Consider the following 112348-nt stretch of genomic DNA (forward strand, 5'->3'; position numbering starts at 1 on the left):
TCCCCCTGAGGCTACGGCCGGGGGACGCAGTTCCTTGCCAGCCAGCGGCAGGAGCAGCCGGGCAACGGAGCGCCCATCCCCAGAGGAATAGAAGGAGAGCTGCCCTCCCATCCGCTGCAGTAGCCGTTGGCACAGGCCAAGTTCCAGGCCGGGGCTCGCCGAGAGCGGCGATTGGAAGAGGGGATCGGCGTAGATGACCTGTTGCGGATCCCATTGCAAGGCCGTCAGCAGGTGGGGATCGAAGCTGCCCTGATCCACCACCAGCAGCTCTGCATAGCCCTCTGTGGCTTGGCTCCACAGATCCAGCCGCCCCCCCTCCGGGCTGCGCAAGGCAGCGGCCAGCAGCACTTCCCAGAGGATCATCTCCAATCGCCCGACATCGCCCTGGACGACGAGGCTGAGGTCGCCGTGGGCGCGCGGCCACAGCTTGCGTTTTTGGGTCAGGCCCTCCACTCGGCGCAGGCTTTTGCGCACCAAGGTTGCTAGGGGCACCGACAGCAACTGCGGCTGCACCTGCCACGTTTCCGTCTGCAACAGCGGCTCGGCGAAGACGGCCAGATCCCGCAGCTCCCTGCCGATTTCCACCACCTTTTGCCAGCGGGTGGCCTCATCTCCCCGGATGCCCGGCACTTGGCCAAGGCGGCGCAGGCCGTCCAGCAGGGCATTTTGCAGATCCAGCAGGCGGCGGTGCTTGTACCAATTCAACTCGCTGAGCACCTCCTGCCGCTCCTGCAAAGTTTGCACCCAAAGCAAGCGCCGCAGCGTCCAGCCACAGGTTTGGGCCATCAACGTCACAGCCGCCTGCTCCTCTGCCTCCCAGACTCTGTCCGCCTCTGCTCCCAGGATCAAAACCCCCAGGGGCTCCGGCAGCGAGGGATCCGTCTCCCCCAAGGGCACCAGCAGCCAGGATCCCAGGCCCACCGAGTTTAACCAGGCGCGGCTGGCAGCCGGGATCTGGTCTTGGGCAAGCAGGAGGGGACCCCTCGCCTGCAGCGCAGCGGCCAGCAAGGGATCCTGCCGATTGATCTCAGTGGGGCCGCTGGGGCAGAACTCGGGGGCAGCGGCAAAGGGCGGCTGCAAGCAGGCCCGGCTCTCCCCCGGCTGCCAACTGACCACCAGCGCCAAAGGGATCTGGAGGAGTTGGGCCGCCTGTTGGGCGATGGTGGCGTAGAGAGCCTCAGGGGTGGCCAGGTTTTGCAAAGTCAGACAAGTGGCGATCAGGCCGCTGAGCAAGTGCTCTTGCCGTTCCTGCCGTTGCTGAGACCGAAGTTGCCGCAGGAGCAATCCCACTTGTTGGGCAGTCCCGCGCAGCAGTTGCCGTTCTTCTCGGCTCCAAGCCCTTGGCCGCGGGTGGAGCACTAGGATCAGCCCTTCGGGGGTGGCAGTGCCGCTGGCGCCGGTATGAGTCAGCATGAGGGAGCGCACCCCCAAAGGGGCCAGTTCTTGCCGCCAGGAGAGCAGGCGCAGATCCTGGTTGTAGTTTTCCGCCGCCACCACCTCGCTGCGCAGCAGATCCTGCCAGTCTTGCTCGCTTAAGGAGCTGAACTGCGGCGGCAGAGCCTGCTTGCCCTCGCTGCGGTACTCGGAGAAGAGGCGGGGGTTCGGCCTATCGGGATCCACTGTCAGGACGGCCACCGCACTGGCTTGCAGACGCTGGCCCAGGCCGACGACGGCTTGCTGGAGAGCCTGCGGCAGCTCCGCCGGGTTGTAAAGCGAACGGCCCACCTGCTGCACAAACTCTTGCTCGTCGGCCAACTGGCGGATGCGGCGATCCAGATTTTCCAGGGGGGCGGCTAAGGCCAGCCCATTGGCGGCGGCGGCCACCAACTGGCGCTCCACAGCTTGCCAGGTGCGGGGCACATCCGATTGCACCCAAATGAACCCCAGCAGATCTTTCTCCAGCAAGATGGGGGCGGCCAAGGCCGCCTGGGCCCGCAACTGCTGCATCAGCTTGAGGGGGATCTCGGAGCGGGTCGTCCCTGTGCCGCCTACCACCACCTGGCCATCGGCGAGGGTGTAGTACATATCTCCCAACTCCCGCAGCGAAAGGCCGCCATCTCCTGGCGACGCTGCTCCTGCTTTGGCCTCTTTGGACATGGGGGCAGGAGTAGGTGGCTGGCTGGGTCTAGAGGCGCTTCCATGGGGAACAAACCGCCCCCGGCTGCGCTCGTGCCAGTACACCTGGATATGGACGGCGCCCAGGCAAGTCTGCAGCTCCTGCCTCACCAGGCTGACCCGTTCCTGCAGGGATCCCGCCTGGCATATCGCCGTTCCCAGCCTCAGGAGCGAATCCTCAAGGCGTTTTTCGCTCTGCTGCCTCCAGGCATTTTCCAGCTCCTGCAAAGAGGCGGCCAACTGGCCCAGCAAAATCCCCAGGAGCGCTTTCTCTTCCTCGCGGGTGGTAACCCCCCACATCTGGGATCCCAGCATCAGGATCCCCAGGCAGCGCCGCCGCCCTGCTGCTGAAAAGGGGTAGATGAAGCAGCCTTGGATCCCGCCCAGGCGCCTGGCTTCCCGCTGCCAAAGGCCCATGCGCGGCTCCTGGGAAAGATCGGGCACGCTGATGGGCCGCTGCTCGATCACCACCTGCTCCAAGATCTCCCCCGGCTGCAGGGGATGCACCCCTCGCAAGAGAGTTGGCTCCTCCACAAGGCTAAACCCTCCCTGACCCAGCAACTGGTGATTTTGATAGTCATAAAAGGCCAGCCAGATCAGCGGCGCCCCAAACACCGCCTTGACATACTCCAGCGTGAGCTGAATGAGGGCATTGGCATCGCTCTGCTCCCGCATCTGTTGCAAGGTTGCCTGTAGGGCAACTAGGGGAGAGATGGCCCCAGCTCCACTGGAAGAATAGGGGGAAGGAGGTTGAACCATGGCCCGACGTGGGTTATGCAGGTTTCTGCAGAGGGAAAGCGGCCGCAGCTTTCTCTTGGCCCACCTTAGCCATGCCGTTACTTGGGCGTCAGCCCCTCTCCCAGGAAAGGGGAAGCCCCTCTTGAAAATGGGGCTGCTGGGGAACCTAGGCCCTTTTCAAGGAGCTGGGAGCCGGGACCCGCGCAGTTTGGAGGTGTTGGTGACCAAGCTCTGCACAAAGCGTTGCAAGCGCTGGCGTAGGTTTTCGTCCTTGAGGTTGCCCTGCTCATCGAAGGCGCTCCAAGCCCGACCAATGGCAATCTGCTCCGGGATCGCCCAGCCATGCACCCACCGCACAATTAAACGCATCTGGTTGAGGGTATTGCTGTTGCTCTCACCGCCCAAAACGCTGATCAGCCCGAAGACCTTGCCCTCTAAGTGTTCAAAGCTCAAGAGATCGAGAGCATTCTTCAGGCTGCCGCTGATGCCGCCGTGGTACTCAGGGCTAGCCAGGATGATCCCATCGGCCCGCTTCATTGTTGCCCGCAAAACCTCCACGTCGGGATAGTCCGGGTAGGATTCCGAACCATCGGCAAAGGGCAACTTCATTTGCCGCAGGTCGAGGATGTGCAAGAGAAGCCTCAACCTCTCAAACTCGCGCCGCACCACCTCTAGCGCCTGATAAGTCAAAGAATTGGGCCGCAAGCTGCCGCCGATGGCCACGAAACAAGCTCCAGAGGCTTCAGCCATGACGGCTTGCCAATCGACAGTAGGGGCTTGCAGGGTTGAAGGAGACATAAGCCAGGCTCCTGAGCAGACATTAGTTATGCTTCAAACAATCATAACTCATACTAAATCTGCATTGTAAAGATTTCTTTAGCCGTCTTGCTGAATAAGGCTGACGCATTGCCGAAGCGTCGCGCAGCGATAACAGCCGGATTCTGCTTCGGAGCTGGGATCTGGATATCTCCCAGCAGGGGAAGCTGGGGCCAGCGGATTACATGTAGCAGGTTGGAAAAATCATCTCGCCAGAGGGGATCCCCAGCTTGGGGCAAAAGGGGCTGCCAGGGATCCCAGTCTTGCCGGCCACCAGGGCTTTTGGCCATCAGCACCCAGTGGGAAGGGGCTAGCCCTGCCCGGCGCTGGGCGGCGGTGAGCTCTTCATGGGCTTGCTGCCAGGCGGGAAGCCGCAATGCTCTTGCCAAGGCGGCCAGCACTGGCGCCAAGTCCAGGTGGCGGTTGGTGATGTTAAAGAGCAGCCAGCCCTGGGGCTTGAGCTTGCGGAGGTAGAGGGTCAGGGCCTCCTGGGTAAGCAGATGCACCGGCACGGCGTCGGAGCTGAAGGCATCTATCACCATCAGGTCGTAGCTGCCATCGGGGATCCCTTGCAGGCGGAGGCGGGCATCGCCCAGGATTACCCGCACCTGCGCCCGCCGGCTGGCCCAATCGAGATAGGGGAAGTAGCGGCCCGCCCAGTCGGCCACGGTGGGATCCAACTCGAAAAACGTCCACTCATCCCCTGGCTCGGCGTAGGCGGCCAAGGTGCCGATCCCCAGCCCCAGCACCGCCACCTGGGCCGGAGAAGAGGGCGGCTGCGCCCGCCACCGCTGGAACACCTGACCCACCGGCCCCTCGCGGGAAAAATAGGTGAGCGGCTCCAGGGCCTTTTGGGGATCCAGGTTTTGGCTGCCGTGCAGGGTGGTGCCGTGGAGCAGGCTGCGGAAGGATCCGTCCTCAGCGTGGTATTCCACAATCCGGTGGAGGCCAAAGGCGCTGCGCTCCTCGGCCACCACCTGGAGCCCCGGCGGCAGCCAGGTTTGTCCTAGCAGCAACACTAGACCCATCCCTGTTCCCACCCAGCGCCTTCTGCTGCCTTCTCCTACAGACCCCAGAAGGGCCATCCCCAGAGCCAAGCCCCCAGCGGCTCCAAGGCGAAAGAGCGCCTGAGGACGAAAGCCCAACAGCAACAAAGGCAAGAGCAACCCCAGCCCTAGCGACAGGCCCAGCCGCCCTCCCCGTGCCGCTAAGGCCGCCAGCGACACCCCCAAGAGCAGGGGGTACTCCAGTAAGGTCTCAAACATCTGCGGCGCCAGCAAAGCGGAGAACAGCCCTCCCAAGCTGCCTCCCACAGCCAGCCACAGGTAAAACTGCGTCAACTGCTGGGCGGGTGGACGGGATCTGGCCAACTGACTGTGACAGGCCCAGCTCACCAGGCCAAAAGCCCCCAGATGTAGCGGCAACACCCAAAACCAAGGTCTCGCCCAGCCCAGAACCTGGGCCCCTAGCGCTCCACAGGCCAGCAGAGCCGTTGTCCCTAAAGCCAAGTCATTGGGGTAGAGGCCGCCGAAGGCCAGTATGAAGGTCATGAGGTAAAGGCTCAGGGGAACGGCCCACAGCAGGGGCACCGCCGCCACGTCGGTGGTCAAGAGGGTGGTGGCCGCCACCAACAGGCCCGCCGGCAAAAAGGCCCAGCCGGCCCAGCGCCAACGCTCCCGCCAGGAGACGGGGGGGATCTCCTCCACGGGATCTCCCCTCGGGAAAGTCACCTCCCGCCCGTTCAGCATGAGCCCCACCCCACCCAGCAGCACCAGCGCTGCGACCAGAGCGTAGGATCCCGTCCACAGGTGGGTTTGCCCCGACAGAGACAACCGCGGCTCCAAGAGCAGCGGATAGCCCAGCAGCCCCGCTAGGCTGCCGGCATTGCTGGCCACGTAGAGCCCGTAGGGATCCCTTTTCGCCTCTCCCAGCGCCCGCTGCAGCAACGGCGTCGTCCCCGACAGGAGAAGCAAGGGTACTCCCGCCCTTGCTGTCAAGTCAGCCAACAGAGCTAGGGAAGGGAAGACCCCTTCCAGTTGGCCAGGGATCCCAAACTGAAAGGGCAAAAACTTCAGCCCCGCCAGCAGGAGGATCCCGTGCAGCAGCACGCCCCAGCCGGGAGCGAGCCCTCGCCCCAGCCGGTCTGCCCACAGGTAGCCCAGCAGCAAAGCGAGCTGGAAAAAGACCAGGCAGGTATTCCAAACCAGGGGGGATCCCCCCCAGAGCGGCAGCAGCAATTTGCCCACCAACAACTGCCCCCAAAAAAGGCAAAAGGCGCTGCCGAACAACGTGAGGCCAACCAGCAAAACCACAGCCGTGCCCCCAACCCCTGGCTGTCAGTTCTAAGAAGCTTGGATGCCGGTGCTGGATTCAGGGGCGGATCCCAGCAGCCGCGAACCTCCGCCCGCCCAAGGGAAGTTGCAAACCCAGCTCAGCGGCTCATCACCTGTAGGGGAAAGCGTTCGGCCAACTCCCCTTCCACCTTGGGTAGCCATTCTTCTTGGAACACCCACACCTGGCCCTGCTGCACGCGGCCATCCGGGTTTTGTGTTAGCTCCAGCCAATAGACAAACTGATCCCCCCGCAGCACCACGCCTTGGGTGGCCAGGGCAAGACTGTAGCCGGGATTGTTGGCCAAGGCTTCAGGGGCCGGGTAGCGGATCACCTCCACCGCCCGATCCAAATCGGCGGCGATCTCCGGCCCGTAGATCTCGCGAATGGCTTGGAAAAGATCCTCTGCCGTCAGCCCTTGCGGGCGAAAGAAGGTCATGCGCTCCGAGCGAATCGTCTCCCGATCCAGCGGGTTGATGATCCGGCCCGGCGGGGCCACCGAGGCCAAAAAGGTAAATCGGGATCCATCCGGCTCCACGCGGTGAATGTTCAAGGTTTCGCCCGGGCGGGGCCGCAGCACAGGATTATTTCTCACCCAGGCCGCCGCTTGATCCGGCGATTGCCCAGGGATCCCCCATGCCGCCGATGGAAGGCCCACCACTGCCCAGCAGGCTATGGCCAAACCGATTGCGTCAGCGGGACGGAGTCCTTTCGCGTCGTCGGGACGCAGTCTTCTACCCCGGCCCGACAAAGTCCTTCCCCAGCTCGCGCCCAGGATTGGCCACGGATTACAATGCACCTTCTCAATCCTCCGGACAAACAAGACAAAATGCAAAACGAAAGGCGAAAATAATGTCCACAAAAAGCTAGAAGTTAACAGGCGGGCGTAGACAAGGCGACGTTTACCTCGGAGCGCACCCCGCTCTACCCATGTCTAGTGTATCTGGAGAGCGCAGCGGGATCGTTGCGCCTCAGCGCGAGCATTGCGGCCAATAGTGGCAAGGAGGCTTTGGCGAAATCCCCAAATCTCCGGGGTCACATCCCGCAAAACGTAAAAGATACCTTAAGATTAACGGTAAGCAAATCTCACACGCATCAGGTCAGCACCTCAGGAGGTAACCGATGGCTCTCGTTCCCATGCGGATCCTGCTGGATCATGCCGCCGAACATGACTACGGCATTCCGGCTTTCAACGTTAACAACATGGAGCAGATTCAAGCAATCATGCAAGCTGCCCATGAAACCAACAGTCCAGTCATCCTGCAAGCCTCTCGAGGGGCGCGCAAGTATGCGGGCGAGCACTTTTTGCGCCACCTGATCCTGGCGGCAGTGGAAACCTATCCCCACATTCCCGTCGCCATGCACCAAGACCACGGCAACAGCCCCGCCACCTGCTACTCCGCCATCCGCAACGGCTTCACCAGCGTCATGATGGATGGCTCCCTCAAAGAAGACGCCAAAACGCCGGCCAGCTATGAGTACAACGTGGCCGTTACTGCCGAGGTGGTGAAGGTGGCCCACGCTGTCGGCGTGAGCGTGGAAGGAGAACTGGGCTGCCTGGGATCCCTGGAGACAGGCCGCGGGGAAGCAGAAGATGGCCACGGCGCTGAAGGGGCCCTCAGCCACGACCAACTGCTCACCGATCCGGATCAAGCCGTGGACTTTGTGGAGCAAACCCAAGTGGATGCGCTGGCTGTGGCCATCGGCACCAGCCACGGCGCCTACAAGTTCTCCCGCAAGCCCACGGGCGACATTCTCGACATGGAGCGCATCGCCGAGATCCACCGCCGCCTGCCCAACACCCACCTGGTGATGCACGGTTCCTCGTCGGTGCCCAAGGAGCTCATCGACATCATCAACCAGTACGGCGGCTCCATTCCCGAAACCTACGGTGTGCCGCTGGAAGAAATTCAGCGGGGCATCAAAAACGGAGTGCGCAAAGTTAACATCGACACCGACAACCGTCTGGCCATCACGGCTGCGGTGCGCCGCGCCCTGGCCGAGAATCCGAAGGACTTTGATCCCCGCTCTTTCCTCAAGCCTTCTATCAAGGAAATGCAAAAAGTGTGCGCCGAGCGCTACATCGCCTTCGGCTGTGCCGGCCACGGCACCAAAGTCCCGGTGGTTACCCTGGACGAGATGGCGGCCAAGTATGCTTCTGGCGCTTTGGCGGCTCAGGTGAAGAAGACGGTTGCGGTCTAGCCCTCACACCCAGCCGCTGCAGCCCAAAGGTTCTAACTCAATATCGACAGGTGAGGGGATCCTTTGTGGATCCCCTTTTGCTTTGGAGGAACTTGATGCGTTTTGCCGGTCAGGCAGCTTTTGCTACAGAAGGTTTGTCCGCTTCGACTTGCTGGTTCAGCAACGCCAAAGTCAGGCGATCCAGCATTTCCAAGTCGGCCTCAGAGTAGCGCCGCTGAAAGAGCAGCTCGTTGATGAGGTTTTCTTGCTGCAAACTGAGAAAGCCGCTGCGGAAAACTTGCTCCACGATTGCTTCGATACTAAGGGCCGGAGCAACAGGGAGAGAATTCAAAGAGGCATTCATGGTCGTTTCCGTTTGAGAGGGTTCGTTCGAGAGTTCCCGATTACTTGTGCCGAGGAACGAGATAGCGCTGCTCGATCTGCTCCCTCCAGGAACGGGCGACCTCAGTCTGCAGCTTGTCTACAGCAGAAGCATCGTCCTGCCACTTGAGGGAAACCCCCAGTAGCTCCCCCATGGGAAAGTGCTCGCTCAGCAACGCCGCCAAGCGGTAAGTACGGTAATCTAGCGTTAGATCTACACCAGCTTGCATCTGTATTTCCTCCGCATTTCCAACGTTTACGTCCCCATCATAGCCCAAATATCCGTAAAAAAACGGAAAACACCGAGAATCCACGTACGCGATTTCTAGGATTTTTCTACGCCATTTGGCGGATAGCGGCGGGGATCCCACGGAGCTGTGGGGTGAGTTCAGGGATCCCAGCTCAGCAGAGCCGCGGTTGCGGCGGCCAGGGTGGCGGCGTTGAAGGGCTTGCTGGTGAGGTCATTGGCTCCCAGCCGAGCAAAGAGGCAGCCCGGGCATCCCTGATCCCAGGAGTTCTCTGGATTACAGGGATCCCCTCCATTGCCGCCCGGAGGTCGGAACCTAGTCGGCGTCTTCGTTGCTCACAAAACCTGGGTTGTCCGGGGATCCACTGGGTGCGGGCGATTCCAGGGCGTGTTTGAGGGCATGCCAGGCCAGGTTGGCGCACTTGATGCGTACCGGGAACTGGGCAACTCCCTTCATGGCATTGAGGGAGCGGTACTCCCGCGGAAACTCTTCGCCGCCGCGCATCATGGCCTGGAAGCGCTCGACCAACTGCAGCGCTTCGGGGATGGTGCGCCCGCGCACGGCATCGGCCATAAGATCGGCAGAAGCCAGGGCAATGGCGCAGCCCTCTCCCTCAAATTTGATATCGGCAATCCGCTCCTGGCCGGGATCCAATTGCAAGGTGAGGTCGATGGTGTCGCCACAGGAGGGGTTATGGCCGCGTTGGCGACGATGAACCGGATCGACCCTGCCGAAGTTGCGGGGCTTTCTGTAGCGTTCCAGGATGACTTGCTGATAAAGTCCGCGCAGGTTGTCGAGAGGCATTGTCGTTCCCGCTTGGTCGCTGCTTGGGCCAGAGCCCTATCCCCACCCTCCAGGGGCTACGGCTCCTTCCGGCCAATCTGGCTAGGCCCAAGCTAACTAACTTAATCTTAACCCTGTTCTCTGGGCTGCAACGGCGGGGCAAGGCAGGGCCTCCTCATCTCCCAGATCAAGCGGGTGGATTTCGACGGCTGCCCCGCCCAGTTCTGCCGGAACCTGCTCCCTCCACCGGCAGCAGGGTAGGTCTTGGGCGGGGGCTGGCGGCCTTTTTCGCTGACCAGCAGGGCAACACGCCCAGGTGCCCAAAGTAGCTGCGACAGGCCGGGGGCCTCCAAGGCAAGTCCTAAAAAAGCCAGTTGCAGTAGAGTCTAACGGTGCCGTTTGGGACGGAAGAGGTGGGCGTGGTCAGGGCTGTAGAGCCGCGAGCGGGCCGAGCCGGCTCCTGCCAAGCCCCGTAGGGCGGGACTGATGAGGTAGAGCACGGTGCGCTCTAGGCCGGCTTGCCGGGTGAGGGCCGCCATCTCCGCCAGGGATCCCAGCCAGATCCGCTCGTCCGGCCAGCCCAGACGGTAGCAGATGGCCACAGGGGTATCGGCGGGATAGTGGGTCATTAGATCCGCCTGGGCCTGTTCCACATGGCGGGCGCTCAGATACAGACACAAAGAGGCGCGGCAGGCCGCTAGGCTGGCCAGGGCTTCTGCTTCCGGCACGCGCGTCCGACCGCTGGCGCGGGTGAGGATGACCGTCTGCACCAGCTCCGGCACCGTTAGCTCCACCTGCAAACGGGCGGCTGCCAGTTGAAAGGCGCTCACCCCCGGCACGATCTCAAAGGGGATCCCGGCCTCCGCCAGCCGAATCAGCAACTCGTGCAGAGCGCCGTAAAGAGACGGATCCCCATCCTGCAGCCGCACCACCCGCCGCCCCGCCTTAACCCGCTCCACCATCTGGGGCAGCAGCGTTTCCAAGGTGAGGGAGCGCGTGTCGATGGCCTCCACGTCGGGGCGACAATGGGCCAGCAGCCCCTCCGGCACCAAAGAGCCGGTATAGAATACTACATCTGCTTCTGAGAGTACTCTCTGGCCGCGCAGGGTAATCAGCTCGGGATCCCCAGGGCCGGCGCCGACAATGTGCACCGGCCAGTAGGACGAAGTCGGTTGGCTCATCGGGTTTCTTCCCATCCTAGCAGCAGAGGGCTACCCCCGAGGATGGGATCCCCTGCAGGCTCTGTCCCTTGACCTGGCCTGTATTATGTGTAGTACAATAGAATACAGGCTGCCTGGGCAGAGGGTTGCGCGCTTTTGCGTGCCACGGGCGAGCAGGGAGGACATGGGAGTTGTAGCGCAGCGGCTGGATGCCCGCGGGATCCCAGGGGTGGATCATGGGGTTGTGCTGAGGTTGGCGATGCCCTTGGCGCTCAGCGCTGGCATTCAGGCGCTGATGGGCATAACCGACACCTGGTTTATCGGCCAGATCTCCAGCCAAGCCTTGGCCGGGATGAACGCCGCTTGGTTGCCCACCCAAGTGGCCTTGACCCCTTTCATGAGTCTGGGGCGAGCAGTGCAAACCTTGGTGGCGCAAACCTACGCCGGCGGAGATCCGAAGGGGGCCTCTCGCTATGCCTGGTCGGGAGTTGAGCTGGGGTTGGGCCTATTGCCCCTTTGTGGCCTCTTGTCGCTGTTGGGGAGCTTGCTGTATTCAGGGCTGCCCCTGCCGGCGGGGGTGGCGGAGCAAGCGGCAGATTATTGGCAAGTTCGCGTTTGGGGGGGATCCGCTCTCTTGGGCAGCTTTGCCTTGGCGGGTTTTTTTAACGGCATTGGTTGCACCTGGATCACCCTGTGAGTGGCTGGAGCGTGCTGTTCAACGGCATCCTCAATGCCCTGTTCATTTTCGGCCTGGGCTGGGGGATTGCCGGAGCCGCCTGGGGCACGATCCTGTCGGAATACGGGGAGCTGGCCCTTTACCTGCTGCTGTTTCTCTCGGCCTGGATCCAGCGCGACTACGCTACGCGGCAAACCTGGCTTTTGGCTCACAAGTCCCTGCGGCCCTTGCTGCGGCTGGGCCTGCCGATGGGGATCTACGCTTTGGCGGACATGAGCTCTTTCACGGTGTTTCAGTTGCTGCTGGGCCAGTTGGGGGCTGTGGAGGGGGCAACGGCCCACCTGTGTCTGATGTTGTCTCGCTTTGCCTATTTGCCGGCCCTCGGCTTGGAACAGGCGGCAACCGTCCTGGTGGGCCAGGCCGTTGGCGCCGGGCAGCCGGCTTGGGCGATGCGCTTGGGGAATGCGGTGATAGCCTGGACGGTCGGCTACATGGCCGTGATCGGCGGCGGGCTGGCGCTTTTTAGAGAAGCCTTGCTCGGCCTGTTCGTGGCCGGGACAGATGCCAACGCCGCGGCGATTGTGGAGTTGGGGGGGAGGCTTTTGCAGATCATCGCGGTTTCGTTTCTCTTCGATGGCATCAACTTCTCTGCCGCGGGATCCCTGCGCGGCGCGGGAGACGTGCGGGCCCCCATGGCGATCATGCTCGGGATGAGCTGGCTCTTTTTCTTGCCTTTGGCGCAGATGCTGATCTTTTCCCACAGTTGGATCCCCTTCCTGCCGGGGTTGGGATGGGGGGCTGTGGGGGGCTGGTTGGCCATGCTGATCTATGTCGCCGGCTTGGCCGGCCTGTTGCTCAGCCGCTGGCGCAGTCGGGTGTGGCAAAAGGCGGCTCTGCGTCAGGGCCATCGCCATAGTGAGTTGAGCTAGCGCGCCAGCTCAAGGCGCTGCTGGAGAATTTGCTCGGCCAGCACCAGATCCCAGGGGGTGGTTAACTTCAGGTTAGACTCCTCCCCTTCCACGATGTAAACCGGCCAACCCAGCTTCTCGAATAGGGCTGCGTCATCGGTTACCTGCCACCCCTGGGCCAGCGCCTCCCGATGGGCTTGCCACAACAGCGACAGGCGAAACCCCTGCGGCGTTTGGGCTGCCCACAGCCGGCTGCGCTCCGGTGTCGATTGGATTTGGATCCCCTTGGGGCCGGTCTCGGTGACCTTGATCGTGTCCTTGACAGGGATCCCCGCGATGAGACCATCCACCTGCTGCAAAGCAGCACTACAGCGATCGAATAACTTAGGGGTAGCCAGGCAGCGGGCCCCATCGTGGATCAACACCCGCTCTACTGTTCCCAGGTTATAGAGATACTCAACCCCCCTGTAAACCGACTCCTGCCGCGTCGCCCCCCCTTGTAAAAGCTGCACCGGCGTGGACAGATCCATTGCCGCCAGGATCTGCTCGATGGCCGGCCAATCGCCGGGTTGGGAGAGAATGCCGATCCACTCGATGGAGCTGGCTCGATCCGCAGCCTGCAACGTCCAAGCCAAAATTGGCTGACCCAAGAGCGGCAGCAACAGCTTATTGACCGCAGCTCCCATTCGCTTGCCGCTGCCAGCCGCCGGGATCAGAAGGTGCATGGGATCCAAAAGCGCATTCAACCGGATCCCAGTGTACTGCTTGAGGTCAACAAGCCACAAAAGAGAGGGCCAGACCTGACCCCCTCTCTTGATTTTCAGTCCTGTGTCGCTCAGATCCGACAGCCTCCCGTCGAACCGAGCGCAACAGCTCAAGCTCCCTCCACCTCGGTGGCAGCAGTAACGAAGTCAGGGTAGGCTATGTTGCCGTGCTCGCCCACATCCAAACCGGCAATCTCTTCCTCGGCGCTGACGCGCAAGCCAACAGTTACCTTGAGGATTAAAAACAGGATTAGACAGGTGAAGAAGGGCCAGAAGAAGAGAACGAGAGCGCCTACCACCTGCACGCCGAACTGTGCCCAGGTAACCTCTGAATTGGCGTGGGCAAACCAAGGGATCCCTGCTGCCAACACCCCCCAGATACCACAGGTGCCATGCACGGAAACCGCGCCCACTGGGTCATCAATTTTCAGCGTCGTATCCAAAATCACCGCGGAGAGCACCACGAGGATTCCGGCCACCGAGCCAATGATCAAGGCCCCCAGCGGATGAACTGTATTGCAAGGGGCAGTGATGCCCACCAAGCCCGCCAGCACCCCGTTGGCGCCAAAGGTCATGTCTGGCTTGCCAAAATGCACCCAGCAGGTGATTGTCGCCCCAATGGCCCCCGCTGACGCGGCTAGCAACGTATTCATGGCAACCCAGCCAATGTCTGCATTCGCAGCAGTGGTCGAGCCAGCGTTGAACCCAATCCAGCCCAAGGCGAGGATAAACACCCCCAACATCCCCAGCGGCAGGTTGTGGCCAGGGATCGCCCGCGGTTCTCCATTAGGGCCGTACTTGCCAATGCGAGGGCCGAGCACAATGGCGCCTGCCAAGGCCGCAGCGCCGCCTACCAAATGCACCACCCCCGATCCAGCGAAATCAATGTAGCCCAGATTTTCCAGCCAGCCAACTGTGCCGCCGTTGTAGTCCCCAAACAGGCCGTTCCAAGCCCACCCCCCGGATATGGGGTAGATGATGGCGGAGATAAAGAGCGAGTAGATCAAGTAGGCCAAGAACTTGGTGCGCTCTGCCATCGCTCCGGAAACAATGGTGGCGGCGGTAGCGGCAAACACCATCTGGAAGACAAAGAAAGTAAAGGGCCAGCCATCTGCCTCGTAAGCCTGCTGCCAGCCAAAAGCAAACCAGTCAGTGCCGAAGAAGCCAGTACTTTTGCCGAACATGAGGCCAAACCCGATGAACCAGAAGGCGCAACAGCCCATGCAGAAGTCCATCAAGTTCTTCATCATGATGTTGGCGGCGTTCTTGGCGCGGGTAAAGCCCGTCTCCACCATGGCGAACCCCGCCTGCATGAAGAACACCAAGGCTGCTGCCACGATCGTCCAAACAATGTCAGCGTGTTTCTGAACTGCCTCGGCCTCTTGAGCAAAGGCAGTTCCCTGGCCGAATAGAAAGACCAGCGCAGCCATTAGAGCAGCAGTCAGACTCCACCTGGCCGGTCGCCAGAGCCACTGGGGCACCTGGCTCTTGAGCTTTTGGATCATTGTTGTACTCATGCTTTTGGACTCACCTAAAGGGACAGTACTTCTCAAAAGACGTTACCCGGAAAGTGGGGCAAGAACACCTCATCAGAGATACAGCAAAAGAGACATGCAGCAAACCCCCACAAGGCTCAGGACGGGTAGCCCAAACCCCAAAGATCCCTCCTTACAGGGCATCTTGGTTGAGTTCGCCAGTGCGGATGCGGATGGTTTTTTCGACGGGGCTGATGAAAATCTTGCCGTCCCCAATTTCGCCGGTGCGAGCCGCTGCAATCAGCTTCTCCACCACCGTATCCACCAGGTCATCTTCGACCACGATCTCCACTTTCAGCTTTTGTAGGAACTCTACCGTGTACTCGGATCCCCGGTAACGCTCGGTTTGTCCCTTTTGCCGGCCAAAACCCCGTACTTCACTTACGGTCATGCCGACAATCCCGGCATTGACCAAAGCAATTTTGACCTCATCCAACTTAAATGGCCGGATCACGGCCTCGATTTTTTTCATGTGCCTCCTGCACCCTGAACAGTTCCGCTAATTTCTAACACTACCAACACCTGTGAATTGTAAAAACGGATACATTTTTTATCTCCTACTGAAGATGCTTACCACTCTGGGTTGGCTCCCGTCAAGACTGGAAGGTCAAGCTTAAGCTACCCTAACGGGAGGAAGCCTCCGATGGGGGCTCACCAACATCCACGGGCGGCTGAGGGCTAAGAGAGGCCAAGCTGGCTGTAATGAGCGCTACCGCAAGCCACCACAGCATTTGTACCTGTGGACGATACCAGATGGTATCCACCAAGCCGTGGACCATCATGCCGGTGCAAGCGGCCAAGCCCGCTGCCACCCACAGACCCTGGGGATCCCGCAAGTTGAGCAAAGTTTTCCAGCATCTCCAGCCGTGATCCCAGAGCACCAAGAGGAACCAGGCGAAAGTTAAGGAGCCGATGAAGCCAGTCTCCACGGTGAGCTGCAGAGGCACCGAATAGGCTCCGAGGGCGCTGAAGTTGCCTCGTTGGTAAAGGGGGTAGACGCGGTTAAAGGCGACATTACCGGGGCCGATCCCCAAGATGGGAAAGTCGCGGATCATGTCCAAGACCGCCGCCCAGACGTTGATCCGAAAGTTGTTGCTGGTGTCTAGCCGCCCCCAAAAAAGGCTCTGCACCCGCAGCCGCAGGGAGCGTACCGTCAGGATCCCGAGCAACAGAGCAGCCCCCCCTCCGCCCAACAGGGCCGGCAAGGCCCAACGCCGCCAGCGGGCTGGCAAATCGACAGAATGCCACTGTGCCAACAGCACGGCCATCAGGGTGAGCGTGGCCAGCCCCCCAATCCAGGCGCCACGACTGTAGGTGAGCAACAGGCAAATCAGGTTCACCGCCGTCGTAAACCCGGCCAGGAGTTTCGCCCCCCAACTGGGCCAAATCCAAGTGGCGGCCAGCCCCAGAGGAATGACCGGGATCAAGTAGCCCCCATACAGATTTGGATTGCGCAGATAGCTGTACACCCGCGTCAGACCCGCCAAACCCGACTCCGGATCCACCCAGGTGGCCAGCTCGGCAGCCCCGTAAAAGTATTGCCGCAGGCCATAGACCCCCATCGCCAAGCTGACCAAAAGCAGGGATCCGACGATCCAATCCCGAAACTGCAGTTGGCGAAGCAGACGCTGCAGCAGCAGATAGCCGGCCAGGTAGAGCGTCAACTTCAGCCAGCCCTCCCGCGCTGCATAGGGAACCGGCGAAAGGATCGTGGCCAGGGTGGCAATTCCCCAAAACAGGCCTAGGGGCAGATGGACGGGCAGCCAAGTTGGGGTTTCCACCAGCCAGCCCAAGACCACAAGCGCCGCCATGGCCAGCAAAATCAGACCTAGGATGCCGGTGGAGCTTTGCGCCGAAAAGACCCAATACAGCAGCACCAGGCCCAAACCGATCCAGTCAGAGGTTTGCACCAGTAGGCTGCTTTTGCCCCAACTCCGCAGGGATCCCGACACTCGGCTTAAAAGGCTGCCCTGCCACCAGGACTCGATAGGAAAATCCCGCAGCAGCAGGCCGCGCCACAGTCGCGTTGCTCGTTCCATGGCTCCTTCCAGCGCCCTGGGCACTTGTGCTTCAGGCCTATCTTCCGAGTTTATCTCCCCAGCGAACAGGGGCAAGGGCGGGAAGGCAAGCGGGATCCCCCTTCTAGAACTCGCAGACTCATTGCTAGAGTTAGCTGCCTCGCCGACCTCGAAGCGCCCTTTAGGCAAACGAGGCTAGCGGGTGGGGCTGGGATTTCCCAACCTCTTCAGAGTTGAAAGGGGAAACCCCTGCTCCCAACTGGCCTGCATTGAAGACTTGGGGATTACAATAATGAATTTGCACACGAATAGGCCGGCCTAAACCCAGAGCAGATCCCAGGCAGCGGGCTAAAACCTGCACCTTGAACTCCAGTTCGCCAATGGTGTCCATACGCTTGCAGCCCTCCCTCCAACCCCGTCTCTAAGCCCAGCTTAGGAGAAGATTGATGATAGTTCTTCAGTGGGAATACAGAATTTGCCAAGCTAGATCATGTAAAGCTGGCGTTTTTTTAGAGAGAAAAGAAGCTGAAACTTGGCCAGGCTTTCTCCGGAAGATCCCGGATAAAGACCCGGAACCTGCCGCTGATTAACGTAAGCAAAATAACGCCTAGAGAAACTACGGAAAAAAGCTGGAGACCAAGCTGAGGGGACTTGGGGGAGTATGCCTGTCTACCTTTACTGGGGAGATGACACCTATCGGCTGATGCAGGCGGTGCACCAGTTGCGGGAGCAAGTGCTGGATCCCGACTGGGCCGCTTTTAACTACGATCGCCTGCCGCCGGAGTCCACACTGGCCGGACTTAACCTGGCCATGACCCCGCCCCTGGGATCCAACGCTCGCCTGGTTTGGCTGGAAGAGACGACGCTCACCCAGGATTGTCCGGAAGAGTGGGTAAGGGAACTGGAGCGGACGTTAGCCTCTTTACCCCCCACCACCCATTTGTTGTTGACCACCCGCAACAAGCCCGATGGACGGCTCAAATCCACCAAGCTCCTCAAGCAAGTGGCCCTTGCCCGCGAGTTTCCCCAACTGGCCCCCTGGGATGAAGAGGGTATCCTGAGGCAGGTATACAGCGAGGCCCGGCAGCGGGATCTCAAGCTCAGCCCAGAGGCAGCCCAGAAGTTGGCGGAAGCCGTGGGCAACGACTCCCGCCGCTTGGCGATGGAACTGGAAAAGCTGGCTTTGTTTACGGTCAACCAACGGGATCCCATCTCCCCTGAGCAAATCGAGGCTTTGGTGCCCGCCAGCGCCTACAACAGCTTTCAACTGGCCGCCTCCCTGCGCCAGGGCAACTTGGATCAGGCCCTGCGCATCCTGGCCCATCTTTTGGATCACAACGAGCCGGCCCTGAAGATCCTGGCGGTGTTGGTGGGGCAATTTCGCACCTGGCTGTGGGTAAAGCTATTGCTGGAGGAGGGAGAACGGGATCCCAAAGTCATCGCCCAAAAAGCAGAGATTGCCAATCCCAACCGGGTTTATTTTCTCCAAAAAGAGGTGGGATCCCTAAAAAGCTCGGCGCTGCTGCAGGTGATGCAGCAACTTTTACAACTGGAGTATCAGCTCAAGCAAGGTCAACCGGAGCGAGAAGTGTTTCAAGAGGCTCTGATCCAGATTGTGGCCATTCTCCAGAAATCCTGAGCCTTTTCGTTCAGGGACAGTTCTAGCAACGGGCAGCCTACCCACCGGGATCAGATCCTTCACCAGGGAGGATCCCTCTTCGGAACTCAGAGTAGGTAGAGCAGGATAAACAGCACAATCCAAACCCCATCCACAAAGTGCCAGTAGATCTCAGCAGCCTCGACGCCAAAGTAGTGTTGGGCGCTGTAGTGACCCGGCTTCAGGGATCGCCAAAGCACCGCCAAAATAAACAGCAGCCCCGCCGCCACATGTAGCCCGTGAAACCCGGTCAAGACATAGAAGGTGCTGGCAAACAAGTTGGTGGTAAGGCCAAACTCCAGGTGGCTGTACTCGTAGAGCTGCCCGGCCAAGAAAATCGCACCCATCAGGGCAGTGAGGGCAAACCACAGCCGTAGCCCCTTGACGTTATTGGCCTGGATGGCGGGCTTGGCCTGGTGGATAACCAAGCTGCTGGCGAGCAAAATCGCCGTGTTGATCCCAGGCAAGAGCAATTCCCGCTCCGGCGTCCCTTCCGGCGGCCAGACGGGGGCCGTGAGGCTGTAAGCCAAGTAGGCCATGAACAGGCCCAAGAATAAGCAGCCTTCCGCCACCAAGAACATCAGCAGACCAAAAATGCGATGATCTGGGTGCTCAGCGTGAGCGGTGTGGGCCTGAGTGTGGCCCGCTATCAAGGCATCAGCAGCAAGGGATCCTTGCATATTCTTCTCCACTCAAAAAATAAACCAATCGAACCTTAGAATTCCTGAGACGGTGTGGCCAGCCCAGCCGGGATCAAGACTGGAATGCCCGGTGAGTAGAAGATGGAGACCCCCTGCTAAGAAGAAGTCGTAGGCTCTGCTTCCGCCAACGCCAGCTCCCGCAAGCTCTGCAACTGGGCGGCAAAGTAATCCAAAGTCTCCTTGCTGTGCAGGCCGTAGTCGTAGGGGCCGGTCAGCAGAATGGGATCCCCGTAGAAGTTGTGGGCAGGCGGCGGGGAAGAAGTCGCCCACTCCAGGGTTAGAGCCTGCCAGGGGTTGTCGCCGGCCTTGGGCCCGGCCACCCAGGAGTAGATGGCGTTCACCAAGAAGGGCAGCGTGGAAATGGCTAGAACAAAAGCCCCCACGGAGCTAATCCAGTTGAGGTCGGCAAATTGCGGGTCGTACTGGGCCACGCGGCGGGGCATGCCCATCAGGCCCAGCTTGTGCATCGGCAAAAAGCACATGTTGAAGCCGACAAAGGTCAACACAAAATGCACCCGCCCCCAGAACTCGTTCAGCAGCCGCCCGGTCATCTTGGGGAACCAGTGGTAGAGGCCGGCATAGATGCCAAAGACGCTGCCGCCAAACAACACGTAGTGTAGGTGGGCCACCACAAAGTAGGTGTCGTGGACGTGGATATCCAACGGCACCGAAGCAAGGATGATCCCGCTCAAGCCGCCGATGACGAACATGGAGATAAAGCCCATGCCAAACAACATGGCCGAGCGGAAGTGGATCTTGCCGCCCCAGAGAGTCGCCAGCCAGCTAAACACCTTGATCCCGGTGGGAACGGCAATGGCCATGGTGGCGATCATGAAAAACACCCGCATCCAGTCGGGAGTGCCGCTGGTAAACATGTGGTGAACCCAGACAATCAAGCCCAAAAAACAGATGGCCAAGCTGGAGTAGGCAATGGCTTTGTAGGCAAAGATGGGCTTGCGGGCGTGCACCGGCAAGATCTCCGAGATCATGCCGAACACCGGCAAAACCATGATGTACACCGCCGGGTGGGAGTAAAACCAGAACATGTGCTGGTACACCACCGGATCCCCGCCGCCGCTGGGGTTGAAGAAAGCCGTGCCCGCCAACAGGTCAAAGCTGAGCAGGATCAGCGCCCCCGCCAGAACCGGCGTTGCAATGAGCGTGATGATGGAAGCGGCCAGCATCGCCCAGCAGAACAAGGGCATACCCTCCATCTTCATGCCGGGCAGGCGCATCTTGAGGATGGTGGTGATGAAGTTCACGGCCCCCAGGATCGAAGAGGTTCCGGCCAGCAAAATGCTCAAGATCCAGAGCTCTTCTCCCACCTTGCCACTGATGAGGCTCAGCGGCGGATACGAGGTCCAGCCAGCTGAGGGGGCCTCGATAAACAAGCTGGCCAGCAGCAAAAGGCCACTGGGTGGAACCAGCCAAAAGGCGACGGCGTTCAGCTTGGGAAAGGCCATGTCCCGCGCCCCGATCATCAGCGGCACCAGGTAGTTGCCAAAGCCCCCCATCAAAGCCGGCACGATCCACAAAAAGATCATGATCGTGGCGTGCAGGGTAAAGGCCCCGTTGTAGCGCTCAAAGCCGAGAAAGTCCGCCTCTGGGGTAGCCAGCTCCGCCCGTACCGCTGTGGCCAGCGCTCCCCCCACCAAGTAGAAGAAAAAGGTGGTCACCAAATACTGGATCCCAATGACCTTGTGATCGGTGGAGAAGGTAAAAAAGCGCCACCAAGGCTCGGCGGGAGGATCCAGGCTGGCTTTGGGGGCAGCGGCAAGGGTGGGATTGTCCTGTAGCTGGGTCATGGCAAGAAGCTCCTACTGGCGTCACCAGAATGTGCGTCAAGGGGGAGTTGGAGAGAGGCCAGCTCAGCCGGCGAGAGGCCCAAACGTTGCCGGTGAACTTGGACAAAGGCAGACTCCGACGGAGAAAATTCCAGACGATGCCCGTGCTGGAGAGGCAGTGACGGCGAGTCCGCCGCCAGGGCAAGGGCGCCACCCTCTCCACCGGCGGCCAAAACTTGCTCCTGCTGCCAGCGCTCGAACTCTTCCGGCGTCTCCACAATTAGTTGCCCGGCCATCACCCCATGGTAAGGGCCACACAACTCGGCGCAGACGATGGGGTAAGTTCCCAACTGCGTGGGCACAAACTCCAAGTGGGTTTCTCGGCCCGGAATGAGATCTTGCTTGAGGCGAAATTGCGGCACCCAGAAGGCGTGGTTGACATCCAGAGCCGTCATATTAAGGCGCACCCGCTTGTTAAGAGGAAGGTGCAGCTCGCCAGCCACCAAACCCGACTCCGGATAAGTGAATACCCAAGCATATTGCATGCCCTGAACTTGGACAACCAGCTCCGGCTGGCCCATCTCCTTTCCGGGCAGCAGCGCGGGAGTGTAGGCATAGTCCGGATCCCCTGCTGCTGAGTCTTGGGAGGGCTCCATCGCCATGGCCGTGTGGATGTGACCGCCCACATCGGCGCCCCCATACACCGCCTGATAGACATCGAGGCTGGCCAGGCCCAGCCAGAGGATGATCACTGCTGGCACCGCTGTCCAGACGATCTCCAGCAGCACGTTGCCGTGGTTGGGATCCCCATCCCCACGGTCGCCCCGCCGCTTGCGGTAACGGATGGCACAGTAGAGAAGCACCCCCTCCACCACCAAAAAGATCCCCGTGGCGATGGTGATCGTGCTGTTGAAGAGGCTATCGAACAGAGGAGCCGAGTTGGCCGCTGCTTCGGGAAGCAGATGGTGATTCTGGCCATACCAGAGGCTGGCCAGGGTCAGCAGAACCCCAATACCCACCAAAATGATGTTACTGAGCGCACTCACGACTGCTCTTCCCCACTGCAAATGCAAGGCACGCCCGCCCTAGACAAAATCTGTTCTGCGAACAGAGCCGAAGCGGGCCACACCCATCCTTCATATCCATTTAGGTCACGGGAGCTGGAGAGGATTGCCCAGGCTTAGGGATCTCTTCAGAATCTTCATCGCTGGGAATTGGTAGAGGGGAGCGGCTTGATTGGCAGGATCGACAGAGCTTCTGGAAGATGAACGATGCATGCAGAGGAGGCGTGGCTCAGCACAAAGAAATTCTTAAAAAGCCTTCGCCAGCCGCAAGTCTGCATTTAGGATCCGTTACAGGGGAGTCAGTCTCCTTGTCTGCCTATAGCTAGATGCTGAGCCAGTTAGACCTCAAAGACCTATTGAATTAAGTTCGCTAACTGAAATGGATAGCTTAAGTATCGATCTCGATTATTTTTTATGCAGATTATTCCGAGCTTGGATTGACTTGCAATAACTTTTTCAACGGCGATGGACTCTTCGATTTCCCAATCTCACGCTCATCCCTTGCCGTCTAGGGAGCTTTCCCTGCGCATGGGGCAAGCCTTGCTGGGTTTAGCAGCGGCCACTTGGCTGTTGATGGGACTGGGCAGTGCCACTCGAGTCATGAATGCTGGCTTATCCTGTCCAGATTGGCCCCTCTGCTATGGAGAGCTTGTCCCCACTGAGCAGATGAACCTGCAGGTGTTTCTGGAGTGGTTTCACCGCCTGGTGGCTGCTGGGGTGGGCTTGGCCACCCTGCTGCTAACGGGGTTTGCCTGGCTGAAGCGCAAGGCCTTGCCCGCTTGGCTGCCCTGGGGCCTGAGCTGGGCTTTTGTCTTGGTCGTGGCCCAAGGGATCCTGGGCGGGCTGACGGTAACGGAGCTGTTGCGCTTTGACATTGTGACGGCTCACCTGGGCACGGGCCTGCTGTTTTTTGCCACGCTGCTCACCTTGGGATTGCTGGCCCTGCCAAGCGTCGCTCCTTCGGAGGAGGGGAGAGCTTCTGTTGGCTACTTGCCCTGGCTCGGCTTGGGGGCAGTGCTGCTGGTGTACGTCCAGAGCCTTCTCGGAGCTTTGGTGGCTTCCCAATGGGCGTTGCACCAGTGCTTAGCTGCTGGCGAGCTGTGCGGGGTGATGAACGGTCACTTGCTGGGGGTGGCTCCGGCCACACTGGCGGTGTTGGTGGTGGCGGTGGCCACAAGTTGGCGACGCCGGCAGCTCCCGCGGATTCTCAAGCTGCTGGGCCATGGTTCGGTGGGCCTTTTGCTGGCGCAAGTAGGGGTTGGCGTTCTTACCTATCGCTACCGGCTGCAGGTGGAGCCCTTGACGGTAGCCCACCAGATGATTGGGGCAGCTTTGCTGGGGTGCTTGCTGGGCTTTACGGTGCTGGCCTGGCGTACGAGCAACAGCCTTGAAAGCCAGGAGGAAGGAAGCTCTCCCCGGAGCCCTCGGAGGGTAGCCGCGGCCGCAGAAATCAACGGCAAGTAGTTCCATGGCAGATATCCTTCAAACCTACCGTCCAGATCCTTGTCAGAACACGGTGACAGGGATCCCTTTTGGCCATCACCAAAGTCTTGCGCAGGTTTTGCGCAGCTATAGCCAGTTGGTGAAGCCGAAGATCATCGCCCTCTTGCTGATGACCACGGCTGGAGCCATGTGGATGGCGGGCAATACGGATCCTTTCAAGTTTGGCGTCACCCTCTTGGGGGGGGGGATGGCGGCGGCAGCAGCCAATGTCATCAACATGGTGTACGACGCCGATATTGATCGGATGATGGAGCGAACCCGCCATCGTCCTTTGCCTTCTGGCCGCATTCGGGCACGGCATGCCCTGAGGTTTGCCGGGATCCTGGCTGTGATGTCCTTTGGCTTGCTGGCCTGTTTTACCAATTTGCTGGCTGCCAGCTTGGCCATGGCGGGGATCCTGGTGTATGTAGGGGTCTATACCCACTGGCTGAAGCGTTCCAGCCCCCAGAACATCGTCATCGGCGGAGCAGCGGGGGCGATCCCCCCTTTAGTGGGCTGGGCAGCGGCTACGGGTGAGCTGAGCTGGGCTGCTTGGGTGATGTTTGCCCTCATCTTTTTGTGGACCCCGCCCCACTTCTGGGCCCTAGCGATTTTAAAGCGAGAAGACTATGCCCGCGCCGGGGTGCCGATGCTGCCGGTGGTGGCCGGAGAAAGGCCGACTGCCGCCCAGATTCTTCTCTACGCCCTGTTGCTGGTGCCGGTCAGTCTACTGCTGGTTTACCCTTTGCACGTGCTGGGATCCTTTTACTTGAGCGCGGCGACCCTGCTGGGATCCCTTCTAATTTGGAAGGCGGTGCAGTTGCTCCAGGAGCCGCACAGCCGGGAGCGGGCAACCTCCCTCTTCACCTTTGCCAACCTCTACTTGCTGCTGTTGTGCGGTGCCATGGGGTTGGACAGGTGGTCGCTGACCCACACCCTTTGGGATCAAGCCCTTGCCTCTCTCCAGGGTGTCTATGCCAGCCTGGGGGCGCTGGCCAACCACCTTGGGGCAATGGGATCCCTGGGTTGACGACTTAACCAATTGACATCCTCCCCGGCCTGAAGGCGGGGGATTCTTACACGGTCGTCGCAAAGGCGTTGTCAAAGCGCCTCTAGACAGTTCCTGAAGGCAAAGCCCCAAGGTTCTGCTGACTTTCTTAAGCAGGTTGGCGGCAGCATTCGCCTCAGCGTTGACCAACCACCCCTTTGCCGTTTGGTACAGGCCCCGCTTGACACGCTTTCCAGAGGGTCTCCACCCGTCGGGTTTTTCACCATAATTAGGTAGCTCATCTCCATCTAGGAAGCTTGCCTGCGAGCTGTACGCTTCCTCTACCTCAATAAACTCCATGCCATAATGCCGACATAATTGCGCAATACGCTCCTTGAACCGACCTGTTGGGACGAAAACAAAGTTTTGGTTATTGACCTTCCCTAAACCGCATTCTTTGTTCCAACCAAAGACTATTCTCCCAATTGAGTGGTGCAAACAGAAGTCAATGACCTTGCCCGCAGCTTTGTAGATTGCATTCTCCGGTTTCCGTAATTCGACGAAGCTTTTGCAACCAAAACCCCCGCAGCTTGTGAGTCTTGAGCCTAGCCAGCTCCTTGTTGTACCCCTGGTTAAAGGACTTGACTTTGCGGCCACCAATGATGAAGCTATGTCCTAAGTTGCTAACGCACGTAAGCCAGTTGTTGACTCCGTGGTCAATTGCTAGAGCTTTTCTCGGATCCAGCGATTGGGGCTGGGCAGGCTTGGCATAGACCCACTCCAGCTACAGACTTACAGGTCTGTTGTACGGCGGAAACATACATCGCGATGAAGTGCGGGTTCTCGCCATCTCAGCGCAAAGCTCACCATAGCTTGCCCATCGCTTCGTTTTGAAATAGACTTGTCTCGCATAGTACAAAGCACAGTTGTACACCTTATTAGACTGTTGACACAAGTACTCTGATAGGGGGACTAGCTTCCTGTTCCTGACTCGAACCTGCTGACAGCCGTACTCCATCATTGTTGGCAAGCGGCATGACAACCGCAGTCTGACATGGGCAAGCGATAATGCGAGAGGAAAGTCAACGGTACAATCACTACAACCATGGTGTGGGGCTAGCGGTTGTTTATCTCATTTTTTGGCCAAAGAGAAGGAAAAAGGTCTTGGTAGGAGAAGTCAGGAAGAGGTTGTTTGAGCTATGAAACTATATCAACGACCCCCATCATGGGTAAGCGACCAAAGTCGCTAGCGGGCTTTTCCGGCGCGCACTCAAGTGCGGGGCTACCAAGCTATCCTTTTGTGTCTCGAGACCTGTTGGGGCTGGTAAAGAGGGGCCCTGATGGCGCAGAAGATTTTCCTGCGGGCTGTCTGAAGGTTCGGCTTCCTGCCACCGGCCCAAACAGAGCGGCAATCAAGCCTGTGGAAAACCGTCTTATCTTCGTCCCTTCCTTTGCGATACTGCTAGAGGTGATGTTGAGAGTGATAACGCGATGGCGATGCAGCATCTAGCCAGGGGCCAGCTTCGACGTCCTCAACGACAGCCAAGCTCGGCGGGATCCCGGTCGTCCCTTAGCCGGTTTGCCCCCTGCGGCCTCCTGTTCAGCCTGCTCTGGGCTGTGCCTGCCTTTGCCCAAGAAACGAAAGCGCCTGATCCTGCCGCCTTAGTTCTCCCAGATAGCCGAGCCATCCGCACCCCCAACCTGCCTCCCACCCTGTCGATCCCGCCCGAGGCCCGCCCTGCCACTCCTGCCCCGGTCTCGCAGGGGGCTGCTAGGGCCGAAGAACTGGTGGTGCCTCAATCCCCTTTGGAGGTGCGCATCGAGCGGACGGAGGGCTTGTCCTTACAAGAAGCCCTGGAGATTGCTGTTGCCCAAAACCCAGCGGTGCAGCAGGCAAGGCTGGCTGTAGAACGGGCTGAGGCTGGGGTTGCCCTGGCGCAGGCAGCTTTTGCCCCCACCCTCTCCACTCGAGCCAGTTACCAATACAGCGAACCTCCCTCGCCTGGTGGCAGGCCAAGCCGCGAAGTTCACACTCTCTCAGCTAGCGTGGTGCGGGTGGACTACACCGCTTTCGACAACGGGATCAGAGAACAAAACCTAAGACTGGCCCAAGAAGCTCTGCGCGTCGCCCAACTGCAACTGGAGCAAACCCTGCAGACAGTGAAACAAGCTGTGGCCAACGCCTACTACGATCTGCAGAGCGCCGATGCCCGAGTGGCCATCAGCCAGGCTGCCGTTGCAAGTTCTGAAGCCACCCTGCGGGATGCCCAAGCCCGAGAGCGGGCTGGGGTGGGTACCCGCTTCGAGATTCTCCAGGCGGAGACCGAATTGGCCAACAATCGACAAACCCTACTGGTGGCCCAAAACACCCAACAACTGAGCCGCCGCCGCCTGGCCGAGCTGCTGAACTTTCCCAGTCCCACTGATGTGCTGGCCAGGGATCCCATCGAGCCTGTGGGAGAGTGGGACCTGAGCCTAGAAGAGACTATTGTTGCCGCTTTTGCCCAAAGGCAAGAGCTGGAGCGCCAACGCCGAGAGTTGGAACAAGCCCAAGCTCGTGTGCGCCTGGCGCAAGCCAGCAACGGTCCCCAGATTGGTTTGTTCGCCACCCTCGATGCGGTTAACGATTTCAAGGCCAGCCGCGACAGCTTCGATATCGGCTACTCGGTCGGCGCCAATTTCAGTTTGACTTGGCTGGACGGGGGTAAGGCGGCCGCCCAGGCTCGCCAAGCCGAGATCGACGGGCAGGTGGCCGTAAACAATTTCATCGGCAGCCGTAACGAAATCCGGCGCAGTGTGGAAGAGGCTTTCCTCACGCTCAGCTCCAGCCGCGAACAGATCGACTCAGCCAAGGTAGCGATTGCCTCGGCAGAGGAGAGCCTGCGCCTGGCGCGGCTGCGCCTTCAGGCCGGGGTGGGCACGCAAACAGAGGTGATCAACGCCGAAACTGCCCTCACCACCGTCCGTGGCAACCTCTCCAATGCTGTAATCGCCTACAACCGCGCCCTGGTACAACTGCAGCGGGCCGTCGGCAGGCTTTGATCTCTGCTCGGTTCTTTCTCCCTCACCCCCAACCCCTCTCCCTCTGGGAGAGGGGAGCTAGGGCAGCTCGTTCGCGACAGCGTTGCGTAGTAATAAGGATGTGGAGAAACGTTTCGAAATAGCCATGGTGCCAAGTACCGCTGGCGCCAGCAGAAGAAACGCGACGAACTGAGAAAAATCGCCCCCTCTGGGCTTAGCCCCTGAGGTTTCCTCACGATCCGCAATGACGGCAAAAGAGAGGCCTAGAGTTTACGGGAATAGAACTCGACAACCAGCAGCTCGTTCACTGGTGCGCAGATCTGCTCTCGGGGAGGCAGTTCTTTGATACGCCCGCGCAGCTTCTCTTTGTCAAATTCCAGGTAATCGGGCAGGAACAGCCCCGGATACTCAGCGTAGGCGGCCACCAATTTGCGAGAAGACTCCTTGTTCCTTACCGTGATCACATCCCCAACTTTGCAGCCATAGCTGGGGATGGTGACTTTGCGGCCGTTGACTTCGATGTGGCCGTGGCTTACCAACTGCCGAGCCGCCGGAATGGTTGGAGCCATGCCGAGGCGAAAGACGATGCAATCCAGCCGCATCTCCAGCATCTGCAGCAAGGCTAGCCCGGTGGATCCCTTGGAGCGCCGCGCCTTGCGCATGTAGCGGAGCATCTGGCGCTCGCTCACCCCGTAGTTGAGGCGCACCTTCTGCTTCTCTTCTAGGCGGATGGCATACTCGGATTTTTTCTTGCGCTCGGCCCCGTGCATACCAGGTGGATTGGTATTTTTGGGGCGCTTGCGCGTCAAACCGGGCAGATCAAGTCCCCCGAAGCGACGAATGATCTTGAGGCGGGGACCTGTGTAGCGGGACATGCGGGCGTTTCTCCGAAATCGGCAAAGATACTCAGCAGAAGAGCACAGGCGAAAACATTGGCCGTGCGCCAAAAGAATTGGCGATCTCCTATATTAAGGTCTTAGCCCGGCCTTTAAGCAAGGGGTGAGAGCCGTTTTTTAGCTGACTTTGGGGAGCGGTGCCATTAGTCGTAGCGAACCCCCAGTTGGGTGCGGATGAAGGCGCGATCCTCGCTCAGCAGGCCGTTGAGGGTGCGCCGCTCCCCCAGGATGGGATCCGGGTCCAAGCCGATGGCCTCCAGATCCGCCAGCACCATCAGCTCCACCAGTTGGGCAAAGGTCACCTTGGGCTGCCACCCCAGTACCCGCTTGGCCTTGGAGGCGTCCCCCAAGAGCAGATCCACCTCCGTGGGGCGGTAGTAGCGGGGATCGATCTCGATCAGCACGCGATCTTTGTAGAGTCCCTGTTCTTCCAGTCCGGATCCCCGCCAGGTAATGGGCATGCCCACCAAAGCAAAAGCGCGTTCGGCAAACTCCCGCACGCTGTGGGTTTCGCCAGTAGCCAGCACGTAGTCGTCCGGCTGGGGTTGTTGCAGCATCATCCACATCCCCTCGACGTAGTCCTTGGCGTAGCCCCAGTCCCGCTTGGCATCCAGGTTGCCCAGGTAGAGCTTGTCCTGCTTGCCGGCCACGATGCGGCTGACGGCGCGGGTGATCTTGCGGGTAACAAAGGTTTCTCCTCGCCGTGGGCTCTCGTGGTTGAACAAAATGCCGTTGCAGGCAAAGAGGTTGTAGGCTTCGCGGTAGTTGACTGTTTGCCAGTAGGCGTACACCTTGGCGCAGGCGTAGGGGCTGCGGGGGTAGAAGGGGGTGGTCTCCTTTTGCGGGATCTCCTGCACCAGGCCGAACATCTCCGAGGATCCCGCCTGGTAAAACTTCACCCGGATCCCCGTGCGCTGCTGGTAGTCGCGGATGGCCTCCAGGAGGCGTAGGGTGCCCATAGCCACCGCATCGACGGTGTATTCTGGCGCCTCAAAGCTGACCCGCACGTGGGATTGGGCCCCCAGGTTATACACCTCCGTCGGCTGCACCTGTTCCAGGATCTTGCGCAGGGTGGTGCCATCGGTGAGATCCCCATAGTGGAGAAACAGCCGGGCGTTGGGATCGTGGGCATCCACATAGATGTGGTCGATGCGGTCGGTATTGAAGGTGCTGGCGCGGCGGACAATGCCGTGGACTTCATAGTTTTTTTGCAACAGCAGCTCGGCCAGGTAAGAGCCATCCTGGCCGGTGATGCCGGTAATTAAGGCACGTTGGGTCATAGAGCTGGAGGCGAAAACAAGCACTTGTAAGACTTCAGCCAGAGCGGGGACTTCAGCGCCTTGCCAAGCACAAACTCGCAAAGCTGAAACCCCAAAGCCAGAATATTATAGAGCAGCGGGAACCCCTTCTCTGGGGTTCTGCTTGCTTAGGAAGAGCCCAGGTGACGATCCTTAACCTGCTGCAGGGCAGGGGTCAGGGCCATAGGCCAGGGAGCCGGCTGGCGCAGTTGCCGCACTGCCTGGGGCAGGCGCAGGACCGAGGCACGGCTGGTGCGGGCAATCGCCTCCAGATCCGGCAGGGGCTCCAACAGCACACCCTTGCGCAGGATCGGGCGCAGCAGCGGCTGGTAGCCAGGGGGCGGGCTCTCGTCGGCCTGGCCGAGCAAGTCCCCTGTGGGACCGCGGAAGATCTGCTTGCGCCCCGGCAGGGTGGCTTTGGCAAAGGAGGCCTTGGCCACTGGGATCCCGTTAATCTCCACCAATTTGTACACTCCGTTCACGCCCTCGCCGGTCACCAGCCGCGTCCCCACTCCATAGCCGCTGATAGGGGCTTGGGAGCGGTGCAGCCGTTCGATCTCGTACTCGTCCAAATCGCCGCTGACAAAGACCGGCGCCCCCTGGGGCAGGATGGCCTTGACCTGGTGGGAGAGGGCCTCCAGGTCCCCGGAGTCGATGCGCACGCCGCCGATCTCGCCTTGGGATCCCAGTTGATCCGGATGGGTGGCTGCAAAGAGCTGGGCCGCTGTGCGCGCTCCCTGGATGGGATCGTAGGTATCGATGAGCAGAACCGCCTGGGGAAAGTAGCGCCGGAAGGCTTGAAAAGCGCGGGTCTCATCGCCGGAGAGGGCGGCAATGGCCATCACCAGAGAATGGGCCATCGTGCCTGCCGGCTTGCGCCCCAGCTTGAGAGCTGCCAAGACGTTGGAGGTGGCGTTGAACCCCGCCGCCAGCGCTGCCCGCGCTGCCCACAGGCCCGCCTGGGGGCTAAAGGCTCGCCGCGTGCCGAACTCCAACAAAATGGCCTCATCCCCGGCAGCATCCCGCATGCGGGCCGCCTTGGTGGCAATCAGGGTTTGGTAGTTGAAGGTGGTCAGCAAGTAGGTTTCCACCAGTTGCGCCTGCCACAGAGGAGCCTCTACCCGCAGCAGCGGCTCGTTGGCGAAAACGGCCGTTCCTTCCGGCACTGCCCACACATCCCCCTCGAAGCGGCAGCTAGCCAGCAGCTCCCAGAAGCGTTGCGGTGCCTCGGCAAAAATGCCCGTCTCCCGCAGCGCCTGCAAGGCTTGCGGCGGAAAGTGCAACTGCTGCAGGTATTCCACCGCTTGGGCCAGCCCCATGGCGATGAGGTAGCCATAGTCGCTAGGCAAGCGCCGCACAAACAGCTCAAAGGCCGCCGGCTGATTCTCCAGCCCCTCCCCCACATAGCAGGCAGCCATTGTGAACTGGTAGAGATCCGTCAACAGGCCGTAGTCCTGGGGCTGCAGGGAGGAGAAGTCTGAATTCACCATGGAAACCTCAAGGGACAAGCCGCTGAAAAGCTAGGGGAGCGGGCAAAGAAGTCCTTGCCAAAGTTGGAGCTACTATGGTAACAGGTTTGGCCTGCCAGGGATCCCGGCGAGGTGGCCCCAGCGATAAGAGCTTGACTGCACTCTAAAAAGCCATGAACACCACTGTCCAGGGAGTAACGACTCAAGCTCCGCCGACACTTCCCTTGCCTGTTCATTTTGATCCCGAGCGGGTGGGGGAGATTTGGCGGGTGCCCTACCAACAGCGGGCCCTAGAGGCGGAGCAGTGGGCCCAAGAGCACCGCATCCCATCGGCAGAATCCGACCAGGTGCGGGTAGGCTTGTTGCTCATCGATGTGCAAAATACCTTCTGCATTCCTGGCTTTGAGCTGTTTGTGGGTGGTTCTAGCGGCCTGGGGGCGGTGGAGGATAACCGGCGTCTGTGTCAATTTATCTACCGCCACCTCGCCCACATCACCCAGATCGTGGCTACCCTGGACACCCACACCGCCATGCAGATCTTCCACCCCATCTTCTGGGTGGACGCCCAGGGATCCCATCCCGAGCCAGCTACAGCCATTGCTGCCGCCGAGATCCGCTCCGGGCGCTGGCGGGTCAACCCCGCGGTGGCCGCCAACCTCACCCAAGGGGATCTGACGCGGCTGCAGGTCTACGCCCTCCACTATGCCGAGCAATTGGAGAAAGGGGGGAAATATCCTCTCATTGTCTGGCCCTACCATTCCATGCTAGGTGGGATTGGCCATGCCCTGGTGCCGGCGGTGGAGGAGGCGATCTTCTTCCACACCATTGCCCGCTGCAGCCAGCCCAGCTTGCAGCTCAAGGGGGCCAACCCCCTGACGGAAAACTACTCCGCCCTCAGCCCGGAAGTCTTGACCGGCCCGGAAGGGGATCCCATCGACGAGAAAAATGAATCCCTTATCGGCCACCTACTGGAATTCGATGCCCTGATCGTGGCTGGCCAAGCCAAAAGCCACTGCGTCGCCTGGACGGTAAGCGACCTGCTGCAGGAGATCCAGTCCAGGGATCCCGCCCTGGCCAAGAAGATTTACCTTCTGGAAGATTGCACCTCGCCGGTGGTGATCCCCGGCGTAGTCGATTTTAGCGAGCAGGCGGAGGCGGCCTTTGCCCGCTTTGCCGCCGCGGGGATGCACCGGGTGCGCTCCACCGATCCCCTCTGGACGTGGCCTGGCTTTCCGTGGCGGAAGACTTGATCTCCTCTACCCCAGTGCTAGGATGCGGCAGGACAGGCTGTGGGAGTTTGCCTGTGGACGATCGTCCTGGCGGTGCAGATTTGCTTTGGGAAACCAGTTCCCTGCGCCCTCCCACTGGCGCCCGCGACTTTTTGCCGCGGGAAGTCCAGCGGCGGGAAAGGCTAGAGGCGCAGCTAACCCAGGTTTTTCGCCGTTACGGCTACCAACGTATCATCACGCCCACCCTGGAACCGCTAGAGACGCTACTGGCTGGGGGATCCATCCGCGCCGAGGCAGTGCTGCAGTTGCGGGACGGGGAAGGGACAATGCTGGGGTTGCGCCCGGAATTCACCGCTTCCATCGTGCGGGCAGCAGCCACGCGTCTGGCCAGCGGGCCCCTGCCGCTGCGGCTTTACTACCACGGCAACGTGTTCCGCAATAGCCGGCGGGAGGAGGGCTCCTACAGCAGCCAGGAGTTTTTCCAGTCAGGGGTGGAGCTCATCGGCGCGGGCGGATGGCTAGCCGACGCTGAGATCTTGCTGCTTTTAGCCGATTGCGTGCGCGCTGTTGGCCTCAGCAACTGGACATTGCTGTTGGGAGATGTGAGCCTGACTGAGAGCCTGCTTAACTCTGTTACTCCCAAGGCCCAGGCGGCGGTGCGCCGTGCCATTGCCCAGCTTGACTACGTTTACCTAGAAGCGGCTCCGCTGCCAGAGGCGGCCCGCCAGATTGGCCTGCAGATTCTGGGATTGCGTGGCCAGCCGGAACAGGTTCTACCTCAGCTGGCCCAGCTTCCTGTGTCGCCGGAGCGGCTGCGAGATCTGCGGCAGTTGTGCCAGATTCTGGAAGCCCAGCAAGTGCGGGTGGTGTTGGATCTGAGCTTGCTGCAAACCTTGGCCTACTACACCGGCATTGTCTTCCAAGCAGTGGTGGGGGGAGAAATCATCGCCTTAGGCGGGCGCTACGACCGGCTCTATGCCCTCTATAGCCCACAGCAACTGGAGCAGCCAGGGATCGGCTTTACCCTCCTGCCGGATACCCTGCTGCGGCTTTTGCCCCCCACTCCCCAGGACGAGGCAACGGGGTGCAAGCGGTTGGTGGTGCCACTGGTGCCGGCAGGGATCCCGGCGGCGCTGGCCTTGGCCGCCCGCTGGCGCGAGTCAGAGGCGGTGGAGCTGGAATTGCTGGACCGCTCCCCCGAAGAAATCGAGGCCTACGCCCGCCGCTGCCGGATCCCGGAGATTGCCTGGGTGCAGGCCGATGGCAGCTACCACATCTCCCCCGTCAAATATCCAGAGCCGCCAGATCCAACTGGGCACTGTGGGCCTCGATGAACTCCCGACGCGGCCCGACGGCATCCCCCATCAGGATGGTGAAAATGCGATCGGCTTCGGCTGCGTCTTCGATGGTGATCTGCTTGAGGACGCGCGTTGCCGGGTTCATGGTGGTTTCCCAAAGCTGCTCCGGCATCATTTCCCCCAAGCCCTTGAAGCGCTGGATGGTGTACTTGGTGTTGGCCGGCAGGCTGCGCAGGACTTGCTCTTTCTCGGCCTCGTTGTAGCAGTAGCGCACGTTGTTGCGGCCCCACTCGATCTTGTAAAGCGGCGGACAGGCAATGTAGACGTAGCCCTGCTCCAAAAGCGCCTTCTGATAGCGGTAAAAGAAGGTGAGCAGCAGGGTGCGGATGTGGCTGCCGTCCACGTCGGCGTCGGTCATGAGGATGATGCGGTGGTAGCGCAGTTGGCTGGGATCGAACTCCTCGCCCTTGACCCCCAGGCCCAGCGCTGTGATCATGGCCTGAATCTCGGCGTTTTTGTAGATCTTGGCGGGATCCGCCTTCTCGATGTTGAGGATCTTGCCCCGCAAAGGCAGCACCGCCTGAAACTGGCGATCCCGTCCCTGCTTGGCGCTGCCCCCTGCCGAGTCGCCCTCCACCAAGTACACCTCCGACTCCGCCGGATCCCGGCAACTGCAGTCGGCCAGTTTCCCCGGCAGGGTGGAAGATTCCAGGGCAGACTTACGGCGCACCAGCTCCCGGGCCCGACGGGCCGCCTCGGCCGCGTTGAAGGACTGGATGGCCTTCTCGACGATCCCCCTGGCCACGTTGGGGTTGAACTCTAGGTATTCTGTAAGGGCTTCCGAGACAAGGGTCTGGACAATGCCCCGCACCTCGGTGTTGCCCAGCTTGGTTTTGGTCTGCCCCTCAAACTCAGGGTTGGGCACCTTGACTGCAAGGATGGCGGTCAGCCCCTCCCGCACATTTTCTCCCGCCAGGTTGCTGTCGGAGTCCTTGAGTTTGTTGAGCTTGCGGGCTTGGCTGTTGATGGTGAGGGTAAGGGCGGTCTTCAATCCCTCCAAGTGGGTGCCCCCCTCAGTGGTGCGGATGTTGTTGGCAAAGCCAATCAAGGTATCGGTGTAGACATCCGCGCACCACTGCAATGCCGCTTCTACCTCGACGCCATCCCGCTCCCCGCGCACATAGATAATATCGGGGTGGATGGGGGTTTTTTCGTGGTTGATGAAGGCCACATATTCCTTAATGCCGCCGGCAAATTGATAGACTTCGCGGTGAGGCGGATCCCGCCGCAGATCGCTGAAGATGATTTTCAAGCCGGCATTGAGGTAGGCCAGCTCGCGCAAGCGGGCCGCCAACAGGCTGTAGTCAAACTCCCGCTCCGGGAAGATGAGCTCATCCGGCTTAAAGCGCACCTCCGTGCCCCGCCGCTGGGCACCGGCAGGCTGCGGCTCGGACTGAAGGGATCCCACCACCGCCCCTCGCTCGAAGCGCTGGAAGTAAACCTTGCCCTCCCGCCAGACTCTGGCCTCCAACCACTCGGAGAGGGCATTCACCACCGATACCCCAACGCCGTGCAGCCCCCCGGAGACCTTGTAGCCGCCGCCGCCGAATTTGCCGCCAGCGTGCAACACAGTCATGACCGTCACCAGCGCCGACTGCCCGGTCTTGGGGTGGATGTCTACCGGGATGCCGCGGCCATTGTCCAGCACCGATACCGAGCCATCGGGGTGGAGAGTAACCTCAATTTCGTTGCAGTAGCCAGCCAGAGCTTCATCGACGGAGTTGTCCACCACCTCGTACACCAGGTGGTGCAATCCCTTCGGCCCAGTGGAGCCAATGTACATGCCAGGCCGCCTGCGCACAGCCTCCAAGCCTTCCAAAACTTGGATCTGCTCTGCACCGTAGTTCTCCGTCATTCGTAACTCCAATCCCGAAGAGAGATCCCGGCCCCCGCCGACCTAAACCCAGAGAAATTGACGCCAGAAGCCAGAGATAATCCAAATGCCAAAAACCTGCCCCCATAATAGCACAAAAGGCTAAAACGGCCACACAGCCGCTTCTGAGGGCAAACTTTGGCAGGGGATGCAGGGATGGAGATCAGTTTCTTGCCCGATCCTGGCCGAGAAAGCTCTCCACCAATCCCGGTGGCGGCTGCACCTGCAGCTCACCTTTTTCCAAATCCACAACCGGCACCAGAGCCTTCACAAAGGGGATCAACACCTGCCGCTTGTCGGGGGTGGCGATCTCCAGCACATCTTGGCCAGCGGCCCAGATGGCCGAGACATGCCCCAGCAGCCGCCCTTGATGGTAAACGGCCAGGCCGATGAGATCGGAGTAGTGGTACTCCTCCGGCTCGAGGGGCAGGCGCTGGGAAGCCGGCACCAACACCTTAGCTCCCACCCAAGCCTCTGCCGCCGTCCGATCGGGAATTCCTTCCAGCCGCACCAGGTATAGGCCCTTGGCGGGAAAAAACTGCCCCTCGATCAAAGGATGCAACAGAGGCTCCGGATCGCTATCCCGCTGCAGCCAGCGCGGCCCTGGCTCGGTAAGGCGCTCCGGAAAATCCGACCAGCACTTAACCCGCAGCCAGCCCCGCAGTCCATGAGCAGCCACCACCTGCCCCACCAGCAGCCAAGCGGTATCCCTTGAAGCTACCATAGCTGTCGCTGCTAGTCGAGCTGAGGAAAGTTCACCTCGGTCGGGAAAGCCGTGGAGCTGCCCAACTTTTGGGAAGCCCCGGAAGCGCGGGATCCCTGTTCTCCCTTGGCCACATCCACCATAGAGAGCAACCCTTGCAGAGTAGCGGGGATGGAATTGGGATCCATAAAGATCACCTTCGAGCTGGGGCTACTGCCCACCTTGAGACCCATATCGATGTAGTTTTGCGCCATCAAGTATTGCAGCGCGTTGGCTGCCTCTGGGTTTTCCTGCAAAGTGGCGGCAATGGTTTTGATGGCCTCAGCCGTGCCCTCGGCTAGGAGCAGCCGCTCGCGCTTCTCAGCTTCTGCTCGCAACAACTGCGCCTTGGCAGCCCCCGCCGCTTGGTTGATGCTGGCCTGCTGCTCCCCCTCGGATTTGAGAATGGCCGCTCGCTTCTCCCGCTCGGCAGCCATCTGCTTTTCCATCGAGTCCTGCACGGTTTTGGAGGGCTGAATATCTCGAACTTCCACGCGGGTGATCTTGATCCCCCAGGGATCGGTGGCCTCGTCCAGTTCTGTCAAAAGGCGGGCGTTGATCTCGGCGCGGGAGGAGAAGGTCTGATCTAGATCCATGCGGCCAATTTCGGCCCGCAGGGCCGTCAGCACCAAGTTCACCAAAGCCCGCTGTACATCCTCTACTGCATAGCGAGCCTTGATCATATCCGTAATGCGCCAATAGACCACCGCATCCGCCATCAAAGAAACGTTGTCGCTGGTGATGCACTGCTGCGGCGGCACGTCCAACACCTTCTCGCGAATGGTTTCCTGGAACACAATCCTGTCGATGGGAGGAAAAATGACGTGCAGCCCGGGTGTTAGCTTGCGGTGAAACCGGCCCAGACGTTCTACCAGCGCCTCATAGCCCTGGCTGATGATCTTGACGGAGTTAAACAGGTAACCGAGGAAGATCAGGGCGATTGCCGCTAAGATGCCTGGCATAAGACGTCTCTCCTGAGTGGAAGCTTTGCCTCTTATCTTAGACGATTGTTCTCTGGGCTTGTCGGCCTTGACCTCGAGGCCCCTGAAGGCGGAGACTCTTTCTGGCTTTTTCCTAAAATTTTAAGGTTTGATGTCTTGACCCATACCTCATTGACCGGTGGGGGCAACCGGAAAGACTGAAAAGCACCTAAAGGGAGTCTGTCTATGAAACTAAACAGCAAGAACCTAGAAGTTGGCTTGAACAAAACCTACGACGTCATTGTCGCCGGTGGCGGCGCAGGGGGGCTGTCGGCGGCAATCTATCTGGCTCGCTATGGCTTGAGTTGTCTGGTGGTGGAAAAAGGCAAAGGCCGATCTTTTTGGATGCAGGATCTGCGCAATTATCTGGGCCTGCCGCCAAACACGCCAGGACGAGAGCTGTTGCGACAGGGAAGGGAGCACGCCCTCAGCTTGGGGGTGGACTATCTATGGGGCTATGTGGAAAATGTGAAGGATGAGGGAGACCTTTTTGCCGTCAAGGTCAAGGTGGGAAAAGTCAACAGCCTCTACCCCGTTTTTCGCAGCAAGTATTTGATCGCGGCAACAGGCATCATCGATCATCTGCCGCAATTGCCGGACATGCAAAATGTTTACGACTATGCCGGCTATTCATTGCATGTCTGTATGATTTGCGATGGCTACGAAATGCGGGATCAAAAGGCAGTTTTAATCGTCGGCTCAGAGGCTCAAATCAACACTGCCTTTGTCCTCAACTGGTTTACGCCTTATATCTCGGTGTTGACTCACGGCCTCTGCTCGGTCGGCCCTGAAATGCGCCAAAAACTGGCCGAGCACGGCTATCCCCTTTACGAATCTCCCATCCGCCGCTTTCTGGGCGAGAACCACCAGATGCGCGGTGTAGAGCTCGCGGATGGCACCTACATCGAGGCAACTACCGGCCTGGTGGCCATGGGAGCCAAGTACCACAACGACTATTTGAAAGGGATCCCCAACTTGCAGTGGCAGGGCGAAAACCTCGTGACCGACGAGTGGTGCCGCACCACCCATCCGCGGCTGTTCGCGGTAGGAGATTTGAAGCAAGGCCTCAATCAGGTGGCGATTGCGGTTGCTGACGGAGCGCTGGCGGCCACAGCCATTTGGCGGGACATCCGCCGAGCCTCCCCTGCTCGTCAATGGGAAGAGCGCCTGCGCTCTTAGTTTGGGCTCATTCCGCCCTCTTGAGGGAGCTGGGATGGCCCTTTGCCCTATGATTGTTGCGAAGCCCCGAGAAACTCCCATGCGTTCTCTGAAAGCGGCGATCTTTTTTTTGGTTTTCCTATTGGTGGGGCTGCAGTACTGCGCGGTGGAGGCCCAGTCTTTTGATCTAAAGCTGACTCTAACCTCAGAATACGATCCTGTTCTCCCGATCGAGAGCGTTCGGGTTGTGCGCGGCAGCCCTCCCCAAGACCTGCTGGTTTACCTATCGGCTCCTTCTGCTGCCTGGGTTTACCAAGAGCGGGTAAATGGGCATTACTTGATCGATATTCCCTATGCGGTGATTACGCCCTCGACCGCTGTTGAGGTTCCTAGGGAGCTGCCCTACCGGCTGAGCTGGGGCAACCGAGACGAACAGACTGGGCGCCTGCTGATCACCCCTGCACCTGCCCAGGTAGAGGTCTTTTTGCAGCATGGCTGGACAGCGGATCCCACTTTGCTCGATCCGCTGGAAAATAGCCGGCCTTTGCAACTGCCTTTGGAAGAGGCGCTCGGGCCTTTGTTGGAAGTGCCACCTCGCTCTGCCTTTCTCACCATTGACGATGGACCTTGGCCGCAGTCCACCCCTCGCCTTTTAGAGGTTTTGGATCAGCTACAGATTCCGGCCACCTTCTTTCTCATCGGCAATCACGTTTCTCGCTTTCCAGAGTTGGCCAAAGCCATTCAAACCCACGACCACACTATAGCCAACCACACGTTTACTCACGACTATCGACGCCTCTATAGCAGCGACGAGATATTCTATGCCGAGGTGGATCAGACAACCCAACTGCTCAAGACGTTGGGCTTGGATCCCCAACTGGTGGTTCGCCCACCGGGCGGTTTTCGCTTAGACTCTGCTTTGCGTCGCGCTTTGGAACAGGCAGGGTATCAGGTTCTCTACTGGAACCTTAGTCCTGAGGATGCCTATGCCGGCCAAACAGTAGACCAGCTTTTGCAGCGGGTTCGATCCCAGTTGTCGGTGATGAAAGCCTCTGAACAACCCCTGGTTTTGCTGCTGCACGACCGCTGGCCCCATACTGCAGAAGCTTTGCCGGAGATCGTTGCTGCCGTTGAAGAGGCGGGCTATCGCTTTTTGCCCTGGCCCACTTCTAGAGATTCTGCTTGAGGGAACTGCCAACTGTCTCTTAAGCAAAACCGGGCAATCTCTTAAAATCTTAGGGTCGAGGAGTGGGGAAGTATGCGAAAGCCCTTGGATTTCTGGGGTCGGATAAGTTGGGGAGCAGCCTTGGCTCTGGCGCTACCCCTTGCTGTTAACTCTGCCCACCCCCAGCCGCTGCTTCCGCTGTTGCCGGCTGTTTCTGAGGGAGGCACCGCGCGCGAGGGAGTAGTTGCCCTCTTTCGTCAATCCATCTGGTGGGAGTTCATCCGCGGCAATCGCGGCCAAAACCTGCGCCTGTTTGCGGCCAGCCTCACCGCTTCCGATCGGCAGGATGTGGTGGCCGTGTTTGAAATCCAGCGGCAGCCGACAGTGGAGCCGGTGGTGCGCGTTCTCAGCTTCGCCCATCAGGGAGGATACGATTTTCGCCTGCTCCATGCGGCTGAGCCGATCCCCGGACGGCTGGTGGAGGCGCACCTGCGCACCGACATTACCTCCAGCGCCCAGCCCAAGCTGGTACTGCTCACCGAGCGAGGGGGAATCAGCCTGCTGCGGTCTGTCTTGATCTTGGAACACCAGCCGGAGGGGTTTGTGCCGCTGCTGAGCGTAACCGATTTAAGCAATGCCAGCTTGCGGGTCAGCTCCCAAGGGCTCCTGGTCATCTCCAGCGTGCCGGGATCCAACCGCGACTCGCGCGCCACCCTCTACCAGTGGGAGGGAGATGGCTTTGTCCGCCGCGATCTGTAACATCCCAAGTCTTCCGATTGGGGACGAGACAATAGACCGCTGGGATTCGTTCCAAATTGCCACAAAGCAGTCCCTTGCAACTCCCCTCTCCCACTGGGAGAGGGGTCGGGGCTGCGGGAAATGTCTCTAGTCTATTGAGGAGGGCCAGAGAGCTGTTGAGCCTGCCAGCAGGCGCCTAGGCTGGGCGCTTGGCCCACCTGCCAGAGAAACAGGCTTTCGGCTCCCAGGGGATGCAGGCTCCAGGGATCCAGGCCAGGCCCAAACCAGCCGTAGGGATCGACGGGGGCGGGTTGGCCGGAGTTGGTTGGGTTGAGACGGCGCACCTCGAAATGGAGATGGGGCCCGCTGGCACAGCCGCTGTCGCCCGACAGGCCGATCACCTCCCCGGCGGCTACCCTCTGTCCCTCCTGCACCTGGATTTGGCTGAGGTGGGCGTAGAGGGTTTCCAAGCCAGCTGGCTCGTGCAGAATGCGCACCCGCAACCCCCTGACCGGGCGACCCAAGGCAGGGCAGAAAAACGCTGGCTCCGGACGCGCTACGGTAACCCGTCCTGGGGCGGCGGCCAGGATGGGGGTGCCCACCGGCATGGCCCAGTCATAGCCGGCATGGCCATCGCTTTTGCCGCAGGGGTGCAGCGGGCCAGGGATCCAGACTTGGCCTTGCCCACTGACAAACCGTCCGTTGCCATCCTCCTCCCCCAAGGGCAAGTCGTGGTCGAAGAGGTTGGTGACGGGAAATTCCCCGACAAAGGGCTTGTGCAAAAACGGCCACTGGGGCGGCGGCGGATCCCCATTAGAAGAGCGATGGCTCTCCAGCGCCAACCGATAGTGCTCCAGATCCTGACGCTGGGCGGGATCTGGGGACCGCTGCAGCAGAAGATCCACCAGGCGCAAGGCCTGAGCCCAGTCCCGGCGCTCCACAGCCCGCCTCAACTGAGCGTACACTCCCCTCAGGGATCCCTCTGACCAAGAGGAGCTCTGCGGAAAACCAGGCAGGATGTTTACGAATTGATACAATAGGCAGAAAAATATCAGCAGGCCTACCCTGGTCAGGCCAGGCAGTTTGCTTTGGCCATCCGCTTTTCTCCTCAGCCGCTGCTCAAGCGGTGGGGTAGCGAGGCGGCTCTGATCAACCACCCTACGGGAGCTTCTCATGCGTTGGCTGTTCTCCTCGTTATCCTCTGGTGTCCTTGTTAGCCTGCCTTTCCGGTTTTCTGATAGGCGAGGTGTTCTCCTTGGGTTTGGGTCAATCTGGCAGCGGTTGGAGGCTTTGGCGCTGGGCTTACACATTCTCTCCTTGCTCTTCGGGCTGGTGGGCCTACTGTGGGTAGTACCGCATCCCGAGTGGGTGGCCAGTTTACCCCCCATTGGTCTGCAGGCCTTCTCTTGGAGCATGGGCAATGGCGGCGTGGCCTACATGGTGTCTGGAGCCCTGGCGGCGGCTTTGATGGGATCCCGGCTGTTGGGGGTGCGGCGCCTGTTGATGTTTTTGATCCCGGCGGTGGGCATTTCCTTGGCCAGCGAGCTGCTGGGCACCAGCACTGGGATCCCTTTTGGCGACTACGGCTACCTGAGCGGGCTGGGCTACAAGATCGCCGGACTGGTTCCCTTCACGATCCCTTTGTCTTGGTTTTACGTGGGGCTGTCGTCCTACCTGTTGGCGCGGGTGGCGTTGCAAGCGGGGCGCCATTGGCTGATCCACTGCGAGGCCATCCTGTTGGGGGCGCTGCTGCTCACCGCCTGGGACTTCGTGCTGGATCCGGCCATGACCCGCGGCCTGATCCCCTTTTGGACGTGGTTCCAGCCGGGGCCCTTTTTCGGCATGCCGCTGCAAAACTTCGGCGGTTGGATGCTCACCGGAGCTGCCTTTATGACCGCGGCCAACCTCCTTTGGGGGAAAGATCAGCCGGTCTTGAACCGCCGCCAGTTGCTGGGGCCGCTGCTGCTCTATGTAGCCAATTTTGCCTTTGCCCTGCTGATGAGCGTAGGATCCGGCATTGTCGCGCCAGCAGGGCTGGGGCTCTTGCTGGGATTGGGGCCAGCTGTGGGGTTGTGGTGGAGCGCTCCGCCGGATCCTGAGGCTCCCTCGCAGCCTGAGTTGGCCGCGCAAGAAGCTGGGGATCGCCAGTGGGCGGGGGCGAAGTAGGTCGCCTAGGGTCTCGGCGCCGTTTTTTTCGGGCTGCCCTGCCACAGGCCAACCAACAAGCAGGCCACCCCCACGTTGATGGCCACGTCCGCCACGTTAAAGACGGGGAAGCCAATCCAGACGAAGTTGAAAAAATCCACCACATAGCCGTTGAGAAAGCGGTCGATGCCGTTCCCCATCGCTCCTGCCCAGACCAAGCCGTAGCCCACCTGTTCCCAACGGCCCAGGCTGCTGCCGCGAATCGCCAGCAGCGCCAGCGCCACCGCTACCCCCAGCGAGACCCACTTGAGGAACTCTGCCGAATCGGCAAATAGGCTCCAAGCGGCGCCGGTATTTTCCACGTAGGTAAGGTGAAACACCCCTGGCCACAGCTCGATTTCCGGCCCCGGCAGCAGCCGCTCCACCGCCCAGCGCTTGCTCGCCTGATCCAGGAGCAACCCCAGGATCCCGGCCAGCCAAAAGCCCGTGTTTTTCATGCTTTTTCACCTCACTACGTCCACCGGCAAGAGCGCTCAGAGGAGCACTTTTCCCATCCTGACATCCTCTCTTCTTTTGTGAGCGGCAAACCGCAGGAGCAAGGTTGGGGAGGGTGGAATAGAAAGCCAGGGAGCCTCAGGCCAGCAATTGTCTGCCTGGAGGGCAAAACAAAGAAAAGCGTCCGGCTAGCTGAGCCGGACGGGGATCCTACAGTCTAGAGGAGAGGAAAAGAGCAGCTACCGCCCCCGCTGCTCCAGGGATCGGCGCAACTCGCTGGCCATCTGTATAAACTCTTGCGGATTGCCCGCCTTGCCGTAGGAGGAGCGATCTTGAACCTTTTTGCCGCTACCTTGGCGGGTGCGGGTGTTGATCAGAGAGCTGGCCATTTCCAGAAACTTGGCAGGGTTCCCTTCGCTGCTGCCCCGCATCACAAAGGTTCGTCCGGCACGAGTCACTGCCATAGCTACCTTGATTCTCAGAAACGAAATGCTTGTTCACATCTTCCCACAAGGATCCCAAACCCGCCAGGCCCAGCGCCCTATTGGAGATAGCCGTGGCTTCTCAGGCTTTGCATCACCAAGTCGATACATTCAGAGATGCTTTGCTCGGCGGTTTTGCAGACCACCTCTGGATATTCTGGCGGCTCGTAGGGGTCGTCGATGCCGGTGAAGTGCCGGATGAGGCCTGCCCGCGCTTTGCGGTAGAGGCCTTTCACATCGCGCTGTTCACAAACTTCCAGGGGGGCGTCCACAAAGACTTCGATGAAGTTGCCGATCTGCTGCCGCACCTCCTGCCGGGTGGCGCGATAGGGGGAGATGGCCGACACCAGCACGATCACCCCGTGGCGGGTCAGCATCTCTGCCACAAAGCCGATGCGACGAACGTTCTCATCCCGATCCGCCCTGCTGAAGCCCAGTTCCTTGCTGAGGTGTTGCCGCACCAGGTCTCCATCGAGCACTTCCACCGGCAACCCCAAAGCCTGTAACTGCTGGGCGACACCGCAGCTCAGGGTGGTTTTGCCCGCGCCGCTGAGCCCCGTAAACCAGACCGTTACCCCCCGCCGCCCCATGGGTGTAGATCCCTTCTCCTTGGGCTTTGCCAGAATATCATCCCCCGCCCAGAGTGATACACTCGAGACATTGTCCATTCTCCCTCTGCCATGCCGCCGCTAAGCGCTTCTCTTATCGACTTGGGCTCCGGGACAACCGCCGAGCTGTTCGACCGGCATGTGATGTCCACCTACGCTCGCTATCCTTTGACCCTGGTGCGGGGGGAAGGCTGCCGGGTTTGGGACGAAGAAGGGCGCGAGTACCTGGATTTTGTGGCTGGCATTGCCACCTGCACGCTGGGCCATGCCCACCCCGCTTGGATCCAGGCGCTGACTCAGCAAGCGCAACAGTTGCACCATGTTTCCAACCTCTACTACAACCGGCCTCAGGCGCAACTGGCCCAATGGCTGACCCAGCACTCCTGTGCCGATAAGGTTTTTTTCTGCAACTCAGGGGCAGAGGCCAACGAAGGCGCCATCAAGCTGGCCCGCAAATATGCCCATACGGTGCGCGGGATCCAAGCTCCGGTGATCCTCACCGCCCAGGCTAGCTTTCATGGACGCACCCTGGCTGCCCTCACCGCTACCGGCCAGCCGAAATACCAAAAAGACTTTGCCCCGCTGGTGCCCGGCTTCGACTACGTTCCCTACAACGATATCGAGGGTACGGCGGCAGTGCTGGAGCGTTGGGGCGAGCGGGTGTGTGCCGTGCTGCTGGAGCCGCTGCAGGGAGAAGGAGGGGTTGTGCCCGGGGATCCCGCCTACTTTCAGTGGCTGCGCCGGGTCTGTAGCGAGCGGGGCATCTTGCTGATGTTGGACGAGGTACAGGTGGGGCTGGGCCGCACCGGCAGGCTCTGGGGCTACTGCAACCTGGGGATAGAGCCGGATGTGTTTACCCTGGCCAAGGGCCTGGCGGGCGGGATCCCAATTGGCGCCCTCCTGGCCAAAGACTTTTGCGCCGTGTTCCAGCCGGGGGATCACGCCAGCACCTTCGGCGGCAACCCCCTGGCCTGTGCGGTTGGCCTGGCGGTCTGCCACACCCTGATGGTCGAGAGCCTGGTTTGGAATGCCCAGCAGACAGGAGCCCATCTGCGCCAGGGTCTATCTCGCTTGGCCAAGCAGTTCCCGCAGCTTGTGCAGGAGGTGCGCGGCTGGGGCCTGATCCAGGGCCTGGTGATGCGGATCCCGGCGGCTGAGGTGGTCAGGGCGGCCCTGGAGCGAGGGCTGTTGCTGGTGCCGGCGGGATCCCAGGTGGTGCGCTTGGTGCCCCCCTTGATCGTCACGCCTGCGGAAATTGACGAGGCGCTGGCGCGGCTGGAATCGGCTCTGCAGAGCTTGGCCCTTGGCAATAGCGGGACGGAGTCCTAGCCCTGGCAGACCTGCTGCAAAAAGGCTTGCAGCCGCTGGCGGGCCTCCTGGGGCAGGGGATCCCCGGCCTGCTCCAGCAGCGGCAGCACCTCCTCGGCGTAGGCCGGGACAAAGCCGGCAGCCGGCCAGAGCAAATCCGAGGTGGATCGCAGGTTCCAAACTTGGGATCCCTGCTTGAGCAACAGGGGTCGCACCCAAAGCAGAGCTGGGGATCCCGCCTCAAGATTGTGAAGAGAAACCTGAATCAGCTCCACGTAGAGGGTGGCCTGCGACCCCGGCAAGGCTAGGATGGGGCGGGGTGAGGTGAGGACACTCCCTACTTCCGTCCTCCCAGCAGGCAGAGGACGTCCCCTAATGGGGAGATCCTCACCAGAGCCACATTGAGCGGGCAGACAGGGCCACAGAGTCATGGAACGGCTGGCTTCCGCTTAGGAAAGTTGAGACCAACTACACCTGATCTTAAGGGATGCCTTCTCAGGTTCTGCGAGGGGATCCCAGATTGCCCATGGTGCTAGTCTTGCAGGCAAGGCTCCTCCAAATTCCTGGAAACCGGATCCCGCCATGATGCACACCTTTATCCCGCCCCACCGTTTCTTTCCCTACCTGACCTGGACGGAGATCCAGGCCATGCCCGACAAAGAGAACGTAGTCATCATCCAGCCGGTGGCCTCAATCGAGCAGCACGGTCCCCATTTGCCCCTGGTGGTAGATGCCTGCATCGGCACGGCAATCATCGGGCGGGCCATGGAAAAACTAGAGCCGGAGATCCCGGCCTATGTCCTGCCCACCCAGTGCTACGGCAAGGCCAACGAGCACTGGCATTTCCCCGGCACCATCACCCTCTCGGCGCAAACCCTGATGGCGGTGTTGACCGAAGTGGCCGAAAGCATTTACCGGGCTGGGTTTCGCAAGCTGGTGTTCCTCAACTCCCACGGCGGCCAGCCCGAGGTGCTGCAGATTGTGGCCCGCGACCTGCACCAGAAGTACGAAGATTTCCTGCTCTTCCCGGTGTCCGTCTGGCGCGTTCCCCACCAAGGCCAGGAGCTGATGACCGCAAAAGAGCAGGAATTGGGCATTCACGCCGGAGACGGCGAGACCAGCATGTTGATGTACCTGTTGCCCGAGACGGTGCGCACCGACCGCTTGGTCTGCGAGTACCCCTCGGATCTGCCGCAAGATAGCTTGCTCAGCCTGGAAGGGCGGATCTCGTTTGCCTGGACAACCCGCGACCTCAGCCGGAGCGGCGTCCTGGGGGATGCCACCGCCGCCACGCCCGAAAAAGGCAAGCTCCTGGTCGAGTCGATGGCCGACGGCTGGGTGCGGCTGATCCGAGATCTGCACAAGTTCCAACAGCCCCAGGCCTGGCGCAAAGCCCCGCTGTCGGTCTAGGGATCCCGGCAGGTTTCCTGACCTTTTGAGGCTTCTGGCCGGCCCTAGCCTGCTTCTCTGGAGCGGGAGGAGCGACTTCTCGAGGGCTGATGATAGGCTTGAGGGAAACCCCCTGAGGGAAGAGCGATGGTTCTTGCCTCAAAGCCAGCCACCCCCCCTGTCCTTGAGCGGCACGACGCCACTTGGCAGGACTATGTGGCCATTCGCAGCCATCCTGACCTGGAGTGGCAAAAACTCTCCTTTCATCGGGGTTGGTTGTGGGTCAACATGGGCAAAGAAGGGCCGGAACACGCCTCCGTCAGCGATTTCATCACCATCATTTTCGGGTTTTGGGCCTTTTTGCACCCGGATGTGCCGCTGCAGTCCTATGGTCGCTGTCTGATTGAGTACCCAGAAACCCACGCCTGCGCCCCTGACCTAGTGCTCTACAAAGGGGAGAACATCCCCAAATACCAAGCCGGCGAGCCGCGGCGGATTGATTTGCGTTTCCAAAGACCTCCCGACCTGGTGGGCGAAATTGCCGACACCACCCTGGCTCTTGACCTGGACGAGCAGAAGCAGCTTTATGCCAGTCTGGGCATTCGCGAGTACTGGGTCATCGATGTCAAGGGGCGGCGTGTTTTTGCCTTTGCCCTGGCCAAGGACAGGCGCTATCGGGCCATTGCCCAGTCAGAGGTGCTGGCGGGCCTGCAGATAGCTCTGCTTGAGCAGGCGCTGGAACGCCTGGCCAGCGAGACCAACACCGCCGCCGCCAACTGGCTCCTCCAACAGCTCCAACGCCAGGCTTAAGATTCCCAGCTTCAGGATGGACTATGACTGTAATCTCTCTCAAGACCTCGACTTCCCCCATCCTCGAGCGGCACGACGCCACTTGGCAGGACTATGTGGCCATTCGCAGCCATCCTGACCTGGAGTGGCAAAAACTCTCCTTTCATCGGGGTTGGTTGTGGGTCAACATGGGCAAAGAAGGGCCAGAGCACGCCTCCGTCAGCGATTTGATGACGGCCATTTTTTTCGCCTGGGCCTTTTTGCACCCGGATGTGCCGCTGCAGTCCTATGGTCGCTGTCTGATTGAGTACCCAGAAACCCACGCCTGCGCCCCTGACCTAGTGCTCTACAAAGGGGAGAACATCCCCAAATACCAAGCCGGCGAGCCGCGGCGGATTGATTTGCGTTTCCAAAGACCTCCCGACCTGGTGGGCGAAATTGCTGACACCACCCTGGCTCTTGACCTAGACGAGCAAAAGCAGCTCTACGCCAGCCTGGGCATTCCTGAGTACTGGGTCATCGATGTCAAGGGTCGGCGTGTTTTTGCCTTTGCCCTGGCCAAGGACAGGCGCTATCGGGCCATTGCCCAGTCAGAGGTGCTGGCGGGCCTGCAGATAGCTCTGCTTGAGCAGGCGCTGGAACGCCTGGCCAGCGAGACCAACACCGCCGCCGCCAACTGGCTCCTCCAACAGCTCCAACGCCAGGCTTAAAGCCGTCAGGGCGTTTGGGCCAGCTTGATGATGAGATGGCGGTTTTTGTCCACCGCGATCCAGCCCTGCTGGCGGAAACGGTTCAAAAGACGGGTGATGGTGACGCGGGTAGTGCCGATGGCATTGGCCAAGTCTTGGTGGGTGAGGCGCACCTGCAGGCGCACCCCCGTCGCCATTGGGGATCCCAACTCCACCGCCAATAGGGAGAGCAACTGGCGCAGCCGATCCTCCACCCGCCGCCGCCCGGCCAAGGCCAGCAGCGCTTCGGTTTGGCGCAACCGCCGCACCAACTGCTTGAGCAGCCCCTGGCTCAGGGTTGCTGAGGCTTCCACCTCGGCTGCCGGCAGCCGCAACACGTCAACCGCCGTCAACGCCTTGGCTTGGTAGGGATCCAACATTGTCAGCGGGGATCCCAGGGGCATGGAGGGGCCAGCAAATCCCAACAGCGCCTCGCCGCCATTGGGATAGAGGGTAGTCAATTGCACCACACCCCGACAGACGATCACCCACTCCTCGGGAAACAAAGGGATGACCTGGCCGGGACTGTAGGGAGATAAACTGCGGCCTCGGTAGAGGTCTTCTAGCAATTGCCGCTCCCGTGTAGGCAGGCCGGCAGCAAAATGGCCGGGCATCGTTTCAGGCATAGGCTAGCTCCGCTAGGGCAAACTGGGCACACTGGTCGTTGGGCTTTCCCCTACCAATAACAGCATGGGGTTGGCTTCGCGGCTGAGTTGGGGTAGAGGACAAGTGTTCCCGACAACACCTTACCGCTTGCCTCTTCGACGGAAGTAAAGGAGAGGTTATGCCCAGGTTAAGTCTCGCCACGCAGAGGGGCAGAACCGAGAGCAACCGCGATCCGGTAGGATAGAAGTGCCAAGCTCAACCCTTCAGGAGACCTGCTGTGACGCTGATGGTTCGCGTGATCACCCCCGACCGCACGGTTTGGGATGCCCCCGCCGAGGAAGTGATCCTCCCGGCTACCTCAGGTCAGTTGGGCATCCTCACCAACCACGCCCCTCTCTTGACGGCCATCGGCAACGGCGTGATGCGGGTCAAGGCCGGTGGCAAGTGGTCGGCCATTGCCGTGATGGGCGGGTTTGCGGAAGTGGAAAATAACGAGGTAACCGTTCTGGTCAACCGCGCCGAGCGGGGAGAAAAAGTGGATAAGGCCGCAGCTCAGGCCCTCTTGGACAAAGCGAGCCAAGTTTTGAACACCAGCAGCGACAAGCAAGAGCGCCTGCAGGCCAAGTTGGATCAACAGCGGGCCAGGGCCTTGATCCAAGCCGCCGAGATGGGCCACAAAAGCTGAGGGATCCCCGCTTTTCTTGGCAGGGGATCCGGCTGCGGGGCTGGCTTTGTTAAGCTGAAGCTCTTGGGGAGCTGGTGGTGCTATGTTCAGTCCTGCAGTTGCCGATGGCGCATTGGGCAGCTTGAGAATTAGCCAGGTGGCGGCGGTGGCGGGGTTGCCGGTGCGCACGGTGCGCTACTACGAGTCGCTGGGCCTGCTGAAGCCAACGGTGCAGCGGTCGGAGTCCAGCTATCGCCTCTTCCATCCGGCAGTGCTGGGGCGGCTGGCTTTCATTCGCCGCTGCCAAAGCCTGGGCCTGAGCTTGGAGGAAATTCGCCAGATCCTGCAGTTGTACGACCGGGGGGAGCAGCCCTGCCCAGAAATCCGCCAACACCTGCAGGAGAAGCTGTGGCAAATCGAAGAGCGCATGGCCGAATTGCAAACTCTAAAAGGCCAAATTGAAAGCCTCCTTTCCGATTGGCGGATCCCAGCGGAACCGACGGCCCAGGAGGACGTGATCTGCCCGATTTTGCAAAAGCCAGAGGCCGGCGGTGACAAGGTTGGCAGACGCTACTCGACGGTTACCGACTTGGCCAGGTTGCGGGGCTGATCCACATCGGCCCCGCGGCGCAGCGCCATGGCGTAGGCAAACAGCTGCAGGGGGATGACGTTCAAAACCGCCGACAGCAGAGGTGTGGTGCTGGGCACCTCGATGACGTGGTCGGCTTTTTCCCGGACCTGGGTATCTTCCGGATTGATCAGGGCAATGACTCGCCCGCCCCGCGCCCGCACCTGCTCGATGTTGGAGAGCATTTTTTCGTAGACGGGATCGCGGGTGGCAATACACACCACCGGCATGCGCTCGTCGATGAGGGCAATGGGGCCATGCTTCATCTCCCCTGCTGGGTAGCCCTCGGCGTGGATGTAGCTGACCTCTTTCATTTTTAAGGCCCCCTCCAGGGCTATGGGGGCGTTGACCCAGCGGCCCAGGTAGAGCATGTCGGTGACGTGGTGGTACTGCTCCGCCAACTGCTCGTAGAGGGCGGCGTCTTTCAACAACAGGCTGATCTTGCCCGGCAGCTCGATTAAAGCTTGCAGGTGGGATCGGATCTGGGCCGGGCTGAGGATCCCTTTGGCCTGGGCCAGTTGCAGGGCCAGCAGGTATCCTGCCACCAGCATGCCGGTAAACACCTTGGTGGAGGCGACGGCGATCTCCGGCCCGGCGTGGATGTAGATCACCCCGGCATCCGCCAGACGAGTGGCCTGGGATCCGATGGCGTTGACGATGGCCAGGGTGGGGATCCCCTGAGTGCGGGCCTCGCTCATGGCCGCCAGCGTATCCACCGTCTCGCCGGACTGGGTGAGGGCCACCAGCAGGCTGTGGGGACGCAGCACCGGCTGGCGGTAGCGAAACTCGGAAGCGTAGTCCACCTGCACCGGGGTGCGGGCCAGGCTCTCAATGAAGTACTTGAGCACCAGGCAGGCGTGCCAGGCAGTGCCGCAGGCCACAGCGTGGATCTGCTCCACCTGAGCCAGTTGCGCTTCTGTCAGGGCCAGCCCCTCCAAGTTCACCCGGCCTGCTTCCAGATCCACCCGCCCCCGCAGCGTCTCGGTGATGGTGCGCGGCTGCTCGTGGATCTCTTTTTGCATGAAGTGCTTGTAGCCGCCCTTGGCCGCCGAGACCGGATCCCAGGCCACGGTAAGGGGGGTTTTGCGCAGCTCCTCGCCGGTAATGCGCTGATAGCGCACGCTGGAGTCGGTGAGGATGGCCATCTCTCCATCTTCCAGAAACACCACCCTGCGGGTGTGGCGGATGATGGCAGGCAGATCTGAGGCCACAAAATTTTCCCCTTCCCCCTCCCCAATCACCACAGCCCCGGCATTGCCCAGGCGGGCGGCAATCAGCCGATCCGGCGCCTCCCGATCCAAAGCCACCACGGCATTTCCCCCCCGCAGCCGTCCCATCACTTTGCCAAAGGCCACCTCAAAGGATCCCAGCTCCTCGACGTAGAGACCGAGCAGTTGGGCAATGACTTCGGTATCGGTTTGAGAGCGAAAGGTAACCCCTCGCCGCAGCAGCTCTTCCTTTAGCTCCAGGTAGTTCTCCACAATGCCGTTTTGAATAACCACGACGCGCCCCTGGACGTCGCAGTGGGGGTGGGCATTTTCTTCGCTAATGCCGCCGTGAGTGGCCCAGCGGGTATGCCCAATCCCCACCTTGGCTGTGGGCATGTTTGTAGTGAGTTTCACCACCAGGTTGTGCAGCTTGCCGGCGGCCCGCACGATCCTCAAGCCTTCTTCTGGATCCACGGTGGCAATGCCTGCGGAGTCATAGCCGCGATACTCCAAGGTGCGTAGGCCCTCCACCAGAATGGGGGCAGCCCACTGAAAGCCCACATAGCCGACAATGCCACACATTCCTCACACCTCAACCCTGGTCGACGGCGCGGCGTCCTATACCCGCAAAGCCTACCCCAGCTTCGGGATCCCTTCAATGGCTTTTGCCGCTGCTAGGGGAGCGGATCTCGGCAGGGATCTTGGCTTCCTCTTGGGGAACCGGCTGCTGCCCCATAGGGGCGAGGGTAAAAGAAACGGGCGCGACTTGGACGGCAGCGGGCTGAATCCCGTTGTCGGAAGGGGCGCTGGAAACCAAGTTGCTCAGCCCCAACACCAGCTCTCGCAGGGCGCGGCGAAACTGGGGATCCCCGGTAAGCTCGTCGATGTCAGCCGTGATCTTTTGCACGTTCTGAAAGGAGATGCGGGCGGAGTCCAGGGTTTGGCGCAAGGTTGCTAGGGTGCCCGGGTCGCTTAGGGCAGCCGCAAGCTGCCGCAGATCCTCAGTGGCCTTGGCCGCGTTCTCCGCCGTTACTCGTGCCCCTACTAGGATCTGGCGCACCTCCTCCTGCAGTTGCGGATCGGTAAGCAGCGGGCGAACCGCGCTCGACATCGCCTCCAGATCGGCGCTCACCTGCTGGATATTCTCTAGGGCGGCCCGGAGCGAGGCGCGATTTTCTAGAAGCAGGGCCGTGAACTGGTCGGCAGCCTCCTGGAGACTTGCGGCAGTTTGGCTCACTGCTCTAGCCGCCTCGGTGAATTGCAACAAGTCCAGATCTTCGGTGCGCAGGGCTGCCACCCGCTCTTCCAGGGTTTCCGAGAGGTTGGCCACGCTGTCGGCAACGCGGGTGATCCCTTCTAGGGTGGCGTTAAGGGTGCTAAAAACCTCATCATCGTCAACCCGTGCAAGCAACCGCTCCAGGCGAATCAGCAACTGGCCAAAATCCACCCCCGGTTTGCCCTCCACCACATCGCCATCGCAGATGATTTGGCTGCGGTCGCAATCGGCAGCTAGGGGGGATCCCACTGCCCCCTCGACACTCCCCCTAGGCAAGATGTCCACCACCGTCTCCCCCACCAACCCTGTTTGCTGGGTAATAAACAGAGCATCGCGGGGGATGATCAAGGGCTGGTCGATGGCCACCTGGACCTCCACCTGAGCTGCCTGAGGCACGATGCGCTCCACCCGGCCCACAGCTACTCCCCGCAGCCGCACGCTGGAGCCTTCCGCCAGGCCGGCCACATTGGGATAGGTGACGGTGAACCGAAAGCCGCGGCTGCCGAAGCGCAAGTTGTAGATCCACAAAAACAGCCCGGCAAAGCCCAGTGCCCCCGCCAAGATCAACAGGCCCACTGCCCCTTCTCGGATGGCTCGCGAACGCATCACACCTGCCCTGCCACTCGAATTGGCCCTTCTACGCTACCGCTGAAAAATTGCCGCACAAAGGGGTTGTCGCACGTTTCGATCTCTTGCACGGATCCCTCCCACTGCACCCGCCCCTGGGCCAAGAGCACAATCCGGTCGGTGGCGCGGTAGATGGTGCTGTGCTGGTGGGTCACCACAATGTAGCTCTCGCAAGCTTTTTTCACGCGCTGCAGATCCCGGATAAGATCTTCGATCACGGTGGAAGCAATGGGATCCAAGCCTGCTGTGGGCTCGTCGTAGAGCAGCAGTTGCGGCTCGTCCTGGGGCAGCGACGGATCCTCCATGATGGCGCGGGCGAAGCTGGCCCGCTTGCGCATCCCCCCAGAAAGCTCCTCCGGCAGGCTGTGCTCCTTGCCCGCCAGCCCCACCGCCTCCAGCTTGGCCGCCACCAGCTCCCGAATGCGTGCCCGCGGCAGCCGCGAGTGCTCATAGAGCAAAAAACCGACGTTTTCTTCCACCGTCAGGGAGTCGAAGAGGGCCGCTTGCTGGAATACCATGCCTACCCGCAGGGGGGGAGTCTGATGGCCGGCCTGAATTTCCGGCAGCGGGATCCCACACCAGAGCACCTCGCCAGCCTCCGGCTCCGTCAGGCCGGCAATAATGCGCAGCAAGGTCGATTTGCCGGTGCCGGAAGGCCCCACCACTCCTAGGGCATCGCCCCGGTACACCTTGAGGTCAATCCCATCCAGCACCACCGTAGACCCAAAGCGCTTGCAGACCTGCCGCAGCTCTACCAGAGGGATCGGATCGTTTACCTTGGCTGGAGAGGAAAGGGGCTGAGGTTGACCATTCTCTACCCCTGCTGGCGGCTTCTGCTGGCTGTCCCTGCTTGTGGCAGTGGCTTGCTGGCAGCACTTTGCCCACCACTTCTGGCAAAACTGCGGAATCAGGATACCTTCCTCCGGTGGCTTGCCTCCACTACTAGTCTACAAGGCCCTCCCGTTGCCCGAACAACCTGCCGGCGTTCACCGGCCCCAGGGATCCGAAATTCCTCCCTGGGCTCCCTTAGTCCAGCTCAGCGGCAGACTCAACCTCAGCAAGAGCGGCTAAGCCGGCAGGGATCCCTTCCGTCGAACTGGGCAGAGTCGAATCTGGCTGGGCCACGGCTGGAGGAGAAGGACTGCGGCGCTGCGAAAAGCCCCAGACAAACAAAGGCAGCACAGCCAGCACCATCCCCCATTCCGGGAGCTCAATTTGGGGGAAAAACACCTCCAGCAGCATGAGGCTTCCCACCAGGGCGATGATGGCAAAGGCAGCATCTTCCAGGCGGGAAAACTCATCCAGCCAGCGCAAGAACAAAGAGGCCATGTAGCGCATCAGGGTGATGCCGAGAATGCCGCCGAGGATGATCACCCAAGCCTTGCGGGAGACGCCCACCGAAGCGGCGATGCTGTCGAAAGAAAAGACTAGATCCGTCAGCTCTACCATCACCAGAGTTTGCCAAAAATTGGCCTGGCGAGTGATGTCTTGCTCGGGTCCTTCTTCTTCCCCGCGAAAATGCTGCCAGGCCAGCCAGAGCAAGTAACAGGCCCCAAGAAACTGAGCGGGCGGATACTCCACCAGCCAAACCGCTGCAAACACAATGGCGATGCGAAAACCATAGGCGCCAATGATGCCCCAGCGCAAAGCCCGGTTCTGTTGCTGGGGGGTGGGCAAATGCTTGACCAAAGCAGCTAGGGCGACGGCGTTATCAGCAGAGAGGGCTGCTTCCAAAAACACCAGAGCCACCACCAAAAAGAGATCCGTCCAAGTGAAGGACTGAACGATCCCCTGAACAAGAGCCACAGCGGTATTTATTGCCTCGATGGACATAGCAGCAAGCTTCATGTACCCCGGCTAAAAAATCGTTCGTTCAGTGCAGCCAACCCCAGACTGCTATCCTATAATCGACAACTCCTTTCATTTGCTTTCATTTTTATGGTCGTTTTTATGGTCGTTAGGGAGCGCCCCAAGAATGATACCTGAGGAAAGAACCCACCCCTCAATTCTTGGAAACAACCTCCCAGCGGAGACAGCCAAAATCCCGGCCTAGCCATGGCCTGAGTATAGCCTGTCTGGCTTAGGATTGTTTTACATTTCTTAACCTTCTCCCTCTCCAGGGGATGCAGGCGAGGGCAATCGCGACGCCAGCCGCTGGCCACAGCGCAGGATCTGGCCGGCCAGAATCGCAGCCCCAAAGCCGTTGTCGATGTTCACTACCCCCACCCCAGGAGCACAGGAGTTGAGCATGGTCAGCAGGGCAGCCAAGCCCTGGAAGCTGGCCCCGTAGCCGATGCTGGTGGGCACGGCGATCACCGGGCAATCGGCCAGGCCCGCCACCACGCTGGCCAAGGCCCCCTCCATGCCCGCCACCACGATCAGCACATCGGCTTCCAGGGCGGCGCGGTGGTGCAGCAGGCGATGGATCCCGGCCACTCCCACATCCCAGAGGCGCTTGACCTGAAACCCAGCCAGCTCGGCGGTGAGAGCGGCCTCCTCGGCCACCGGCACATCGGCGGTGCCGGCGGAGATCACGCTAATCTGGCCGGGACGGCGGAGGGTCTGCTGGGCCGGGATCCAGCACAGGCGGGCCACCGCGGAATACTGCGCCTGGGGCAGCCAGCGGCGGATCTGAGCATAGGTAGAAGCTTCCACTCGGGTGGCCACGGCCAGGGATCCCTGCCAGTGGAGCCGTTCCAGGATCTGGGCAATCTGCTCAGGAGTTTTGCCCGGCCCCCACACCGCTTCGGGAAAGCCGGTGCGTAAAGGACGGTGGTGATCCACATGGGCGAAGTCTCCTACCTCCTCGAAGGGCAAAAAGCGACAGGCCTGCAGGGCTTGCTCGGCAGAGAGCTGCCCTTGGGCCACCGCTTGGAACAGTTCCCACAAGGTTTGGGTTGGGTCGGGCATAGCAAGGGGATGGAGCGGCTCTACTGGGCCAAAGACCCGCGCGGGAAAAACAACACCGGATGCCAACTTTGCCGCAGGATCTCGCCAGTGAGGCTGCGAACCGACCACTCCCAGAAGCTGCCCACCCGCGGCGAGGCGGTGGCAATGGCGGTCATGTCCTCATCGGCGGCGGTGGCTAGGATTTCCTGAAGCGGGGATCCCACCCGCACCAAGGCCCGCAACTGCACCGGTTTTACCTGCTCGACCAGCGGTTCGACTAACCGGGCCAAGTCGGCCTCGGCCCTGCGCTTGAGCTCTTCTGCCGGCGATCCCTGGTTGCGGCGGGCGCTGGGATCCACCACATAGAGCAGCGTAATGGCCTGACACTGGGAAGTTCCTGGCAGCAGTTGGCCAAGACGGCTGAGGAGCTGCCGGCGGGGCTCCTCAAAGTCAAAAGGCACTAGGAGGGAGCGAAATAGGTGGCGGCTGCGCAGGCGCAATTCTTCCAGAGTAAAGGCGGCGATGAGTTGCGGACGCATCACCATTACCGGGATGGTCAGCTTCGGCAGCAGCTCCAAGGTGGTGCTTCCAAACAGTTTTTCGGTGAGCAGATCGTGGATCCCCATGCCTGTGATTAGCAAGTCGGAGCTGCAGGTTTGGATCCCTCTTAAAATCAGATCCACCGCCTTGCCCGCCTGCACCAAGACTTCGACTTCCAGCCCTGCAGGAACGGCGCTCAACACCTTGTGTAAGCGAGCCTGTTGCGCCTGCACTTTGGGGGTGAGGTCTTCGGGAAGGCCAATGTCGTCGTCCTGCCGAGCGACGCTATGCACAAAGGCAACGCGCTCAATCCCATTCAGGTAAAGCTCTTCTAGGCATTTGCCAAAACGCTGCAGTCCATCGCGGCAATCGGTGGCGATCAACAGGCTTTTGAACATATGGCTTTAGGCAGAGGGGGTAGCCAGCAACAGCGACCTGCCCTAGGGGGGCAATCTCAGGCTAACACCTCGCACCCCGGACCTGTCCTTGAAAGGAGTCCCGATCTACTTCTGCTGCGGCTTTCGCTCACCGATAGGGATCCGCCAAGTTGCGAAACTGGGTGTACTGGCTTTCAAACAAAAGGCGCACCGTGCCCGTGGGGCCGTTGCGATGTTTGGCGACGATCACCTCGGCAATGCCGCGATCGCTGGTGTTGGGATCGTAGTACTCGGGCCGGTAGATCATCATCACCACGTCGGCATCCTGCTCGATGCTGTTGTGCACCAGCAGGCCGTTGGCCACAAAGTTGTGGTGGCGGGGCATCTCGATGTCGTAAACCGGTTGCGGCTCCCCCGGCTCGCTAATGAAGACGACGGGATCCCAGATCAACCCCTCCTGCACCACCACCGCCACCTCCTCCTCCAGTTGCAGCTCGTCGAGGGTTTTCCAGCCGTCCCGAGTTAGGAAAGGGTGGTTGCCAGTGGCACGAATGGAAAAGTTGAGGCGGGTTTTTAGAAGACATGTGGGCTGCCGCCCACTGCAAAATACCCTCACTGGCTGTTGGGGCACCAGCCGCCCGCGCCCATTGAGGCTGAGCAGGCGCGGCAGTTCTGCTGAAGGCGGCAGGGCTGCCAGTTGCTCCAGGCGCCAGATCTTGCCGCGATCCACGTCCCTCACGCGGGTATCGCCGGCTAGACAACCCGACTCCCGCAAATCTGCCAGTTGCGGACGCTTGTCTGAGCGCGACTCCACTGCCCGGCTGAGCTGAGATAGCACCAGCACCGGCACCATCAGCTCTTTGGCTAGCGCCTTGAGGCCGCGGGTAATGCGCGACAATTCCTGCACCCGGTTGTCGGACTCAGATCCCTGGATTAGCTGCAAGTAGTCGATCAACACCAACCCCAACGTCCCTCCTTGCTCCACCTGCAGACGCCGCGCCTTAGAGCGAATTTCTGTAACCGTGCAGTTGGGCGTGTCGTCGATAAACAAAGGCAGTTGCGACAAAAAGCCAATCGCCTGCCCCAGGCGTTGCCACTCATTCTCGCTGATGCGCCCGGATCGCAGACGGCTACTATCAATGCGCGCCTCGCTGGCCAAGAGCCGCTGCACCAGTTGCTCCCGCGACATCTCCAGGCTGAAGATGGCCACCGGTTGCTTGACGTAGGCAGCCACATTTTGGGCAATGTTAAGAGCCAGGCTGGTCTTTCCCATCGAGGGACGGCCGGCTAGGATGACCAAATCCGACCGCTGCAAGCCCTGGGTCAGGTTGTCGAGGTCAATGAATTTGGTCGGGATCCCAGGGATCTGAGCCCCGCTCTGGAACCTCTCCTCCAACTCTGAGAAGATGTTTACCAAAACTTCCGAGGCTGGAACAAGGCTGCGCTGCACCCGTTCCTGGGTGAGGCTGAACACCTCTTGCTCGGCTCGATCCAGGAGCTGAGGGAGAGGCTGGCTAGTGTCGTAGGCCAGACGCGCCAAGGTGTTGCTGACTTGAATCAGCCGGCGGCGCATGTATTTGTCCACCACCAGACGGGCATACTGGTCAATGTTGACACTGCTAACCGTCTGCTCCACTAGGCGGCGAATTGCCGCCGTTCCTCCCACCCGCTCCAAGAGCTGGTGATCTGCCAACCAGGCAGAAACAGTGGTCAGGTCAGTGGGCTGGCCCTGGCTGTACAACTGCAGAGCAGCCCGGTAGATCTCCTGGTGGGCGGAGAGGTAGAACATCTCAGGCCGCAAGAGCTCCGCCACCCGCGCCATCGCCTCAGGGTCAAGGAGGATGCCGCCCAAGATCTCCTCCTCAGCTTCTATGTTCTGAGGCGGAAGCCGATCCCCACCGGTCAGGTCGTAATCGCTAATCACCACCAGCCAGGGTAGAAAAACCAAGCTCTCCCCCGCTCTCCGACTGCTAGGCTGCACACCCTAGCGCAGCGGGCCAAGTGGGCATAGCCGTCTGAACCAGAACCTCTTTTCTACTCAGGCGTGACCTGAATGCGCAGCGTAGCGGTAACCTCGGGGTGTAACTTCACCTGCACCAGGTAAACCCCAGTTTTCTTGATCTCCTCATCGAGTAGGACATTGCGGCGGTCGATATCGAGGCCACTGGTAGCCAGCACCACCTCGGCAATATCGCTGGCAGTTACCTGTCCAAAGAGCAGGTCTTTTTCGCCCACCTTCTTGCGGATGACAAAACGGCCAATCGTCTCCAAAGCCTTTTTGTAGTTTTCCGCCTGTTGCTTCTCAGCCAGCTTGCGGGCTGCTTCCTGCTCCCGCCGCATCTGCTGCTCCTTGAGAAGTCCAGGCGTAAGCCGCACCGCCATCTGCCGCGGGAAAAGGTAGTTGCGGGCATAGCCCGGCCTGACACTCACCACCTCTCCCGGCTTGCCGAGCCCAGGAACCGCCTGGCGCAGCATCACCTGCACATCTTTTGCCATAGGAGGAAGGCACCCACTCTCTTGACAGCTCTCTATTCTAGGCATTCCCCCGACCAATGTCAGCCCAGCCTCCCCCTGGGGTCTCTACCCTGATTAAGCCCGACAGTCGCGACCTCGGCTGCTGGGCCTAGAAATAACCTGAATTTAACCTCTTGTTAACCAAAAAAGGGTTGACCTTACGTTACATTTAACGACCGAGTTGCAAAGGCTGCGGTCTCAACGAGATCCTGTGCTTTCTTCGGCCCGGTGGACTGAACTCTTGGAGTTAGGTTTCACAGTTGCAGCTTTTGGACCTGGGCCAGGACACGCTCTTCAGTGGAGAGATCTCTGTCTGTATGTCGATGTCGCATTCCTTGGGTCGTCGTTCTTTCCTCAAGTCCTTGTCGGCAGTTGCTGCGGGTTTTGCGGCAAGTCAGGCCGGCTGGCAGCGAGTGTTTGCCCAGCAGAAGACGATAACCATCAACGGCGCTGGAGCTACCTTCCCGGCCCCCCTCTACCAAACGTGGGCCCAAGAATTTGGCAAGAAAAACCCCAACATCCAAGTCAACTACCAATCGGTGGGGAGCGGCGCTGGCCGTCAGCAATTTGTGGCCCGCACTGTCGACTTCGGCGCCAGTGATAGCGTGCCGCGTCCTGAGGAGATTAGCAAGATTGAGGGTGAAGCCAACCCTCCCAAGGGCATGGTGGCCGTGCCTATGGTGGGCGGGGCATTGGTGGCAGCCTATAACGTCCCCGGCGTAGGTCCTGAAATTCGCCTCTCTCGCCTGGCGCTGGCCAATATCTTCCTGGGCAAGATCAAGAAGTGGAACGATCCGCTGCTGGCTGGCCTTAACCCAGGGGTGACTTTCCCAGATATGCCGATTACTGTTGTGCACCGCTCTGATGGCAGTGGCACCACCGACATCTTTACCACCCACCTCAACGCCATTAGCCCCGAATGGCGGCAAAAAGTGGGCCGTGGCTCTTCCGTGAACTGGCCAACTGGCGTGGGAGCTCGCGGTAACGAAGGCGTTTCTGAACAAATCAAGCAGATTCCTGGCTCAATCGGCTATGTGGAGTACGGCTTTGCTAAGCTCAACAACCTAAATTTCGCTCGCCTGGAAAACCGGGCAGGCAAGTTCGTCGTCCCCAAAGTTGAGACGGAGCAGGCAGCGCTGGCGAGAATCAAGCTCGACGAGCGGCTGCTGGGGGTTGACCCAGATCCCGAAGGGGAAGACTCCTACCCCATTGTGGGCTACACGTGGATCTTGGCTTACCAAGTCTACCCCAAAGCTGAAACCTCCAAGGCTGTCAAAGAGTTTCTTCGCTACGCCCTCACCGAAGGGCAATCCTTTGCGGAGCCGCTGGGCTATGTGCCTTTGCCGGAGGAAACGCGGAAGAAAGCTCTGGCTGCCCTGGAAAAAATCACTCCGTAGAGGTTTGTACCCCCTACCCAGCAGATGACCACTACCTTTTCGGAGAGCAGTTCTCTATTTCGGCCCCGGCCCGTCTTCCAGCGCCGGCGCGACTGGCTATTTATTTGGGCAACGCGGATCGCCGTCTTTTTCTCGGCTTTCCTACTGTTGTGGATTGCCCTGGAGATTGGGATTCAGGCGCTACCTGCCATTCGGAAGTTCGGGCTGGGCTTTTTCTGGGGCACCACCTGGGATCCTGTTGAGAACATTTACAGTGCTTGGCCCCAGATCTACGGCACGCTGGTAACTTCTCTGATTGCTCTGATCGTGGGCGTTCCCTTAAGCTTTGGCATCTCCATCTTTTTGAGCGAGGACTTTTTGCCCAAGCCTTTGCGCACAGCCTTGATCATCGTGGTGGAGCTGCTGGCAGCCATTCCCAGTGTGGTCTACGGCATTTGGGGGTTGTTTATCTTCATCCCCTTCTTCCGCCCTATACAGATGTTTTTGTTCCAGCACTTCAACTGGCTGCCCATTTTCAGCACACCACCAGTAGGGCCTGGGATGTTGACATCGGGGGTTGTCTTGGGGATCATGATCATCCCCATCATTACTGCCATCGCCAGGGAAATGCTGGTGTCCGTTCCGCCAGAGTTGCGGGCGGCTGCCTATGCGATGGGAGCCACTCGCTGGGAAGCCATCTTTGGTGTCGTGCTGCCGGCAGCAATTGGCGGCCTCCTGGGAGCGGTGGTTTTGGGTTTGGGACGCGCCCTAGGGGAGACGATGGCAGTAGCGATGCTGATTGGGAATGCCCGCGGCATTAGCATCTCGCTTCTGGCTCCTGCCAGCAACATTCCAGCCCTATTGGCCAACGAGTTTGCGGAAGCGGGCCCCGAGCAGGTTGCAGCACTTATGTATTTGGCCTTGATTCTGTTAGCCATCACTCTGGTGGTTAACATTGCGGCGGAGCTGATGATACGCCGTGTCAAGTTTGCGCTAACAGCTTCGTGGGAGTAGAGGAACATGACAGCGCAAGTGCAGGCGGTAGAGCAAGGCAATTTGTTTAAGCGCAGAGCGAAGCCCTGGCAGCGCATCTTCTTGGATGTAGGAATGACAGCGCTGACAACTATCTCCAGCATCTTCGCCATTTTTGTGCTGGCTCTCATCCTCTACTACGTTTTCACCAGGGGCATCGAGCGCCTGAACTGGCAGACGCTGACCCAGCTTCCCCCTCCTCCGGGCGATCAGGTGGGCGGATTTGGCAATGCGGTGCTGGGGACGATTATTGTGGTGTCGATTGCTATCTCCATCACATTCCCCATTGGTCTATTCGCAGCCATCTATCTCTCGGAGTTTGGCAAAAACAGCCCCACGGCCTCCTTTCTGCGCTTCATTATCAAGGTGTTGACGGGGGTTCCCTCCATCATTGCCGGGGTGTTTGCCTATGGGGTGCTGGTGCTTTCCTCCAAAACCTTCTCGGCCCTTGCCGGCGGGATGGCTCTATCGGTGCTGACCCTGCCTATCATCATTTTGTCCAGTGAAGAGGCGCTGCGCCTGGTGCCGGCCGATACGCGGGCTGCTGCCTATGCGTTGGGGGCTTCGCGAGTGCAGACGGTGTTTCGCGTGGTGTTGCCAGCGGCTCTGCCGGTGATCCTGACGGGGGTGACGTTGGCCATTGCCCGCGCTGCAGGTGAGACGGCGCCCCTGATCTTCACGGCTTTGTTTAGCTTTCTCTGGCCCAGCGGTTTGTTGAAGCCAGTGGCCTCGCTGGCTGTGTTGATCTACAACTTTGCCCTTGTCCCCTTTGAAAACCAGCAGAAGCTTGCCTGGGGAGGGGCTTTGGCTCTGGTGATTTTGGTCCTGATTACCACCGTCAGTTTCCGGCTCCTTGTGAGTCGTCGCCAAGAAGTCATCACTATCTAAGCCTTGCAGTGACGTTATCTTCTTTTCAACACGCCTATGCGCTCTCCACTCTCTGACAAGTCGGGCTCTCCTGAGCAATCCACCCGGTTGGAGGTTGAAATAGAGACGCGGGATCTGAGCGTCTACTACGGCTCCCACCTGGCGGTTAAGCAGGTTTCCCTGAAGATCCCGAAAAATCACATCACAGCCTTTATTGGACCCTCAGGTTGCGGCAAGAGCACTATTTTGCGCTGCTTCAACCGCATGAATGACTTAATCCCAGGGGCAAGGGTAGAAGGCTCCGTTATCTTCCACGGGAAAAACATCTACGACCCGGATGTGGATCCCTCTGAGGTGCGGCGGCGGGTTGGCCTAGTGTTTCAGAAGCCCAACCCCTTCCCCAAATCCATCTACGACAACATTGCCTTTGGGCCCCGGATTAATGGCTACCAGGGGGATCTGGACGAGCTCGTGGAGCGGGCACTGCGCCAGGCCGTTCTCTGGGATGAGGTGAAAGATAAGTTGAGGATGAGCGCCCTTTCCCTCTCCGGTGGACAACAGCAGCGCCTCTGCATTGCCCGCACCCTGGCCATTCAGCCGGAGGTAATTCTAATGGACGAGCCTTGCGCCTCGCTGGATCCTATTTCTACGCTGCGCATTGAGGAGCTGCTTAAGGAATTGGGCCGTCGCTACACGATCATCATCGTCACCCACAACATGCAGCAGGCAGCTCGCGTGTCCGACTTCACTGCCTTCTTCAACACTGAACTTGACGAGAGAGGGATCCGCTACGGACGAATGGTAGAGTTTGACCGCACCGAGAAGATCTTCAACTCTCCCGCCAACCGCGAGACGGAAGAGTATGTGAGCGGGCGCTTTGGCTAAGTCGCAGCTGACAGAAGGGATCCCGGTCGTCTATCTTGATGGAGTGGAAGGCCAGTGGCTAGGGCATGGCCGATCGAGTCCGCCTGGATACCTGGCTGGTGGAGCGAGGGTATTTTTCTTCGCGCCAGCAGGCGCAGCGGGCTATCTTGGCGGGAGAAGTCTTCCTCAACGGAGTACGGGCGGAAAAAGCCGGGACGTGGGTAAGCGGAGATCCTGTAGTCCACATCCAGGCCAAGTCTGCTTTTGTCTCGCGAGGAGGAGAAAAGCTTCAGGGGGCACTGCAAGCTTTTCCCATTCAAGTCCAGGGTCGCATCTGTTTGGATGCTGGCATCTCCACTGGGGGCTTCACCGATTGCCTCCTGCAACGAGGGGCGCAGCGGGTCTATGGGGTGGATGTGGGCTATGGCCAATTGGCCTGGTCTTTGCGAACTGACCCGCGGGTAATCCTTAGGGAACGGACCAACTTGCGCTATCTTCAGCCAGCCGATCTCTACGGAACCGAGGTGCCCACTCCCAACTGGCCGGATCTGGCAGTGGTGGATCTCTCCTTTATTTCCCTGACTAAGGTGTTGGATCCTCTGTGGAAGCTGTTGCGCTCGCCGCGGGAAGCCTTGCTGCTAGTCAAGCCGCAGTTTGAGGCGGGCCGAGGCCAGGTGGGCAAAAGGGGGGTAGTGCGGGATCCGGCTATCCACGCTCGCGTGCTCCAGACGGTGATGCAGGCGGCAGTGAGTCGCGGTTGGCGGGTGCAGGGCTATACGTGGTCGCCTATCACTGGCTCTGCCGGCAACATCGAGTACTGGCTATGGCTTGCTGAAGGGGAAGGGATCCCTCTCCCCGACACCGGTGCGCTACAACAGATGAGCGAACAGGCAAGAGCAGCCTTACACCCATAAAGTAGTGCACTTGTCAATACGTCATTATGCCGAGTTGAGAACGATGAGCGCAGCCATTGAAGAATTGTTTCAGGAAGGGATCCGGCGCTACGAGGCGGGGGAAGCGGCCAAGACGCTGATCCCTTCCTTCGAGGCCATTTGTAAGGGATCCCCGAAGGCGGCAGCAGCCTGGACTTGCTTGTCCTGGCTCTATCTTTTGGAGGGGCAAGCGGAAAAAGCCCTGAAAGCTGCCCAAACTGCTGTGAAGCTAGACCCGGTGGACGCCCAGCCGCGGGTGAACTTGACTTTGGCGATGCTGGAGCTGAAAAAAACAGGGGTACGCCAGCAGGTGGAGATCATCAAGCAAATCTTGGCGCGGGATCCCGAGCAGATCGAGGGGGTCAAATCTAACTTGGCAGAGGGAGGGAACCGCCGTCCCAATTGGCCTCAGTTGAGCAAGATGCACCAATGGCTATTTGAAGTAGACCAAGCAGGTTAAGCAGGCTTAACCCGATTTTGCAACAAGAATTTAGGAAAATCTAGAGCTTGTCAACTTAATCCGCAACTTTTAACAATATTCTCATAGAGTTGGTGCTAGACTTCTCTTACCAAATCGCAAGACGGTATTCGGGCACCGCTGTGAGTTAGCTTGCATCCCACGCAAGCCTGTGGATTTGTTGGGCTTTGAGGAGATGCAAGGGTTTCTGTTTGGTGTGACACTTCTTGCATCGACTTGCATTGAAATTGAGTTCTGCTTTTGATTTTCTTTGACTGTAAATTGGAGGAACTTGAAGATGAACCGTCAGACCGTTTGGGTTAAAGGCGAGACCCGCAACCACCAGGGCCACTTCATCCCTCAATCCGAGTATACGTTGGTCGATGTTGACCAAAATGGCTGGGCGTTGATCTGTGTTGACAATGCCCGCTGCTATTATGTGGATCCCGACCAGCTCCGCTTTGAGGCGGGATGAGGTCTGTTGCTGCCCATGGAGGGCTTCCTGGCGAGAGTTTCCTAGGAGAGCAGCATCCTTCCCCTGCTTTTGGGCGTGGGTTTGTTTATGGTTTGGTATCCCTGAGGCTGCGCCAGAGGACTGGCCGGTGATGCCCATGTACAGAACCGGTTTTAAGCTGATACCTGGGGGCTCTGCGACCGCAACCCAACGATCAATCTAGCGGAGTCAGCCTAGGCAAGGAGGCAGCGCCCTATTTCAGCTTGGCCGACTCCCCAAGAACACAGAGGGCCTGGGCTGGAGCAGGCTATTTTTGCCCCTACTCAGGCTGTCCCCGCTCACGCATAGCTTCGGCCAGCAGTTGGGCTACCTCGGGGCGGGAGAACTCCGGCGGGGGGATCTCGCCGCGGCGCAGCATTTCCCGCACCTTGGTGCCCGAGAGGTGGATGCGCTGGTGGGGCTGGCTGGGGCTGGTCTTGGCCGTGGCCATGGTGCCGGTGACGGTGCAATAGAAGGCATGTTCAAACTTGAGGGGGATGATGCCCAGTTCCTCGGGACGGAACTCATCGAAAATGTGCTGGGCATCATAAGGGCCGTAGTAGTTGCCCACCCCGGCGTGATCCCGGCCCACAATAAAATGGGTGCAGCCGTAGTTTTTGCGAACGAGGGCGTGGAAGATGGCTTCCCGCGGTCCTGCATAGCGCATGGCTGCAGGGTTAATGGCCAAGATCACCCGCTCTTTGGGGTAGTACTTTTCAATCAACACCTCATAGCAGCGCATGCGCACCTCGGCGGGAATGTCGTCGCTTTTGGTAGCCCCCACCAGCGGGTGGAGAAACAGCCCGTCCACGATTTCCAGAGCGCACTTTTGAATGTACTCGTGGGCGCGGTGGATGGGGTTGCGGGTTTGAAAGCCGACAATGGTTTTCCAGCCTCTTTCCCGAAACAGTTGCCGCGACTGGGCCGGGTCGATCTGGTAGGCCGGGAAAAGGGGATGGGGATCCCGCTGCAGGAGGGTGACGGGGCCGGCCAAATAGACGGATCCCTGTTGGTAGAGCACCTTCACCCCCGGATGCTGCTCATCGGTAGTGCGGTAGACCTGCTGCGCTTCGCGGGTTTTGTCGTAGGTGAACTTCTCGGTCAATTCCAACAGGCCCAAGAGCCTGCCCTCGGCATTGGCCAAGGCAATGGTCTGCCCTTCCTTGAGATCGGCAGCTATCTCGGCAGAGACCGGCAGCGTTACCGGCAGCGACCAAGCCAGGCCGTTGGCCAGGTGCATCGTCTCCAGAACCGACTGGTAATCTTCCCGCCCCATGAAGCCAGTGAGCGGGCTGAAGCCCCCGATGGCGATCATCTCCAGATCCGACTGGGCCCGCTCGTCGAGGTGGAGGATGGGGCAGTGTTCAGCTTTGGAGCGCAGCTCCTGCGCCTGCTCAGGGGAGGCAATGCGGTTGACCAAGGTGCCCCCGTGGGGCGGAATGGCATCGCCAGAAACAGTCATCTTCGCCTGGGATGGAGTCATAGCGTGCAGACCGGAACGGCAACCGAGCAGACAGGGATCCCTAACCCTACACCCTCCTTTCCTCCGGCGCAATCCAGACTAGTACCAACTGCCTAGTCCAGCATGTAGGGGGGCATATCTTCGTCGGTGGGCGACACGTTGTCAAAGATGGGCCGATTCATGATCTTCTTTTGCGCGTGCAGAGGCGAAGGCTGGGGTTGCGGCTTGGGTAAAGGTGCGACTTGCCCTCGGCGGCTTTGCAGTTCCTGAATGGTCTTGGCCCGCTCCTCGGCCACCGCCTGTAACTGGGCCAGCGCCTTCTGCAATTCGTCGCGGTGGGCAGTGACTTGCTGTAGCTGAGCTTGCAGGGCAGAGACTTTGTTTTGGTAGTCCTGCAAAAGTTGTTGAGCTTCGGCCAGTTGGCTTTTGAGGGTTTCAAGGTCCGGCGATTCTGGGGCTGGTTCTGTAGGAGACTGAGAAGACATCGTTGTCGGCTCCTCGCCCGTGGGAGTAGATTCTGCAGGGGTGGGCTCTGAACTGGTTTTAGCACTGGCCTTGCGCCGAGTGCGGGAAGTTTCTCCCGAAGAAGGAAAGAGGCTACGGTCCGATCCAGTCACAAGAGCACCTCATGTTCGACAAACTGCTCCAATCGCTGACACACCACCGAGCCAGGCCGATAGTCCATGACCGTCAAGCCGTAGTCAAAAGCGGTGCGCAAATCGCTGCTATCTGGAATGGTAACGGGTGAAAGCACATCCGCAAAAATCTGTTGCGCTTGCACATACAATTGCCCGGTATGGGATCCGGACCAGATGCCCCCTGGCAAGTAGCGGTCGTCCAGCATGGTCAAGATGGCGCGGACTTGGCTCAACTCGCCCTTCAGGGACTCGACATAGCGCAGGGTCACCTCTGTACAAGAGAAGTCGACGCGGTTGAGCCGTGTCGGGATCAACACGCGCCGGGCCGCCCGCAGGGCGTTGGCGGTGAGGGCGTTCAGTTCCCCTGGCGTATCGAGAAAGACAAAGTCGTAATCCGGCAGCAGGGGAGCGAGCTGATGCTGCAACAGGTCTTGCCCGGAGTCGCCAGCAGCCGCCAGTTGGGCCGCCACTTCCGCCATGGTGCTGTGGGAGGGCGCCACATCCACCCCCTTGTCGGTGCAATAGATCACCTCTTCCAAAGGACGTCGGTACTGCGGGTGCAGGCTGGCCCAAACCGTTTCCTCGGGGGGCAGGGATCCGGCCTCTTCCAGGTAAAGGCTGCTGGCGGTGGCTTGGGAGGTGAGATCGATGAGCAGAACTCGGTAGCCCCGTTGAGCCGTTAACTGAGCCGCGTGGACGCAGAGGGTGGACTTGCCGGTGCCCCCTTTGTTGTTGGTAAAAGCCAGGACGCGTGCCATCAGCTTCCCCAGGGTTTGTTTCAGGCGCTTCCGATTTCCCGATTCCCCTTGGCCAGATTGGGTCAGGTGCCGCCGCAGCAGTCTATGCTATTGGGTGTAGCCTGGTGGAGGACAACCATGCGCGATGTACTGGCGATTATCCTGGGCGGTGGGCGTGGCACCCGACTTTATCCCCTGACCAAGCGCCGTGCTAAACCTGCTGTGCCTCTGGCAGGCAAGTATCGCCTCATCGACATCCCGGTCAGCAACTGCATCAATTCTGATATTGATAAAATCTACGTCCTCACCCAGTTCAACTCCGCCTCCCTCAACCGCCACATCATCAACACCTACCGCATGTCTCCCTTCACAGGCGGCTTTGTGGATATTTTAGCGGCCCAACAGACGCCCGATAACCCGGATTGGTTTCAGGGCACCGCCGACGCTGTGCGCCAATATCTCTGGCTGATGGACTCCTGGAAGCCGCGGGACTTCCTCATCCTATCGGGGGATCACCTCTACCGCATGGACTACCGCCCCTTTATTCACTATCACCGGCAAACCGGAGCCGATGTGACGCTGGCGGTGCTCCCCTGCGAAGAAAAAGTGGCTTCGGGTTTTGGCTTGCTCAAGATCGACGCCGATGGACGGATCGTCGATTTCAAAGAAAAGCCGCAAGGGGAGCTGCTGAAAGCCTGTCAGGTGGATACCCAAGCCCTCGGCCTCAGCCCGGAAGAGGCCAAAGCCAAGCCCTACATCGCCTCGATGGGCATCTATGTATTCAGGCGGGAGGCCCTCATCGAGATGCTGAAGGTGAAGGAGCACACCGACTTCGGCAAAGAGGTGCTGCCGTCAGCCATCGGCAAGTACCATCTGCAGGCCTACCCGTTCAAGGGCTACTGGGAGGACATCGGCACCATCGAGGCTTTTTATCGAGCCAACCTGGCGCTGGTGCAGCAGCCCAACCCTCCCTTCAGCTTCTTTGACAGCGAAATGCCCATCTACACCCGCCCACGCTTTTTGCCCCCCAACAAAATCCTCGATTCCCAGATCGTCAACTCCATGATTGCCGACGGTTGCATCATCAAAAATGCTCAAATTCGCAATTCCATCATCGGCATTCGCAGCCGCCTGGAGGCCAATACCATTGTAGAGAATACCCTGGTCATGGGGGCCGATTACTACGAGTCGGCAGAAGAGCGGCAGGCCAAGCTGGAGGCTGGGATCCCACCGGTGGGCATCGGCGCCAACTCCCACATCGTCAACGCCATCGTGGACAAAAACGCCCGCATCGGGCGCAATGTCCGCATCCTCAACAAGGATCACGTCAGCGAAGCGCAGCGGGAAGAGGAAGGGATCTGGATCAGCAACGGCATCGTCACCATCATCAAGGACTCGGTGATCCCGGACAACACCGTCATTTGATCGGGGGAAGCCGGCTTTGGCCGAGAACCTGGCTGGCGAACGCTGAGGAGGCGCTGTTAAGCAAGATAAGAGAAAACAAGAGGCTTTTGCCATTACGATAGATTACGATAGATATTAAGAGCTTTAAAAACAGATTGTGAGATCCCTTGAGCGTGGTTAACAGGATTTCCTCCATTGCCGACCTAGAAGTTTACGATCCGCAATTCATCACTCGTTACTACCGCTGGCGCCTGCTCCGGGTGATGGGTCGGGCGCTGGCCATTCTCTGGCCCCTCCTCTGGTTTGTTCTCTGTCTACGCTGGGATCAGCTTTGGGGACAGGGGGATCGCAAAGTGCCCCAGCGGGCAGAGCAGTTGCGCAAGCTGCTCACTGACCTAGGGCCTACCTTCATCAAGGTGGGGCAGGCCCTCTCGACGCGACCGGACTTGGTGCGCAAAGACTACTTGGAAGAGCTCACCAAGCTGCAGGATCAATTGCCCAGCTTTCCTTCCCAGGAGGCGTTTGCCCGCATTGAGTCAGAGTTGGGCCGTCCGATCACCGAGATCTACGCCCAGATCTCGCCCGAGCCGGTGGCTGCCGCCAGCTTGGGCCAAGTTTACAAAGCGCAACTGCACAGTGGCGAATGGGTGGCGGTGAAGGTGCAACGGCCCCACCTGCGGGAGCGGCTGAGCCTGGATCTGTACCTCATCCGCTGGGCCTCCACCTGGCTGGGGCCTTGGCTGCCCCTGAACCTGGGCAACACCTTGACGGCGGTGGTGGATGAGTTTGGTCGCAAGCTGTTTGAGGAGATCGACTACCTGCAGGAGGGACGGAACTGCGAGCGCTTTGCCGAATACTTTCGCGGCGATCCCGATGTGTATGTGCCGCGCATCTTTTGGGCCTACAGCACCCGCCGGGTGTTGACCCTGGAGTGGATTGACGGCATCAAGCTCACCGATGTGGAGCGCATTCGGGCGGCCAACTTGGAGGTGAAACAACTGGTGCGCATCGGCGTGGTGGCCGGACTGAAGCAGTTGCTGGAATACGGCTTTTTCCACGCCGATCCCCATCCGGGCAACCTGTTTGCCCTCCCCGATGGCCGCCTGGCCTACATCGACTTTGGCATGATGGATCAGCTCACCGAAGAAATGAAGGAGTACCTGGTGGACGCGCTGGTTCACCTGGTGGATCGCGACTACGACGCCTTGATCGACGATTTTATTCACTTGGGCTTTTTACAGCCGGATGTCAACCGTCAAGAGCTGATCCCTGCTTTGGAGACGGTGTTGGCGGATGTGTTGAACCAGGAGGTGGGCAACTTTAACTTCAAAACCGCCACCGACCAGTTCTCCGATTTGATGTACCGCTACCCCTTTCAGGTGCCCTCCCACTTTGCGTTGGTCATCCGCTCTTTGGTTACCCAAGAGGGGGTGGCCCTCAGCCTCTATCCGCAGTTTCGCATTGTCGGCGTGGCCTATCCCTATGTGGCCAAGCGCCTGCTGACGGACGAATCGCCCCGCATTCGCCAGCGGCTGCTGCAAGTGCTAATTAAAGATGGCAAGTTCCGCTGGAACCGCTTGGAGAACCTGATCCAAATTGCCCGCAGCGATGGGGGGCTGGATTGGGTACCCACCGCCCGCATGGGTTTGCGCTACCTGATGTCGGAGGAGGCCCGTGAACTGCGCCGCCAGTTGGTGCTTTCTCTCACGGAAGATGACCGCCTTCACTTTGAGGAGCTGCAGCGGCTGTGGCATGTGATCAGCCCCGACTTGTCTCCAACTCACCTCTGGCAGGCGGCACTGGGATCCCTGCCCTCAACCAGCGATCTGCAACATACTTTGGCCGAGTTGAGGGAACAGGTGCAGGCCCACCTGGAGCGGCTCAGCCCCTGGCGACTTCCCCAGCCCTGGCCGAATTGGCTGGCGGGAGTGGGACAGGAAAGGTAAAACGGAAAAAGATAGCTTAAGTTTGGTGAGCTGGACAAAAGCGTGGCAGATCAGAAAGGCGACTTCATTGCCGGTGTGGTAGCCGGCGCTGTGTTGGGCGGGATCATCGGCGGGGTGATCGCCTTTGTGCTGGCCCCCCGACTAAGCAAGGGATCCGCCGAAGGCCAGCGCCGGGATCCCGACCGTCTCAACGGCACCTCTGTCCCTCCTGAACGACCGCGCCTCCGAGCCTCGGGTGAGCCGGCTGTGCCCAGCTCCGGCGACTGGAGGGAGTGGGAACAGGAAACAGAGCGGATTGCCCAGGCCCGCCGCACCCTCGAAGCCAAGATTGCCGAGTTGAACGAGGCGATCCAGGCCACCCGCGCACAACTGCTCGTCAAGGAGATATCTTCTAGCGCTGTCGAGGAAAAGCCTTAAGCAGGGGACCCCTGTCCATGCCAAACTAGAGGCGGCACTGGCTTTCTCCTCTGGGGAGTGCCAGCGTTCTCGCCTCTCGGCTGAGTTGCTCTCCTGGATCAGGTCTGCCTCTGCCGACAGCGCTTAAGTTGTTGAAGAGTTGTTCCCTCGCTGTTTCTAACCATGATGCTCAGCCCTTTGTTGCTCCCTCTCCCTTGGACAGACGGCCTCTCTCTGGGGCTGGTCTACGGCAGTGCCGCGTCTTTGCTGTTTCGCTCCCTTTACCAGTTCATCGTCATTTACAACGCGCTGTTGATTGTGCGGATTTTGCTGAGCTGGTTCCCACAACTGAACTGGTCTAACCCCATTCTGTCGGTGCTCAGCCAGCTCACGGATCCCTATCTCAACCTCTTCCGCGGCCTCATCCCCCCCATCGGCGGCTTGGACTTTTCCCCCTGGCTGGCCTTCATTTTGCTCAGTTTTGCCATGCAGGTGGTGGGCCAGTTTGCCTAGCTGCTGTAGCACTGGATTCATCTGGATAGGCCGGGATCCCTTTACGATGGAGAGCTGCTTTTTTCGTTGCCCGCCATGCAGATCCCCGGCGTTGCCCACTACTGGCTGCTGAATGCTCAGGTTCCCCTGTCGGTACTGAAGGAGGCGGTGCCAGGAGCTGTTCCCAACCGCGATAACCTGGTGTTGCTGGATCTGGAAATCGAAGGGGGGCAGATCCGCCAAATTCGGCTGGCAACAGGGATCCCGCCCCAGGGGATCCCCGGCGTGGATCTAAGGCGGGGCCAAGTGTGGCCGTGTTTTGTGGACATCCATACCCACCTGGACAAGGGGCATGTGTGGCCGCGCACCCCCAATCCCGATGGTACCTTTGCCGGGGCGAGGCAGGCCGGCCAGGAAGATTGGGTGAAGATGAAGCAAGCCTATGACGGGGATCCGGAGCAGTTTCGGGAGGATCTCTACCGTCGCTTCAGCTTTGGTTTGCGCTGCAGCTATGCCCATGGATCCCAGGCAGTGCGCACCCATCTGGTCTGTGAGAATCCTCAGGTTATGGGGGCCAACTGGGAGGTGTTTGTCCAGTTGCGCCGAGAGTGGGCGGGCAGACTGGAGCTGCAAGCAGTAACGCTGGTGGACCTAGACTTCTTTCTCACCCCCGCAGGGGAGAAGCTGGCAGACAAGGTGGCAGAGCTGGGCGGGCTCCTGGGTGGGGTGGTGACGATGGGGCCAGAGCTGGATCGGCAATTGGATCGGGTGTTTGCCCTGGCCAAGGAGCGGGGCTTGGCTCTGGACTTTCATACGGATGAGACGGATGATCCGGGATCCCTCACATTGAGACACGTAGCAGCGGCGGCCTTGCGCAACGATTTTCCCCATCAGGTGGTGTGTGGCCATTGCTGTAGCCTGGCCGTGCAACCGCCGGAGGTGGCCCACAAGACTATGGCCTTGGTCAGAGAGGCGGGAATTGCCGTGGTCAGCCTGCCCATGTGTAACCTGTACTTGCAAGCCCGTAACCCCGGCCATACCCCCCGCTGGCGGGGAGTGACGCTGTTGCATGAGCTGAAAGCCTTGGGCGTGCCGGTGATGATAGCCAGCGATAATTGCCGGGATCCCTTCTACGGCTTTGGGGATCACGATGGCTTGGAGGTGTTCCGGGAGGCCACCCGCATTTTGCACCTGGATACCCCCTATGGGGATTGGCCACAGGCGATTACCACCACCCCTGCCCGCATCATGGGCTTGACCGAGCGAGGGCAAATTGGGGTGGGGCTGCCGGCAGATCTGGTGCTGTTCAAAGGACGTGGCTTTGATGAGCTGCTTTCCCGTCCCCAGCACGACCGGGTGGTGCTGCGCCAAGGTCAGCCCATCGACACGGCGCTGCCGGACTACGCAGAGCTGGACGACTTGATGGAGAGGGTGGGGCGGACTTAGCCAGCGGGGTTGGGGAGCCAGGCTTTAATCTGGGCGGCAATGCGCTGAGCAGCGCCAGGGGATCCCATACGCCGCTGCCCGTGGGCTCGCAGTTGGTCGGCGTAAGCGGGATCGCTGGCCAGGCGGCTCAGAATCCGGCAGAGCACGGCAGGGGCCTGCTGGGGTGAAGTGAGGTGGACTGCGGATCCCAGGAGACGGGTTTGAGCTTCGGCAAAGCGGGGGGTAAATTGCGGCCCCTCCCCCGGCAGGGTGACCACCGGCTTCCCTAGGCCCACGCATTGTTCCGTGGCCGTCCCCGCCATGGCCAGCACCGCTGTTGCCCGGTGAGCACAGGTGCCAAAATCTCCCCACACCAGGAGCAGGTCGCGGCGTCGAGCAGGGATCCGCTCTTGAAGGGGGTTCCGCTCCAGGTTAGGGCTGAGGGCGGCGTAAACTTGGATTTCCGGCGGCAGTTGCTCTACCACCTGCATCATCAAGGCCCAGTTGCGGTAGGCTTCCGGCGGGCGGGATCCCGGCAGCAGCAGCACCGCGGGCCGGTCGGGATCCAAAGGCAATTCTCCCCGCGGCTCCAGGTCATCCATCATCGGGTTGCCCAGGTAGAAAGCCCGGAGGCCCCGTTTTTGCAGAGCGGTGGCCGTCAGCTCATCTCGCAAGAAGGAGCCGCGACAGCGCCTGCGGGCCATGAGCCAGCGCTCCCAGGGCAGGTAATCGGAAACCGGCTGTCCCAGCCAAGCGCGTCGGTAGGGCCCTTGTTCGTCCCGCCAATAATAGTCCGACTTGGCTGTGCCCACGAAGACGTAGGGGCTGCCGCTCCACCAGGCCATTAACAAAGGCACAATGTCCCCCACCGCCAGCACCAGCTCGACCTGAGCCGCCGCCCGGCGAACCAAAGCCAGTTGCCGCCCCGTCAGGCCCAGCAAGCCAGCGCGCAGATCCCGCCACAACTGCCGCCAATCTTGATAGATAAATCCCCCTGAAGGCATCACCTGGGTCAGGGGCAGCAGCGGGATGCCGCGGCGGCAATAGGCGGTGCCTTCCCCCACAATCGGCAGGGCTTGCACCGAGATCCCCAGGCCGGTCAGGGCCAGGGCGATGCGACTGCCCACCTCATCTTCCCCGTGGCCATTGCTCAGGCACAGCACCCGCGACAAATTCTGTGGATTCATTGGGTAGAGGATGGGAGTTCAACTCTGGGGTGTTGCCGCCTCCATTCGAGCTAAACGAGCAGAACCCTGTAGCTTACCAAAAATCTCTTCTTAAAATAGAGCCAACCTGCGAGGGGAAGCCAGGGTAATGATCCGAAATGAGCGACAACGAGCCGAGTTTATTGCAGCGGTGGAAGCTTTGCGCCTGGAAGGCCCTTACTTCGTCGAGACCCGTCTTACCCGTCAGCGGGGGTATTTTTGGCGGGCGGTGAAGGATGTGGCCGCCGGCCAGCCCTGGTGGGAGATCCGCTACTTTCCTGCCTGCGAGTGCTATGCTTGGGCCTACCTGCCGGAAGGGATCGGCCCCCGTGAGTTTGCCTGGGGACACACGCCACAGCAAGCTTTCCTCAACGCCCTTTGGCAACAGCCTGCCTCCTTTTCGGACAAAGGCTAGGACAGGTGCCAGAGAAACCGTTTCAACTTACAGTAAAAAAAAGATTAAAACTCCCACGCGCAGGGGACATGAAACCGCAGGCCGTCGCCCGTATCCTGGATGCCAACCTCGACCGAGCTCGTGAGGGATTACGGGTGCTAGAGGAGTGGTTTCGCTTTGGCCTAGAAAACGGCGAGCTGGCCAGCGAATGCAAGGCCATGCGCCAAGCCCTGGCCCGCTGGCACAGCGACCCGCTGCGGTTGGCCCGCGACACCCCTGCCGATCCGGGCACCCAGATCTCCCATCCGCAAGAGGAGCAACGGCGGGATCTCGGCCACCTGCTGCAGGCCAATTGCAGCCGTGTGCAAGAAGCGCTGCGGGTCTTGGAAGAATACGGCAAGTTGGCCGAGTCCAGTCATTGGGTAGCACCCGGCCTGGCCAAGCTGGCCAAAGACATGCGTTATCGGCTCTATGTTCTAGAAAGCGAGCTGCTGGGGGGATCCCTGCGCCAACGGCTGTTGGCGGCCCATCTCTACCTGGTCACCAGCCCGGTGCCCCACTGGCTGGAGGTGGTGGAAAAGGCGCTGCGGGGAGGGGTGACGCTGGTGCAGTACCGCCGCAAGAACCTCACCGATAGGGAGATGCTCTGGGATCTCAAACAGTTGCGGCAAGTGTGCGACCGCTACCAGGCGTTGATGATCGTCAACGACCGGGTGGACTTGGCCTTGGTCAGCCAAGCGGATGGGGTGCACCTGGGCCAGACGGATCTGCCGGTTGCCCAGGCGCGGCACCTGCTGGGATCCCAGCGCCTGATTGGCCTGTCGACCACCAATGCCGAAGAGCTGGCCCAAGCCCTCAATAGCGGCGTGGACTATATCGGTGTCGGCCCCGTCTATGCCACCCCCACCAAAGCGGAAAAACCCCCCGCCGGCCTGGAGTACGTGCGCCTGGCCGCTGAGAAGGCCCACTTGCCCTGGTTTGCCATCGGCGGCATCGACCTCCACAACCTGGCCGAGGTGCGCCAGGCAGGCGCCAGCCGCGTAGCCGTGGTGCGGGCCCTGATGGAGGCGGCGGATCCCACCCAGACCGCCCGTGCCATGCTGGCCGAACTGCAACGGATCCCTGCTCTATCCTGAAGTTAGACACAGAATCTTCTCAAAACCCTCCTAACTCCCGATGGCAGAAGCCGTAAAAGATCTCACTGACCCCACTCGGCAAAGCGGCGGGGATCCCATCCTGAGCGGGATCGCCACCGAAGTGCAAGGGGAACTGGTGCGGGAGCTGGATCTGATGATCCGGGCTCGCTACCCCCTGATCTACTTGGTTTCTCCAGAAGAGGAGCCAGCGGATGCTGTGCTCGTGCAAGTAGCCAAGAGAACCGATCCGCCGCGGCGGCTGCTGTTTTGGGACGTGGTGCGGGGCTGGCAAGATAGCGGCGAAGATCGCGGCTCCATCATGGCCGCCCTGGGGCGGGTGTGGCGCTCGGCTCCTCAGGAAGACACCCTGTTTGTGTTGCGGGATCTGCACTTTGTGCTGCGCAACGCCAGCAGCGACAAAAACGCCCCTATCCTGCGGGAGCTGAAAAACCTCAGCCGCGAGCTCAAGCGCACCCGCAAGACGCTGATCCTGCTCAGCCACATTCTAGAAGTGCCCAGCGACCTGGCCGAGGAGATCACCGTCGTCGACATTCCCCTGCCCAACAGCGAAGAGATCAGCCGCCTCATCCAGCTCTATGTGGCCCCGGAAAAACTCAAGCTCACCCCCCTGGCCCGCGAGCAACTGGTCAAAGCCTGTCAGGGGCTGAGCCGGGAGCGCATCCGCCGCGTCTTGGCTCGCGCCCTGGCCGCCAAGCAGGAGGTGAACGAGGCCGACATCGACCTGGTGTTGGAGGAGAAAAAGCAGGCCATCCGCCAGACCGGCATCCTGGAGTTTTTCACCGCCCGCGAGACCCTGAAAAGCGTGGGCGGGCTGGACAACCTCAAAGCTTGGGTGCGGGTGCGCCAGGAAGCCTTTACCGAAGAGGCGCGGCGCTACGGCCTGCCCAATCCCAAGGGCGTGCTGCTGGTGGGGATCCAGGGTACCGGCAAGTCCCTCTCCGCCAAAACCATCGCCAACGAGTGGCGGCTGCCGCTGTTGCGGCTGGACGTTGGGCGGCTGTTTGCCGGCATTGTTGGCGAATCGGAAAGCCGCGTGCGCCAGATGATCCAACTGGCGGAGGCCATGGCCCCCTGTGTGCTCTGGATTGACGAAATCGACAAAGCTTTTGGCAACATCACCAGCAGCGCCGACGGGGACTCGGGCACCAGCCGTCGGGTGTTTGGCAGCCTGATTACCTGGATGCAGGAGAAGACCAGCCCCGTTTTCATCGTGGCCACCGCCAACAACGTGCCCCTCTTGCCGCCGGAGCTGTTGCGCAAGGGCCGCTTCGACGAGATCTTTTTCCTTAACCTACCCACCCACGCTGAGCGCAAGGAGATCTTCCGGGTACATCTGCAGCGGCTGCGCCCCAGCCGGCTGCGGGAGTTTGACCTAGATGAGCTGGCAGCAGCCGCCCAAAACTTCAGTGGCGCCGAGATCGAGCAGGCTATCGTTGACGCTATGTACAACGCCTTTGGAGGCAGCGGCAGCGGCGCTCGGCGAGACTTTACCCAGGAAGACATCCTGCAGGCCATCCGCGAAACTGTGCCCCTGGCCTCCATTGCCCGCGACCAGATCGAAAGCCTTAAGTGCTGGGCCGCCCAGGCAGGCGCTAGAACCGCCTCCCAGGATGCTCAGGTGCTGCAGGAGATGAAGCAGTGTTTTGCAGCTTCCTAGAGGGGATCCCCGATTTTTCCTGCTTGAGGGGAGCGAGTGGGAAGCCCCCTAGGCTCGGGTTTGGGCCTTGGAGTCGGATCCCGTCACTGAGGCATTAGTTCGCCTCTTCCCCTTCGTCTCTGGGAATGGATGGTCGAGATAACCCCACCTCCGGCATCCCCTCGTGTCACAATGGGTAAGGATCGGCTTTTTTTGTGTCTTGGCGCTGTGCTCAAGCTCCTGTACTACCGCGAGATCCCTTGCCCAGATACCGCTCAAGTGCTGAGCTGGCTGCAGGAGCACCTGCCTCTGCCTGCGAGCAGCCAAAAGGTACTCACCCCCACTGGGCTACGCCTAGAGGGATCCGGAGCGCAGCTGGCCGTTTTCCTCTGGTCGGGGCTGAACACCACCTATCTCAAGATCTTTCAGTGGTCAGAGCGGCCTTTCCCCCAGCAGGGCCGCTGGCTAAAGGAAGTGGAAAGGGCTATCCAAAGCCAATTTCCCCACCGCTACCCGCAGTTGCCAGATGTCGATCTCAGCCAGGGATCCATCTTTGAGCAACTGGAGCCCTTTTACCCGCAGACGGTGAAGTATTTCCGCCGCATCCCCAACGGGGAGTTTGACCTGCAGCGGGTTTACTGGTGGGAGAAACGCTGGCGGGAAGAAGTCCAATCCCCTCACGCTTGCCGGCCCCCCGTGCTATTTCGCCAGCCTGCCCCAGAGCCCGCCCCCCAAGAGTGGGACTTGGTGATCGTGGGCGGGGCGTTGGGGGCTATCTACGGCGCGGCCATGGCCCGCTTAGGTTACCGCGTGGCCCTGGTGGAACGGCTGCCCTTTGGCCGCATGAACCGGGAGTGGAACATCTCGCGGCGGGAGCTGCAGACGCTGGTGGAGTTTGGTCTCCTCAGCCCTGAGGAGATGGAGAGCCTCATCCTCAGGGAATACACGGATGGTTTTAACAAGTTTTTTGATGGCAACAGCCCCGTGCGCGCCCCCGTCCTGCACACGCCGACGGTGCTCAACCTGGCCATTGATGCCGAAAAGCTCCTGCAGCTCTGTGGTCAAATCTTGAGATCCAGGGGTGGTGCCATCTACGAGCGCAGCGAGTTTCAGCGGGCCTACATCGAGGAGCAAGGCGTCACGGTGGTGGTTAAGGACCTAACCACTCAAGAAGAGTTCTCTCTGGGATCCCGCCTGTTGGTGGATGCCATGGGGACGGCCTCCCCCATTGCCCAGCAGCTCTACGGCCGCCGCGCCTTCGACAGCGTTTGCCCCACGGTAGGGGCCACCATTGCAGGGGGGTTTGAGCCAGGAGTTTGGGATCCCCAATTTGGCGACATCCTGGCCAGCCACGGCGACATCAGCCGCGGTCGGCAGCTCATCTGGGAACTGTTCCCTGGGCCGGGGGAGGATCTCACCTTCTACCTGTTCCACTACCACCAGGTGCATCCGGAAAACCCGGGCTCCCTCTTGGAGCTGTACGAAGACTTTTTCACCATCCTGCCGGAATACCGCCGCTGCGACCCGGAGCGCCTGCAGTGGAAAAAAGCCACCTTTGGCTACATCCCCGGACGCTTTGGCCAGCAGCCAGCTCCCCAAGAGCCCTTCGACCGCCTCCTTTTAATTGGGGATGCGGCAGCTCTGCAATCGCCCCTGAGCTTTACGGGGTTTGGATCCCTGGTGCGCAACTGCCCTCGCCTGTGCGATTTGCTGGACACAGCCTTGCGCCATAATCTCCTCAAAGCCGCCGACCTAGCCCAGATCCGCGCCTACCAGGGCAACTCCGCCGTCACTTGGCTGTTTTCGCGGGGGATGATGGTGCCCACCGGCAAGGTGTTGCCGCCCGAGCGCATCAACGCCATCCTCAACAGCTTTTTCGGTATTCTCGCCACCGAGCCGCCTGAGGTGGTGGACGACTTTATCAAAGACCGGGCTGGCTGGCTGGCCTTTAACCGCATGGCTATCAAAGCGGCTCTGCAGAACCCGCGGCTGCTGCTGTGGATCTGGGAGGCAGTAGGAGCGGAAGGCTTTGCCCAGTGGCTACCTACCTACTTCAGCTACACCGGACTGGCTTTGCTCTCGGCCCTCCTGGGAAGTTGGTTTCCCAAGCTGGTGCGGCGCCTGCAGCCCTGGCTGGAGTCCCGCTACCCCCGCCTGTGGTTGCGCTGCCTGAGCTGGAGCTACACCCTCACCTACGGGGTAGGCCAGCCGCGCCTGGAGTTTCATCTCCCCGCTCCCAGCTCTCCTGCCGCGCAAAACCTGCAAAACCCAATACCGACCTGGATAGAAGAAAGGGCCTAGGCCGGAGACTTTCACCAAGCCGTTGTTTCCACCGTCTCTCTGGCGCCTCCAGGAAAGGCGGGCGTCAACTGTTTTGTCGGCAGAGTCAACTCACAAAAAATCTCGAGGAGTGCTGGCAGTCCTTGCTTTGGTTTGCTAGCAGTTTTCGGCCTTATCTGCACAAGATTGTTTGCCGCAGCAGCCGATTCCCAGGTAGTGGCCAGCGGCAAAAGAGCTGTGTCCACCTGCTCTTTACCTTGGCAATTGGCTCAAGTTGAGTATAATCAGTGCCTACCATCCACTAACCTTCAGGTTCAGGCCGAAGAGGGTTGGGAAGGGATCCCAACTTGAATCGGTCGAGGAGTTTCTGAACCTCTTTTTGCAAGGTCTCTATTTTGGCAAGAAAACTAGGACCATGGTTTATACTTTTGAAATCATCGGCATTGCCCCTGCCCTCGATTTTTTCTGGCAGCAGCAGGAGCTGGCAAAGCGGCCTTGTCGGGTAGAGTACCTGGGCACCCGCCCTTGCACCCTGGATGCGCTGCTGGGATCCTTGGAGGAGGTGCCGGCGCGGCGGGGCTGGGATTTGGATCAGCTAATCGAAGCGGTTATTCGCTTCTGGTGCAACAATCCCGACTTGGTCAGTTTGTGGCGGTCTCGCTTTCAGGATGCCGGAGAAGATGTCCTGCTGATCTCGCGGGTGGGGCCCATTCAATCCCTACAGCAGGAGTTTGAGTGGCTGCTCAACCAATGAGATCCCTAAACCGGGTAGGCTAAGGGCAGGATTGTTTCGTAACTACCCATGAGCGACACCGTTTTCAGCAAGATCATCCGCAGGGAGATCCCGGCCCAGATTGTCTACGAAGACGAGCGAGCCATCGCCTTCAAAGACATTGCTCCCCAGGCTCCTGTCCACATCTTGGTGGTGCCCAAGGAGCCTATCCCCGGCATTGCCCAGGCCAAGCCCGAACACGAAGCGTTGCTAGGGCACCTGCTGCTGACGGCTCAGCGGGTGGCTGTTGAAGCTGGCCTAAGCAGAGGTTATCGCTTGGTCATCAACCAAGGAGAAGACGGGGGTCAAACCGTCTTTCACCTGCACATCCACGTTCTGGGCGGTCGGGCGATGGGCTGGCCGCCGGGCTAGCTTCGGGTTTTGCCGCCAAGTGGGGCCTCTACAGCTAGAATGCTGCCATTGAGGGTGGCTGGCAGGCGAGGTTTAGAGGCGATGGAGTGGCATGTTACCGATGCGGAAAGCCTGATGATCATCGACCAGGAGGTGGGCAAGCACGAGCTTTCCCCCGCCGAGTATGAGGTGGTTCGTCGAGTTATTTACGCTACTGCAGATTTCGAGTATCTCCACCTCATCCGTTTTGGCAACGAAGCCCTGCAGGCTGGGGCGGCGGCTTTGGCGGCGCGCACCACCATTGTGGTGGACGAGCCGATGGTGCAGGTAGGCATCGCGCGGGCCGTGCAGAACACCTTCTCCAACCCCATCTACTGCGGCAGCGAAGCTGTCACCCGCCCCCAGAGGGACAAGACCCGCTCTGCCTGGGGCCTGCAAACCCTAGCTCAGCGCTACCCTGAGGCAATCTTTGTCATTGGCCAATCCCAGACGGCTCTTTCCACCCTGGTGCAGTTGATCGCCGAGAAAGAGGTATCCCCTGCCCTGGTCATCGCGACGCCGGCTGGGTTTGTGGATGTGGTGAAAGCCAAGCAGGAGCTGGCCGATTCCATGGTGCCCCACATCCGCACTGAGGGACGGAAGGGCGGCCCTGCAGTGGCGGCGGCGGTCTTGGATGGCCTGCTGGATTTGGCTTGGCAGGCCTATGTGGGAGCCAGCAGCCCAAGCCCTACTGGCAAATCAGTTAGCGGATAGAGGGGAGCTCCGTTGATCTGATGATCTAAATGGTTCTGATCCAGATCACAGGCTTGGCAGGATCTCCGTCATGCTTCCCTCGGTCTGGCTTCGAGAAGATGGGAGCTATCTTCTCAGTGCCGGACAAAAAAGCCCGAGAAGCGGCTAGTCGAGGCAGAGCGAGGGATCCGGTCATGCAGCAGTTCATTTGGGTTTGGGGAAGCGGCTGGCTTTTGGCTATGGCCTTGGCCAGGGGAGGATGGGCCCAAGCGGAGGTAGCGGCTCTTTTGCCCGCCGGACAGCCGGCTATATCGCCCTCTCTCCCTGTGCCGTCGAACATCGACCAGAGGGAAGCTCGACTCAGCCCCTACCAGCGCTGGCAACAGCAGCATGCTGCCGCGGAGATTCCCTCTTCTGGGTTTGGGGAGGTCTTCTACCGCCTCGCTCAGAAAGCGGAACAGAGCCCAGAGGGGCTGCCTTTTCCACTGCGGCCAGCCGGGATCCCTCTGGGAGAGGGTAGCCCTTTTTTCCTCCATGTCAACGGGCTGGTCTACCAACTGTCCTATTGAAATAGGCGGGGAGGTTTTCGCGTTAGCAGGACGGCTATTTCAAGCCCTGCTGAACCTCTCCTCTCCCTGGGGGTGAGGGATCAGTAATGATTCCCCACCTTGCGGTGGTGGACGGCGGTGAGGCCCTCCAGGTTGGAGACCCGCCCGGCTTCTAGGGTGCTGTAGACCACCCAGTGGTCGCTGGTTTCTAGGCGGCTGGCCACGCGGCACTCCAGGTAGGCCAAGGCATCGGCCAAGATGGGGGATCCGTTGGCGGCGGGGTAGGTCTTGATGCCGGCAAAGCGGTCGGCTCCCGGCGGGAAGCGCTTCAGGAAGTGGCGCATTAGGGACTGGTGATGGCCTTCCTGCAACACGTTGAGGACAAAGGTATCGCCCACCTGCAGGAAGGACTCGATGGCCCGGTCTTTGGCCACGGCAACGCTGATCCCCGGCGGATCGCTGCTGGCCTGGGCCACCCAGGAGGCGAGCATGGCGCTGGTGGCCTGCCCTTTGCGGGCGGTGAGGATGTAAAGGCCATTGCTGATGCGGCCTAGGGCGCGATCCAAGTCGGCATCCAGGGCTTTCATCTGCTGAATGGTGCGATCCCGCGTTAGCCACTGCCCCAGGTCGGTGCCGGCTTCCTCCGCCAATTGCAGCAGGGTTTCGTCTAGGGGTTGCTTGAGGAGAATAGGAGGGAACACTTCTTTGGCGCCCATCTCCTGCAGCGTGTTGCGGCAGAGGTAGACCGACTCGTCATCTGCTCCCCCCGACTCGAACAGGCCAAAGCCTTGTTTGCTGTGGGCAGCAGCCAGGAGGGTTTTCAGCAGCACCTGGGTGGAGGCCGCATCAGGCCCCGCTTGGGGCGGCATGCCTATCACCACACCAGCGGCCAAGCTCATCAGCTCGCGCACCTCGTGGGCATCCAGCAGCCGCAGATCCGCCAGCTCTACGGCAACGCCGGTTTTTTGGATGCCGCGGGCAATGGCTTGGGCCAATGCTTCCGCCTGGCCATAGCCCGATAGGTAGAACACCGCCACCATTCGTTCGGCTTTGGCCTGCTCCAGGCTCCAAGTGCGGTAGTGCTCCACCCAATCAGACAGGTGGTGGTGCAGCAGGGGGCCGTGGCCGGTAGCAATGGCGGCGATGGGGGGCAGGGACTCCATGCGCTTCAGGGCCGAGAGTACCGAGCGGGCGTTGGGCCCCATGAGGCAGTCGTAGTAGAGCTTGAAGTCGGCCTGTAGCAGGTGGGGATGCTCGTCCCAGGCAAAGTCATCGCAGTAGTGCATCCCAAAGACGTCGCAGGTGTAGAGGATCTGCGTGCCGTGGTCGTAGGTGAGGATGGTGTCGGGCCAGTGCAGGTTGGGAGCAGAGATGAACTCCAGAACATGTCCCTTGCCCAGATCCAGGCGATCCCCCTGCTTGACCACCAGGTGCCGGAAGGGGCGATGCACCAGGTTTTCCAAAAATTGCACGGCCACTTTGGAGGCCACTACCGTCATTTGGGGCGCCAGCTCCAGCAGATCCCCGACTAGGCCGCTGTGATCCGGCTCGGTGTGGCTGACCACCAGGTAGTCGAGGGTGGCGGGATCCAGGAGGCCTCGCAGCAGATCCAGGTACAACTGGCGAAACTTCTCGTGGGAGGTGTCGATGAGGGCCACCTTCTCCCCGCGAATTAAAAAGGAGTTGTAGGTGGTGCCGTTTTCCAGGGCGAACTCGATATCAAACCGATCCCGATCCCAGTCCTGGGAGCGGATGGCAAGGGTATCGGCTCCAATGAGCAGCGTCTGCAGCGTAAGATGGCCTGAACGCGGTGCAACTGCCGTAACGGCCATGTTTTCCCCCTCTGCCAAATGGCAACTTTACCTAACTGCCCTCTGCACTCATCGTAACCGTGATGTAACTAAATGTTGAGGAGCCGCCAAGTTTTGATTTTCTGATGAAATGCTTCAGGGATCCCCAAACTGCCGACCCCCGCAGGGTCTGGGAGCAAAAGCTGCGGCAAACTGGGCCAGGGTGTGGCGCAGTTGATCCAAGTTTTGGCCGTTGGCGGCGGACACAAACAGGGCCTTGGGGTAGAGCAGGCGCACGTCCTCGACCCATTCGGGATCGAGGCGGTCAATTTTGTTAAACACCAGTTGTCGCGGGCCGGTGGCCAGGGGCATCTCGTCCAGCAATGTTTCCACCGCCTCGATGTGCCCTTCCCAGTTGGGGTGGGAGAGATCCACCACGTGCAGCAGGGCATCCGCCTCCGTCACCTCCTCCAGCGTGGCCTGGAAGGCCTCTACCAATTGCTCAGGCAGCTCGGTTAAGAATCCCACCGTGTCGGTCAACAGCACTGCCTGCTGGCCGGGCAGCTCCAGCCGCCGCGTAGTGGGATCCAAGGTGGCAAAGAGTTGGTCGGCCACGTAGACCTGGGCCTGGGTGAGGGCGTTGAGAAGGGTGGACTTGCCGGCGTTGGTGTAGCCCACCAGGGCCACCACGGGAATTTGGGATCCCTCCCGTCGCTGGCGCAGCCGTTGCCGGTGGCGGCGCAGCTCTTCCACCTCTTGCCGCAGCTTGCCGATGCGCCGCTGGATGGCCCGCCGCTCCATTTCCAGTTGGGTTTCCCCCGGGCCACGGGTGCCGATGCCCCCACCTAGCCGAGACATGGTGCGCCCTCGACCGGCCAAGCGAGGCAGCAAATACTGCAGTTGCGCCAGCTCCACCTGCAATTTCCCGGCCCGGGTTCTGGCCCGCTGGGCAAAAATATCCAGGATCACCTCGCTGCGATCCACCACCCGCACTCCCAGGGCCTCTTCCAGGGTGCGCACCTGGCTGGGGGTAAGTTCCCGGTCGAACACCACCAAGTTAGCGCCCAGATCCTGGACCAGCAGCGCCAGCTCTTGCACCTTACCGGATCCGATTACCGTGGCCGAATTGGGGCCTTCCCGCCTCTGCCAGAGGGCTTGCAGCACCTGTCCGCCGGCACTCTCCACCAGGCGGCTCAGCTCCGCCAACCCATCCATGAGATCCTCGTAGCTCTGCCCGGACTCCTGCAGCCCCACCAGGATGGCCCGATCCTGATCCAGATCCACCTGGCGGGCGGTCAACTGGCGCCGAAACCCATCCTCCAGCTCCGCCACCAGCTCCTGCAGATCCTGTTCTGCCAGGATCCCCAAAGGCAAAGGCTCAGAAACCTGCCAACGGCGCTCTCCCTCCGGCAGCAGATGGGCCAGATAGGCCCGGTGAACAAAGCCCGTAGCCGCTCCTCCCCGGCGTCGGTGCCCTCCTGACTTGGACACGGAAAGGGTGATGAGGGCATCCAAACGCTGCAGGGCCATGGCCGTCAGCGCTTTTTGACCGGGGCCCCCCTCCCCCATTTGGGTGGTGATGCAGCGGATCCCGGATAGGCGCTCGGCCCCCTGGCGGGGCAATTCCCAAGCGGGAATCTGGGTTTCAAAAGGGGATCCCACCCCTACGCGGATCACCTGGCCGCGCCGGTTGAGGTAAACGCTGATGGGCCGGCCTTCCAACTCTTGGGTCAGGGATCCCAGCCGTTGGGCAAACTCCACCGTCACCAAGCGGTCGGGGGGTAGGCGCAGTTGGTAAAGCCGTTGCAGTTGCTTTTGTTGGTGGGGCTTTAACCCTTTGGCCTGTTCGCGAAAGCCTCGCGTAGCGATAGCAGAGCTGAAGCGGGGGTTGGTCTGATGGCGAGAGGTGCTAGCCCTGGGCATGGGGACGGGGAAAGACCCAAAAACAAGCTTTCATCTACCATACACGCTAGCTGACAGCAGGAACTTGGGATCCAAAAGCAACGGCGGCAAACACTGGCCCAGTGTTGGATCTGCCCAAGCGGGGATCCCTGTATTGAGCTTGCTGTCGGTGAGAGAGTTTCCAAATCGGTTGGGCAGTCAGGGATCCCTTTCGCTCCGTGTTGCCGGAATCCTGCTGCAACTCGGAGTAGCTGCATAAATCGGAAAAATCCGTAGTGCCAGCTCTTAGTTATCATAGATGCACGATTTCAACATCACCCCATTTTCTGTGCAAATATTCAGCAACCAGCCTACGATGACAGTGCTCAGGTGTAGCTTCACTACAAAGCAGACATCCTCCATCGAGAATACTTTTATCCACTTGATCTTCAATGCGACGCTCGGCCATCAGCGACAAAAACTGTCTCTCGTAGTTAGACCATTCACCACTGGCTTTGTAAGCATCGAGAATCTCTTGAGTTGGTGCAAGTTCCGGCAAATGAACATATCCAAGCTTGCAGATCTCGTGAAGAAAAAACTCTAGATCCCTCTTTTTCGTGAATCCCGCCAGTTGCGAGGTGTTATTAAGTCGAGTATCAACAACTCGAACCAGACCAGGCTGTTTTAAGCGATTAAAAAATTGCTCTGCACTTTTCTTCGTAAACCCTATCGTAAATATCTTCATGGCCTCGCGCTCCGCTCATCACTTTTTGACATTTTCTCATCTCGATAGGCGACACGCCTGCCTTGAATGAGATAGGCTTCGGCTATAAACTCTTCCCGACTTCTAAACAAGTCCCCCTCTGGAAGTTTGCAAAGGGCAAGAAGACGAGATTCTAGAGCCTCATGAGACGCATCCATTCCCCCGGCTCTCCGTTCTGCCATTCCTTGCCGGCAATACAGCGACCGGCCATTTTTCTGGAGTTGGCGAAACAGACAATCGTCTTGGCGTAAGACATACAGGCTTCTGGGGCAAGGGCAAAGGCTCAATGGGAGTAATTTTCGGCTTCTTGAAAGTCCAGTAGTCAAATCCGTTCTTCAGGGCGAAAGGGGATCAAAAGAGCGCGGGGCGCCCTGGCATGGCGAGAGACCAAGATCAACGCCGCAATACTGAGAAGATAGGGCAACATCAAAAAAAACTGATAGGGGATCCGGCTGCCCCAAAGCTGCTGAAGGCGTAATTGCAAGGCATCAAATCCAGCAAACAACAATGCCCCTGCCAAGGCTCGCCAGGGATCCCAAGCGGCAAAAACCACCAGGGCAATGCAAATCCACCCCCGCCCATTGACGATATTCAAGAAAAACGCATCGAACGCAGAGAGGGTTAAAAAAGCACCGGCCACGGCCATAAGAGCGCTGCCCACCATCACGGCCCCGGTGCGAACGGCATAGACCGGGATCCCCTGGGAAGCGGCAGCCTGGGGATTTTCTCCAACCATGCGCACGGCCAGGCCCAGCGGAGTTCGGTAGAGGATGTAGGCCATGAGGGGCACCAGGAGAAGGCCGAGGTAGGTGAGGGGCGGCTGGGTAAACAGGGTTTCTCCCAGAAAGGGCAGGCTGGAGAGACCCGGGATCGGCCAAGGACTGAAGGGGACGATTTTGGGGGGAGAGGTGACCTGGGGCAGGGCCATGCGATAGACAAAATAGGCAGCATTGATGGTCAAGAGGGTAATGCCAATGCCGGTGACGTGCTGGGAAACCCCAAGGCGGACGGTCAACAGGCTGTGAATCAAGCCCACACCTGCACCGAGGACGGCAGCAAAGGCTACGCCCCACCACAATCCGGATCCCTGATAGACCACCAGCCAACCGGTCATGGCCCCCAGGGTCATGATCCCTTCGATGCCCAAATTGAGAACGCCGGCCCGCTCACAGAGGACTTCGCCCAAAGTGCCAAAGAGCAAGGGAGTGGCAATGCGCAGGGTGGCCACCCAGAAGCTGGTGGTGCTGATTAAGCTGATTAGACTCAGGAGTGCAGACACGGGTGCTCAGTCCCAGCGCAGACGATAACGGGCCAATCCCATGCAGACCAACATCCACAGCAGGGCAGCAGCAACAATGACATCGGCAAGATAGGTGGGAACGCCCAAGCTACGCCCCATGGTATCGGCTCCCACATAAACCCCGGCAATGAAAACTGCGGCCCCCACCACTCCCAAGGGATGCAGTTGGGCCAACAGGGCAACAACAATGCCGGTGTAGCCAAAGCCAGGGGATAAATCCAAGGTGAGATAGCCCTTGAGCCCGAGGAGTTCACAAGCTCCCGCCAAGCCTGCCAGCCCACCTCCCAACAATGAGGTATATAAAATAACTCTCCGGACTGGGATGCCGAGGAACCTGGCCGCTTCTGGGTTGGCGCCTACGGCTCGCATTTCTAAGCCCCAAACGGTGAACCGCTCTATGGCCCACACCCCCAGGGCAGCGAGCAGGGCGATGATTAAACCAGCGTGGAGACGACTGCGGGGGATCAGCCGCGGCAGTAGGGCGGCATCCACAAGGGCACGACCTTGGGGCCAACCCAGAGCCAGAGGATCTTTGAGGGGGCCTTCCAGGAGATAGCTAATCCCGAGAAGAATGACAAAATTGAGCAGCAAGGTGGTCACCACTTCGTCCACCTGGAACTGGGTCTTGAGCCAGGCCGGGATCCACAGCAGCAGCCCTCCAGCAATCCAGCCCGCCAGCAGCAGCACCAACACCAACCATGGGCGCGGCAGCGAAAGCCCACCGGTGCCCAAGAGGCTGGCAGCCAGAGCCCCACCATAAAACTGGCCTTCCGCACCGATGTTCCACAACTTGGCCCGAAAACACACCGCCACCGCCAATCCCGTCAGGATCAGAGGAACGGCCCGAGTCAAGGTCTCGCTTAGGGCAAAGGGGGATCCCACCGCTCCCCGCAGCAAAGCTCCATAGGCTGCCAAAACCGGGGATCCCGTCCACAGGATCAGCAGGCTACAGGAGAGGAAAGCCAGGACAATGGCTGCCATCGGCGCACTCAGGATCAGCCAAAGGGGCACAGTGGAACGAGGTTCAACACGCATCGGCCACCTCCTGCCCGGCCATACGCAACCCCAAGGCGGTCACCGTTGTGGTTTGGGTCGGGACTGCCGAGGAAAGCCGACCGCGATAGAGCACCGCCACCCGATCGGCCAAACTCAGCAATTCATCCAAGTCTTCAGAAATGAGCAGGATCCCGGCTCCAGCCCGGGCTGCTGCCAGCAGTTGGGCATGCACGTAAGCCACAGCCCCCAGATCCAGTCCCCGCGTCGGTTGGTGAGCCACAATCACCTGGGGATCCCGACACAGCTCCCGCGAGAGGATCACTTTTTGCATATTTCCGCCGGACAGCAGTTGCACCGGCATCTGGAGCGCCCGCCAGGGATCCCCCCTCTGGAGCCCCCGCACATCGTAGGTCTGTAGCCAGGTGTGAGCCTGCTGATAGATTTGGCGGTGACGCAGGATCCCCCACCGCGAGAATTCGGGATCCCGATAGCGCTCGATGACCCAGTTTTCCCATAGGCTAAGGGAACCAATCAGCCCAGTTTTGTGGCGGTCTTCTGGGATCCGGGCCATGCCTTGCCGCACCATCTCAGCAGGAGAGATCAGCCGCAGGACTCGGCCATGCAGATGGAGATGACCTTGGTGGGGCCGGATCACCCCACAGACCAGATCTGCCAGAACGGCCTGCCCATTGCCCGCCACCCCGGCAATACCCACGATTTCGTGACGCCGCACCGTCAAAGAAACCTGCTCCAGATGCTGCTGCCCTGCCCGACAGGAGACCTGCTGCAACTCTAAGACCGTCTCCCCCGGAGACAAAGGGGCTTTGACCACCGCCGCCAACCGCTGCCCCACCATCGCTTCCGCCAGAGCTGTGGGATGGATCTCAGCCGTCTTGCCCGTCATCACCACCCGCCCTGAGCGCAGCACCATCACCCGGTCACTGATGCGCATCACCTCCTGGAGCTTGTGGGAAATCAGCAGGATCCCCAGCCCGCGACCGGCCATCTGCCGTAGGGTGTGAAAAAACGGCTCAATTTCCGGTGGGGTCAACACCGCCGTAGGCTCATCCAAAATCAGGATCCGCGCCCCTCGATACAGCACCTTGAGGATCTCCACCCGCTGCCGCTCCCCCAAGGTTAGAGATCCCACCAGAGCATCGGGATCCACGGCCAACCCCAATTCCTCAGCTAGCTTTTGGATGCGCCGCCGTCCCTCTCGCCGCCGAGACCACAGGTGCCACAGGGGCTGAGTGCCCAGCAGAATGTTGTCCAGCACCGACAGATTATCGGCCAAGACCACATGCTGATGCACCATGCCTATCCCTGCCGCCAGGGCAGCCGCCGGGGATCCCAGCTTGAGGGGCCGACCAAACACCCACACCTGACCCTGATCGGGAACGTAGTGCCCAAACAGGATGTTCATCAGTGTCGTTTTGCCCGCCCCATTTTCCCCCAAGATGGCCAGAATCTCCCCGGCCCGCAGCTCAAGATCAATCTGGTCGTTGGCCAGCAGAGCACCAAAGCGCTTAGTAATGCCCACCACCTTCAAGGCCAAAGGCGCTTCAGAGGGTGGACTTGGGTTCGCTGTCATCGATGGCTACAACAAAAGACCCTGCCAGAATCTCTGCCTGCCGCTGCATCACCTTAGCTTTCAGTTCAGCCGGAACCTTGTCGGCAAAGGTTCCCCAGTCGGAGAGGCTGGATCCCCCATATTTCATCATGCTGTAGATCCCGTAGTCCTCTGCCTTAAACTCTCCGGCCTTCACCGCGGCAATGGCTCTGTCGATGGTGGGTTCCATGTGCCACAGGGCGCTGACCACCACCGTTTCCGGGTAGTCCGGCTGGGTATCGATCACATTGCCGATGGCCAAAACGCCCCTCTCTTTGGCGGCATCAGATACCCCAAACCGCTCCGCGTAAAGGATATCTGCGCCGGCATCAATTTGGGCAAAAGCCGCCTCTTTGGCTTTGGGGGGATCAAACCAACTGCCGATAAAGGTGACCAAAAACTTCACCTCCGGCTGCAGTTCCCTCGCCCCTGCCATAAAAGCATTCATGAGGCGGTTCACCTCTGGAATGGGATAGCCCCCCACCATGCCGATAATTTTGGAGCGGGTCAGCCCCCCGGCCACCATTCCCGTCAGATAGGAAGGCTCGTGGATGTAGTTGTCAAACACGGCAAAATTGCTCAGGGCAGGATCCGGCTTGAGGCTGGACCCCATCAAAAAGCTGACCTTGGGATAGTCTTTGGCCACCTCCCGCGCTTCCCGCTCCACCCCAAAGACCTCACCCACCAGCAGTTGGACGCCGCTCTCGGCATACTGACGCAGCACCCGTGGATAGTCGGTGTTGGAAACTGACTCCGACCAGGTATAGTCAATATCCCCCCGCTCCTGGGCGGTCATCAAGGCTTTATGGATCCGGCTCACCCACTGCTGCTCAATGGGAACCGTATAAACCCCGGCCACCTTCAGCTTGGTTCCTTGAGCCACCGCGGCATCGCGAACCAACCAGCGGCTCCCCATCAGGCCAGCCACAAAAGCCCCAGAACGCAGGCAGAAGTCCCGCCGGGAGAGTTCTAAACGTGCCATAGTCGCTTCTGTTGAGGTTACTTCGAGATCGGGTTACTGCTCGGCTTATCCTAAGGGGGAGATCCCTGAAAATATGTATCCTGAAATACAATTTTTTGAGAAGGAGCTTGTTTGTAATGGACAACGAAGTTTCGCTGACGGTTGGAATGGATGTAAGGGCCAAGTCCTCTCAAATCAGCTCTCGATAGATTATCCCTCTGACTACTTGGTTGATATCTTGCACAACCGGATGCTGTTGGGGACTACAGCCCTCTTTTATAAAGTGAGCAATAACCCAATCAACTGGTTTCCTAAATTCGGGCTTTGAGGTAATTTAAGACATCTTTATCTGATTTGGCCTATCATTCAGCTAGAAATCGCAGGAGCCCCGCACTGTACCCGTAGGGTCAGTGTCGGGAGGAATGCGGAAGTTATGATAGAACCATGACCCAAGTCCTGACCGTCTCCTGCAAGCTCAAGGTGTCCCCGTCGCAAGCCGCAAAGTTGGATGCGACAATGGATGCCTTTGTGCAGGCGTTGAACTGGGTCAACCAAAACACACCAGAAAAAGTAGTCAACGCAGTCAAACTCCAGTCCCTTTGCTATTACCAGATTCGCGCTCGGTTTGGCTTGTCCAGTAACTTGGCTCAGCAGGTCTGCAGACGGCTGGCCGGTGCCCGTAAAGTTGCCCGACAGAAAAACCGTCCGGTCAAAGCGTTCAAGAGAGGCTTTGCGACCTACGATGCCCGTATCTTTTCGCTTCGCGAGAAAGACTGGACGGTGTCGCTGACCACCGTTGGGGGTCGAGAGCGCTTTGAGCTGGCCATTGGCAACTACCAGCGTGGGATGCTGGCTGGCTCTAACCCCAAATCGGCCACCCTAGTCCAGCGGAAGGACGGCTCCTACTACATCCAGATTTGCGTAGAGAAAAACCCGCCCAAGCAACAAGATACCGACAGGGTGATCGGGGTGGACTTGGGCAGGACGGATATCGCCCATACGTCAGAGGGGGACAATTGGAATGGACAGCAGTTGAACCGAGTCCGCGACCACTACTCCAAGCTGAGGGCGGTACTCCAACGCAAAGCCAGTAAGGGCACCCGCAGTTCGCGGCGCAGATGCCGTCAACTGTTGCAACGGCTGTCTGGCAAGGAAAGACGCTTTCAAACGTGGGTCAATCATCGCATCTCCAAAGCTATTGTCTCTAGGGCAAAGGCGACAAACAGCGCTCTTGCTCTGGAAGACTTGACAGGGATTCGGGGAAGGGTCAATCAACAGCCACGCAGCAAAGCCGAACGGCGCAGGGCCAACAGTTGGGCGTTTTATCAACTCCGTCAATTTTTGGAGTACAAGGCTCTGCGTGCGGGGGTTGCTCTGATTCTTGTTCCGCCTGCCTACACGTCGCAGACCTGCCACCGGTGTTTGCACATTCATCCCGACCCTGCGCAATCCTACCGCAGTGGAAAGAAGTTTAAGTGTGGACACTGTGGATGGGAAGGGGATGCGGATTTGAATGGTGCGAATATGATTGCGCTTTTGGGGGCTGCTGTAAACCAGCCTAGAGGTTCGTGGTTGGCTTGCCAACTGCAGGGCTACCGTTCGCGCCAGCGGGCCGGAGGCCTTAAGCCCGCCCTGTACTGCGAAGCAGTCAGGGTCGGGTAGTTTACTCAACTGTAGTTGCTTCTTTCCATCCTAAGTTCAAACAAATAGCCACAACATATGGATCTCATTTTGCGCCGGGCCAATTTGCCGGATGGCCGCAAGGGAATCGATATCGGTATCGAGGGGGATCGCATTGTGGCTCTGGAAAGCAACTTACAAGCCACTGCCCCCCAAGAAATTGATGTCAGCAACCGCTTGGTGTCGCCCCCCTTCGTGGATGCCCACTTTCACATGGATGCCACCCTCACCTATGGGATCCCGCGCGTCAACCAGTCGGGCACCTTGCTAGAAGGGATCGCCCTCTGGGGGGAGTTGAAGCCGCTGTTGACCCCCGAGGCAGTCATAGAGAGGGCCTTGACCTATTGCGACTGGGCAGTGGCGCGTGGGATCCTGGCCATCCGCACCCATGTGGATGTGTGCGATCCCAACCTGTTGGCGGTGCGGGCCTTGCTGGAGGTCAAGCAAAAAGTGTCCCCCTACCTGGATTTGCAACTGGTGGCCTTTCCCCAAGATGGCTACTACCGCTCGCCGGGGGCGGTGCAGCTTTTGGAGAAGGCCTTGGATCTAGGGGTGGAGGTGGTGGGCGGGATCCCCCACTTCGAGCGGACGATGGCCGAAGGGGCAGCTGCGGTGCGGGCCTTGTGCGAGATCGCGGCGGCGCGGGGTCTGCGGGTGGATCTGCACTGCGACGAGACAGACGATCCGCTTTCGCGCCACGTGGAGACCCTGGCCTACGAGACGCAGCGGCTGGGCTTGCAGGGGCGGGTGGCCGCCTCCCACCTCACCTCGATGCACTCAATGGACAACGCCTACGTGAGCAAACTCATTCCCCTGATGGCCGAAGCAGAGCTGGGGGTGATCGCCAACCCGCTGGTGAACCTGGTGCTGCAGGGCCGCCACGATACCTATCCCAAGCGGCGGGGGCTGACGCGGGTGCCGGAGCTGATGGCCGCCGGGCTGACCGTAGCTTTTGGCCAGGACTGCGTGATGGATCCCTGGTATCCCCTGGGCAGCGGCAACATGCTGGAGGTGGCCCACATGGGGATCCACGCTGCCCAACTGACAGGCTATGAGCAGATGCGGCAGTGTTTCTTGGCGGTTACGGAAAACCCGGCCCGCATTCTGGGGTTAGAAGGCTACGGACTAGAACCCGGCTGCTATGCCGACTTGGTGGTGCTCCAGGCTGCCGATGCTGTCGAAGCCATTCGCCTGCAACCGGCTTGCCTGTACGTTTTCCGTCGGGGACGGCTGATCGCCCAAACCCCGCCGGTGGTTGCCCAGCTCCATTTGCCGGGGCGCCCGGCCCAGGTGGACTTCACCCGCCAGCTTTAACGGCGCACGGTGCCGCTGAAGCCGCTGGCTTTGAACTGCTCCATAGTCAGAGGCAGCGGGCTGGTCACGGGCACGGAGATGCGAATGGAGAAGGGGCTTTCGCCGGGGGGAACCTCCTCGATGGCTCCCAGGCGGGTGCGCTCCGGCAGAACCTCATTGCCGTTGGCATCGTAAAGGCGACCGAAGACATCCGCATTCAGCACAGTATTTCTGGAGCGGTTGACCACCGTGCCTTCAATGAATAGGCACCTGGCCGGTATGGGGTTGCCGTTGCTGGTAACCAGGTTGGTGTATTCGGGGGTATCCGGGCAGGGGGTGAGGTGCAAATCCTTCAGTTGCAGGGGGATGGCTCCAAAACCCAGCAAGAGCGCCGCCAAAGCTGCACAACCCAGGCTCCAGCAGAGGGAGCGAAGCCCCTTCTTCCAAACTTGGCTCATGTTTTTTCTCCAAGGCCCATCTCCCCTAGTCTAGGGGATCCCCCGCCCGGTAAAACCCCTCCTCGGTCTGGATCCCGTCCAAGCGCTGATCCCAGGGATCCTGAGGCAGAGGCTGCTCCAGTAGGCAGGCCTGCGGGACAATGCCCCACTTGGGCACGCCGGGATCCGGCAAAGCGGCCAAAAAGCGGTCGTAATAGCCGCCGCCATAGCCCAAACGCCTTCCCCACCGATCGCAGGCCAGGGCGGGCACCAGGATCAAATCCGCCTTGCCAGGGTCGATAACTGTGCTGCCGGGAGAAGGCTCCAACAAGCCCCAGCAGTTGGGGACAAGCTCAGCCGGCTGGTAGCGGTGCCACTGCATTTGCCGCCGCGGCAGACAACGGGGGATCCCCCACTGCTTCTCTGGAAAAAGGGCAAACAGGGATCCCAAGTCCACCTCGGAGCCGAAGGCCACATAGGCCAGGATGGTTTTGGCGGCCAAAAGTTGGGGGCAAGAGGCCAAATGAGCCACGATCTTCTGGCTGATAAGGGATCTGTCCAACCTCTGCCGTAGCTGGCGAAAGTGCTGGCGCAGGCGAGCTTTTTCTAGGGCAGGATCTGCTGCCAGAGAACTGGGCCGCCAAGAAGAAGACAGTTCCGGGGAAGGGAGTTCCTGCACAAGCCCAATGCCGCTTGGATATTCGGTCTCTGCAAGATCTGAATCTACTGGATGGCCAGGAGCTCCACTTCAAAGTCCAGGGTGGCGTTGGGAGGGATCACCCCGCCTGCCCCGCGGCTGCCATAGGCCAACTCCGGCGGAATGCGCAAATACCGCTTGCCACCCACCCGCATGGTGGCCAGACCTTCCTCCCAGCCACGGATCACCTGCCCTACCCCGTAGGTGAAGGTAAAAGGTTGATTGCGCTTGTAGGAGCTATCGAAGACGGTGCCATCCTGCAGCTTGCCCACGTAGTTCACCACCACCGTTTGCCCCGGCTGAGGTGAAGGCCCTGTACCTTCGACAAGGTCGTAGTACTGCAGACCCGACTCGGTGGTGATAAATTGCTGGGCTTGAGATTGCACAGTAACTGCTGGGTGATCTTTGGCTCGCGACAGAGCCATGGCCGGCTGTCCAGCCCACACCCCAATCCACAGCAAACCCAGCAACAGCAGCAGCATCTGTTTCATCCGTTGGCGTCCCCCCGGTGCCGACTTTTTGCCTCCCCAACAATCTTAGGGGATCCCCTCATCCTATTTCGGCAAATTCGACGATCTGCCCTTGATGGTCGCGCACCCAGAAGACAAAAGGCTTTTCGGAGCGGACGCTGCTGCGGATCCCTTGCTTGTTGATCCGCTTCAGGAGGGCTTTGAGGGCTTCCCGTTCGTAGGTGGTGTGGCGATAGCGGACGCCGCTGCTGCGACCGGCTGCCGCCCCGTAGGCAGGTACAAAGGGAGTTCTGGAGAGACTGCCGTAGGGATCCGTGGTACCGGGGATCACGTGCAGTTGCACGGTGTCGGAGAGCTGATACCAGAGGCCAGCGGTATCGAGAGGTGTCGAGGTGGAGCGGGCTTTGGCATCAAGGCGGGAGCTGAGGCCAATATCCGCCGGGAAGTAGGCAGATCCCAGGCTGGAGCCGACCATGCTTTGCTCATAGCCGTAGTAGTACTGCAGCGGCAGCTCCGCCTCCGGCAGCCTCAAGACCTTTTCGTAAAACCCTCGCGCCTGCTCCAGATCGGGCACGATGATGGTGTAAACCCGCGGTGCGCCGCTCAGAAACGTCCACATGGCCCCGCCGTAGGCCGATAGCAGCAAAAACATCAGCCCCTTCGTGGAGAGCAAAACCTCCAGGGGGATCAGCGGCAGCATCAGTCCAAGGGGGGTTGGCATTGGCGCTTGTCCATTTGCGGGTGGCTCTGTAGTCAAGTATAGGATCCCTAGGCTGATGAAGCTTGCCCTGTTTGCCCCCACCCCGCGCGGTCGCCGCTTGGCCCAGGCTCTGCTGTCGCTGCTGCCAGAGGAGTGGATCTGCTGGAGCAAAGCCAATCCACAGGGAGAGCCGCTGCCTTGGCCCTGGCAAGCCTATGGGGATCCCAGCCATCCCACAGCGCCCAGATCCCTGGCGGCAGCGGTGGCCCAAACTTGGCCCCAGGTGCAGGGCTGTCTTTTCATCTTGCCAGTTGGGTCGGTGGTGCGGCTAATTGCCCCCCTCTTGCAGGACAAATACCGGGATCCGGCGGTGGTGGTGGTGGATGAATCAGGCCGCTGGGCCATTAGCCTCTGCGGGGGACATGTGGGCGGGGCCGATGCGCTGGCGCGGCAGGTGGCGGCTGCTTTGGGAGCCGAGCCGATCCTCACCTCTGCCTCCGAAGGGCTGGGGATCCCGCCTGTGGATGTGTTGGGGCATCCCTACGGCTGGCGGCGGGGCAGTGGCGATTGGAACGGGGTAGCTGCTGCCCTGACGCGGGGAGAGCCGGTGGCCGTAGAGCAAACCTGCGGCACGCAGCTCTGGCAGCGGGCCTGGCCAGCGGATCATCTTCTTTTGACTACGGCTCCCGACCAAGCAGTGGCCCAGATCCGGATTGGGGAATACACAACGCCTTGCCCCCACATCCCCACCGTCCACTGGCATCCGCGGGTGCTGTGGGTGGGGGTGGGCTGCGAGCGGGGCACCAGCCGCGCCTGGCTGGAGGGATCCCTGCGGCGCCTGTTGCAAAACCAGGGGCTGGCCCTCGAGGCCGTTGCCGGCTTGGCCACTCTGGAGCTGAAACGGGATGAGGCGGGGCTCTTGGAGCTGGCCCAGGCCCATGGCTGGCCCATCCAGTTTTTCTCCGCCGCGGCCCTGGCAGGGATCCCGGTTCCCCACCCTTCAGAGGCGGTGCGGCAGGCGGTGGGCACCCCTTCGGTGGCGGAGGCGGCTGCTCTTTTGGCGGCCCAGCGCTGGTCGGGAGAGGACAATCCAGCCCAGGGGAGAGCCACCCTTGTCTGCCCCAAGCAGATCTTCACCTCAGAAAGCGAGGGAGCTTGTACCCTGGCCATTGCCCGCGCCGCCCGCGAGTATTCCCCTCGCGCCGGGCACCTGTGGCTAATTGGCATCGGCCCTGGGGATCCCGCCCAATTGACCTTGGCCGCCCGCCTGGCCCTGGCCCAAGCCGAGGTGGTGATTGGCTACCAGCTTTACCTGGACTTGGTGGCGCCCCTCCTGCACCCCGGCCAGATTTGCGAAGCCTTTCCCATCACCCAGGAGGTGCAGCGGGCGCAGCGCGCCATCGCCCTGGCCCAGCAGGGGCTGCAGGTGGCGGTGATCTCTTCGGGGGATGCGGGGATCTACGGCATGGCCGGCCTGGTGCTGGAGTACTTGGCCCGCAGCGGCTGGGATGGGATCCGCCCCTCCCTGGAGGTGCTGCCGGGGATCTCCGCCCTTCAAGCTGCTGCCGCTCGCCTAGGAGCCCCTCTCATGCAGGATTTTTGCGCTATTTCCCTCTCGGATCGCCTCACCCCCTGGCCGGCCATCGAGCAACGCCTGCAGGCGGCTGCCCAGGCCGACTTTGTGGTGGCCCTGTATAACCCCCGCTCGCGGCAGCGGTTGGATCCCTTCCTCAAGGCGCTGCAGATCTTTCGCCGGGCCCGCCCCACCCACACCCCGGTGGCGGTGGCCCGCAACCTCTACCGTCCCGGCGAGGCCATCCACCTCACCACGCTAGGGGAGTTGGATCCTGAGCAGGTGGACATGTTTACCCTGGTCTTGATCGGCAGCTCGCAGACCTTTCGCTACGGCAGCCGGCTGATCACTCCCCGCGGCTACCGCTTGTGATGAACCCACCTGATGGCCGTTGGATTTCGATTCAAAACACCGTGAGATGGCGGGGATCCAACTGCAGCCACCAGGGGGATCCCCAAGCTTCCACCTCGTGCCACACCTCGGCTTGCAGGCGATAGTCCTGGCTGTGGTCAGGAGGGCTGCCCAGCCTAAAGAGGAGAATCAATCGGTGAGGGGTCTCACTCCCCCTGGCGCCAATCCGCGATAGCCCCAGCCGGGGTCTGGGCAAGGTATTCGGAGCGCCGCCATTTTCTGTCCAAAAGAACCGGGAGCTCAAAGAATCTAAGGGCGCCGCCTGCTTGCCTAGGCAGAGGCAGAAGCTGTGTCCAAGTGGGGAGAGACGCTGCCGCTGGAAAACTCCTAATATTATATTGGACTGTAGCTGTTCATTAAAAAATGCTTAACTACTTGTTGCAAGCAGCAGATGGCGGGTTTTGAAGACTGGGCAATTGGGCCAGAGAGCGCCTGGTGTCTCCCCTTTTATGGCTGGGTAGGGACAGCGCTGGCTCTTCCTTGGGCCGCTGGCTGGATCAAGCGCAGTGGCCCACGTCCGGCAGCCTACCTCAATATCCTGCTGACCTTTGCGGCCCTTGCTCATAGCTTTTGGCTGTTGCGACAAGTTTGGGGTCGGGATCCCCAGCTCCTGAACTACCTCTGGTTTCGGGTGGCCGATTTGGACTTGTCCCTGGCTTTGGAGGTCTCGCCTCTGACGCTGGGGGCGGTGGTCTGGGTAAGCGGCTTGAGCTTGCTGGCCCAGATCTACGCCCTGGGGTACCTGGACAAGGATTGGGGGTTGGGCCGCTTTGCCGCCCTGATGGGCTTTTTTGAGGGGGGGATGACGGGGATCGCCCTCAGCGATTCGCTGTTTCTCAGCTACGCGCTGCTGGAGATGCTCACGCTTTCCACCTACTTATTGGTGGGCTTTTGGTACGCCCAGCCGCTGGTGGTCACGGCGGCGCGGGATGCTTTTCTCACCAAACGGGTGGGAGACCTGCTGCTGTTGATGGGGGTGGTGGCGGTTTCCAATTTCTCCGGCTCCTTGACCTTTTCCGGCCTGCGCGATTGGGCGGCTACGGCCAGCTTGGATCCAACTTGGGCGGCCTTGATGGGGTTGGCTTTGATTGCCGGGCCGCTGGGCAAGTGCGCCCAGTTCCCGCTGCACCTGTGGCTGGATGAGGCCATGGAGGCGCCCAACCCGGCTTCGATCCTGCGCAACTCGGCAGTGGTGGCCGCTGGAGCTTTTGTCCTCATCAAGCTGCAGCCAGTCTTGGCCCTCTCCCCTTTCACGGATGGGGTGCTGGTGGCCATCGGCACCATCACAGCCGTAGGGGGATCCCTGGTGGCCTTGGCGCAAATCGATCTCAAGCGCACCTTCTCCTATTCCACCAGCGCCTACCTGGGCCTGGTGTTTGGGGCGGTGGGGACGGGGCAGCCGGATTTGGCGCTGGAGCTGCTGCTGCTGCACGGCCTGGCCAAGGCGCTGCTGTTTATGGGGGTGGGATCCCTCATCTACACCACTTCTACCCAAGATCTGACGGAGCTGGGGGGCCTAGGGGGCCGCATGCCGGCTACGGTGGCCGCCTTTGCTGTGGGATCCCTGGGGATGGTGGCCCTCTTGCCCCTGGGGTGCTTTTGGATCCTAATCCGCCTGGCGCTGGTGTACAGCGCCCTGCAGCCGGCCCTGTTGGGGGTGTTGCTGCTGATGAATGGGCTGACGGCTTTGAACCTGGCGCGGGTGTTTGGCCTGGTCTTCTTGGGATCCCCGCAGCCCAAGACGCGCCGTGCCCCTGAGGTGGGCTGGCCGATGGCCCTGCCCATGGTCATTCTGACGGTGCAGAACCTGCTCATGCCCTGGCTGTTTTGGCGCTGGGGGCTTTATCCCGGTTGGATCCCAGAGCTGCAGCAGATGGCGGCTCTGCTGGCGGCCTCGGGTTTGCTGGGGGCCGGTGTTGGTGCTTGGCTGTACTGGGGGGGCCGGCGGCGGCTGCGCCTACCCTGGCCGGAGCTGCAGGATCTGTTGGCGCAGGATTTCTACACCGGGCAGCTCTACCAGGCTTTGGTGGTGCAGCCGGTCGGCGCCCTTTCCCGCGGACTGGAGTGGCTGGATCGCAACGGGGTGGATGGCCTGGTGAACGGAGTGAGCCTGGCTTTTTGGTTTAGCGGCGAAGCCCTCAAGTACACCCTGTCGGGGCGGATGCAGCTCTACGTGTTGCTCATTGTCATCGGGGTCGTGGTGGTTACCGCTTGGCTGCTGCGCTCGCCCCTGGTGGGATTGGCCTATTGAGACGGGAGGAACCATGCTCAGCCTTCTAATCGGGATCCCCCTATTGGGTGGCCTGCTGGTGGGGCTGATCCCCGAGCAAGCGGGGAAGGGCCTGCACCGAAGTTTGGCCTTGGGCTTCGGCCTGGCTTGGTTGGGGCTGAGCTTGGGGCTGCTGCTGCAGTTTGATCCCCAAGCGCAAGGGATCCAGATGGCCGAACAGATGGCCTGGATCCCGCAGTTGGGCCTGGTTTACGAGCTGGGGGTGGACGGGATCTCCCTGCCGCTAGTGGTGATGACCGGCTTGCTGGTATTGATTGCCCTCTGGGCCAGCGGCCCGGTGGAGCGGCCCCGCCTCTACTACAGCTTGGTGTTGCTGCTAGCAGCCGCCATTGTGGGGGCTTTTCTGGCCCAGAACTTGCTGCTGTTTTTCTTGTTCTACGAAGTCGAGCTAATTCCCCTTTATCTGCTGATTGCCATCTGGGGCGGGCCGCGGCGCACCTATGCCGCCACCAAGTTTTTGGTCTACACCGCCCTCTCGGGGGTGCTTCTGCTGATTGGCTTTTTCGGCCTCAGTTGGCTGAGCGACGCCCACAGTTTTACCTACACCGTTTTGCAGGCCCACCCCTTGCCGCTGCTGCCCCAGATTCTCATCCTCATTCCCATCCTGCTGGGGCTGGCCATCAAGATCCCCTTGGTGCCCTTCCACACCTGGCTGCCGGACGCCCACGTGGAGGCTTCCACCCCCATTTCTGTGCTCTTGGCGGGGCTCTTGCTCAAGTTGGGCACCTATGGCCTGGTGCGCTTTGGCCTGCAGCTTTTGCCCGATGCCTGGGAGCAAGCCGGGCCGTGGCTGGCCAGTTGGGCGGTGGCCAATGTGCTGTATGGATCCCTGAACGCCTTGGTGCAGCAAGACATGAAAAAGCTGGTGGCCTACAGCTCCATTGCCCACATGGGCTACATTCTCCTGGGCACGGCGGCGGCCACCCCCCTCTCCTTGGTGGGATCCGTCTTCCAGATGGTGAGCCATGGGCTGATTTCCTCGCTGCTGTTTTTGCTGGTGGGTGCTGTCTACGCCAACACCGGCACGCGGGATCTCAAGCGGCTGCGGGGATTGCTCAACCCAGAACGCGGCCTGCCACTTGTTGGCAGCTTGATGGTGTTGGGGGTGATGGCCAGCGGCGGCACGCCCGGCCTGGTGGGCTTTATTGCCGAGTTCACCCTCTTTCGGGGCAGCTTCCCCGTCTTCCCCCTGCAGACGTTGCTGTGCATGGTGGGGACGGGATTGACGGCGGCCTACTTTTTGCTGATGGTGAACCGCGTCTTTTTCGGGCGCCTCTCGGAAGTGGCCATTGCCATGCAACGACGCGCCACGGGAGAACGCCTGCCTGCTGTAGTTTTGGCCTCGCTGGTGGTGGTGCTTGGCCTCCAGCCTGCCTGGGCAACCCACTGGGTGGAGTCCACCGCCGCCCATTTGGCCAAGCCGGCGGCCCTCAATCTTGCCGAAGCAGGCGGGCCGACCACTGCTTTCGAGCCTGGGTTCTCTTCGTTGTGACGATTTAGTGATACGACTGAGTTTTTGTTGTTGTCTCAACCCCTCCTTCTCCCATGACGGCCACCCTTGTTCCCGCTCCTTCCTGTTTCTTTCTGGCTGGCTTAGATCCTCTAGAGCAACGGCGACTGGCTCCCATCGTCCAACGCCTAGAAGCAGGGGGAGCCCTTGTGCCGGATTCTTCCAGCAACCGGCTGGAGGTCATCGGCATCCTCCACAGCTACGGCCAGGTGCTGGATGCCTACTCCCAGAATTTGATCTTCATAGCCGACCACCAATTTTTGGAGCTCTTCCCAGTTTTTAAGTACTTCAACGGCGAAATCACCCTGGGCAAATGGCTGCGCTACCTCTGGCATGACCGCATCAACTACGAGTTTGCCGAATACTGCATGAAAGCCATGCTCTGGCATGGAGGGGGAGGCCTCGATCGCTATCTGGATACTCCCGAATTTGTCGAGCGGGCCAAGGTGGCCATCCGGGCCAAGTTCCGCTTCAACCCCCTTCTGCAGGGCCTCAACTTCCTCTGCCCCGACTTTGCGCTGGAACAGGTGCGCATGCTGGCCATGTACAGCGGCCTGGGCCAGTTCTGGCGGGTGATGAGCGATATCTTCCTGGCCTTGGCCAAGCGCCGCGAGAGCGAACCGCAGCTCACGCTTCCCGACGTAGTAGCCCACATTCAGCAGGGGTTGGTGGCAGCTGCCAACAAGCCCATCACCTACGCCCCCTGCATCTGGGGCCGCCGCTACGAGATCATCCCCCTGTCGGCGGGGCTGACCTTCCTGCCCGATACGGCCCTGCCCTACGTGGAAGCTGTGTTTTTCCGCTCCTTTCCCTTCATGGGCACCGTCTCCTACAATGCCCAGGCCCACCAGATCCCGGCCGAGCAGGCGGACTTCGCCTACGGCGCTTTGTATGCCGATCCGCTGCCGGTGGGGAGCGCCGGGATCCCCCCTACTCTCTTGATGCAGGATATGATGCGCCACCTGCCTGGCTATTTGCGGGAGCACTACCGCCGCCAGCCGCGCGGGGAAGATGACCTGCGGGTGAAAATCTGCCTCAGCTTCCAAAAGGCCATGTTCTGTGTTACCACCGCCGCCCTGCGGGCCCTTGCCCCCTTTCCTCTGGAAACCCAGGATCCCCAGCAGCAGTTGGCCAATCGCGAGTTTCTCGCCCCCTGGCTGCAGCGGCTGCTGGGATCCCGCCTGCTGAGGGTACAAGAAGAAGTTGACACTCCCACCCAGCGGATTCTTACGCAGCCCAAGATGGACTCGCGAAGGCGCTGTCAAGACGCCCCTAGACAGTCCTTTGAGGCATAACCTCAAAGTTCTGCTTACTTCGGACTTAAGTTCCTCCAGGTTAGTTATTGCCGCGCGGGTTTTGCACCGCAGTAGGTTGTTTTCCTGGAGAAGCTCTGTACTAACTATGAAGCAACTAAAGTGGCTCAAGGGCTTTTTCGCCCCGCACTCAAGTACGGGGCTACCAAGCTATTGTCGATGCCTAGCGAACCCGAGCGCTGTTGCCGTTGGCTGCAGCAAGTGGAAGCGGGATCCCATTTTCGGATACAATGTTTTGTCCGATTGAGGAGTAGGGTGGCGTAGCCAAGTGGTAAGGCAGAGGTCTGCAAAACCTCTATGCGCCAGTTCGAATCTGGCCGCCACCTCTCAAACCTGACATCCCCAGCGGGACCCGCATGAAAGACAAGTTGATGTTGATGATCCCCGGCCCCACTCCCGTTCCCGAGAGTGCGCTGCTGGCCATGGCGCGGGGGCCCATCGAGCACCGCAGCCAAGAGTTCAGCGCCATTCTGGAAGAGGTGACGGAGGGGTTGCGCTGGCTGCACCAGACCACCTCCGATGTGTTTGTCTTTGCCTGCAGCGGCACCGGGGCCATGGAAGCCGGGATCCTCAACACCCTCAGCCCCGGGGAGCGGGTCTTGGTGGGGGTCAACGGCAAGTTTGGCGAGCGCTGGGCCGAGATGTCGGAGCAGTTTGGCCTGCAGTGCGAGCGGATAGAGACCCCCTGGGGCGTGCCCTATCCTGTCGAAGTCTTCCAAGAAAAGCTGGCCGCCGACCGGGAGAAGACCATCAAGGCGGTCATCCTCACCCACTCGGAAACCTCCAGCGGCGTAGCCAACGATGTGCAGGCTATCGCGGCTGCTGCCCGCGAGCACGGAGAAGCCCTGGTGATTGTGGATGCGGTCACCAGTTTGGGGGCCATGCCGGTGCCTATGGACGAGTGGGGCCTAGACGTGGTGGCCTCCGGATCCCAGAAAGGCTACATGATCCCGCCCGGGCTGGGGTTTGTGGCGGTGAGCCCGCGGGCCATGGCTGCTGCCGAGCGCTCTCGCTTTCCCAAGTACTACTGGAGCTTTAAACTGGCCCAAAAAGCCCTGCGCCAGGGCACCACTCCCTTTACGCCCGCGGTGAACCTGTTTTATGCCCTGCAGGTAACCCTGCGCCTGATGCGGGCCGAAGGGTTGGAAGCCATCTGCCGCCGCCACGCCCGTTTGGCCCAGGCCACCCGCGCCGGCGTCAAGGCCCTGGGGCTGAAGCTTTTGGTCAACCCGGAGTCGGCAGCCAGCCCCTCGGTAACTGCTGTGCTGGCGCCTGAAGGGATCAACGCCGATACCCTCCGCAGCACCCTGAAGAAACGCTTCGACATCGCCCTTGCTGCCGGTCAAGACCACCTCAAGGGCAAGATCTTCCGCATCGGCCATCTGGGCTTTGTGAGCGACCGCGACATTCTCACCACGCTGGCTGCCCTGGAGTCGACCCTGCACACGCTGGGTTATGGCGACTTCCCTCCTGGAGCGGCCATCAAGGCGGCCGAGGAGATCTTGGCAAGCCCCTAGGGATCCCTGGCCCATTCTGTAGCTCTTGACACCTGGCGCCCCTCCCTTGCCCTGGCTAGAATGGGTGAGCGTTCTTAACAAAAGATAAAATTCCAGAGTCGACTGCTCTGGAGAGCTATCTGTTCCCAACCCAAGGGTTGACATGCTGGTTAGTTTGCAACGGGATCCCTGTCAAACTGCCTCGGCGGCGGAGCTGCGGCGGGTGCTGCAGGGGATCGGCCCTCTCTCCTGCCCGCTGCAGTACAACTTTCACCTGCACACCTGCTGCTCCGATGGGCGCATGGATCCGGCAGACTTGGCGGAGCAGGCGCGCCGGCACGGCCTCAAGGGCCTGGCCATCACCGATCACCACACCCTGAAGGGCTACGAGCAAGCGCAAGCCTATCTGGATCGCCCCGAGGACCCCCTGCTATGGACGGGGATCGAGATTACAGCCAACCTGCTGGGCTGCGAGGTGCATATTCTTGGCTACGGCTTCGATCCGGCGGATCCTGTTTTGGATCCCTACATCCAGGGGGAGCAAGTTCCCGGCCTGCCCGCCGCTGAGGCCATTGGGGCCATTCAAGCAGCAGGCGGCCTGGCGGTGTTGGCCCATCCCTTTCGCTACTGGCTGCCTGCGGAAGAGCTGGTGCCGGCAGCCGTGGAGTTGGGCCTGGATGGCCTTGAGGTCTACTACGCCTACAAAAACCCCGACATTTGGGCTCCCAGCCCAGAGGAGGCGGCGATTGGGGAAAAGCTGGCAGAGACCTACGGACTTTTGAAAACCTGCGGCACCGACTCCCACGGCCCCAGCATCCTCAGGCGTATCTAGCCGACTTGTCCAGCCCATCTAGGGGCGGGGATAGAGCAACTGGCCCAGGCGGCGCAACTGCTCGGCCGTGCCCATACACAGCAGCAGATCCCCCGGTTGCAACAGGGTGTCACCGCTGGGGCCGCCAATCAGCTGGCCATCGGCTCGCCGAATTGCCACCACCAACGCGCCGGATCGCGCCCTTAGATTGGCTTTCCCCAGGGTCTGGCCAACATAGGGGCATTCTTGCGCCGCCAGCTCGTACTCTTCCAAGTAAAAAGTGCGATCTCGACCCGACAGGATCCCATCCACAAAGTCCACCACGCGGGGGCGCAGGGCAGCCGCTGCCATCCGTTTTCCACCGGTGATGAAGGGAGAGATGGCGTGGGCAACGCCCGCTCGCTGCAGCTTTTGCAAAGCCTCTTCCGTGTTGGCGCGGGCAATGGTGCGGATACGAGGGTTGAGGGTGCGGGCCGACAGCACCACATAGAGGTTTTCGGCATCGCTGGAGAGGGCGGCAATCAACCCCTCGGCCTGCTGCACCCGCGCCGCCAGCAAGGTGGCATCGAGAGTGCTGTCTCCCTGGAGAGCGACATATCCCAGCTCTTGGGCCACCTGAATTGCCTCGGCCGATTGATCGATCACCAAAAAGGGCACCCCCTCTGCCTGAAACTCCTGGGCCACCTGTCGCCCAATGCGCCCAAAACCGCAGACGATGTAGTGGTTGTTCAGCGCTTCCATCTGTTTCTTCCACTTCCGCTGCCGGATCCCTTCCTGAAAATGCCCCTGGATGAGGGCCTCTGTAAAGCGGTTCACCATGAACCCGATGCTCAAGACCCCCATCAGGATCAAGGCCACCGTGAACAAGCGCCCCCGATCCCCCAGCGGCTGCACCTCCATGAAGCCCACAGTAGTTAGGGTGATAACGCTCATGTAAAAAGCTTCCACCCAAGGCCATTGCTCCACCCCGTGGTACCAAAGGGTGCCGATCAGGACAACGCCCAGCAGCGCCCCTACTCCCAAACTCAGATCCCGCTGGATACCAGGATCCCTTTTGGCAGGAGGAAACGGGGGACGAGCAGAAGCCATACGGCCCAGCCAGATCGAGCGGGGAAAAAGCGAGAACTACAATGGGTAGGAGAAAGTCAGTTGTTGAGCAGCAGCGAGTGGAGTGCAGATGCCCGAGTACATCAAGGTGGAATATCGGATCGACAAAAAAGGACAGGTGACCGAGACCGTATTGAACGGATCTGGCTCCAGTTGTACTCTAGCCACGGCAGAGCTAGAAGCAGCCCTTGGAACGGTGCAAGAACGAAAGCTGTTGCCGGAGTTTCATCAGCCAGCAGAAGCCGAGATAGAATCACAAGTTTCTTTACAGCAAACCCGCTGACTCCATCCCCTTCCCCCCAGTTTTCCCGTATCTACCTGCCTACTTTCGCTTCTTGCCCCCCTTGCCGGCAGCGCCGCTGGCTCGTGCCGCCCCAACTGCCGATTGAAACAGCCAAACCGCCAAGGGAGCAGCGACGATCAAGATAATGCTGGTGGGGCCGACGCCAAAATCCGGCTCACCGGAAGCCAACTCGAAAATCGAACCCACAGCGGCAATGGCACTGATGCAGGAAACGGCCAGGAGCAGGTAGCCTTTAACACTGGTGGTCATGGGGAACCTGTCTAACGTCTATTCGCGAAAAAGCCCTCCCACTCTCGAGAGGGCTACTTTCTATGCTACGGGCAGGGATCCCATGCCAGCAAGCCAGAGCCGGAATCTCCCTCTTAAAAAGCAACCAGAGAAGTGGAATTGGAGCGCCAGCCTAGCCCTTGACGATGATCTTGCCGACCATGCCAGCCCCCCGGTGGGGAGTGCAGTAGTAGGTGTACTCACCCAGAGGGACATCGACAAAGGCCGATTCCACCACTTGGTTGGGAGCAGTGAGCAGGGCCTTGTGGGACAGCTTGGCTGCCAGGGCCGCATCGCCACCAGGTACCTTGTCAAAGACAACGTTGTGAGGATAGACCTTGTTGTTGACCCACCGAACAGTATCTCCCTGATTGATGGTGAGGGTGGGGGGATCATAAATGAGCTGGGCCTTGTCAGAGCCCATCTTGACCGTGTAGGTTTCAGCAGCAGCAGGGTTGGACAGGAAAGCTACCGCAGCCACCCCGACTACGAGAGCGAGGAGGATGCGCTGCAGACGCTTCGCTAGGTTAAAAATGAACAACATGGATTCCTCTCAAAACGTAACGGCCGTCGCCCCCGCCTCTGCGGCTGGGCCCCCCCTTTCCAAGTTGTAAAGGAAAGGCACCCAGTCCAGCAGGGACGTTCAACTCCTATCTTAGGATCTTAAGGCGGAACAGGAACACCCATTCCCTTGCTAGAGCGAGGGGCTGTTCCAGACGGCAAGGCCACAGGGAGGGATCGGGCGACGAGATTGCCTCGAGCCTCTACCTTTCTCGTTGCCTGATACATTCACGCTGAACTCTCCTGAACATGGTTCAGGAAAGAAGCGATCGCATCCTGCCTATCTCTGAGCAGGAAGGCGGTATCCCGCAAAGCCCTGAGGAATACCCCCCGAGCGCTTTCCCCCTTCACTTCCCGGCAACCGTTGCGGTGGACTCAAGGATCAGGGGGAAACTTGGTCTACTATATCCCTCTCAATGACTTTTGCCAAACCGCCTAAAGCTCAGTAAATTCAGCAAAGTTCAGGGTTTTGGGGGTTAGAGGCATGCTCTCACCGCAAGGCGGCGATCCTTCGCCCGTGGGATCTCGGAGAGAAAACCGGCCATCTCTGAAAAACTGGGAGTGCCTTGCCGGCCAAAATCCGTAGGGTCGCCGATGCGGGAGAGGGACAAGCCGCTCTAGTCTTTAAGCAAAGAACGATGCGGTATTTCTTTTGCTGTTCTCCAATTACTTTCCAAGTCGCGTATAAGATACAGCCTTTTAATTTAAAATAGGGTACAGGTATTCAAGAGGAAGGAGAGAAAGGAATGCCGACTCATTCTTTGGATTTGCGGCAAAGAGTTGTAGCAGCCTATCAGGCAGGTAACACCTCCATCCGCCAGGTAGCTAAACGCTTCATGGTGACCAAAAGAACAGTACACCGCTGGGTGCGTCAGTACCAACAAACTCAAGATTTAGCCCCTAAGAAAGCAGGCACCAAGCGAGTGGGCATTTTGGAACAACATCGGCAGGAAGTGATGGCAATTATTACAGAACACCCAGACTTCTACCTGTGGCAGTATCAAGAACTGTTGCGCGAGCGCTTAGGAATCAATGTAAGCATCGTCACGATACATAATTTCTTGAAAAAGCAAGGAATGACTCTAAAAAAAAAGACCTACCGCAGTGCAAAAGTCAAAGAAGAGGAGGTGAAAAGGGAACGACTAGCTTATAGTCAAGAAGTCAGGAATATTCCAGCGGAGGATTTGATTGCCATCGACCAGACGGGAGTCTGGGAAGGAATGGAGCGGAGAGTATCTCGGAGTTTACGCGGTCAAAGGGCTTATCATTATCGTCAGAGATACAAGGGTGAAAAGTATACGGTTATTGGAGCTATTTCCTTGAGAGGTGTAGTTGGCTGTCGTGTCATCAAGGGTGGGATGAAGAAAGGAGATTTTTTGGAGTTTTTGAGAAGCGAGTTATGTCCGAAGCTAGATGCGAGGAAGGTTGTGATTATGGACAATTTGAATATCCACAAGAGTCGGGAAGTTGAGGAATTGATTAGGGGGACAGGAGCACGAATCCTATACCTGCCTGTGTATGCGCCGGAGTTGAATCCCATTGAGATGATGTGGTCGGTATTGAAGCATTTTATTCGGCAGCTTTGCAGAATTGGGAAGTATAGCATGGAGCAGATAGTGAAGACTTCTTTACTACTGATCAATCCATCCTCCTTCCGAAGTTGGTTTGCTAAGTGCTGCTATTGTACCCCTTGAGCCCTTAACAGGCTGTATCAACCCGCTGAACAAAATTGAGAGCTTGCTTAAGATGAACAGCCGGTATTCGTCCATCGCCAGCCCGAGCAAGGACTCTACCAGGATTTTAGAATCGGCGGAGCAAAAGCAAAACATTCAAATCTTGGCTCGCTGCATCGGCACAGCCTTGAATTTAGGCAGTCCGCTCAGGGTTGCCATACATTACACCTCGCAGGCAGAGGGGTAACGCTTGCTCCCCAACGCCTGCCAGGTAATTTCGCTCGCACTTCTGGAGATGATCTCAGAAGCTTCTTGAGCCTAAAGGGTTTCGCAGAGGAAGGGATCCCAAAAGTTTTTGGGCCCTCTCCGTAAGACGGGCATCCGGAGTGCCGCCTGTAATTATTTAGGGATCCCGAGGCTAGTGCTGAACAATTCCCTGAACCATAGCGTCGCTCAGGTAAGCCAATGCCTTCAAATCGGCCTCGTCAAAACACCGATCGCACAACAGGCGGTAGATTAGGCTCTCGTGTTCTGAGGTAAAGTGGCGAGTTTGCAAGACTTCTTCAACGATGGATCGAATGGTCATAGTTTGCCCCTCCTGGGATCGGGCTTAACACTGCTTGCCCATACTGATTGTGAAGAGTCAAGCCATAGCTCAAAAAGGGAGCCAACACGGATTTTCCAGCAAAAAAACTGTACATTGGCCAGTCATTGGGATCCCCAAACTTACTAAAGAGCCGTGACTGAGGATGTGCTCGCTGCCCTTGGCCAGACTACTTGCCTAGGGTCGAAGGTCCTCCCCTGGCAGAGCCTCCGAGAGTTGAACATGTGGCCGAGAAAGCCGTCCTGCAGCCAGGGAGCATGTTATCCTGAGTTGGCTTAACATGATTTCATAGCCGGGCTCAGCCGTCACCTTTCTAGCTGCGGCTGGCTGACCCGACGTCTAGGGATCCGGCTCAACTTTCTTCGCATTGCAGGCAAGACACCAATGGTGGGCATCTTCAGGCGCTTTTTCGGCTCTCGTGGTCAGGCAGATTCCAAACCTTCATCAGGGACGGCTGCTCAGCCGGCCAAAAAGAAAGACAACACCTTCTTTCTCGACCCAGATGAGGCCAAAACCCTTGGCAACATCGAATACATGCGCACTCCTAGGATCGTGAAGCACACCTTCCAGGATTTCGGCTCTACGGAGAAGGTGGAGGTGGTGGAGCAGGTTTCTTCCCTAAGCAAAGTTAAGTTGGCCGTAGAACAGGCCAAAGCCCCTGAGCAAAGCTCTTCCACCTCAAACAGCAGCAGTGGAGCAGGCTCACGCCGCCAGGGGGGATCTGA

General features: G+C 60.0%; 107 protein-coding genes, 1 tRNA gene and 1 pseudogene (3 of these 109 only partly in view). 53 read left to right on the plus strand and 56 right to left on the minus strand.

Annotated features, from left to right (window positions below; all coding sequences use genetic code 11):
* On the plus strand, nucleotides 1-9 hold the 3' end of the coding sequence (locus CYA_RS07050; protein ID WP_011430339.1) for an energy-coupling factor transporter transmembrane component T family protein. Its footprint begins 954 nt before the window's first position; 9 of the gene's 963 nt are visible here — the last part of the coding sequence; its start codon lies off the left edge, out of view; it ends in the stop codon at nucleotides 7-9.
* Here the strand turns inward: CYA_RS07050 and CYA_RS07055 are convergent.
* From CYA_RS07055 to CYA_RS07070, 4 genes are all read right to left on the minus strand, one after another.
* A protein-coding gene (locus CYA_RS07055; protein ID WP_011430340.1) for a GAF domain-containing sensor histidine kinase crosses the window boundary here: on the minus strand, nucleotides 1-2874 show its 5' portion. 54 nt of this gene lie to the left of the window's left edge; only the first 2874 of its 2928 coding nucleotides appear in the window; its start codon is at nucleotides 2872-2874; the stop codon falls past the left edge of the window. The two genes, CYA_RS07050 and CYA_RS07055, sit on opposite strands and share 63 nt — an antisense overlap.
* Nucleotides 2875-3030: 156 nt before the next feature.
* Complete coding sequence (locus CYA_RS07060) at nucleotides 3031-3651, minus strand: NADPH-dependent FMN reductase (protein WP_240527366.1); 621 nt, start codon at nucleotides 3649-3651, stop codon at nucleotides 3031-3033.
* Between the two features lie 53 nt (nucleotides 3652-3704).
* Nucleotides 3705-5981, minus strand: a complete 2277-nt coding sequence (locus CYA_RS07065; protein ID WP_011430342.1) for a fused MFS/spermidine synthase — start codon at nucleotides 5979-5981, stop codon at nucleotides 3705-3707.
* A 119-nt stretch (nucleotides 5982-6100) separates the two neighbouring features.
* Nucleotides 6101-6658, minus strand: coding sequence for a hypothetical protein (locus tag CYA_RS07070; protein ID WP_228375204.1), 558 nt, complete (start codon nucleotides 6656-6658; stop codon nucleotides 6101-6103).
* 464 nt (nucleotides 6659-7122) lie between these two features.
* Here CYA_RS07070 and fba point away from each other — a divergent pair, with 464 nt between their 5' ends.
* Complete coding sequence (gene fba, locus CYA_RS07075; protein WP_011430345.1) at nucleotides 7123-8202, plus strand: class II fructose-bisphosphate aldolase; 1080 nt, start codon at nucleotides 7123-7125, stop codon at nucleotides 8200-8202.
* Between the two features lie 109 nt (nucleotides 8203-8311).
* Here the strand turns inward: fba and CYA_RS07080 are convergent, their stop codons facing one another.
* The 4 genes from CYA_RS07080 to cobM form a co-directional block, all read right to left on the minus strand.
* Nucleotides 8312-8545, minus strand: coding sequence for a hypothetical protein (locus CYA_RS07080; RefSeq protein WP_011430346.1), 234 nt, complete (start codon nucleotides 8543-8545; stop codon nucleotides 8312-8314).
* A 40-nt stretch (nucleotides 8546-8585) separates the two neighbouring features.
* Nucleotides 8586-8792, minus strand: a complete 207-nt coding sequence (locus CYA_RS07085) for a hypothetical protein (protein ID WP_099834884.1) — start codon at nucleotides 8790-8792, stop codon at nucleotides 8586-8588.
* 333 nt (nucleotides 8793-9125) lie between these two features.
* Nucleotides 9126-9614 carry a Fe-S cluster assembly sulfur transfer protein SufU gene (sufU, locus tag CYA_RS07090; RefSeq protein WP_011430348.1) on the minus strand — a complete coding sequence of 163 codons (489 nt, stop codon included), beginning with the start codon at nucleotides 9612-9614 and terminating at the stop codon, nucleotides 9126-9128.
* 365 nt (nucleotides 9615-9979) lie between these two features.
* Nucleotides 9980-10774 (minus strand): precorrin-4 C(11)-methyltransferase, encoded by a 795-nt coding sequence (gene cobM, locus CYA_RS07095; protein ID WP_041438344.1) that lies wholly within the window; start codon nucleotides 10772-10774, stop codon nucleotides 9980-9982.
* A gap of 163 nt (nucleotides 10775-10937) precedes the next feature.
* Between cobM and CYA_RS07100 the strand changes: the two genes are divergently transcribed.
* Both CYA_RS07100 and CYA_RS07105 read left to right on the plus strand, forming a co-directional pair.
* The gene (locus CYA_RS07100) at nucleotides 10938-11450 is read left to right on the plus strand and encodes an MATE family efflux transporter (protein WP_041438346.1); all 513 of its coding nucleotides are present in this window, start codon (nucleotides 10938-10940) and stop codon (nucleotides 11448-11450) included.
* On the plus strand, nucleotides 11447-12358 hold the full coding sequence (locus tag CYA_RS07105) for an MATE family efflux transporter (RefSeq protein ID WP_041438348.1): 912 nt from the start codon (nucleotides 11447-11449) through the stop codon (nucleotides 12356-12358). Before CYA_RS07100 ends, CYA_RS07105 begins: the two co-directional genes overlap by 4 nt.
* Here CYA_RS07105 and ispD read toward each other — a convergent pair.
* From ispD to CYA_RS07125, 4 genes are all read right to left on the minus strand, one after another.
* Entirely contained in the window at nucleotides 12355-13062 is a 708-nt protein-coding gene (ispD, locus tag CYA_RS07110; protein WP_011430350.1) for a 2-C-methyl-D-erythritol 4-phosphate cytidylyltransferase, read from the minus strand. The two genes, CYA_RS07105 and ispD, sit on opposite strands and share 4 nt — an antisense overlap.
* A gap of 149 nt (nucleotides 13063-13211) precedes the next feature.
* Nucleotides 13212-14618: an ammonium transporter gene (locus CYA_RS07115; RefSeq protein WP_011430351.1), complete on the minus strand. Its 1407-nt coding sequence runs from the start codon at nucleotides 14616-14618 to the stop codon at nucleotides 13212-13214.
* 151 nt (nucleotides 14619-14769) lie between these two features.
* Nucleotides 14770-15108 (minus strand): P-II family nitrogen regulator, encoded by a 339-nt coding sequence (locus tag CYA_RS07120; protein WP_011430352.1) that lies wholly within the window; start codon nucleotides 15106-15108, stop codon nucleotides 14770-14772.
* Nucleotides 15109-15259: 151 nt separating this feature from the next.
* Nucleotides 15260-16675, minus strand: a complete 1416-nt coding sequence (locus CYA_RS07125) for an IctB family putative bicarbonate transporter (RefSeq protein ID WP_011430353.1) — start codon at nucleotides 16673-16675, stop codon at nucleotides 15260-15262.
* Between the two features lie 640 nt (nucleotides 16676-17315).
* Between CYA_RS07125 and holA the strand changes: the two genes are divergently transcribed.
* Nucleotides 17316-18293: a DNA polymerase III subunit delta gene (holA, locus tag CYA_RS07135; RefSeq protein ID WP_011430355.1), complete on the plus strand. Its 978-nt coding sequence runs from the start codon at nucleotides 17316-17318 to the stop codon at nucleotides 18291-18293.
* A gap of 86 nt (nucleotides 18294-18379) precedes the next feature.
* Here holA and CYA_RS07140 read toward each other — a convergent pair whose 3' ends face one another.
* The 3 genes from CYA_RS07140 to CYA_RS07150 all read right to left on the minus strand — a co-directional run bounded on the left by CYA_RS07140 (nucleotide 18380) and on the right by CYA_RS07150 (nucleotide 21842).
* Nucleotides 18380-18991 (minus strand): cytochrome c oxidase subunit 3, encoded by a 612-nt coding sequence (locus tag CYA_RS07140; protein WP_011430356.1) that lies wholly within the window; start codon nucleotides 18989-18991, stop codon nucleotides 18380-18382.
* A gap of 116 nt (nucleotides 18992-19107) precedes the next feature.
* On the minus strand, nucleotides 19108-20817 hold the full coding sequence (gene ctaD, locus CYA_RS07145; RefSeq protein WP_011430357.1) for a cytochrome c oxidase subunit I: 1710 nt from the start codon (nucleotides 20815-20817) through the stop codon (nucleotides 19108-19110).
* Nucleotides 20814-21842, minus strand: coding sequence for a cytochrome c oxidase subunit II (locus CYA_RS07150; protein WP_011430358.1), 1029 nt, complete (start codon nucleotides 21840-21842; stop codon nucleotides 20814-20816). Before CYA_RS07150 ends, ctaD begins: the two co-directional genes overlap by 4 nt.
* A gap of 483 nt (nucleotides 21843-22325) precedes the next feature.
* Here CYA_RS07150 and CYA_RS07155 point away from each other — a divergent pair, with 483 nt between their 5' ends.
* Together CYA_RS07155 and CYA_RS07160 are read left to right on the plus strand one after the other, a co-directional pair.
* Nucleotides 22326-23324: a COX15/CtaA family protein gene (locus CYA_RS07155; RefSeq protein WP_049749751.1), complete on the plus strand. Its 999-nt coding sequence runs from the start codon at nucleotides 22326-22328 to the stop codon at nucleotides 23322-23324.
* 52 nt (nucleotides 23325-23376) lie between these two features.
* Nucleotides 23377-24372 (plus strand): heme o synthase, encoded by a 996-nt coding sequence (locus CYA_RS07160; RefSeq protein WP_011430360.1) that lies wholly within the window; start codon nucleotides 23377-23379, stop codon nucleotides 24370-24372.
* Nucleotides 24373-24835: 463 nt separating this feature from the next.
* Here the strand turns inward: CYA_RS07160 and CYA_RS15740 are convergent, their stop codons facing one another.
* Nucleotides 24836-25114, minus strand: coding sequence for a transposase (locus CYA_RS15740; RefSeq protein WP_187147173.1), 279 nt, complete (start codon nucleotides 25112-25114; stop codon nucleotides 24836-24838).
* A gap of 284 nt (nucleotides 25115-25398) precedes the next feature.
* Here CYA_RS15740 and CYA_RS14735 point away from each other — a divergent pair.
* Nucleotides 25399-25530: pseudogene (locus CYA_RS14735) on the plus strand (IS200/IS605 family transposase); the annotation flags it as partial.
* 291 nt (nucleotides 25531-25821) lie between these two features.
* Nucleotides 25822-27372, plus strand: coding sequence for a TolC family protein (locus CYA_RS07165; protein WP_099812091.1), 1551 nt, complete (start codon nucleotides 25822-25824; stop codon nucleotides 27370-27372).
* Nucleotides 27373-27614: 242 nt separating this feature from the next.
* Here the strand turns inward: CYA_RS07165 and rpsD are convergent, their stop codons facing one another.
* The 3 genes from rpsD to CYA_RS07180 all read right to left on the minus strand — a co-directional run bounded on the left by rpsD (nucleotide 27615) and on the right by CYA_RS07180 (nucleotide 31035).
* Complete coding sequence (gene rpsD, locus CYA_RS07170) at nucleotides 27615-28226, minus strand: 30S ribosomal protein S4 (protein WP_011430362.1); 612 nt, start codon at nucleotides 28224-28226, stop codon at nucleotides 27615-27617.
* Nucleotides 28227-28390: 164 nt separating this feature from the next.
* A complete protein-coding gene (gene gmd / locus CYA_RS07175) occupies nucleotides 28391-29527 on the minus strand; it encodes a GDP-mannose 4,6-dehydratase (protein ID WP_011430363.1) in 1137 nt (378 codons plus the stop codon).
* A 146-nt stretch (nucleotides 29528-29673) separates the two neighbouring features.
* Nucleotides 29674-31035, minus strand: coding sequence for a nicotinate phosphoribosyltransferase (locus CYA_RS07180; RefSeq protein ID WP_011430364.1), 1362 nt, complete (start codon nucleotides 31033-31035; stop codon nucleotides 29674-29676).
* Between the two features lie 152 nt (nucleotides 31036-31187).
* Between CYA_RS07180 and CYA_RS07185 the strand changes: the two genes are divergently transcribed.
* Nucleotides 31188-32264 carry an isochorismatase hydrolase gene (locus CYA_RS07185; RefSeq protein ID WP_011430365.1) on the plus strand — a complete coding sequence of 359 codons (1077 nt, stop codon included), beginning with the start codon at nucleotides 31188-31190 and terminating at the stop codon, nucleotides 32262-32264.
* Between the two features lie 53 nt (nucleotides 32265-32317).
* Nucleotides 32318-33577 (plus strand): ATP phosphoribosyltransferase regulatory subunit, encoded by a 1260-nt coding sequence (locus CYA_RS07190; protein WP_228375206.1) that lies wholly within the window; start codon nucleotides 32318-32320, stop codon nucleotides 33575-33577.
* Here CYA_RS07190 and gyrB read toward each other — a convergent pair.
* The 3 genes from gyrB to CYA_RS07205 all read right to left on the minus strand — a co-directional run bounded on the left by gyrB (nucleotide 33528) and on the right by CYA_RS07205 (nucleotide 37178).
* On the minus strand, nucleotides 33528-35456 hold the full coding sequence (gene gyrB, locus CYA_RS07195; RefSeq protein ID WP_011430367.1) for a DNA topoisomerase (ATP-hydrolyzing) subunit B: 1929 nt from the start codon (nucleotides 35454-35456) through the stop codon (nucleotides 33528-33530). The two genes, CYA_RS07190 and gyrB, sit on opposite strands and share 50 nt — an antisense overlap.
* Nucleotides 35457-35637: 181 nt before the next feature.
* Complete coding sequence (rimM, locus tag CYA_RS07200; protein ID WP_011430368.1) at nucleotides 35638-36198, minus strand: ribosome maturation factor RimM; 561 nt, start codon at nucleotides 36196-36198, stop codon at nucleotides 35638-35640.
* 11 nt (nucleotides 36199-36209) lie between these two features.
* Complete coding sequence (locus CYA_RS07205; RefSeq protein WP_011430369.1) at nucleotides 36210-37178, minus strand: SPFH domain-containing protein; 969 nt, start codon at nucleotides 37176-37178, stop codon at nucleotides 36210-36212.
* Between the two features lie 204 nt (nucleotides 37179-37382).
* On the opposite strand from CYA_RS07205, the gene CYA_RS07210 reads away from it, so the two are divergent.
* From CYA_RS07210 to CYA_RS07220, 3 genes are all read left to right on the plus strand, one after another.
* Entirely contained in the window at nucleotides 37383-38375 is a 993-nt protein-coding gene (locus CYA_RS07210; RefSeq protein ID WP_011430371.1) for an NAD(P)/FAD-dependent oxidoreductase, read from the plus strand.
* Nucleotides 38376-38454: 79 nt separating this feature from the next.
* Nucleotides 38455-39540, plus strand: coding sequence for a polysaccharide deacetylase family protein (locus CYA_RS07215; RefSeq protein ID WP_011430372.1), 1086 nt, complete (start codon nucleotides 38455-38457; stop codon nucleotides 39538-39540).
* A gap of 120 nt (nucleotides 39541-39660) precedes the next feature.
* On the plus strand, nucleotides 39661-40278 hold the full coding sequence (locus tag CYA_RS07220) for a hypothetical protein (RefSeq protein ID WP_228375208.1): 618 nt from the start codon (nucleotides 39661-39663) through the stop codon (nucleotides 40276-40278).
* 131 nt (nucleotides 40279-40409) lie between these two features.
* On the opposite strand, the gene CYA_RS07225 is transcribed toward CYA_RS07220, so the two are convergent.
* Nucleotides 40410-41294, minus strand: coding sequence for a M23 family metallopeptidase (locus CYA_RS07225; RefSeq protein ID WP_228375209.1), 885 nt, complete (start codon nucleotides 41292-41294; stop codon nucleotides 40410-40412).
* 244 nt (nucleotides 41295-41538) lie between these two features.
* Here CYA_RS07225 and CYA_RS07230 point away from each other — a divergent pair, with 244 nt between their 5' ends.
* Nucleotides 41539-42423 (plus strand): carotenoid biosynthesis protein, encoded by an 885-nt coding sequence (locus CYA_RS07230; RefSeq protein WP_228375211.1) that lies wholly within the window; start codon nucleotides 41539-41541, stop codon nucleotides 42421-42423.
* 5 nt (nucleotides 42424-42428) lie between these two features.
* On the opposite strand, the gene lspA is transcribed toward CYA_RS07230, so the two are convergent.
* From lspA to cysC, 3 genes are all read right to left on the minus strand, one after another.
* Nucleotides 42429-42899 carry a signal peptidase II gene (gene lspA, locus CYA_RS07235; protein WP_011430376.1) on the minus strand — a complete coding sequence of 157 codons (471 nt, stop codon included), beginning with the start codon at nucleotides 42897-42899 and terminating at the stop codon, nucleotides 42429-42431.
* A 237-nt stretch (nucleotides 42900-43136) separates the two neighbouring features.
* Complete coding sequence (locus tag CYA_RS07240; RefSeq protein WP_011430377.1) at nucleotides 43137-43361, minus strand: hypothetical protein; 225 nt, start codon at nucleotides 43359-43361, stop codon at nucleotides 43137-43139.
* A 77-nt stretch (nucleotides 43362-43438) separates the two neighbouring features.
* A complete protein-coding gene (gene cysC / locus CYA_RS07245) occupies nucleotides 43439-43969 on the minus strand; it encodes an adenylyl-sulfate kinase (RefSeq protein ID WP_011430378.1) in 531 nt (176 codons plus the stop codon).
* Between the two features lie 90 nt (nucleotides 43970-44059).
* On the opposite strand from cysC, the gene CYA_RS07250 reads away from it, so the two are divergent.
* A complete protein-coding gene (locus tag CYA_RS07250) occupies nucleotides 44060-45316 on the plus strand; it encodes an aspartate aminotransferase family protein (protein WP_011430379.1) in 1257 nt (418 codons plus the stop codon).
* Here the strand turns inward: CYA_RS07250 and CYA_RS07255 are convergent.
* Nucleotides 45313-45726, minus strand: coding sequence for a hypothetical protein (locus CYA_RS07255; protein ID WP_011430380.1), 414 nt, complete (start codon nucleotides 45724-45726; stop codon nucleotides 45313-45315). The two genes, CYA_RS07250 and CYA_RS07255, sit on opposite strands and share 4 nt — an antisense overlap.
* 154 nt (nucleotides 45727-45880) lie before the next feature.
* Here CYA_RS07255 and CYA_RS07260 point away from each other — a divergent pair, with 154 nt between their 5' ends.
* From CYA_RS07260 to CYA_RS07270, 3 genes are all read left to right on the plus strand, one after another.
* Nucleotides 45881-46705 carry a creatininase family protein gene (locus CYA_RS07260; RefSeq protein WP_011430381.1) on the plus strand — a complete coding sequence of 275 codons (825 nt, stop codon included), beginning with the start codon at nucleotides 45881-45883 and terminating at the stop codon, nucleotides 46703-46705.
* A gap of 126 nt (nucleotides 46706-46831) precedes the next feature.
* Nucleotides 46832-47494: a Uma2 family endonuclease gene (locus CYA_RS07265; protein WP_011430382.1), complete on the plus strand. Its 663-nt coding sequence runs from the start codon at nucleotides 46832-46834 to the stop codon at nucleotides 47492-47494.
* Between the two features lie 23 nt (nucleotides 47495-47517).
* Nucleotides 47518-48183, plus strand: a complete 666-nt coding sequence (locus CYA_RS07270) for a Uma2 family endonuclease (RefSeq protein WP_011430383.1) — start codon at nucleotides 47518-47520, stop codon at nucleotides 48181-48183.
* A 5-nt stretch (nucleotides 48184-48188) separates the two neighbouring features.
* Here the strand turns inward: CYA_RS07270 and CYA_RS07275 are convergent, their stop codons facing one another.
* Complete coding sequence (locus CYA_RS07275; protein ID WP_011430384.1) at nucleotides 48189-48827, minus strand: Crp/Fnr family transcriptional regulator; 639 nt, start codon at nucleotides 48825-48827, stop codon at nucleotides 48189-48191.
* 257 nt (nucleotides 48828-49084) lie between these two features.
* Between CYA_RS07275 and atpC the strand changes: the two genes are divergently transcribed.
* Together atpC and CYA_RS07285 are read left to right on the plus strand one after the other, a co-directional pair.
* Nucleotides 49085-49492 (plus strand): ATP synthase F1 subunit epsilon, encoded by a 408-nt coding sequence (gene atpC / locus CYA_RS07280; protein ID WP_011430385.1) that lies wholly within the window; start codon nucleotides 49085-49087, stop codon nucleotides 49490-49492.
* A gap of 82 nt (nucleotides 49493-49574) precedes the next feature.
* Nucleotides 49575-50081: a heavy metal-responsive transcriptional regulator gene (locus tag CYA_RS07285; RefSeq protein WP_049749752.1), complete on the plus strand. Its 507-nt coding sequence runs from the start codon at nucleotides 49575-49577 to the stop codon at nucleotides 50079-50081.
* Here CYA_RS07285 and glmS read toward each other — a convergent pair.
* The 8 genes from glmS to rplI form a co-directional block, all read right to left on the minus strand.
* Nucleotides 50042-51889 (minus strand): glutamine--fructose-6-phosphate transaminase (isomerizing), encoded by a 1848-nt coding sequence (gene glmS, locus CYA_RS07290; protein WP_011430387.1) that lies wholly within the window; start codon nucleotides 51887-51889, stop codon nucleotides 50042-50044. The genes CYA_RS07285 and glmS overlap by 40 nt on opposite strands.
* A gap of 73 nt (nucleotides 51890-51962) precedes the next feature.
* Nucleotides 51963-53189, minus strand: a complete 1227-nt coding sequence (locus CYA_RS07295; protein ID WP_011430388.1) for an MlaD family protein — start codon at nucleotides 53187-53189, stop codon at nucleotides 51963-51965.
* Nucleotides 53189-53926 (minus strand): ABC transporter ATP-binding protein, encoded by a 738-nt coding sequence (locus CYA_RS07300; RefSeq protein ID WP_228375213.1) that lies wholly within the window; start codon nucleotides 53924-53926, stop codon nucleotides 53189-53191. Before CYA_RS07300 ends, CYA_RS07295 begins: the two co-directional genes overlap by 1 nt.
* A gap of 310 nt (nucleotides 53927-54236) precedes the next feature.
* Nucleotides 54237-55058, minus strand: coding sequence for a TerC family protein (locus CYA_RS07305; protein WP_228375215.1), 822 nt, complete (start codon nucleotides 55056-55058; stop codon nucleotides 54237-54239).
* Between the two features lie 252 nt (nucleotides 55059-55310).
* Entirely contained in the window at nucleotides 55311-56120 is an 810-nt protein-coding gene (gene larB, locus CYA_RS07310; protein ID WP_011430390.1) for a nickel pincer cofactor biosynthesis protein LarB, read from the minus strand.
* A 20-nt stretch (nucleotides 56121-56140) separates the two neighbouring features.
* Nucleotides 56141-57037: a universal stress protein gene (locus tag CYA_RS07315; RefSeq protein ID WP_011430391.1), complete on the minus strand. Its 897-nt coding sequence runs from the start codon at nucleotides 57035-57037 to the stop codon at nucleotides 56141-56143.
* A gap of 127 nt (nucleotides 57038-57164) precedes the next feature.
* The gene (gene dnaB / locus CYA_RS07320) at nucleotides 57165-58940 is read right to left on the minus strand and encodes a replicative DNA helicase (protein ID WP_011430392.1); all 1776 of its coding nucleotides are present in this window, start codon (nucleotides 58938-58940) and stop codon (nucleotides 57165-57167) included.
* 110 nt (nucleotides 58941-59050) lie between these two features.
* The gene (rplI, locus tag CYA_RS07325) at nucleotides 59051-59512 is read right to left on the minus strand and encodes a 50S ribosomal protein L9 (RefSeq protein ID WP_011430393.1); all 462 of its coding nucleotides are present in this window, start codon (nucleotides 59510-59512) and stop codon (nucleotides 59051-59053) included.
* Between the two features lie 335 nt (nucleotides 59513-59847).
* Between rplI and pstS the strand changes: the two genes are divergently transcribed.
* From pstS to CYA_RS15065, 7 genes are all read left to right on the plus strand, one after another.
* Entirely contained in the window at nucleotides 59848-60927 is a 1080-nt protein-coding gene (pstS, locus tag CYA_RS07330) for a phosphate ABC transporter substrate-binding protein PstS (RefSeq protein WP_011430394.1), read from the plus strand.
* 24 nt (nucleotides 60928-60951) lie between these two features.
* The gene (pstC, locus tag CYA_RS07335) at nucleotides 60952-61920 is read left to right on the plus strand and encodes a phosphate ABC transporter permease subunit PstC (RefSeq protein ID WP_011430395.1); all 969 of its coding nucleotides are present in this window, start codon (nucleotides 60952-60954) and stop codon (nucleotides 61918-61920) included.
* Nucleotides 61921-61926: 6 nt separating this feature from the next.
* Entirely contained in the window at nucleotides 61927-62826 is a 900-nt protein-coding gene (gene pstA, locus CYA_RS07340; protein WP_011430396.1) for a phosphate ABC transporter permease PstA, read from the plus strand.
* A gap of 36 nt (nucleotides 62827-62862) precedes the next feature.
* Complete coding sequence (pstB, locus tag CYA_RS07345; protein WP_011430397.1) at nucleotides 62863-63690, plus strand: phosphate ABC transporter ATP-binding protein PstB; 828 nt, start codon at nucleotides 62863-62865, stop codon at nucleotides 63688-63690.
* A gap of 65 nt (nucleotides 63691-63755) precedes the next feature.
* Nucleotides 63756-64583 carry a TlyA family RNA methyltransferase gene (locus CYA_RS07350; RefSeq protein ID WP_011430398.1) on the plus strand — a complete coding sequence of 276 codons (828 nt, stop codon included), beginning with the start codon at nucleotides 63756-63758 and terminating at the stop codon, nucleotides 64581-64583.
* Nucleotides 64584-64626: 43 nt separating this feature from the next.
* Nucleotides 64627-65061, plus strand: coding sequence for a hypothetical protein (locus tag CYA_RS07355; RefSeq protein ID WP_011430399.1), 435 nt, complete (start codon nucleotides 64627-64629; stop codon nucleotides 65059-65061).
* Nucleotides 65062-65356: 295 nt separating this feature from the next.
* Complete coding sequence (locus CYA_RS15065; RefSeq protein WP_168173350.1) at nucleotides 65357-65533, plus strand: hypothetical protein; 177 nt, start codon at nucleotides 65357-65359, stop codon at nucleotides 65531-65533.
* A 298-nt stretch (nucleotides 65534-65831) separates the two neighbouring features.
* On the opposite strand, the gene sat is transcribed toward CYA_RS15065, so the two are convergent.
* The 3 genes from sat to CYA_RS07370 form a co-directional block, all read right to left on the minus strand.
* Nucleotides 65832-67013, minus strand: a complete 1182-nt coding sequence (gene sat / locus CYA_RS07360) for a sulfate adenylyltransferase (RefSeq protein ID WP_011430401.1) — start codon at nucleotides 67011-67013, stop codon at nucleotides 65832-65834.
* A 113-nt stretch (nucleotides 67014-67126) separates the two neighbouring features.
* Complete coding sequence (locus CYA_RS07365) at nucleotides 67127-67498, minus strand: hypothetical protein (RefSeq protein ID WP_011430402.1); 372 nt, start codon at nucleotides 67496-67498, stop codon at nucleotides 67127-67129.
* Between the two features lie 128 nt (nucleotides 67499-67626).
* Nucleotides 67627-68409, minus strand: a complete 783-nt coding sequence (locus tag CYA_RS07370) for a ParA family protein (RefSeq protein ID WP_011430403.1) — start codon at nucleotides 68407-68409, stop codon at nucleotides 67627-67629.
* A 117-nt stretch (nucleotides 68410-68526) separates the two neighbouring features.
* On the opposite strand from CYA_RS07370, the gene CYA_RS07375 reads away from it, so the two are divergent.
* From CYA_RS07375 to CYA_RS07395, 5 genes are all read left to right on the plus strand, one after another.
* Nucleotides 68527-69813 carry a glucose-1-phosphate adenylyltransferase gene (locus tag CYA_RS07375; protein WP_011430404.1) on the plus strand — a complete coding sequence of 429 codons (1287 nt, stop codon included), beginning with the start codon at nucleotides 68527-68529 and terminating at the stop codon, nucleotides 69811-69813.
* A 152-nt stretch (nucleotides 69814-69965) separates the two neighbouring features.
* Nucleotides 69966-71738, plus strand: a complete 1773-nt coding sequence (locus CYA_RS07380) for an ABC1 kinase family protein (RefSeq protein WP_011430405.1) — start codon at nucleotides 69966-69968, stop codon at nucleotides 71736-71738.
* A 42-nt stretch (nucleotides 71739-71780) separates the two neighbouring features.
* The gene (locus CYA_RS07385; protein ID WP_011430406.1) at nucleotides 71781-72155 is read left to right on the plus strand and encodes a hypothetical protein; all 375 of its coding nucleotides are present in this window, start codon (nucleotides 71781-71783) and stop codon (nucleotides 72153-72155) included.
* Between the two features lie 162 nt (nucleotides 72156-72317).
* Nucleotides 72318-72647, plus strand: a complete 330-nt coding sequence (locus tag CYA_RS07390) for a YggT family protein (RefSeq protein ID WP_011430407.1) — start codon at nucleotides 72318-72320, stop codon at nucleotides 72645-72647.
* A 75-nt stretch (nucleotides 72648-72722) separates the two neighbouring features.
* On the plus strand, nucleotides 72723-74072 hold the full coding sequence (locus tag CYA_RS07395) for a cytosine deaminase (RefSeq protein WP_011430408.1): 1350 nt from the start codon (nucleotides 72723-72725) through the stop codon (nucleotides 74070-74072).
* On the opposite strand, the gene CYA_RS07400 is transcribed toward CYA_RS07395, so the two are convergent.
* A complete protein-coding gene (locus CYA_RS07400; RefSeq protein ID WP_011430409.1) occupies nucleotides 74069-75238 on the minus strand; it encodes a lipid-A-disaccharide synthase-related protein in 1170 nt (389 codons plus the stop codon). The two genes, CYA_RS07395 and CYA_RS07400, sit on opposite strands and share 4 nt — an antisense overlap.
* Before the next feature lie 127 nt (nucleotides 75239-75365).
* Here CYA_RS07400 and CYA_RS07405 point away from each other — a divergent pair, with 127 nt between their 5' ends.
* From CYA_RS07405 to CYA_RS07440, 8 genes are all read left to right on the plus strand, one after another.
* Nucleotides 75366-75671: a hypothetical protein gene (locus tag CYA_RS07405; protein WP_011430410.1), complete on the plus strand. Its 306-nt coding sequence runs from the start codon at nucleotides 75366-75368 to the stop codon at nucleotides 75669-75671.
* A 68-nt stretch (nucleotides 75672-75739) separates the two neighbouring features.
* Entirely contained in the window at nucleotides 75740-76786 is a 1047-nt protein-coding gene (locus CYA_RS07410; RefSeq protein ID WP_011430411.1) for a thiamine phosphate synthase, read from the plus strand.
* A gap of 154 nt (nucleotides 76787-76940) precedes the next feature.
* Nucleotides 76941-78464: an AAA family ATPase gene (locus tag CYA_RS07415; protein ID WP_228375512.1), complete on the plus strand. Its 1524-nt coding sequence runs from the start codon at nucleotides 76941-76943 to the stop codon at nucleotides 78462-78464.
* Nucleotides 78465-78635: 171 nt separating this feature from the next.
* The gene (locus CYA_RS07420; RefSeq protein ID WP_049749753.1) at nucleotides 78636-80744 is read left to right on the plus strand and encodes an NAD(P)/FAD-dependent oxidoreductase; all 2109 of its coding nucleotides are present in this window, start codon (nucleotides 78636-78638) and stop codon (nucleotides 80742-80744) included.
* A 394-nt stretch (nucleotides 80745-81138) separates the two neighbouring features.
* The gene (locus CYA_RS07425) at nucleotides 81139-81477 is read left to right on the plus strand and encodes a hypothetical protein (protein WP_011430414.1); all 339 of its coding nucleotides are present in this window, start codon (nucleotides 81139-81141) and stop codon (nucleotides 81475-81477) included.
* Between the two features lie 48 nt (nucleotides 81478-81525).
* Nucleotides 81526-81867, plus strand: coding sequence for a histidine triad nucleotide-binding protein (locus CYA_RS07430; protein ID WP_011430415.1), 342 nt, complete (start codon nucleotides 81526-81528; stop codon nucleotides 81865-81867).
* A gap of 81 nt (nucleotides 81868-81948) precedes the next feature.
* Nucleotides 81949-82599: a precorrin-8X methylmutase gene (locus CYA_RS07435; protein ID WP_011430416.1), complete on the plus strand. Its 651-nt coding sequence runs from the start codon at nucleotides 81949-81951 to the stop codon at nucleotides 82597-82599.
* Nucleotides 82600-82772: 173 nt separating this feature from the next.
* Nucleotides 82773-83147, plus strand: coding sequence for a hypothetical protein (locus CYA_RS07440; protein WP_041438360.1), 375 nt, complete (start codon nucleotides 82773-82775; stop codon nucleotides 83145-83147).
* A gap of 80 nt (nucleotides 83148-83227) precedes the next feature.
* On the opposite strand, the gene CYA_RS07445 is transcribed toward CYA_RS07440, so the two are convergent.
* The 7 genes from CYA_RS07445 to CYA_RS07475 form a co-directional block, all read right to left on the minus strand.
* Nucleotides 83228-84958, minus strand: a complete 1731-nt coding sequence (locus CYA_RS07445) for a diflavin flavoprotein (protein WP_011430418.1) — start codon at nucleotides 84956-84958, stop codon at nucleotides 83228-83230.
* Nucleotides 84959-85072: 114 nt separating this feature from the next.
* Nucleotides 85073-86839 carry a GTPase HflX gene (gene hflX, locus CYA_RS07450; RefSeq protein ID WP_011430419.1) on the minus strand — a complete coding sequence of 589 codons (1767 nt, stop codon included), beginning with the start codon at nucleotides 86837-86839 and terminating at the stop codon, nucleotides 85073-85075.
* 271 nt (nucleotides 86840-87110) lie between these two features.
* Nucleotides 87111-87542, minus strand: a complete 432-nt coding sequence (locus tag CYA_RS14120; protein ID WP_011430421.1) for a DUF488 domain-containing protein — start codon at nucleotides 87540-87542, stop codon at nucleotides 87111-87113.
* A gap of 340 nt (nucleotides 87543-87882) precedes the next feature.
* Nucleotides 87883-88839: an ABC transporter permease gene (locus CYA_RS07460; RefSeq protein ID WP_011430423.1), complete on the minus strand. Its 957-nt coding sequence runs from the start codon at nucleotides 88837-88839 to the stop codon at nucleotides 87883-87885.
* A gap of 6 nt (nucleotides 88840-88845) precedes the next feature.
* Nucleotides 88846-89895: an ABC transporter permease gene (locus CYA_RS07465; protein WP_011430424.1), complete on the minus strand. Its 1050-nt coding sequence runs from the start codon at nucleotides 89893-89895 to the stop codon at nucleotides 88846-88848.
* The gene (locus tag CYA_RS07470; RefSeq protein WP_011430425.1) at nucleotides 89885-91447 is read right to left on the minus strand and encodes an ABC transporter ATP-binding protein; all 1563 of its coding nucleotides are present in this window, start codon (nucleotides 91445-91447) and stop codon (nucleotides 89885-89887) included. The genes CYA_RS07465 and CYA_RS07470 overlap by 11 nt, the downstream gene beginning before the upstream one ends.
* Nucleotides 91419-92447, minus strand: coding sequence for a BMP family protein (locus CYA_RS07475; protein WP_011430426.1), 1029 nt, complete (start codon nucleotides 92445-92447; stop codon nucleotides 91419-91421). Before CYA_RS07475 ends, CYA_RS07470 begins: the two co-directional genes overlap by 29 nt.
* A gap of 423 nt (nucleotides 92448-92870) precedes the next feature.
* On the opposite strand from CYA_RS07475, the gene CYA_RS07485 reads away from it, so the two are divergent.
* Complete coding sequence (locus CYA_RS07485) at nucleotides 92871-94088, plus strand: RNA-guided endonuclease InsQ/TnpB family protein (RefSeq protein ID WP_011430427.1); 1218 nt, start codon at nucleotides 92871-92873, stop codon at nucleotides 94086-94088.
* Between the two features lie 57 nt (nucleotides 94089-94145).
* A complete protein-coding gene (locus CYA_RS07490) occupies nucleotides 94146-95420 on the plus strand; it encodes an amidohydrolase family protein (RefSeq protein ID WP_011430428.1) in 1275 nt (424 codons plus the stop codon).
* Here CYA_RS07490 and CYA_RS07495 read toward each other — a convergent pair.
* The 4 genes from CYA_RS07495 to CYA_RS07510 are packed head-to-tail and all read right to left on the minus strand — an operon-like array spanning nucleotide 95417 to nucleotide 97724.
* Nucleotides 95417-95857, minus strand: a complete 441-nt coding sequence (locus CYA_RS07495) for an FxLYD domain-containing protein (RefSeq protein ID WP_011430429.1) — start codon at nucleotides 95855-95857, stop codon at nucleotides 95417-95419. The two genes, CYA_RS07490 and CYA_RS07495, sit on opposite strands and share 4 nt — an antisense overlap.
* Before the next feature lie 25 nt (nucleotides 95858-95882).
* A complete protein-coding gene (locus tag CYA_RS07500; RefSeq protein WP_011430430.1) occupies nucleotides 95883-96515 on the minus strand; it encodes a 5-formyltetrahydrofolate cyclo-ligase in 633 nt (210 codons plus the stop codon).
* A 44-nt stretch (nucleotides 96516-96559) separates the two neighbouring features.
* A complete protein-coding gene (locus tag CYA_RS07505) occupies nucleotides 96560-97024 on the minus strand; it encodes an FKBP-type peptidyl-prolyl cis-trans isomerase (RefSeq protein WP_041438366.1) in 465 nt (154 codons plus the stop codon).
* Nucleotides 97025-97082: 58 nt separating this feature from the next.
* Nucleotides 97083-97724 (minus strand): hypothetical protein, encoded by a 642-nt coding sequence (locus tag CYA_RS07510; RefSeq protein ID WP_011430432.1) that lies wholly within the window; start codon nucleotides 97722-97724, stop codon nucleotides 97083-97085.
* 55 nt (nucleotides 97725-97779) lie between these two features.
* Here CYA_RS07510 and cobJ point away from each other — a divergent pair, with 55 nt between their 5' ends.
* Complete coding sequence (gene cobJ / locus CYA_RS07515; protein WP_011430433.1) at nucleotides 97780-99648, plus strand: precorrin-3B C(17)-methyltransferase; 1869 nt, start codon at nucleotides 97780-97782, stop codon at nucleotides 99646-99648.
* Between the two features lie 31 nt (nucleotides 99649-99679).
* Here cobJ and CYA_RS14740 read toward each other — a convergent pair whose 3' ends face one another.
* Nucleotides 99680-99931 (minus strand): hypothetical protein, encoded by a 252-nt coding sequence (locus tag CYA_RS14740; RefSeq protein WP_011430434.1) that lies wholly within the window; start codon nucleotides 99929-99931, stop codon nucleotides 99680-99682.
* Nucleotides 99932-100078: 147 nt separating this feature from the next.
* Between CYA_RS14740 and CYA_RS07520 the strand changes: the two genes are divergently transcribed.
* The 6 genes from CYA_RS07520 (at nucleotide 100079) to CYA_RS07545 (ending at nucleotide 107128) form a co-directional block, all read left to right on the plus strand.
* Nucleotides 100079-101938: an NAD(P)H-quinone oxidoreductase subunit F gene (locus tag CYA_RS07520; RefSeq protein ID WP_011430435.1), complete on the plus strand. Its 1860-nt coding sequence runs from the start codon at nucleotides 100079-100081 to the stop codon at nucleotides 101936-101938.
* Between the two features lie 13 nt (nucleotides 101939-101951).
* Nucleotides 101952-103469, plus strand: coding sequence for an NADH-quinone oxidoreductase subunit M (locus CYA_RS07525; RefSeq protein WP_011430436.1), 1518 nt, complete (start codon nucleotides 101952-101954; stop codon nucleotides 103467-103469).
* Between the two features lie 53 nt (nucleotides 103470-103522).
* Nucleotides 103523-104782 (plus strand): CO2 hydration protein, encoded by a 1260-nt coding sequence (locus tag CYA_RS07530; protein ID WP_011430437.1) that lies wholly within the window; start codon nucleotides 103523-103525, stop codon nucleotides 104780-104782.
* Nucleotides 104783-105054: 272 nt separating this feature from the next.
* Nucleotides 105055-105126: transfer RNA gene (locus CYA_RS07535), tRNA-Cys, on the plus strand.
* Nucleotides 105127-105156: 30 nt separating this feature from the next.
* The gene (locus CYA_RS07540; RefSeq protein WP_011430438.1) at nucleotides 105157-106317 is read left to right on the plus strand and encodes a pyridoxal-phosphate-dependent aminotransferase family protein; all 1161 of its coding nucleotides are present in this window, start codon (nucleotides 105157-105159) and stop codon (nucleotides 106315-106317) included.
* Between the two features lie 142 nt (nucleotides 106318-106459).
* A complete protein-coding gene (locus tag CYA_RS07545) occupies nucleotides 106460-107128 on the plus strand; it encodes a PHP domain-containing protein (RefSeq protein ID WP_011430439.1) in 669 nt (222 codons plus the stop codon).
* Nucleotides 107129-107146: 18 nt separating this feature from the next.
* Here CYA_RS07545 and CYA_RS07550 read toward each other — a convergent pair whose 3' ends face one another.
* On the minus strand, nucleotides 107147-108196 hold the full coding sequence (locus tag CYA_RS07550; RefSeq protein WP_011430440.1) for a potassium channel family protein: 1050 nt from the start codon (nucleotides 108194-108196) through the stop codon (nucleotides 107147-107149).
* Nucleotides 108197-108284: 88 nt separating this feature from the next.
* Between CYA_RS07550 and CYA_RS07555 the strand changes: the two genes are divergently transcribed.
* Entirely contained in the window at nucleotides 108285-108497 is a 213-nt protein-coding gene (locus tag CYA_RS07555) for a DUF2997 domain-containing protein (protein ID WP_011430441.1), read from the plus strand.
* Nucleotides 108498-108536: 39 nt separating this feature from the next.
* On the opposite strand, the gene CYA_RS07560 is transcribed toward CYA_RS07555, so the two are convergent.
* Together CYA_RS07560 and petE are read right to left on the minus strand one after the other, a co-directional pair.
* A complete protein-coding gene (locus CYA_RS07560) occupies nucleotides 108537-108767 on the minus strand; it encodes a hypothetical protein (protein ID WP_011430442.1) in 231 nt (76 codons plus the stop codon).
* A 151-nt stretch (nucleotides 108768-108918) separates the two neighbouring features.
* Nucleotides 108919-109329, minus strand: a complete 411-nt coding sequence (petE, locus tag CYA_RS07565; protein ID WP_011430443.1) for a plastocyanin — start codon at nucleotides 109327-109329, stop codon at nucleotides 108919-108921.
* 763 nt (nucleotides 109330-110092) lie between these two features.
* Here petE and CYA_RS14125 point away from each other — a divergent pair.
* A complete protein-coding gene (locus tag CYA_RS14125) occupies nucleotides 110093-111040 on the plus strand; it encodes an IS630-like element ISSoc15 family transposase (RefSeq protein ID WP_011428978.1) in 948 nt (315 codons plus the stop codon).
* A gap of 397 nt (nucleotides 111041-111437) precedes the next feature.
* Here CYA_RS14125 and CYA_RS15070 read toward each other — a convergent pair whose 3' ends face one another.
* Nucleotides 111438-111605: a hypothetical protein gene (locus CYA_RS15070; protein ID WP_011430444.1), complete on the minus strand. Its 168-nt coding sequence runs from the start codon at nucleotides 111603-111605 to the stop codon at nucleotides 111438-111440.
* Nucleotides 111606-112007: 402 nt separating this feature from the next.
* Here CYA_RS15070 and CYA_RS07580 point away from each other — a divergent pair, with 402 nt between their 5' ends.
* Nucleotides 112008-112348, plus strand: the 5' portion of a protein-coding gene (locus CYA_RS07580) for a hypothetical protein (protein ID WP_011430445.1). Its footprint extends 46 nt past the window's final position; 341 of the gene's 387 nt are visible here — the first part of the coding sequence; its start codon is at nucleotides 112008-112010; the stop codon falls past the right edge of the window.

It is taken from the genome of Synechococcus sp. JA-3-3Ab, assembly GCF_000013205.1.
Classification (GTDB): Bacteria; Cyanobacteriota; Cyanobacteriia; order Thermostichales; family Thermostichaceae; genus Thermostichus.

Coding starts and splice junctions, on each gene's coding strand:
- CYA_RS07060 (WP_240527366.1), bottom strand. CDS start 3,651: ATGTCTCCTTCAACCCTGCAAGCCCCTACTGTCGATTGGCAAGCCGTC.
- fba (WP_011430345.1), top strand. CDS start 7,123: ATGGCTCTCGTTCCCATGCGGATCCTGCTGGATCATGCCGCCGAACAT.
- CYA_RS07080 (WP_011430346.1), bottom strand. CDS start 8,545: ATGAATGCCTCTTTGAATTCTCTCCCTGTTGCTCCGGCCCTTAGTATC.
- CYA_RS07085 (WP_099834884.1), bottom strand. CDS start 8,792: ATGCAAGCTGGTGTAGATCTAACGCTAGATTACCGTACTTACCGCTTG.
- sufU (WP_011430348.1), bottom strand. CDS start 9,614: ATGCCTCTCGACAACCTGCGCGGACTTTATCAGCAAGTCATCCTGGAA.
- cobM (WP_041438344.1), bottom strand. CDS start 10,774: ATGAGCCAACCGACTTCGTCCTACTGGCCGGTGCACATTGTCGGCGCC.
- CYA_RS07100 (WP_041438346.1), top strand. CDS start 10,938: ATGGGAGTTGTAGCGCAGCGGCTGGATGCCCGCGGGATCCCAGGGGTG.
- ispD (WP_011430350.1), bottom strand. CDS start 13,062: ATGCACCTTCTGATCCCGGCGGCTGGCAGCGGCAAGCGAATGGGAGCT.
- CYA_RS07115 (WP_011430351.1), bottom strand. CDS start 14,618: ATGAGTACAACAATGATCCAAAAGCTCAAGAGCCAGGTGCCCCAGTGG.
- CYA_RS07120 (WP_011430352.1), bottom strand. CDS start 15,108: ATGAAAAAAATCGAGGCCGTGATCCGGCCATTTAAGTTGGATGAGGTC.
- CYA_RS07125 (WP_011430353.1), bottom strand. CDS start 16,675: ATGGAACGAGCAACGCGACTGTGGCGCGGCCTGCTGCTGCGGGATTTT.
- holA (WP_011430355.1), top strand. CDS start 17,316: ATGCCTGTCTACCTTTACTGGGGAGATGACACCTATCGGCTGATGCAG.
- CYA_RS07140 (WP_011430356.1), bottom strand. CDS start 18,991: ATGCAAGGATCCCTTGCTGCTGATGCCTTGATAGCGGGCCACACTCAG.
- ctaD (WP_011430357.1), bottom strand. CDS start 20,817: ATGACCCAGCTACAGGACAATCCCACCCTTGCCGCTGCCCCCAAAGCC.
- CYA_RS07155 (WP_049749751.1), top strand. CDS start 22,326: ATGGACTCTTCGATTTCCCAATCTCACGCTCATCCCTTGCCGTCTAGG.
- CYA_RS07165 (WP_099812091.1), top strand. CDS start 25,822: ATGGCGATGCAGCATCTAGCCAGGGGCCAGCTTCGACGTCCTCAACGA.
- rpsD (WP_011430362.1), bottom strand. CDS start 28,226: ATGTCCCGCTACACAGGTCCCCGCCTCAAGATCATTCGTCGCTTCGGG.
- gmd (WP_011430363.1), bottom strand. CDS start 29,527: ATGACCCAACGTGCCTTAATTACCGGCATCACCGGCCAGGATGGCTCT.
- CYA_RS07180 (WP_011430364.1), bottom strand. CDS start 31,035: ATGGTGAATTCAGACTTCTCCTCCCTGCAGCCCCAGGACTACGGCCTG.
- CYA_RS07185 (WP_011430365.1), top strand. CDS start 31,188: ATGAACACCACTGTCCAGGGAGTAACGACTCAAGCTCCGCCGACACTT.
- gyrB (WP_011430367.1), bottom strand. CDS start 35,456: ATGACGGAGAACTACGGTGCAGAGCAGATCCAAGTTTTGGAAGGCTTG.
- rimM (WP_011430368.1), bottom strand. CDS start 36,198: ATGGTAGCTTCAAGGGATACCGCTTGGCTGCTGGTGGGGCAGGTGGTG.
- CYA_RS07205 (WP_011430369.1), bottom strand. CDS start 37,178: ATGCCAGGCATCTTAGCGGCAATCGCCCTGATCTTCCTCGGTTACCTG.
- CYA_RS07210 (WP_011430371.1), top strand. CDS start 37,383: ATGAAACTAAACAGCAAGAACCTAGAAGTTGGCTTGAACAAAACCTAC.
- CYA_RS07215 (WP_011430372.1), top strand. CDS start 38,455: ATGCGTTCTCTGAAAGCGGCGATCTTTTTTTTGGTTTTCCTATTGGTG.
- lspA (WP_011430376.1), bottom strand. CDS start 42,899: ATGAAAAACACGGGCTTTTGGCTGGCCGGGATCCTGGGGTTGCTCCTG.
- CYA_RS07240 (WP_011430377.1), bottom strand. CDS start 43,361: ATGGCAGTGACTCGTGCCGGACGAACCTTTGTGATGCGGGGCAGCAGC.
- cysC (WP_011430378.1), bottom strand. CDS start 43,969: ATGGGGCGGCGGGGGGTAACGGTCTGGTTTACGGGGCTCAGCGGCGCG.
- CYA_RS07250 (WP_011430379.1), top strand. CDS start 44,060: ATGCCGCCGCTAAGCGCTTCTCTTATCGACTTGGGCTCCGGGACAACC.
- CYA_RS07255 (WP_011430380.1), bottom strand. CDS start 45,726: ATGACTCTGTGGCCCTGTCTGCCCGCTCAATGTGGCTCTGGTGAGGAT.
- CYA_RS07260 (WP_011430381.1), top strand. CDS start 45,881: ATGCACACCTTTATCCCGCCCCACCGTTTCTTTCCCTACCTGACCTGG.
- CYA_RS07265 (WP_011430382.1), top strand. CDS start 46,832: ATGGTTCTTGCCTCAAAGCCAGCCACCCCCCCTGTCCTTGAGCGGCAC.
- CYA_RS07270 (WP_011430383.1), top strand. CDS start 47,518: ATGACTGTAATCTCTCTCAAGACCTCGACTTCCCCCATCCTCGAGCGG.
- CYA_RS07275 (WP_011430384.1), bottom strand. CDS start 48,827: ATGCCTGAAACGATGCCCGGCCATTTTGCTGCCGGCCTGCCTACACGG.
- CYA_RS07285 (WP_049749752.1), top strand. CDS start 49,575: ATGTTCAGTCCTGCAGTTGCCGATGGCGCATTGGGCAGCTTGAGAATT.
- glmS (WP_011430387.1), bottom strand. CDS start 51,889: ATGTGTGGCATTGTCGGCTATGTGGGCTTTCAGTGGGCTGCCCCCATT.
- CYA_RS07295 (WP_011430388.1), bottom strand. CDS start 53,189: ATGCGTTCGCGAGCCATCCGAGAAGGGGCAGTGGGCCTGTTGATCTTG.
- CYA_RS07305 (WP_228375215.1), bottom strand. CDS start 55,058: ATGAAGCTTGCTGCTATGTCCATCGAGGCAATAAATACCGCTGTGGCT.
- larB (WP_011430390.1), bottom strand. CDS start 56,120: ATGCCCGACCCAACCCAAACCTTGTGGGAACTGTTCCAAGCGGTGGCC.
- CYA_RS07315 (WP_011430391.1), bottom strand. CDS start 57,037: ATGTTCAAAAGCCTGTTGATCGCCACCGATTGCCGCGATGGACTGCAG.
- rplI (WP_011430393.1), bottom strand. CDS start 59,512: ATGGCAAAAGATGTGCAGGTGATGCTGCGCCAGGCGGTTCCTGGGCTC.
- pstS (WP_011430394.1), top strand. CDS start 59,848: ATGTCGATGTCGCATTCCTTGGGTCGTCGTTCTTTCCTCAAGTCCTTG.
- pstC (WP_011430395.1), top strand. CDS start 60,952: ATGACCACTACCTTTTCGGAGAGCAGTTCTCTATTTCGGCCCCGGCCC.
- pstA (WP_011430396.1), top strand. CDS start 61,927: ATGACAGCGCAAGTGCAGGCGGTAGAGCAAGGCAATTTGTTTAAGCGC.
- pstB (WP_011430397.1), top strand. CDS start 62,863: ATGCGCTCTCCACTCTCTGACAAGTCGGGCTCTCCTGAGCAATCCACC.
- CYA_RS07350 (WP_011430398.1), top strand. CDS start 63,756: ATGGCCGATCGAGTCCGCCTGGATACCTGGCTGGTGGAGCGAGGGTAT.
- CYA_RS07355 (WP_011430399.1), top strand. CDS start 64,627: ATGAGCGCAGCCATTGAAGAATTGTTTCAGGAAGGGATCCGGCGCTAC.
- CYA_RS15065 (WP_168173350.1), top strand. CDS start 65,357: ATGAACCGTCAGACCGTTTGGGTTAAAGGCGAGACCCGCAACCACCAG.
- sat (WP_011430401.1), bottom strand. CDS start 67,013: ATGACTGTTTCTGGCGATGCCATTCCGCCCCACGGGGGCACCTTGGTC.
- CYA_RS07365 (WP_011430402.1), bottom strand. CDS start 67,498: ATGTCTTCTCAGTCTCCTACAGAACCAGCCCCAGAATCGCCGGACCTT.
- CYA_RS07370 (WP_011430403.1), bottom strand. CDS start 68,409: ATGGCACGCGTCCTGGCTTTTACCAACAACAAAGGGGGCACCGGCAAG.
- CYA_RS07375 (WP_011430404.1), top strand. CDS start 68,527: ATGCGCGATGTACTGGCGATTATCCTGGGCGGTGGGCGTGGCACCCGA.
- CYA_RS07390 (WP_011430407.1), top strand. CDS start 72,318: ATGATGCTCAGCCCTTTGTTGCTCCCTCTCCCTTGGACAGACGGCCTC.
- CYA_RS07395 (WP_011430408.1), top strand. CDS start 72,723: ATGCAGATCCCCGGCGTTGCCCACTACTGGCTGCTGAATGCTCAGGTT.
- CYA_RS07400 (WP_011430409.1), bottom strand. CDS start 75,238: ATGAATCCACAGAATTTGTCGCGGGTGCTGTGCCTGAGCAATGGCCAC.
- CYA_RS07405 (WP_011430410.1), top strand. CDS start 75,366: ATGATCCGAAATGAGCGACAACGAGCCGAGTTTATTGCAGCGGTGGAA.
- CYA_RS07410 (WP_011430411.1), top strand. CDS start 75,740: ATGAAACCGCAGGCCGTCGCCCGTATCCTGGATGCCAACCTCGACCGA.
- CYA_RS07415 (WP_228375512.1), top strand. CDS start 76,941: ATGATCCGGGCTCGCTACCCCCTGATCTACTTGGTTTCTCCAGAAGAG.
- CYA_RS07420 (WP_049749753.1), top strand. CDS start 78,636: ATGGGTAAGGATCGGCTTTTTTTGTGTCTTGGCGCTGTGCTCAAGCTC.
- CYA_RS07425 (WP_011430414.1), top strand. CDS start 81,139: ATGGTTTATACTTTTGAAATCATCGGCATTGCCCCTGCCCTCGATTTT.
- CYA_RS07430 (WP_011430415.1), top strand. CDS start 81,526: ATGAGCGACACCGTTTTCAGCAAGATCATCCGCAGGGAGATCCCGGCC.
- CYA_RS07435 (WP_011430416.1), top strand. CDS start 81,949: ATGGAGTGGCATGTTACCGATGCGGAAAGCCTGATGATCATCGACCAG.
- CYA_RS07440 (WP_041438360.1), top strand. CDS start 82,773: ATGCAGCAGTTCATTTGGGTTTGGGGAAGCGGCTGGCTTTTGGCTATG.
- CYA_RS07445 (WP_011430418.1), bottom strand. CDS start 84,958: ATGGCCGTTACGGCAGTTGCACCGCGTTCAGGCCATCTTACGCTGCAG.
- hflX (WP_011430419.1), bottom strand. CDS start 86,839: ATGCCCAGGGCTAGCACCTCTCGCCATCAGACCAACCCCCGCTTCAGC.
- CYA_RS14120 (WP_011430421.1), bottom strand. CDS start 87,542: ATGAAGATATTTACGATAGGGTTTACGAAGAAAAGTGCAGAGCAATTT.
- CYA_RS07465 (WP_011430424.1), bottom strand. CDS start 89,895: ATGCGTGTTGAACCTCGTTCCACTGTGCCCCTTTGGCTGATCCTGAGT.
- CYA_RS07470 (WP_011430425.1), bottom strand. CDS start 91,447: ATGACAGCGAACCCAAGTCCACCCTCTGAAGCGCCTTTGGCCTTGAAG.
- CYA_RS07475 (WP_011430426.1), bottom strand. CDS start 92,447: ATGGCACGTTTAGAACTCTCCCGGCGGGACTTCTGCCTGCGTTCTGGG.
- CYA_RS07485 (WP_011430427.1), top strand. CDS start 92,871: ATGACCCAAGTCCTGACCGTCTCCTGCAAGCTCAAGGTGTCCCCGTCG.
- CYA_RS07490 (WP_011430428.1), top strand. CDS start 94,146: ATGGATCTCATTTTGCGCCGGGCCAATTTGCCGGATGGCCGCAAGGGA.
- CYA_RS07495 (WP_011430429.1), bottom strand. CDS start 95,857: ATGAGCCAAGTTTGGAAGAAGGGGCTTCGCTCCCTCTGCTGGAGCCTG.
- CYA_RS07505 (WP_041438366.1), bottom strand. CDS start 97,024: ATGAAACAGATGCTGCTGCTGTTGCTGGGTTTGCTGTGGATTGGGGTG.
- CYA_RS07510 (WP_011430432.1), bottom strand. CDS start 97,724: ATGCCAACCCCCCTTGGACTGATGCTGCCGCTGATCCCCCTGGAGGTT.
- cobJ (WP_011430433.1), top strand. CDS start 97,780: ATGAAGCTTGCCCTGTTTGCCCCCACCCCGCGCGGTCGCCGCTTGGCC.
- CYA_RS07520 (WP_011430435.1), top strand. CDS start 100,079: ATGGCGGGTTTTGAAGACTGGGCAATTGGGCCAGAGAGCGCCTGGTGT.
- CYA_RS07525 (WP_011430436.1), top strand. CDS start 101,952: ATGCTCAGCCTTCTAATCGGGATCCCCCTATTGGGTGGCCTGCTGGTG.
- CYA_RS07530 (WP_011430437.1), top strand. CDS start 103,523: ATGACGGCCACCCTTGTTCCCGCTCCTTCCTGTTTCTTTCTGGCTGGC.
- CYA_RS07540 (WP_011430438.1), top strand. CDS start 105,157: ATGAAAGACAAGTTGATGTTGATGATCCCCGGCCCCACTCCCGTTCCC.
- CYA_RS07545 (WP_011430439.1), top strand. CDS start 106,460: ATGCTGGTTAGTTTGCAACGGGATCCCTGTCAAACTGCCTCGGCGGCG.
- CYA_RS07550 (WP_011430440.1), bottom strand. CDS start 108,196: ATGGCTTCTGCTCGTCCCCCGTTTCCTCCTGCCAAAAGGGATCCTGGT.
- CYA_RS07555 (WP_011430441.1), top strand. CDS start 108,285: ATGCCCGAGTACATCAAGGTGGAATATCGGATCGACAAAAAAGGACAG.
- CYA_RS07560 (WP_011430442.1), bottom strand. CDS start 108,767: ATGACCACCAGTGTTAAAGGCTACCTGCTCCTGGCCGTTTCCTGCATC.
- petE (WP_011430443.1), bottom strand. CDS start 109,329: ATGTTGTTCATTTTTAACCTAGCGAAGCGTCTGCAGCGCATCCTCCTC.
- CYA_RS14125 (WP_011428978.1), top strand. CDS start 110,093: ATGCCGACTCATTCTTTGGATTTGCGGCAAAGAGTTGTAGCAGCCTAT.
- CYA_RS15070 (WP_011430444.1), bottom strand. CDS start 111,605: ATGACCATTCGATCCATCGTTGAAGAAGTCTTGCAAACTCGCCACTTT.